This window comes from Burkholderia sp. AU19243 (assembly GCF_018148075.1).
In the GTDB taxonomy this organism is placed as follows: domain Bacteria; phylum Pseudomonadota; class Gammaproteobacteria; order Burkholderiales; family Burkholderiaceae; genus Burkholderia; species Burkholderia latens_A.
In genome coordinates, this window is the sequence record NZ_JAGSTV010000007.1 from 115344 (window position 1) to 229642 (window position 114299).

Consider the following 114299-nt stretch of genomic DNA (forward strand, 5'->3'; position numbering starts at 1 on the left):
TCCTTCGTGATCTGCACGTCGTGCACGTGCGACTCGCGCATGCCCGCCGCAGTGATCTGAACGAATTCGGCTTTCTCGTGCAGCTCGTCGATCGTGCGGCAGCCGCAGTAGCCCATGCTCGCCCGCACGCCGCCGACCAGCTGGAACAGGATCGCGTTGACCGAGCCCTTGTACGCGACGCGGCCTTCGATGCCTTCCGGCACGAGCTTGTCGATGTTCGCCGAGTTGTCCTGGAAGTAGCGGTCCGCCGCGCCGTCCTTCATCGCACCGACCGAACCCATGCCGCGGTACGACTTGTACTGGCGGCCCTGGTACAGGAACACGTCGCCCGGCGCCTCTTCGGTGCCCGCGAACATGCTGCCCATCATCACCGCGTTCGCGCCGGCCGCGAGCGCCTTCGACACGTCGCCCGAGAAGCGCACGCCGCCGTCGGCGATGCACGGCACGCCGGTGCCCTTCAGCGCTTCCGCGACGTTCGCGATCGCGCTGATCTGCGGCACGCCGACGCCCGCGACGATCCGCGTCGTGCAGATCGAGCCCGGGCCGATGCCGACCTTGACCGCGTCCGCGCCGTATTCCACGAGCGCCTTCGCGGCCGCGGCCGTCGCGATGTTGCCGCCGATCACCTCGACGTGCGGGAAGTTCTGCTTGACCCAGCGCACGCGCTCGAGCACGCCCTTGCTGTGGCCGTGCGCGGTATCCACGACGATCACGTCGACGCCGGCCTGCACCAGCAGCTCGACACGCTCTTCGTTGTCCGGACCGACACCGACGGCGGCGCCCGCGCGCAGCTTGCCGTGTTCGTCCTTGCACGCATCCGGATGTTCGGTCTGCTTCGTGATGTCCTTGACGGTCATCAGGCCGCGCAGTTCGAACGCGTCGTTGACGACCAGCACGCGCTCGAGGCGGTGGCTGTGCATCAGCGCTTTCGCTTCGGCGAGCGGCGTGCCTTCCTTGACCGTAACGAGACGCTCGCGCGGCGTCATGATCGACTTGACCGGTTCATCGAGGCGCGTCTCGAAGCGCAGGTCGCGGTTCGTGACGATGCCGACGAGCTGCGGGCCTTCGACGACCGGGAAACCCGAGATGCCATGCTGGCGCGACAGCGCGATTACGTCGCGCACCTTCATCTGCGGCGGAACCGTGATCGGGTCGCGCACGACACCCGATTCGAAACGCTTGACCTTCGCGACCTCGCGGGCCTGCTCGGCCGGCGTGAGGTTCTTGTGGACGATGCCCACCCCACCCTGCTGCGCCATCGCGATCGCGAGGCGACCTTCGGTGACCGTGTCCATCGCGGCGGACACGAGCGGCATGTTCAGGGAGATGTTGCGGGTCAGCTTGGTTTTCAGGCTGGTGTCGCGCGGGAGAACGTCGGAGAAGGCGGGAACGAGGAGCACGTCATCGAAAGTGAGTGCTTTTTGGATCAGACGCATGGCAAATCCTATGGGCGCAAAAGCGAATTATACGCGAAGCGCCGCGAATTTTCACAACACGAACAACGGGTTAGACGTCTCCGCGCGTAGAGGGGCCGAATCGTTCGGATCGCCGTTCGGATCGTTTTCGATCGCCTTTCGTTTCACGCCGCCATCGCCCCATTCGCGCAACCGGGCGAAATCGGCTGGAATCGGCCGGGATCGGCGCCGCCCGCGTGTCGTGGCACCACAACACCGTCTGCGGCATCGGCACCGCGCCGCGCACGCCCGCGGTCCCAGCCGCGCTAGATCGCCGCAGCCGCCGCGCACGCGGTCATGACCGCGCCGGCGCCGATCGCGACGCCCCCTACGATCCGCGCGACGCGTTCGCCGCCCGGCAGCCGTTCAGCTGCAATCGCCACGGTCACGATCGCCATCACGCACAGATCCGTCATGCCGGCCGCCAGCGAGACGGCCATCAGGTTCCCGCAGCAGGCGGCACACCACAGCGCGGCGCGCACGCCGTGCCACCACGCGCTCGCGGCTGCAAGCTCCGGCCGCCGCACGCACCGTTCGCCACCTGCGTGCCGGCAGCAAGCCAGCCGCCGCATCTTCCAGCCGGAAAACTGCAGCACGCCCGCACCGAACACGACGGCGCCAGCGGCAACCGGGATCGCGGCCGCCAGTGCGGGCGACCGGGCCGCCGCGGCCGCCAACGCCGTGCCGGCCGGAAACAGCAACGCGCCGAACGCCATCCATACGGAGAAATAGCCGACGCCCACGACCGCGACCCGCCATGCCGCGTGCGCGCCGCTCAATACGCCGATACGCTGCCGATATCGCCAGAGCACCGGCGCCAGCACCGGCAGCATCATCGTCACGACCATCGCGCCCCACATGCCGGCAAATGCGAAGAATGCGTGTGCCGGCCGCCATCCACATGGCGTGAGCCAACCGGCCGACAGCGTCCGGCCGTCCGCCATCGGCACTCCGGCCAGCGCGCCCATCGAAGCGTGCTGCGCAAGCATCGCCCAAACGGCGGCGGCGAACACCGCACCGAGCACGGCGCCGAACGACCGCCGGCCGCCGCCCGTAGCACTGCAGTCTGCCGCTTTCGCGACGGCTTCATCGTCCACGTCTGTCGCCGTCCTCATCGCCCGCTCCCCGCCGGCGGCCGGCTTGCGCTCAGCCGCGCGCGTACTCGTCATGGCGACGCCACCACACACCCGTTTCGTTGCGCCCGAGCGGCGCGCGGTCGAGCCACTGATACATCCCCCAGAGCCCGTCGAGCCCGCGCGCGTACGTCGAATACGTGTGATAGACGACACCGTCCTCGCGCACGAACGCGCTCATTCCCGGCCGGTCGCGTGCATACGTGGCGGCGTCGGTGCCGCAGGTCGCCGCGAACTGCGCGACGGCGGCAGGCGGCGGCTCCATGTCCATCGCGTGGCCGGCGCGTGCATAGTTGTACTCGACGTCGCCCGCGCGCTGCTGCGCTTCGGTGAACGACACGTTGAAGTCGAAGTTGAATTCGCCGCCGTCCGATGACACCCATGGAAAGCGCCACCCCATTCGCTGCCGGTAGGCGACGAGCTTCGCGAGCGGCGCGCGCGACACCGCCGCGAGCGTCACGTCGTGGTTCGCCAGATGCACCGCAAACCCGTCGAAGCCGTCGGCGAGCGCCGAGCACGACGGGCAACCGGCCTTGTAATCGGGGCCGAACATGAAGTGATAGACGAGCAGTTGCGAGCGGCCCTCGAACAGATCGCCGAGCGTCGCGACGCCGTTCTCGGTCTCGAACCGGTAAATCTTGTCGACACGAACCCACGGCAACGCCTGCCGGCGTCGCGCGAGCTCGTCGCTCTGCCGCGTCAAGTTCTTTTCTGCATCGAGCAGCGCGCGGCGCGCCGCGAGCCACTCGTCGCGTGTTCCGGTGAGATGGTTCGTCATTGCGAGGTCCTCCTTCGGACAGGGATTCGGGCACGGCACATCCGCCGTGTGCGTGGTGCTAGATTAGGGCCGGGCATCGAACCGAAGGGAGTGACAACTGTGTCGGGATTCGGATGGATTCGCTGATCACGGCCGCCGCGCGGGCGCTCGCGGCGGGCGACCCGCTCGGTGCACTGAACCGCGTCGCGCTGCGCAACGACGCACCGGCGCTTGCGTTGCGCGGCATCGCGATGGCGCAACTTGGCGACTTCGAGCGCGCACGGACGCTCGTGCGCGGCGCGGCGCGCGCATTCGGCGCGAAGGAAGCCGTCGCGCGGGCGCGCTGTGTGGTCGCGGAAGCCGAGATCGCGCTGGCGTCGCGCGATCTCGGCTGGCCGTCGCGGGCGCTCGATGCCGCATGCGCGACGCTCGACGCGCACGGCGACCGCGCGAACGCCGCGCATGCGCGCTATCTCGGCGTGCGCCGAATGTTGTTGATCGGGCATCTCGACGAGGCCGAGCAGCGGCTTGCGAGCCTCGATCCCGCGCCGCTGCCTGCCACATCGCGCGCGGCGCACGAGCTGATCGCCGCCGGAATCGCGATGCGCCGCATCCGCCCGCACGCAGCGCGCTTGGCCCTCGTCCGCGCCCGCGCAGCCGCACGGGACGCCGGCATCGCCGCACTGACGGCCGAAGTCGAGACGGCCGCGCGCGTGCTCGATACACCGGCGGCGCGACTGATCGCGCGCGGCACGTCGCGGCTTGTGTTGCTCGACGACGTCGAGGCGCTGCTGGCGTCGAACGCGCTGATCGTCGACGCATGCCGTCACGCGGTGCGCGACGCGCGCACGACCGTGTCGCTCGCGCGCCGCCCGGTGCTGTTCATACTCGCGCGCATGCTCGGCGAGGCGTGGCCCGGCGACGTGTCGCGAAGCGCGCTGGTCGCCGCCGCGTTTCGCGCGAAGCATGCGGACGAATCGCATCGCGCGCGGCTGCGCGTCGAGATCGGCCGCTTGCGCGCGATGGTGCGGCCGCTCGCGAACATCACCGCGACGCCCGGCGGCTTCGCGCTCGAGCCGCTCGGCCTGCGCGAAGCCGTCGTGCTCGCGCGCCCGGTCGACGATCGTCACGCCGCGGTACTGGCGCTGCTCGCGGACGGCGAGGCGTGGTCGAGCTCCGCACTGGCGCTCGCGCTCGACGCGAGCCAGCGCACCGTGCAGCGCGCACTCGACGCGCTCGCCGGCGCGAACAAGGTGCAAGCGCTCGGACGCGGCCGCGCGCGCCGCTGGATGACCCCGCCGCTGCCCGGATTCGCGACGACCTTGTTACTCCCCGCACCGCTGCCCGGCGATTAGGATGGGTACACCCACGACGAGGTGACAAACATGAAACGCTCCACCGCAGACATCCTTCGCGAATACGGCCCGTTTCCAGGCGGCAACGGCGTGCACGGCGTCACGTTCGACGGCACGCACGTATGGTTTGCGTCCGGCGACAAGCTGAACGCGCTCGATCCCGAACGCGGCGCGACCGTGCGCACGCTCGACGTCGCCGCGCACGCGGGCACCGCGTTCGACGGGCGTCATCTGTATCAGATCGTCGAGGACCGGATCGAGACGATCGATCCCGACTCCGGACGCGTGCTCGCGACGATCCCCGCACCCGGCAGCGGCGGCGATTCCGGCCTCGCGTGGGCCGAGGGCACGCTGTGGGTCGGCCAGTACCGCGAGCGCAAGATTTATCAGGTGGACCCGCAATCGGGCGCCGTGCTGCGCACGATCGAATCGAACCGCTTCGTCACCGGCGTCACGTGGGTCGACGGCGAACTGTGGCACGGCACATGGGAAGCGGATGAAAGCGAACTGCGGCGGATCGACCCGCACACCGGCGACGTGCTCGAACAGCTCGACATGCCGGCCGGCGTCGGCGTGTCAGGGCTGGAATCCGACGGCCGCGACACGTTCTACTGCGGTGGCGGCAACAGCGGCAAGCTGCGCGCGGTCCGCCGCCCTGCGCGAGCGCGGACGACGGCCGAGCGCTGAGCCGCCAATCGTCGACAGGGGGCTTCCAGCCGATAGCGAAACTGAATCGCGACGGCGCCATCAGCCCAGCCCGATCGAACGCGACCCGCTTCGAGTGCAGGAATGAACAAGACGTGAGCCCGCCGCCGTCGCTAAGATGCGCGCTCGTCAGTCATTTGTTTGGAGCGGTCGATGCAGCGCGGTGTGGTGTATGGCGTCCTTGCGGGCGCGTTGTGGGGGATGGTCTTTCTCGTGCCGCGGCTGTTGACCGATTTCTCGCCGCTGCTGCTGAGCGCCGGCCGCTATGCGATGTACGGCCTCGTGTCGCTGGCCGCGGCACTGCCCGCCGCGCGCTCGCTGCTCGCGCGGCTGACCCGCGAGGATCTCGTCGCACTCGCGCGGCTCGCGCTGATCGGCAACGTCGCGTACTACATGTTGCTGTCCGCTGCGGTGCATCTGGTCGGCATTGGGCCGAGTTCGCTGATCGTCGGCGTGCTGCCCGTGACCGTCACGCTCGTGGGCCTGGGCGACCACGGCGCAGTGCCGCTGCGGCGCCTCGCCGCCCCGCTCGCGCTTGTGATCGCCGGCATCGCGTGCATCAACGTCGATCTGTTCACATCGGAAGCCGCGCACGCGACGACGCTCGGCCAGAAGCTCGCGGGCGTCGCGTGCGCGTGCGGCGCGCTCGCAAGCTGGACCTGGTACGCAGTCGCGAACGCGCGCTACCTGCAACGCCATCACCATTTCGGCGGCAACGAGTGGTCGGTGCTGTGGGGTGTCGTGACCGGCGCGATCGGCGGCATGTGCTGGCTCGTCATCCTCGCGCTGCCGGCCGGCACGCTGCAGGCGGCCGTGCCCGCATCGCGGTGGCAGTTGTTCTGGCTGCTGAACCTCGGGCTCGCGGTCGGCGCGTCGTGGCTCGGCAATGGGCTGTGGAATGCGGCATCGAAGCGGCTGCCGCTGACGTTGTCGGGCCAACTGATCGTGTTCGAGACCGTGTTCGCGATGCTCTACGCGTTCGTCTACGATCATCGGATGCCCCGGATGCTGGAGATCGCGGCGCTCGCGCTGCTGCTCGCGGGCGTCTACGGCTCGGTGCGCCGCCACGGCGACACGCGCAGCGACGCGCCCGCGAACGCGAACGTCACGGCCCACTAGCGCGGGCGCGCGGTCTGACGAATCGGAACGGATCAGGTCGTGCGGCGCGGGCGCGACGCGTCAGCGCGCGTCCTTGTGCATCCACTTGCGGCCCTCGATGGAGCCTTCGCGGCGGGTCTTGTCGACGCGCCGCTGGCGCGCGAGCTTCGGATCGACGATCAACGGACGATAGATCTCGACGCGGTCGTGGTCGGCAAGCGGCGCGTCGAGCGGCGCGAGCTTGCCGAATACGCCCGTCTTCACGTGCGCGAGATCGATCTCCGGGTGCAGCGCGAGCACGCCGCTCGCGTCGATGGCCGCGCGCACGGTCGCGCCTTCGGGCAGCGACACCGGAATCAGCGTCTGGCGATCCGGCAGCGCATAGCAGACTTCGATCGACAACATCGCGTCACCCCTTTCCGTAGCGCTGATCGGCGCGCTTCACGAACGAATCGACGAACGTGTTCGCGATGTGGCTGAACACCGGCCCGATGATTTTCTCGAGCAGGATGCTCGAGAACTCGTAGTGCAGCGCGAACTCGATCTTGCATGCATCGGCGCGCAGCGGGATGAAGCGCCACGAGCCCGTGAACTTCTTGAACGGGCCGTCCGCGAACTCCATGTCGATCCGCGTCGGACGCTGCTGGATGTTGCGCGTCGCGAAATGCTGCTTGATGCCCTTGAAGTTGATGTCGATGCGCGCTTCCATCCCGCTGTCGTCCTGACGTCGAATCTCGACGCCGCCGCACCAGGGCAGGAAATTGGGGTAGTCGGCCACGTCGGTGACGAGGTCGAACATCTGTTCCGCCGAATGACGGATCAATACGGTTTTCTGGACATCTGCCATAAATCGCGCGGCATCGCTTGAGGTGGGAACGCCAAGCCGGGCGATTCCCGCCCCGCTTTGCTAAAATCGTGATTTTAAACGAGTTGGCCCGATCCTTTCATGAGCATCATCGACAACAGGAAAGCGCACTTCGATTATCACATCGAGGAACGCTACGAGGCGGGGCTCGTGCTTGAGGGCTGGGAAGTCAAGGCGCTGCGCGCCGGGCGCGGCCAGATCAAGGAAGGCTACGTCGTGGTGAAAAACGCCGAGATCTTCCTGATCGGCACCCACATCAGCCCGCTGCCCGAAGCCTCGACGCACATCAAGCCCGACCCGGTGCGCACGCGCAAGCTGCTGCTGCATCGCGAGGAAATCAAGAAGCTGATCGGCAAGGTCGAGCAGCGCGGCTACACGCTAGTACCGCTGAACTTCCACTACAAGGGCGGCCGCGTGAAATGCGACATCGCGCTCGCGAAGGGCAAGAAGCTGCACGACAAGCGCGAAACCGAGAAGAAGCGCGACTGGGAACGCGAAAAGGCGCGGATCATGCGCGCCGGCACCTGACACGCACGATCCTCATCACAAAGCAATACGGCCCGCTTCGAGCGGGCCGTATTGCTTTGTGCGATGCATGCGAGCGTCACGCGGATCGTCCCTCTCCGCCGCCACGAATGCGCGTCTGCGTCGCGCACTTGTGGCAATGCAACTGGCGCTCATGCCGAGGCACGCGACGATTCGACGCATGCCGGGCGCGGCGCCGCTGCACCGCCAGTCCGCGCCGCCACCGCGAGGATGCCGACCAGTACGCCGCATTCAGCCCTTCGCGCCCGCGGCCGGCGCCGCGTTCTTGACGATCGTCAGCGCCGACGCGATCGCGGTGCCGAGGTCCGACAGGTTCGCCGGCACGATCAGCGTGTTGCCCTGTTTCGCGAGATTCGAGAACGCGCCGACATATTGCTCGGCGACCTTCAGGTTCACCGCGTCCATCCCGCCCTGCGACTGAATCGCGTTTGCGATCTTCTGGATCGCCTGCGCGTTCGCTTCAGCCACCGCGAGAATTGCAGCCGCCTCGCCCTGGGCCTGATTGATCGCGGCCTGCCGCTCGCCCTCGGACTTCTGGATCGCCGCCTCGCGCGCACCCGATGCGAGGTTGATCTGCTCCTGCTTGCGGCCTTCCGACGCGGCGATCAGCGCACGCTTTTCCCGCTCGGCGGTGATCTGCGCCTGCATCGCATGGAGGATCTCCTTCGGCGGCGTCAGGTCCTTGATCTCGTAGCGCAGCACCTTCACGCCCCAGTTCGCGGCGGCCTGGTCGAGCGCCGAAACGATGTTGTGGTTGATGAAGTCACGCTCCTCGAAGGTCTTGTCGAGCTCGAGCTTGCCGACCACCGAGCGCAGCGTCGTTTGCGCGAGCTGCGTGATTGCGAGCACGAAATTGCTCGACCCGTACGACGCCTTCATCGGATCGGTCACCTGAAAATACAGCACGCCGTCGACCTGCAGCTGCGTGTTGTCGCGCGTGATGCAGACCTGGCTCGGCACGTCGAGCGGAATTTCCTTCAGCACGTGCCGGTACGCGATCCGGTCGACGAACGGCAGCACGATGTTCAGCCCCGGCGACAGCGTCGCGTGATAGCGCCCGAAGCGTTCGAGCACCCATGCATGCTGCTGCGGCACGATCTTCACCGTCTTCGACACGATCACGATGGCGATGACGAGCAGGACGATCCAGACGATCAGCGAATCCATGAAATATTCCCTCCTTGTTTTATCGGTGGACGATCAGCCCGCGGGTTTCGCGACGACGACGAGACAGTTGCCGCGAACGGCACGCACCTGATACACGCGCGCATCGACGCGCTCGCCGGTCGCGAGTTCGACGTCCCAGTCGGCGCCGCGATACTGCACGCGCGCACGGCCGTCGTGCCACGCATCGACCGTGACGGTCGCGCCGATATCGAGATTGACGTCCGGATTCGTCGACGTGTCGCGCTTCTGCTTGCGCCCGAGCCCCGAACGGCGCAGCACGATCATCGCGACGATCGCGACCGCTGCGGCCGCGCCGATCTGCACGTGGGGCGCGACGCCCGCGAGCTGCAACACGCCGCCTGCGAGAAAGCCGAGCGCGATCATCAGCAAATAGAACGTGCCAGTCAGCAATTCGGCAACGACCAGCACGCCGACCCCGACCCACCAGAACAAATGCCCCGACATCATTGTGGTCTCCAGAAGAACGTCCCCGACGCTCACTATATTCGCTGCGCTCGCCGCTGTGCGAAGCGGTCGATGCTCGCGACGCGGCCTCGCACGTACCGACGAAAAAAAACACCCCGGCGCTTACCGGGGTGTTTATAGCATGAACCTTGCATTTTGCCTTCAACGAAAGCGCGGCGAGCCGCCCTTTCGTCGAAGCTGGATGACCGATCGTTACTTGCGGTTGGCGAGCGCCTGCCACGTGTCGATGATCGTGTCCGGGTTCAGCGAGATCGATACGATGCCTTCGTCGGTCAGCCATTGCGCGAAGTCCGGGTGATCGGACGGGCCCTGGCCGCAGATACCGACGTACTTGCCCATTTTCCGGCAGGTGTCGATCGCACGCTTGAGCAGGAACTTCACGGCCGGGTCGCGTTCGTCGAAGTCGACGGCCAGCAGCTCCATGCCCGAGTCGCGGTCGAGGCCGAGCGTGAGCTGCGTAAGGTCGTTCGAACCGATCGAGAAACCGTCAAAGTGCTCGAGGAACGCTTCGGCGAGGATCGCGTTGGTCGGGACTTCACACATCATCACGAGGCGCAGGCCGTTTTCGCCGCGCTTCAGGCCGAACTTCTCGAGCAGACCGACGACGCGCTCCGCCTGCTTCACGGTCCGCACGAACGGCACCATGATCTCGACGTTGGTCAGGCCCATGTCGTCGCGCACGCGCTTCAGTGCACGGCACTCCATCTCGAACGCCTGCGCGAAGTCTTCGGCGATGTAGCGCGATGCGCCGCGGAAGCCCAGCATCGGGTTTTCCTCGTCCGGCTCGTAGCGCGAACCGCCGATCAGCTTCTTGTACTCGTTCGACTTGAAGTCGGACAGGCGCACAATTACGGGCTTCGGATAGAACGCGGCGGCGATCGTCGCGACGCCTTCGGTCAGCTTGTCGACGTAGAACTGGCGCGGCGACGCATGACCGCGCGCAACGCTCTCGACCGCCTTCTTCAGATCCTGGTCGATGTTCGGATATTCGAGGATCGCCTTCGGGTGGACGCCGATGTTGTTGTTGATGATGAACTCGAGACGCGCGAGGCCGACACCGGCGTTCGGCAACTGCGAGAAGTCGAACGCGAGCTGCGGGTTGCCGACGTTCATCATGATCTTGACCGGGATTTCCGGCAGTTCGCCGCGCTGCACCTCGGTGACTTCCGTCTCGAGCAGCCCGTCGTAGATCTTGCCTTCGTCGCCTTCCGCGCACGATACGGTGACGAGCGCGCCGTCCTTCAGCACGTCGGTCGCGTCGCCGCAGCCGACCACCGCCGGCACGCCAAGCTCACGCGCGATGATCGCCGCGTGGCAGGTGCGCCCGCCACGGTTCGTGACGATCGCCGACGCACGCTTCATCACCGGCTCCCAGTTCGGGTCGGTCATGTCGGCCACCAGCACGTCGCCCGGCTGCACGCGTTCCATTTCCGACGGATCCTGGATCACGCGCACGGGGCCCGCGCCGATCTTCTGGCCGATCGCGCGGCCCGTCGCCAGCACCTGCGACTGGCCCTTCAGCTTGAAGCGCTGCTCGGCCTTGCCGCTCGCCTGGCTCTTCACCGTTTCCGGACGCGCCTGCAGGATGAAGATCTTGCCGTCGCGGCCGTCCTTGCCCCACTCGATGTCCATCGGACGCTGGTAGTGCTTCTCGATGATGACCGCGTACTTCGCGAGCTCGATCACGTCGTCGTCGGTGATCGAATAGCGGTTGCGCTGCTCGTGCGGCACGTCGACCGTCTTCACGCGGCCCGGCTCGCCCGGCTGCGTGAATTCCATCTTGATCAGCTTCGAGCCGATCGAACGGCGGATGATCGGGTACTTGTCCTGCGCGAGCGTCGTCTTGAACACGTAGAACTCGTCCGGGTTCACCGCGCCCTGCACGACGGTCTCGCCCAAGCCGTAGCTCGACGTGATGAACACGGCGTCCTTGAAGCCCGATTCGGTGTCGATCGTGAACATCACGCCGGCCGCGCCGACGTCCGAGCGCACCATGCGCTGCACGCCGGCCGACAGCGCGACCTCGGCGTGCGTGAAGCCCTTGTGCACGCGATAGGAGATCGCACGGTCGTTGTACAGCGACGCGAACACGTGCTTCATGCGGTCGAGCACGTCTTCGATGCCGACGACGTTCAGATACGACTCCTGCTGGCCGGCGAACGACGCGTCGGGCAAGTCTTCCGCGGTTGCGGACGAGCGAACGGCGAACGACAGCTCGCTCGGCGAGCCGCTCTTCAGGATTTCGAACTGTGCGCGGATTTCCTGCTCGAGGCGTGCCTGCAGCGGCGCGTCGACGATCCATTTACGGATTTCGGCACCGGCTTCGGCGAGCGCCTTCACGTCGTCGATGTCGAGCGACTCGAGACGCTTCGCGATGCGATCGGTCAGATCGTTGTGCTTCAGGAAATCGCGGAATGCGAGCGCGGTTGTGGCGAAACCGGTGGGTACACGAACGCCTGCCTCGGAAAGCTGGCTGATCATCTCGCCGAGCGACGCATTCTTGCCGCCCACGATCTCCACATCGGTCATCCGCAACTGCTCGAACGGGATTACATACGCCTGGTCCTTTGCGACGTTTGCTGCGTTAGTCATACAAGCCCCTAAGTGTGAAAAAAATGCTCGATTGCGCAAGTGGGCTCGAACGCGGGCGCTTGCAAAAAGGCGCGGCGCGTCTTGCGCAACCTGTTGGAGAAACAATCGCAGCAGCTGAAAAGCTTCCGACCCGATTTGAAAAAATCCCGGCAGAAGGGCGATATATTCAGATGAATCGCCGAACTTGCCGGGAGTTTTCGTTCAATGGCGACAAGCCGAAGGTGCCGTTCGCACCGCGCTCCCGCAATTGCTTATCCAACAGGTTGCCGCTATTCTACCGTGCCGGCTGCCGGATGTGGCGCGACCTTGTCACTGCGTGTGGAGGCGAACCTCCAGCGCGCCGCGCAACCGCCCTTCACGTTCGACGCCCTGTTCATGCTGCCTACCGTTTTCATCGTCTCCGACGGCACCGGGATCACTGCCGAAACCTTCGCGCACTCGATCCTCTCCCAGTTCGACCAGAAGTTCCGCCTCGTGCGCGTGCCGTTCGTCGACTCGCTCGACAAGGCCTTCGCGACGGTCGAGAAGATCAACGAGGCCGCGGTGCATGACGGCCGCCGCGCGATCGTGTTCACGACGCTCGTCGACAGCGAATCGAACGACATCGTCAAGCGCTCGAACGCGCTGGTGCTCGACATGTTCCAGCGCTTCGTCGAGCCGCTCGAGCAGGAACTGGAACTGAAGTCGAGCCACGCGATGGGTCGCGGCCACCAGAACGCCGATACCGAGGAATACAAAACTCGGATCGAGGCGATCAACTTCTCGCTCGCGCACGACGACGGCCAGTCGAACCGCAACCTGTCGGAAGCGGACGTGATCCTGGTCGGCGTGTCGCGTAGCGGCAAGACGCCGACGAGCCTGTATCTCGCGATGCAGTACGGCGTGAAGGCGGCAAACTATCCGCTGATTCCGGAAGACTTCGAGCGCGGCAAGCTGCCGTCGGCGCTGTCGCCATACAGCGAGAAGCTGTTCGGGCTGTCGATCGACCCGCAGCGGTTGTCCGAGATCCGCAACGAGCGCCGCCCCGGGAGCAAGTACGCGGCGCTCGAGAATTGCCGATACGAGATCAACGAAGCCGAGGCAATGATGCGCCGCGAAGGGATCAAGTGGCTGTCGTCGACGCACAAATCGATCGAGGAGATCGCGACGACGATCCTGCAGGAAATCCGTCTCGACCGGCAGTCGTACTGACGCGCGCGACGGCGCGGCCGCGAGGCCGCTGGCAGCAAAAAGGCCGCGTCGAACGCGGCCTTTTTTTATCGTACGGGCAGATCGGCGGACACGCAGTGCGCGCCGCCACTCCGTCATGCGCGCCGCTGCTGCCGCACCTGCTCGAACAGGCACACCGCCGCCGCGGCCGCGACGTTCAGCGACTCCATGCCGCCCGGTTGCGGGATCGTCACGCGATGCGTGGCCGCATCGCGCCAGAACGGCGACACGCCCGCGCCCTCATTGCCGAACACCCACGCGACGGGGCCGGACAGGTCGCAATCGTAGACGGGCTGTGCGCCGTGCGAATCGGTCAGCGCGACCGGCACGTCGAGACGTTCGGCAAGCTCTTGCGGTTCGACGTCCTCGTGGATCGACAGCAGGAAGTGTGCGCCCATGCCCGATCGCAGCACCTTCGACGACCACGCATACGCAGTGCCCGGCGCGCAGAACACGTGCCGCACGCCGGCCGCCGCCGCGCTGCGCAGGATCGAGCCGACGTTGCCGGCATCCTGCACGCCGTCGAGTACGACCGACGTATGCGTGACGCGCTCGGGCAGCGGCTGCGCCGGCCGGTCGACGAGCAGCAGGAAACCGACGCCGCTGACCACGTTCGACAGTTGCCCGAATAGTGTGTCGGGCAGTGTGACGACGCGCTGCGCGTCGATGCGCGCGACGATCGCCTGCGCTTCGGCATGCGCGAGCGCGCCTTCGGTCGCGACGCACAGCTCGGGCACGGCGCCCGTGTCGAGATATGCGCTCGCAAGATGGAAACCTTCGAGCAGCGCGTGGCCGCCACGGCGCTGCTGGGAGGTCGAGCCCGCGAGCGCCTTCAGGCGCTTGTACAGCGGATTGTCGCGGGAAGTGATGCTCTTCATCGAATCAGGTCAAGGGCCGCGCGCACGGGCGCGAACGAGCGCCGGTGCGCTTCGCAGGGGCCGTGCTCGCGCAGCGCGGCAAGATGTTTCTCGGTACCGTAGCCGGCATGCACGTTGAAGCCGTACACCGGATAGCGTTCGTGCAGCTCGACGAGCATCCGGTCGCGCGTGACCTTCGCGAGAATCGACGCGGCCGAGATGCTCGGCACGAGCGCGTCGCCGCTGACGATCGCCTCGGCTCGGACCATCAGGGTCGGGCAGCGGTTGCCGTCGATCTGCGCGAGCGTCGGCACGACGGACAGGCCTTCTACCGCGCGCTTCATCGCGAGCATCGTCGCGTGCAGGATGTTCAGCGTATCGATCTCGTCGACGCTGGCCGATGCGACGCAATACGCACGCGAGCGCGCGACGATCAGCTCGTACAGCGCATCACGCTTTTTCGCGGACAGCGCCTTCGAATCGTCGAGCCCGTCGATCGGCTGCGCGGGATCGAGGATCACCGCGGCGGCCACGACCGGCCCCGCGAGCGGGCCGCGGCCCGCTTCGTCGACGCCGCAGACGATCTCGTCGGGCCGCGTGAAGTCGAAACCGCCCTGCACGTCGTCGAACGCGCGACCGCGTGGAGCACGTGCGACCGTCATGCGCGCCCCTTGCGTTGCTCGAGCACACGCACGACCGCCTCGGCTGCCTTCGCGGCCGTGTTCTGCCGCAGCGACACGTGCATTTCCGTGAAAACCTCGGTCAGTGTGCGGCGGTTTGCGTCGTCGCGCAGTTGCGTGAGCGTTGCATCGGCGAGCGCCTCGGGCGTCGCGAAATGCTGCAGCAACTCGGGCACGACGAAACGCCCGGCCAGGATGTTCGGCAGGCCGACGTACGGCAGATAACCTTGGCGGCGCATGATCTGGCCGGTCAGCCAGGGCACCTTGTACGAGATCACCATCGGCTTTTTCAGCAGCGCGGCCTCCAGCGTGACGGTGCCGCTCTTCACGAGGATCGCGTCGGCGGCCGTCATCGCGACCTGCGAACGGCCGTCGGTGATCGTCAGTGCAAGTTGCGGATGTGCGTCGACGAGCGGCTGAAGCAGTTCGCGCAGTGCGGGCGTCGCCGCCGGCATCACGAACCGCACGCCGGGCTCGCGCTGCTGCATCAACGCCATCGCCGCGAAGAACGTCGGGCCGATCAGGGCGATCTCCGAACGCCGGCTGCCCGGCAGCACCGCGATCACCGGGCCGTCGGCCGGCAGGCCGAGCGCGATGCGCGCGCCGTGCGTGTCGGGCTCGAGCGGAATCTCGTCGGCGAGCGGATGGCCGACATACGTCGACGCGACACCCGCCTTGTCGAGGATCGCAGGTTCGAACGGGAACAGGCACAGCATGTGATCGACCGACTTCGCGATCTTCTTGATCCGTCCACCGCGCCACGCCCAGATCGACGGACACACGAAGTGGATCGACGGGATGCCCGCGTCGCGCGCCGCCTGTTCGACGTTGAAGTTGAAGTCGGGCGCGTCGACGCCGATGAACGCGTCGGGCCGCTCCGCGAGCAGCTGGCGCTTCAGCTCACCGCGAATCCGCAGGATATCGGGAATCTGGCCGAGCGCCTCGACGTAGCCGCGCACCGTCAGCTTGTCCATCTGCCAGTGCGAGTCGAAGCCGTGCGCGAGCATGCGCTGGCCGCCGATCCCGTAATACAGCGTCGACGCGGGCAGCCGCTCGTGAAGCCCGCCGAGCAGCGATGCCGCGAGCAGATCGCCGGACGGCTCGCCGGCGACCATCGCGAGCCTGAGCTGATTGGTCGGGAGCGACATCGCTTAGCGGATGATGCCGCGTTGGGACGCGTCGATGAACTCGACAAACGCGGTCACTGCCGCGTCGCCCTCGCCGCCCGCCGCCGCCAGCTCGCGCAGCTGCACCTTCGCTTCTTCGAGCGACAGGCCGTTCTTGTAGAGCAGCCGATACGCGCTGCGCAGCGCGGAAATCGCGTCGGGCGAGAACCCGCGCCGGCGCAGGCCTTCCACGTTGATGCCGTGCGGCTCGGCCTTGTTGCCCGCTGCGATCACGAACGGCGGCACGTCCTGCACGAGCGCCGATGCGCCGCCCAGCATCGCGTGCGCGCCGATGCGCACGAACTGGTGCACGCCCGACATTCCGCCGATGATCGCGAAATCGCCGATCTCGACGTGGCCGGCCATCTGTGCGTTGCTCGACAGGATCACATTGTTGCCGACGCGGCAGTCGTGGCCGATGTGCACATACGCCATGATCCAGTTGTCGTCGCCGAGCGTCGTCACGCCGGCGTCCTGCACCGTGCCGGTGTGGATCGTCGTGAATTCGCGGATCGTGTTGCGGTTGCCGATCACGAGCTTCGTCGGCTCGTCCTTGTACTTCATGTCCTGCGGACGGCCGCCGACCGACGCGTAATGGCCGATGCGGTTGTCTTCGCCGAGCGTCGTGTGACCTTCGATCACGCTGTGCGAGCCGATCGTCGTGCGCGCGCCGATCGTGACGTGCGGCCCGACGATTGCGTACGGCCCGATCTCGACGGACTCGTCGATCTGCGCGCCCGGTTCGACAATCGCGGTGGGATGAATCCTGGTCATGCGCCGTTGCCTCTCGATGTGATGTGTCGCGTTGCGTTATTCATGCTTGCCGCGTCGCTCAGGGCGCCGCGTCGGCCGTCTTGACCGTGCACATCAGTTCGGCTTCCGCCGCGACCTTGCCGTCGACTTCCGCCACCGCCTTGAACTTCCAGATACCGCGGATGTAGCGCTCGAACGTCACGTTCAGAATCAGTTGATCGCCCGGTTCGACAACACGCTTGAAGCGCGCGCCGTCGATGCCGACGAAGTAGTACAGCGTGTTTTCCGGATCCTTCGGCTGCTCTTCGGCAAACGTCAGCAGCGCGGCCGCCTGCGCGAGCGCCTCGAGAATCAGCACGCCCGGCATCACCGGCCGCTTCGGGAAATGCCCCTGGAAGAACGGCTCGTTGATCGACACGTTCTTCAGCGCTTTGATCCCCTTGTGCGGCTCGAGTTCGAGCACGCGATCGACGAGCAGAATCGGATAGCGATGCGGCAGCAGCGTGAGGATCTTGTGGATGTCGAGATTGATTTTTTCAGTGCTCATGATGGTTCGTCTCACGCAGAGGCTGCGCGGTGGTGATGCAAAGGCTGGAGCGGGCCGCCGCGCGGCCCAGTCTGGCGAACCGGGCCGGTAGCGCTGGCCGTGCCCGATTCGTGGTCTCGCATGGTGTCGGTCAGGCGTCCGTGCCGCCGTGGGCGGCGAGCGCGGTTTCGAGCGCCTTGATGCGGTCGCGCAGCTTGTCGAGGTTGCGCACGAGCGCGGCGCTCTTGTTCCACTCGCCGTGGTCGACGGCCGGGAACGCGCTCGTGTAGATGCCGGCCCTCGGCAACGACTTCGACACGCCCGAATTCGCGGTGATGATCACATAGTCGCCGAGCGTCACGTGGCCGGCGATCCCGGCCGCGCCGCCGATCATGCAGTGGCGGCCGATCGTCGTGCTGCCCGCGATGCCCGCCTTGCCGGCGATCACCGTGTAGGCACCGATCCGGCAGTTGTGGGCAATCTGCACCTGGTTGTCGATCTTCACGCATTCGTCGATGACGGTGTCCGCCATCGCGCCGCGATCGATCGTCGTATTCGCGCCGATCTCGACGTCCGGGCCGATGGTCACGCCGCCGACCTGCGGGATCTTGACCCAGGTGCCGGTGCGCGCGTCGCCGTCGCCGACGAAATCCGGCGCAAACCCGAAACCGTCGGAACCGATCACGGCACCCGAATGAATGATTGCGCGCGGGCCGATCTTGCAGCCGTGGTACACCGATGCGTTCGGATACAGGTGCGAGCCCGCGCCGATCGTCGTGCCACGGCCAATGAACACGTTCGCGTCGAGTTGCACGCCGTCTTCGATCACCGCGCCGGCCTCGACCGTCACGTGCGGACCGATCACCGCGGTTGCGGCAACCTGTGCGGCCGGATCGATCGTCGCGCTCGGATGCACGCCGGCCGCGCGCGGCGGCGCGGCGAGATCGATGAACATCTGCGCGACGCGTGCGAAGTACGCGTATGGATTCGGCGTCACGATAAAGCTGCGGCCGCTGGCCGCCGCGCCGAGCTTTTCGAGGTCCTTCGGTGCGATCAGCACCGCGCCGGCGCGGGTCGTCTCGACCTGCGACAGGTACTTCGGATTCGCGAGAAACGCGAGTTGCTGAGGGCCTGCCTGGTCGAGCGGCGCGAGGCCGCTGACCGTGCACTGGGCGTCGCCGGCGATCTCGCCGCCGAACCGCTTTACGAGTGCCTCAAGCGTCAATGCCATTCGTCGTCTGCTCCGTTCAGTTCGTCGAGCCGGACGCGAGCGCCTTGAGCACCTTGTCGGTGATGTCGATGCGCGGGCTGACGTACACGGCTTCCTGCACGATCAGGTCGTAATTCTGCTGCTCGGCGATCTGCTTGATGACCTTGTTCGCTCGCTCGAGCACCGCGGCGAGTTCCTCGTTGCGACGCTGGTTCAGGTCTTCGCGAAACTCGCGCTGCTTGCGCTGGAAGTCGGTGTCGAGCTGTGCGAGATCGCGCTGCTTCTGCGCACGATCGGCCGCCGACAGCGACGCTCCGTTCTTGTCCAGCGAGTCGGACATCGACTTCAGGCGCGCCGCGAGATCCTGCAGATCCTTGTCGCGCTTCGCGAACTCGGCTTCGAGCTTCGTCTGCGCCGCCTTGGCGGGCGCAGACTCGCGCAGGATCCGATCCGAATTGACCGCCGCAATGCGGGCGACGTCCTGAGCGTGTGCTGTCGCCGCGCCCAAGGCCAGCGCAACGGTCAGCGCACACATCACTCGTTTCGAAAACTTACCGGTTAGCAAAATTACCCTCTCGTTGCTGTTGTCATGCGTTCGATCAGAACGCCGTCCCGATCTGGAACTGGAATTTCTGATACTGGTCGCCTTCGTGTTTCTGCAGCGGGAAACCGAGGCTCAGCTTCAGCGGCCCGATCGGCGAAATCCACGCGAGACCCACACCGTAGCCGTAGCGCAGGCCGTTCGCGCCGGTACTCGTGCCGCCCGGCGCGTTGCCCCACACGTTACCGCCGTCGAGGAACGTGAACACGCGCAGCGTGCGGTCGTAACCGGTGCCCGGCAGCGGGAACGTCAGCTCGATGTTGCCGACCACCATCTTCGAGCCGCCGATCGGATCGTTCGTCTTCGTGTCGCGCGGGCCGAGCGAGCTCGGCTCGTAGCCACGCACGGAGCCGATACCGCCCGCGTAGTAGTTCTTGAAGATCGGGTACGGGTTGCCGATACCGTTACCGTAGCCGCCCTGCAGGTTCAGGCCGAGGATGAAGCCGCGCGAGAACGAATAGTAGTACTGCGCCTGCAGGTCTGCCTTGTAGTACTGAATCTTGCCGACCGGCACGCCGTATTCGACGTTCGCCTGCGTAAAGTAGCCGCGGCTCGGGATCAGCGCGCTGTCACGCGCATCGCGCGACCACGCGACCGTCAGCGGCACCGTGTTGGACACGCGGCCGAATTCGTTTACGTAATCCTGGTAGCTCTGCGGCGTGTTCGAGTCGACATCAAGACGGTTCTGCTCGAAGCCCGCGCCGAAATAGACGGTGTCGACTTCCGAGAACGGAATGCCGAATTTCAGGTTGCCGCCCGCGCTGATGATCCGGAAGCTCGAGCTCGTCGAGTAGTAAAGCGGCTGGTACGTGCGGTAGTACACGTCGGTGATCCGCTTGATGCCGTCGACCGTGAAGTAGGGATCGACCTGCGTGACGGTCAGCGTACGGTAGCTCTTGGCGGTGTTCACGTTCACCGACAGGCTCGTGCCCGAGCCGAACACGTTGTCCTGCGACACGCCGGCCGACAACACCACCTTGTCCGTCGACGAGAAGCCCGCGCCCAGCGTGATCGCGCCGGTCGGCTTTTCGTCGACCTTCACGTTCACGTCGACCTGGTCGTTCGTGCCTTCGACCGGCACCGTCGTCACGTCGACGTTGGTGAAGTAACCGAGACGGTTCACGCGATCCTTCGACAGCGCGAGGCGGTTCGAATCGAACCACGAGCTTTCGAGCTGGCGCATTTCGCGGCGCACGACTTCGTCGCGCGTGCGCGTGTTGCCGACCACGTTGATGCGGCGCACGTACACGCGGCGGCTCGGATCGACGACGAGGTTCAGGTTCACCTTGTGGTTCGCCTGGTCGATGTCCGGCTGCGCGTTGACGGTCGCGAATGCGTAACCGTATTCGCCGAGCTTGTCGACGATCGACTTCGTCGTCTGCTGCAGCTTTTCGGCCGAGAAGCGATCGCCCGGCTTGATCTTGATCAGCTTGTTCAGTTCGGCTTCGCGATCGAGCAAGTTGCCCGACAGCTTGATGCCCGACACCGTGTACGGCTCGCCTTCATGCAGCGTGACCGTCAGGTACATGTCCTTCTTGTCGGGCGAGATCGACACCTGGGTCGACTCGATATTGAACTCGAGGTAGCCGCGGTTCAGGTAATACGAGCGCACGGCCTCGAGGTCGCCCGTCAGCTTTTCCTTCGAGTACAGGTCGTTCTTCGTATACCACGAGAACCAGTTCGGCGTCGACAGCTGCATCTCGTCGCGCAGCGTGCTGGTGCTGAACGCCTTGTTGCCGATGAAGTTGATCTGGCGGATCTTCGCGCTCGGCCCTTCCGCGACCGCGAACAGGATCGACACGCGGTTCGCGTCGACCGGCGTGATCGTCGTCTTCACCTCGGCCGCGTAGAAACCGCGAGTCAGGTACTGACGCTTGAGCTCCTGCTCGGCCTTGTCGACGAGCGCCTTGTCGTAGTAGCGGCCGTCGGCCAGGCCAACCGCGCGCAGCGCTTTCGTCAGGTTGTCCTTGTCGAATTCCTTCGTGCCGGTGAAGTCGATCGACGCGATGGCCGGACGCTCCTGCACCTGCACGATCACGACGTTGCCTTGCGTCGCGATGCGCACGTCGTTGAAAAAGCCCGTCGCGTACAGCGCGCGGATTGCTTCGGATGCCTTGTCGTCGGTGAAGGTATCGCCCTGCTTGATCGGCAGGTACGCGAACACCGAACCCGCTTCGACGCGCTGCAACCCCTCGATCTTGATGTCTTGCACCACGAACGGTGCCGCTGCATGCGCCGCGAGGCCGTGCGCGGCGAGCGCGGCCGCTGCAACTGTCTTAGGTACAAAGCGATGAGGTTTGAACAACGTGCATCCCCAATATTTAGCTGCATCAAATCAGGCGGCGGCCGACCGGCCGCCGCCTGACGCTTCAGAAATGGATTAACCGAGCCAGGTCGTTGAACAGCGCGATCGCCGACAACGCGACGATGCAGATCAACCCGGCTCTTTGCAGAATCAGCTGCCAGCGCTCCGAGACGGCTTTCCCGGTCGCGGCTTCAACCAGATAATATAACAGATGCCCCCCGTCCAAAACGGGAATCGGCAGCAAGTTCAACACCCCGAGGCTAATGCTGACAAGGGCGAGGAACGACAGGAAGGCCGACGGACCGAGCCGCGCGCTCTTGCCCGCGTAGTCGGCGATCGTCACCGGGCCGGACAGGTTCTTCAACGACGCGTTGCCCGTGATCATCCGGCCGAACATCTTCAGCGAATAGACGGCGATGTCCCACGTGCGATGCGCGCCCAGCCGCAGGCTTTCGAGCGGTCCGTAGCGCACGTCGACCGACGGCGTGTGCATCGACAGCGCAGCGCCGATGCGGCCGATCTGCTGCCCCGTCTCGTCGTCGCGCTGCACCTGCGGCACGATCTGCACGGTTTGCGTGGAACCGCCGCGGTCGACCTGCAGGTCGACCGCCTGGCCCGCGTGGTGCTTCACGATATCGATGAAGCGCGATGCGCCGCCGATCGGCTTGCCGTCGAGCGCAAGCAGCTTGTCGCCGGCCTTCAGGCCTGCCTGCTCGGCCGCGCTGCCCGGCTGCACCGATGCGATCGACAGCGTGCCGCCTCCGGTCTCGAAGCCGAGGTGCATCATGAAATCGTCGTCGAGCTGGCTTTCGGGCACATTGCGCAGGTCGACGCGGAAATCGAACGTCGACGAACCGCCGTCGCGCGCGCCGAGCACGATCTCGCGATGATCGAACGCAGCAGCCAGCAGCTTCCAGCGCAGGTCCGACCACGAGCGGACCGGCGCGGCATCGCCGCCGTCGGCGTCGCGGATCGACACGATCGTCTCGCCGCCGTCGAAGCCCGCGCGAGCCGCCACCGTGCCGGCGGCCGGCGGCGCGACGACCGCGGCCGGCTCGGTCACGCCAGTCGCGAATACGGCGGAAAAGAGGACGATTGCCAACAGGAAGTTCGCGAGCGGGCCGGCGGCAACGATCGCGATACGCTTGAACACCGACTGCCGGTTGAACGCCTGGTCGAGTTCCTCTGGCTTCACGCCCGGCCCCGGCTCGCGCTCGTCGAGCATCTTCACGTACCCGCCAAGCGGCAACGCGGAAAGCGTCCATTCGGTGCCGGTCCTGCGGCTGACCCAGCGCGCGACGGGCCGGCCGAAGCCGATCGAAAAACGCAGCACCTTCACGCCGCACCAGCGCGCGACGCGATAATGTCCGTACTCATGCACGACGACCAGCACCCCGATCGCCACCGCAAACGCGATCAGTTCGACCAGCACGTTCATGAGCACCTCATTCAGACAGTACGCTCCACGCGTGGCGCAGGCGCTTTCGCAATGATCTCGGCGGCGAGGCGGCGAGCCTCGGCATCCGCCGCCAGGACGTCGTCGAGCCCGTTCGGCTCGCGGTTCGGCAATGCGTTAAGCACTGCGTCGACCGTTGCCGCGATCGCCATGAAGCCGATTCGGCGCTCGAGAAACGCTTCGACCGCGATTTCGTTCGCGGCGTTCAACGCGGCACTCGCGATACCGCCCTCTTCGAGCGCCTTCAGCGCGAGCGCGAGGCACGGGAAGCGCGCGTAATCGGGCTTCTCGAACGACAGCTGCGCGATCTGCGCAAGGTCGAGCTGCTCGACGCCCGCGTCGACGCGCTCCGGGAATGCCAGCGCGTGCGCGATCGGCGTACGCATGTCCGGATTGCCGAGCTGCGCGAGCACGGAGCCATCGCGGTACGACACGAGCGAATGGATCACGCTCTGCGGGTGAATCAGCACGTCGATCCGGTCGCCAGGCAGGCCGAAGATCCAGTGCGCCTCGATCACCTCCAGGCCCTTGTTCATCATCGTCGCGGAGTCGACCGAAATCTTGCGGCCCATCACCCAGTTCGGGTGTTTGCACGCCTCGTCCGGCGTCACGTCGGCGAGCGTCGCCGGCTCGCGGGTGCGGAACGGGCCGCCCGAGGCGGTCAGAATGATCTTCGAGATCCCGCCGTGCTCGTTCCCGTCGCGCGGCATGCACTGGAAGATCGCGTTGTGTTCGCTGTCGACCGGCAGCAGGATCGCGCCATGATCGCGCACCGCGTCCATGAAGATCGAGCCCGACATCACCAGCGATTCCTTGTTCGCGAGCAGGATGCGCTTGCCGGCACGTGCGGCCGCAAGGCTCGGCGCAAGGCCGGCCGCGCCGACGATCGCCGCGACGACCGTGTCGCAGCCGTCGCTCTTCGACACGTCGACGAGCGCCTGCGGCCCGTACAGCACCGTGGTCTTGCTGCCTGCCGCGCGCAGCCGCGCTTCGACGTGCGCGGCCGTCGCCGCATCGCCAACGACCGCGACTTCGGGGGCGAAGCGCAGGCACTGCTCGACGAGCTTGTCGCCATTACGGTGCGCGGTCAACGCGTAGACCGAGAAACGCTCGGGATGGCGCGCGACCACGTCGAGCGTGCTGTCTCCGATCGAGCCCGTGGAACCGAGCAGTGTCAGACGTTTTTGCATAACAGAAATAGTGGTTTAACCAAGCAGCAGCATCGCGAGCGGCAGCACGGGCAGCAGCGCGTCGACGCGATCGAGCACGCCGCCGTGACCGGGCAGCAGGCCGCTCGAGTCCTTCACGCCCGCCTGACGCTTGAGCAGCGATTCGAACAGATCGCCGATCACGCTGTAGACGACCAGCAGCGTCAGCGCGGCCCATGCGCCGGGCATCCCGTAGCGCACGGCAAACGCAGAAAACAGGGTCGGTTCGAACCAGTGCGCGGCCATGGCGACACCGGCGACAATCATCACGGCCAGCCAGCCGCCCACGGCGCCCTCCCAGCTTTTGCCGGGACTGATCGTGATCGCCAGTTTACGCCTTCCGAACGCCTTGCCCGCGAAGTATGCGCCGATATCGGCGAGCCACACGACGAGAAGTAGCGACAGCACGAACGGCACGCCCTGCGCACGCGCCGCGACGAGCGCGTGCCAGCAGGCCGCGAACACGACGACACCGGCCGCGAGCAGGAACGGCCGCCACACGCCGCCGGCGAGCGTGGGCTTGCGCCGCAACGAGTACGGGCCGACGAGTAGCCAGAACACGCCGGCCGCCATGAAAAGGGGACGGGACGAAGTCGCACCGACGCCGAGCGGCGTGGTGGCTGCCAGCCCGAGTGCCGCGACGATCGCATACATGACGGAGCCGGCGGCGCCGAGCTTCAACAGGCGCGCCCATTCCCATGCGGCGAACACGAGTACGACGCCGATCAGCGCGCCGAAACCGCCAAGCGGCGCGAACAGCGTCACCGGCAGCAGCACTGCCAGCATCACGACCGCCGTGATCACGCGGGTCTTCAGCATGAAAGGGAGTCGGCGTTCTGCGATTGCGGTTCGAGCTGGGCGCTGGTGCGCCCGAAACGACGCTCGCGCTCGGTGTACGACGCGATCGCGTCGGCGAGCGCCGCGCCGTCGAAGTCCGGCCAGTATTTGTCCGTGAAGTAGAACTCGGCGTACGCGAGCTGCCACAGCAGGAAATTGCTGACGCGCTGCTCGCCGCCGGTGCGGATGAAGAGGTCGGGCTCAGGCGCATAGGCCATCGCCAGGTGCGGCGCGAACGCTTCTTCGGTCACGTCGACCTCGCGCCCCTCGCGCACGGCCTGTTCGACGAGCTTCTTCGTCGCTTGCAGGATGTCCCAGCGGCCGCCGTAGTTCGCGGCGATCGTCAGGGTCAGGCGGGTATTGCGCGCCGTCTTGGTCTCGGCGCGGCGGATCAGCTCGCGGATGCGCGGCTCGAAGCGCTCGAGATCGCCGACCACACGCAGGCGGATCCCGTTCGCGTGCAGCTTGCCGATCTCGCGCTCGAGCGCGGTGATGAACAGGCGCATCAGAAACGACACTTCGTCGCTCGGGCGGCGCCAGTTTTCCGAACTGAATGCGAACAGCGTCAGGTATTCGACGCCGGCGCGCGCGCAGCCTTCGACCACCGCCCGCACGGCGTCCACGCCACGGGTGTGCCCCGCGACGCGCGGCAAGCGGCGTTCGGTCGCCCAACGGCCGTTGCCGTCCATGATGATCGCGATATGACGCGGCACGGCGCCGACGTCAGGCACGCGAACGGTAGAGCTGGTATAGGTCATGGCCGTTGAGACAGTGATGCGGGAAGAAGGCGGCGCGCGAGACGACGGTCGTCAGACCGTCATGATCTCGGCTTCCTTGGTCTGCACGAGCTTGTCGACTTCGGCGACGTGCTTGTCCGTGAGCTTTTGCACGTCGTCGCTCGCGCGGCGCTCGTCGTCTTCGGAGATTTCCTTGTCCTTCACGAGCTTCTTCAGCGCTTCGTTCGCGTCGCGGCGCAGGTTGCGGATCGCGACCTTGGCCGTTTCGCCTTCGCTCTTGACCACCTTGGTCAGCTCGCGGCGGCGTTCTTCCGTCAGCGCGGGCATCGGCACGCGGATCAGGTCGCCGGCCGTGGCCGGGTTCAGGCCCAGATCGGCTTCGCGGATGGCCTTCTCGACCTTCGCGACCATGTTCTTTTCCCACGGCTGCACGCCGATCGTGCGCGCATCGACGAGCGTCAGGTTCGCGACCTGCGAGATGGGCACCATCGAGCCGTAGTAGTCGACCTGCACGTGATCGAGCAGACCGGTATGCGCACGGCCCGTGCGGATCTTCGCCAGATCGTTCTTGAACGCTTCGATCGAGCGCTGCATCTTCTGCTCTACGCCCTTCTTGACATCAGCGACACTCATTTCAACCTCCGAACCTTCAAACCTTCAATGAACGCGGGCCCCGCCCGGCGCGCCACGCGCCGCGGCCGACGACCCACGCCGCTTGCCCGCATCCGCGGGAGTTTACACGTGGACGAGCGTACCTTCGTCCTCGCCCAGCACGATGCGCTTGAGCGCGCCCGGCTTGTTGATCGAAAACACGCGGATCGGCAGCTTCTGGTCGCGGCACAGCGCGAAGGCCGTCGCGTCCATCACCTGCAGATTGCGGCTGATCGCCTCGTCGAAGCTGATCGTCGTGTAACGCGTGGCCGACGGATCCTTCTTCGGATCGGCAGAATATACGCCATCGACCTTGGTCGCCTTCAATACGACCTCGGCGCCCACTTCCGAACCGCGCAGCGCGGCGGCCGTGTCCGTCGTGAAAAACGGGTTGCCCGTGCCGGCCGCGAAGATCACGACCTTGCCTTCCTCGAGCTGGCGGATCGCGCGCGGCCGGATATACGGCTCGACGACCTGATCCATGCGCAGCGCGGACTGCACGCGCGCGACGATGCCGGCGTGGCGCATCGCGTCCTGCAGCGCCAGCGCGTTCATCATCGTCGCCAGCATCCCCATGTAGTCGGCCGTCGCGCGGTCCATGCCGGCCGCACCGCCCGCGACGCCGCGGAAAATGTTACCGCCGCCGATCACGACCGCGAGCTGCGTGCCGAGACCCACGACTTCGGCGATATCCGCCACCATCCGCTCGATCGTCGCGCGATTGATGCCGAAGGCATCGTCGCCCATCAGCGCTTCGCCGGAGAGTTTGAGGAGGACGCGTTTATAGGCATTGGACATAGGGGCTTCCGAGCGACGAGAGGATGACAACCACGAACTGTAGGGGCGAAATACTGATTCGGGCAAGCGCCGGCGACCGGACCGGGGTTCCCGGCCGGCCGGCGGCGCCGCCGGCCGCGGCGGAGCGGACGCCCGCCGCGGATACTGCCTGACTGCTTACTGCTGCTTTGCTGCTGCGACTTGCGCGGCCACTTCGGCGGCGAAGTCGTCCTGGCGCTTCTCGATGCCTTCGCCGACGACGAACAGCGCGAACTTCTGCACTGCCGCATTCGCTGCCTTCAGCATCTGCTCGATCGTCTGCTTGTCGTTCTTAACGAACGTCTGGTTCAGCAGCGACACTTCCTTCAGGTACTTCTGGACGCTGCCGTCGACCATCTTCGCGACGATTTCAGCCGGCTTGCCCGATTCGGCAGCCTTCTGTTCGGCGACGCGGCGCTCCGTTTCGATCAGTTCCGCCGGCACGTCGGCCGACGACAGCGCGACCGGCTTCATCGCGGCGATGTGCATCGCGACGTCCTTGCCGACCTGCTCGTCCGCGCCCGTGTACTCGACGATCACGCCGATGCGTGCGCCGTGCAGGTACGTCGCGATCTTGTTCGCGGTTTCGAAGCGCACGAAACGGCGGATCGAGATGTTCTCGCCGATCTTGCCGACCAGTGCCAGACGCACTTCGTCGACCGTCTTGCCGTCGAGCGGCAGCGCCGACAGCGCGGCCACGTCGGCCGGGTTCTTCGTCGCAACGAGTTCTGCAACCGTCTTCGAGAACGCGAGGAAGTCGTCATTCTTTGCGACGAAGTCGGTTTCGCAGTTCAGCTCGACCAACGCACCTGCGTTGCCGCCGACGAACGATGCGACGACGCCTTCGGCCGTCACGCGCGATGCCGCCTTGCTCGCCTTGTTGCCGAGCTTGACGCGCAGCAGCTCTTCAGCCTTGGCCAGATCGCCGTCGGCTTCCGTCAGCGCCTTCTTGCACTCCATCATCGGTGCGTCCGTCTTTGCGCGCAGTTCTGCCACCATGCTTGCGGTAATTGCCGCCATCATTCGCTCCTTGAGTCTGTATTCACAACGCCGCCCGCTTGGACGCGGACGGCCGAAAATCGTTTCCGGACCCGCGCAGATTCCGCGCGATCAGGTCCGGCGCACAAGCTTAAAAAAAGGGGGCCTGTTGAGAGCCCCCTTTTTGCGCCGGCTCGGGGCCAGTTACGCGTTTTCCTCGACGTATTCGTCGTCGCCGCGCGCGGCCTGGACCACTTCGTTGACCGCGTTCGCACGGCCTTCCAGAATCGCGTCGGCCACGCCTTCAGCGTACAGCGCGACAGCCTTGCTCGAGTCGTCGTTGCCCGGGATCACGTAGTCCACGCCTTCCGGCGAGTGGTTCGTGTCGACCACGGCGATGACCGGCACGCCCAGCTTGTTCGCTTCCGTGACGGCGATCTTGTGGTAGCCGACGTCGACGACGAAGATTGCGTCCGGAATGCCGCCCATGTCCTTCACGCCGCCGATCGACTTCTGCAGCTTGGCGATTTCGCGTTCGAACAGCAGCGCTTCCTTCTTGCTCATCTTCTCGAGCTCGCCCGCCTCGACTGCGGCTTCCATGTCCTTCAGGCGCTTGATCGATACCTTCAGCGTCTTGAAGTTGGTCATCATGCCGCCGAGCCAGCGTGCGTTGACGTACGGCATGCCCGCACGTTGCGCTTCCTGGGCGATCGTGTCACGCGACTGGCGCTTCGTGCCGACGAACAGGATCGTGCCGCGGTTCGCTGCCAGCTGGCGCACGTACTTCTGTGCGTCCGTGAACATCGGCAGCGTCTTTTCGAGGTTGATGATGTGAATCTTGTTGCGGTGACCGAAAATGAACGGAGCCATCTTCGGGTTCCAGAAGCGCGTCTGGTGACCGAAGTGGACACCCGCTTCCAGCATTTGGCGCATCGTAACTGCCATGTAAATTCTCCACGAGGGTTGGGTCTTAAGCCGGCTGCCGTACCGCCGCGCGAACGCGCCGTGAGGCCTTCGTTCCGCGCGGCCGGCACCCTGGTTGCGCCGGCTTGCGATTCGGCACGTGCGAAAATGCGCGTGCCGCAAGCCTTTCATCGCGATACCGCCCCACATCACCCCGGATGGAGCATGTTCGGCATTTGGATGTCGACTTAGCCAGAGAGTATAGCACGCCGATTTGTCGGCTCTCAAGTCGCTCGCCATTTCCGACTGCCGCCCGCGAGCCCCGCGGACAATCCGCGAAAACCCGCACCAGGGCGAGCCGCAGGGGCTGCGATACCCGCCATAAGGTGCGATAATCCTTTAATTCACCGCATTCCAGGCATACCTCGATGGCTATTACGCTCAAAAACGAACACGACATCGCCGAGATGCGTGTCGCCTGCCGTCTCGCGAGCGAAGTGCTCGACTTCATCACGCCGCACGTCGTCGCGGGCATCACGACCGCCGAGCTCGACCGGCTCTGTCACGAATTCATGGTCAACGAGCAGGGCACGATCCCCGCGCCGCTGAATTACCAGCCGCCCGGCTATCCGCCGTACCCGAAAGCGACCTGCATTTCAGTCAACGACGTGATCTGCCACGGCATTCCGGGCGAGAAGGTGCTGAAGAACGGCGACGCGCTGAACATCGACGTCACCGTCATCAAGAACGGCTATTTCGGCGATACCAGCCGGATGTTCATCGTCGGCGAGGGCTCGATCCTCGCGAAGCGCCTCGTGCAGACCACCTACGAGTGCATGTGGCTCGGGATCGACCAGGTCAAGCCCGGCGCGCACCTTGGCGACATCGGCTATGCAATCCAGAAGCATGCGGAAGCGCAGGGTTACAGCGTCGTGCGCGAGTACTGCGGCCACGGCATCGGCACCGTTTTCCACGAAGATCCGCAGGTCGTCCATTATGGCCGGCCGGGCACCGGCATCGAACTGAAGGCCGGGATGATCTTCACGATCGAGCCGATGATCAACGCCGGCAAGCGCGACATCCGCACGATGCCCGACCAGTGGACGGTCAAGACGCGCGACCGCAGCCTGTCCGCGCAATGGGAGCACACGGTGCTCGTCACCGACACCGGCTACGAAGTGCTGACCGTGTCCGCCGGCACGCCGGCGCGGCCGGTGTTCGCGCAACCGGCCGCCGCGGTCTGAGCGCCGCCGCGTTACTCGTCACTCCCGTCCACCCGCACCTGACCTGAACGGCCGCCCATGAGCGCTCACGCCGCCCCCTCGCCCCAAGCGCTGTCGCGGCGCGCCGAATTCAAGGCCGCCAAGGCCGACATGCTCGAGCGCTTTCGCAGCGCGACGAACGTCGCATCGCTGATGCACGCGCTGTCGAAACTCACCGACGACGCGCTCAAGCGCGTATGGGACGACTGCGGATTGCCGGCGACGCTCGCGCTCGTCGCGGTCGGCGGCTACGGGCGCGGCGAGCTCGCGCCCCACTCGGACGTCGATATCCTCGTGCTGCTGCCCGATGCGCACGATGCAGCGCTCGACGCGCGGATCGAGCGCTTCATCGGGATGGCATGGGATCTCGGGCTCGAGATCGGCAGCAGCGTGCGCACGGTCGCGCAATGCATCGAGGAAGCGTCGCAGGACGTGACCGTGCAGACCTCGCTGCTCGAGGCGCGGCGCATCGTCGGCAGCACCGCGCTGTTCGAGCGCTTCACCGTGCGCTATCACGAGGCGCTGGACGCGCGCGCATTCTTCACCGCAAAGGTGCTCGAGATGCGGCAGCGCCACGCGAAGTTCCAGGACACGCCGTACAGCCTGGAGCCGAACGTGAAGGAAAGCCCCGGCGGGCTGCGCGACCTGCAGACGATCCTGTGGATCGCGCGCGCGGCCGGCTTCGGCAGCAGTTGGCGCGAGCTCGACACGCGCGGCCTCATCACCGAGCGCGAAGCGCGCGAGCTGCGCCGCAACGAAGGGTTCCTGAAGACGCTGCGCGCACGGCTGCACGTGATCGCCGGCCGCCGCCAGGACATGCTCGTGTTCGACCTGCAAACGCAGGCGGCCGAGAGCTTCGGCTATCAGTCGACGCAAGGCAAGCGCGCGAGCGAGCAGCTGATGCGCCGCTACTACTGGGCCGCGAAAGCGGTTACGCAGCTCGCGACGATCCTGATCCAGAACATCGAGGCGCAGCTGTTCCCCGCAACGAGCGGCATCACGCGGGTGCTGTCGCCCGATCGCTTCGTCGAGAAGCAGGGCATGCTCGAGATCGTCGACGACGGCGTGTTCGAACGTCATCCGGACGCGATCCTCGAGGCGTTCCTGCTGTACGAAACGACCCGCGGCGTGAAGGGGTTGTCGGCCCGCACGCTGCGCGCGCTGTACAACTCGCGCGAGATCATGAACAACACTTGGCGGCGCGATCCGCAGAACCGCCGCACGTTCATGCAGATCCTGCAGCAGCCCGAAGGCATCACGCACGCGTTCCGGCTGATGAACCAGACGAGCGTGCTCGGCCGCTATCTGCTGAACTTCCGCCGCATCGTCGGCCAGATGCAGCACGACCTGTACCACGTGTACACGGTCGACCAGCACATCCTGATGGTGTTGCGCAACATTCGCCGCTTCGCGGTGGCCGAGCATGCGCACGAGTACCCGTTCTGCAGCCAGCTGATCGGCAACTTCGAGCGGCCGTGGGTGCTCTACGTCGCGGCGCTGTTCCACGACATCGCGAAAGGCCGCGGCGGCGATCATTCGACGCTCGGGATGGCCGATGCGCGGCGCTTCTGCCGCGAGCACGGGATCGCAGGCGACGATGCTGCATTGATCGTGTGGCTTGTCCAGCATCACCTGACGATGAGCCAGGTCGCGCAGAAACAGGACACGAGCGATACGGAAGTCATCAAGCGCTTCGCGGAAGTCGTCGGCAACGAACGGTATCTGACCGCGCTCTACCTGCTGACCGTCGCCGATATCCGCGGCACGAGCCCGAAGGTATGGAATGCGTGGAAGGGCAAGCTGCTCGAGGATCTCTACCGCATCACGCTCGCGGTGCTTGGCGGTGCGAAGCCCGACGCGCACTCGGAACTGAAATCGCGGCAGGAGCAGGCGCTCGCACTGCTGCGCCTCGAGACCGTGCCCGACGACGCGCACCGCGCACTGTGGGATCAGCTCGACGTAGGTTTCTTTCTGCGTCACGACGCGGCCGACATCGCATGGCAGACGCGCGTACTGTACCGGCACGTAAACGCCGAAACCGCGATCGTGCGGGCGCGGCCGTCGCCGATCGGCGACGCGTTGCAGGTGCTCGTATACGTGAAGGACCGCCCTGACCTGTTCGCGGGCATCTGCGCGTACTTCGACCGCAACGGGCTGTCGGTGCTCGATGCGCGCGTCAGCACGACGCGGCACGGCTATGCGCTCGACAACTTCATCGTCACGCAGACAGAGCACGACGTGCGCTATCGCGACATCGCGAATCTCGTCGAACAGCAGCTCGCGGCGCGCCTCGCTGAAACCGCCCCGCTGCCGGAGCCGTCCAAGGGCCGCCTGTCGCGGCTGTCGCGGACGTTTCCGATCACGCCGCGCGTCGACCTCCGGGCCGACGAGCGCGGCCAGTACTACATCCTGTCCGTGTCCGCCAACGACCGGCCGGGCCTTCTCTATTCGATCGCGCGCGTACTGGCCGAGCATCGGGTCGGCGTCCACGCGGCGCGGATCAACACGCTCGGCGAACGTGTCGAGGACATTTTCCTGCTCGACGGTACCGGCCTGTCCGACAACCGCCTGCAGATCCAGCTCGAAACCGAATTGCTGCGCGCGATCGCAGTCTGAATGAACTCCAGCGTTTATGCGCACCAAACTCACCGTCAAGAATCCGAAGCCGGCATCGCCGACCCGCGCCCCTGTCCGCTCCGGCAGCCTCGTCGCCCGCAAGCCGGTGCGCGCCGCCGCGCCGCCCGCAGCCGACAAGCCTCCGCGCCCCAAAAAGGCCGCCGCGCCAGCAGCTGCCGGGGAACGCGCGTTCAAGCCGCGCGGCACGGACCGCCCCGGTGCGGACCGCGCGCCGGCGAAACGTGTGCCGCGTGACGGTGGTGCCGAACGTGGCGACGCGCGTCCGTATCGCAGCGGCGACGATGCACGCCCGCGCCGCGCAGTCGCCGAAGGTGGCGCACGCGCGCCCTATCGCGACAAGGCCGACGGCTACGGCGACAAGCGCAGCTTCGGCGAACGCCGCGCCCCGTCCGATCGCCCCGCACGCCGCAGTGACGACGATGCACGCCCGCGCCGCGCAGTCGCCGAAGGCGGCGCACGCGCGCCGTACCGCGACAAGCCGGCCGGCGACGGCGCGAAGCGCAGCTTCGGCGAACGCCGCGCATCGTCCGATCGTCCCGCACGCCGCAGCGACGACGATGCTCGCCCGCGCCGCGCAGGCGCCGAAGGCGGCGCACGCGCGCCGTACCGCGACAAACCGGCCGGCGAAGGCGCGAAGCGCAGCTTCGGCGAACGCCGCGCATCGTCCGATCGCCCCGCACGCCGCAGCGACGACGATGCACGCCCGCGCCGCGCAGGCGCCGAAGGCGGGGCACGCGCCCCGTACCGCGACAAGCCGGCCGGCGACGGCGCGAAGCGCAGCTTCGGCGAACGCCGCGCCCCGTCCGATCGTCCCGCCCGCCGCAGTGGCGACGATGCTCGCCCGCGCCGCGCAGGCACCGAAGGCGGCAGCACCGAGCGCCGCCCGACCGGCACTGCGCTAAAGACCGCCCAACCGGTCAAGCGCCGCGCCGCCGACGTCGATCACGGCGACGAAACGGGCCTGATGCGCCTGTCGAAACGGATGTCCGAACTGGGCCTGTGCTCGCGCCGCGAAGCCGACGAATGGATCGAAAAGGGCTGGGTGCTGGTCGACGGCGAACGCATCGACACGCTCGGCACGAAGGTCCGTCCCGACCAGAAGATCGAGATCGACGAGCGCGCTAGCGCTGCGCAGGCTGCGCAAGTGACGATCCTGCTGCACAAGCCGGTCGGTTATGTGTCGGGGCAGGCCGAAGACGGCTACGAGCCCGCATCGGTGCTGATCACGCGCGCGAACCAGTGGAGCGGCGACCGCTCGCAGATCCGGTTCTCGCCGCAACACCTGCACGCGCTTGCGCCGGCCGGCCGGCTCGACATCGACTCGACGGGCCTGCTCGTGCTCACGCAGAACGGCGTGATCGCGAAACAGCTGATCGGCGAGCAATCGGACATCGACAAGGAATACCTGGTGCGCGTGCGCTTCGGCGATCGCCTGATCGACATCGACCAGCACTTCCCCGCCGAATCGCTCGCGAAACTGCGCCATGGTCTCGAACTCGACGGCGTGCCGCTGAAGCCGGCGATGGTGAGCTGGCAGAACGGCGAGCAGCTGCGCTTCGTGCTGCGCGAAGGCAAGAAGCGCCAGATCCGCCGGATGTGCGAACTGGTCGGACTCGAAGTGATCGGCCTGAAGCGCGTGCGGATGGGTCGGGTGATGCTCGGCGCGCTGCCGCAAGGCCAATGGCGCTACCTGTCAGCCGACGAATCGTTCTGATTGCCGGCACGCACTACGTGCCACGCAATGGCGAAGCCCGCGCAAGCGGGCTTCTTTCGTTTACAGGACAACGGCGGGGACAACGGCGACGCTCGACGCCGCGCGCCGCCGGCGTCCGGTCAGTCGTCGCCGGTCGGATCGAGCCCCGGGAACAGCACCTCGGTGAAGCCGAACCGCGTGAAGTCGGTGATCCGCATCGGATACAGCTTGCCGATCAGGTGGTCGTATTCGTGCTGGACCACGCGCGCGTGGAAGCCCTCGGCGACGCGATCGATCTTCGCGCCGAACTGATCGTAGCCGCTATACCGCACCTTCGAATAGCGACTCACGACCCCGCGCATGCCAGGCACCGACAGGCAGCCCTCCCAGCCCTCCTCCATGTCCGGCGGCATGTACTCGATCTTCGGGTTGATCAGCACGGTCTCGGGCACGGGCGGCGCGTCCGGGTAACGGTTGTTGCTGCCGAAGCCGAAAATGATGATCTGCAGCCCGATGCCGATCTGCGGCGCGGCGAGCCCCGCACCGTTCGCGTGGTGCATCGTCTCGAACATGTCCGCGACGATCTCGTGCAGGTCGGGCGTATCGAATCGCTCGACCGGCTTCGCGACTTCGAGCAAGCGCGGATCGCCCATCTTCAGGATCTCGCGAATCATGGCGTATTGCCCTCCAGGAGTTGATGCAGTCCGTCTTCGTCCAGTACGGGGATCCCGAGTTCCTCCGCCTTCGCGAGCTTGCTGCCCGCTTCGGCGCCCGCGACCACGTAATCCGTCTTCTTCGATACCGACCCGGCGACCTTCGCGCCCGCCGCTTCGAGCATCTCCTTAGCCGCGTCGCGCGTGAGGTTCGGCAGCGTGCCCGTCAGTACGACGGTCTTGCCGGCCAGCACGCCCTGCGGCGCCTTCGGTGCGGGCGGGCCTTCCGGCCACGTGACCTTGCCGGGCGCGCGCAGTTGCTCGATCACGGTGCGGTTGTGCTCTTCCGCGAAGAACTGATGGATCGACTCGGCGACGATCGGCCCGACGTCGTTTACTTCGAGCAGTTCGTCGATCGACGCATCCATGATCGGATTCAGCGACCCGAAGTGCTTCGCAAGATCCTTCGCGGTCGACTCGCCGACATGGCGAATGCCGAGCCCGTAGATGAAGCGCGCGAGCGTTGTGTGCTTGGCCTTCTCGAGCGAGTCGAGCAGGTTCTGGGCGGATTTCTCCGCGAACCGGTCGAGCTCCGCGAGCGTCGCGAAGCCGAGATTGAACAGGTCGGCCGGCGTGCGCACGAGATTCAACTCGACGAGCTGATCGATGATCTTCTCGCCGAGCCCGTCGATGTCGAGCGCGCGGCGCTGCGCAAAGTGCCACAACGCCTGCTTGCGCTGCGCCGGACAGAACAGGCCGCCAGTGCAGCGCGCGATCGCTTCGTCCGGCAGACGCTCGATCTTCGAGCCGCACACCGGGCACTCGGTCGGCATCACGAACTCGGCCGCGTCCGCCGGACGTCGGTCGAGCAGCGCGCCGACCACTTCGGGAATCACGTCGCCCGCCCGCCGCACGATCACGGTGTCGCCGATCCGGATGTCCTTGCGGCGCACTTCATCCTCGTTGTGCAGCGTCGCGTTGGTCACTGTCGCGCCTCCGACGAACACCGGTTCGAGGCGCGCAACCGGCGTGATCGCACCGGTGCGGCCGACCTGCACGTCGATCGCGACGAGTTTCGTCAGCGCTTCCTGTGCGGGGAACTTGTGCGCGAGCGCGAAACGCGGTGCACGCGATACGAAGCCGAGCCGATCCTGTTCGTCGCGCCGGTTCACCTTGTAGACGACGCCGTCGATGTCGTACGGCAGCGAATCGCGCTTCTCGCCGACCTTGCGGAAGAAGCCGAGCAAGCCATCGGCACCGTGCACGACCGCACGTTCGCGGTTCACCGGCAGGCCGAGCGACTCGTACCAGTCGAGCAGCGCGCTGTGCGTGTCCGGCATCGGCATTCCGTCAAGCACGCCGATCCCGTACGCGAAGAACGACAGCGGACGCTGCGCGGTGATCTTCGGATCGAGCTGGCGCAGGCTGCCGGCCGCGGCGTTGCGCGGGTTTGCGAATTCGCGCTGCTCGGCCGCGCGCTGGCGTTCGTTCAGGCGTGCGAAATCGCGCTTGAACATCAGCACTTCGCCGCGCACGTCGAGCACGGCGGGTACGTGTGCGCCCTTCAGCTTCAGCGGGATCGAGCGGATCGTGCGGACGTTCTCGGTCACGTCCTCTCCGGTCGTGCCGTCGCCGCGCGTCGCGGCTTGCACGAACACGCCGCGCTCGTAGCGCAGCGAGATCGCGAGACCGTCGAACTTCAGCTCGCATGCGTATTCGACAGGGTCCATCACCGAGCCGGCGAGATCGGTCGTCTTCGCGAGCGCATCGGCGACGCGCTTGTCGAACGCGACGATGTCCTCATCGGCAAAGCCGTTGTTCAGCGACAGCATCGGCGCGTCGTGGACGACCGGCGTGAACCCGCTCGCCACTTCGCCGCCGACGCGCTGCGTCGGCGAATCGGGGGTCACGAGTTCGGGATGATCGGCTTCGAGTTGCTGCAGCTCGCCGAACAGCCGGTCGTATTCGGCGTCGGGCAGATCCGGCTGATCGAGCACGTAATAGGCGTAGTTCGCCCGCTCGAGTTGATCGCGCAGCCACGCGGCACGCGCGTCGGGCTGGCTGGCTGGCGGTTCGGCTTGGGTTCGGGCCATGCTGGCGGCGGATTCGTTCTGAAAAATCGGATTTCCGATTATCTCAGTTTGACGCCGCGGCGGGGCACGCGATGTGCGTTACGCGGGCCTGCTGCAGTGCGCGCACAGCGTGTGTGCACTGCAGCAGCAACGTGCGGCAGCGTAGCCCCCGCACGCGACACGCGTTACTGACTGAACAACCGCCGCGTGACCGGCGACCCGGCCGGGATGCCCGCTTCCTCGAGCTTCGCGTACAGCTTCATCAGTTGCTGGTCGATCGCGACCAGCGTCGATTCCGGCAGCGGCCGGCGCGAATCGTCGACGACTCGCGCGCCGATTCGCTCCGACAGCGACTTCGCGTAGTCGCACATCAGCCGGAACGGCAGGATGTCCTCTTCGGCGACCGGCACGTCGAGCACCAGCGTGATCATGTTCCCGCCCTTGTAGGTGAGATCGTCGCGCAGGAAGTTCGTGTCGCCGAACTGCAGCATGAACACCGGATTCTGCTTCGCGTCGAGCTTCACGAACCGCGTGCCGTCGCGCGACAGCAAGAGCCCGTCCTGCGACGCGACGGCCTGCACGTAGTTGGCGGACCACGGCGCACCGTCCGACATCACGTTGATCGACAGCTGCGCGTCGCACTGCGCGGCAAAGCCGTCAAGCTCGCGCGCCATCGCGACGGTCTCCATCATGTCCGGGAATTCGGGCGCGCCGTCGATTGCGTCGGCGAACTGCTGGACGCCGGTGACAAACTCCGAGAATTCGAGCTCGTTCAGCGCGCCGCTGCGGTTCGCGAGCTGCGCGGCCGCGCGCAGCTCTTCATAGCGCACGCCGTTCTGCAGCAACTCCCAATGGCCGCCTTCCGGCTTGCCCTCGATGTGCACGGGCTTGGTGCCCGCGCGGCGCAGCCGCTGCGCGATCGGCAGGATCTTGTCGCCCGGCAGCGGCGCGCCCAGGCGGATCGGCACGATGCAGTCGATCCGGCGGTCGACGATCGCCGGCGGCGCCGACGAAATCGTCGTCGCGGCCGGCAGCACGGGTTCGGCCGGCTCGCTCGCCACGTCGGCCGGTGCTTCCTGCGTTGCAGTGACCGTACCTTCGCCGACGGCCTGCCCGGCGGACTCGGCGGACTCCGACGGCACGTCGGTGCCGGTGGCCTCGGCCTGCAGATCGGCCGGCGTGTCGGCAGGCGCCGCACCGCTTGACGCTGAGCCGCCGAAGGTCGGTTCGACGCGTGCGGCTTCGGCCGATGCAGCCGCCGCGGCGGCCGGTGCCGACGCCGCCGGTTCGCGGCGCACGGGCTGGCGCACCGGCTCGATGAACGGCAGCTCGTCGTCGCGCTCGGGGCGATTCATCGCCTCAGCCGCCTCCTCCGGCATCGGGCGCGGCATCCTGCGCCGCACCTTCGCGCCCTGCCATGCGTTGTAGACCACGACGCCGCCCACCACGACGGCGCCGGCGCCGATCAATCCGAGTGTCAACTCGTCCATGCATGCTCCATCAGCAATTCTTTGTCGTCGGAACCGCGAACGGGCGCCCATGCGCCGCGCGAACGCGGTCCGGTTTCGTCAAACGTCAATTCTGGGCAAAACCCGCGGCGGTTTCCATGTCCACCGCGACGATCCGCGACACGCCCTGCTCCTGCATCGTCACGCCGATCAGCTGCTGCGCCATCTCCATCGCGATCTTGTTGTGCGAGATGAACAGGAACTGCGTCTTGTCGGACATCGCGCGCACGAGGTTCGCGAAACGCTCCGTGTTCGCGTCGTCGAGCGGCGCGTCGACCTCGTCGAGCAGACAGAATGGCGCCGGGTTCAACTGGAACATCGCGAACACCAATGCGGTCGCGGTCAACGCCTTTTCACCACCCGACAGCAGATGGATGGTCGCGTTCTTCTTGCCCGGCGGCTGCGCCATCACCTGCACGCCCGCGTCGAGGATCTCGTCGCCCGTCATGATCAGCTTCGCCTGACCGCCGCCGAACAGGCGCGGGAACAGATCGCTGAAGTGACGGTTGACCTCGTCGAACGTGCCCTGCAGCAGCGTACGAGTTTCCTGGTCGATCTTGTGGATCGCGTCCTCGAGCGTCGTGATCGCGTCGGTCAGGTCGGCGGATTGCGCATCGAGGAACACCTTGCGCTCGCTCGCGGCCTTCAGCTCGTCGAGTGCAGCCATGTTCACCGGGCCAAGCGCATTGATCGCGTTGTTCAGGCGCGTGACCTCGCCCTGCAGGTACGACGGTTTCAGGTCCGGCGTCAGCTTGGCGCGCAGCGCTTCCTCGTCGACCTCGGCGGCGGTGAGCTGCTCGGCGAACTGCTCGACGGCCAGGCGCGCGGCCTGCTCCTTCAGCTGCAGCTCGGTAATGCGGTCGCGCAGCGGCTGCAGCGAACGTTCGGCGACGAGACGCTGTTCGTCGGACGCGCGCAACTTCGCGGTCAGGTCGTCGAGTTCGATCCGCGCGGCCTGGAGCGCCTCCTCCTTCACCGCGCGAATTTCGAGCGCATCCTGCAAGCCCGTGTGCGCGGTCTGCTCGTTGATCGTTTCAAGCTCCGCGCGCGCATCTTCCAGCGACGCGGCCACACGTTCGCTCTGCTCGTGCGCGACCTGGATGCTGCGCTTCAGTTCGTCGATCCGCGTGACCGCGTTGCGTGCGGCGAAACGCGCGTCGTTCGCGCCGCGCTCGAGGTCACGCGCTTCCTGACGTGCCTGCGTCAGCGATTCGTCGAGCGCCTCGAACGCAAGCTGGTTGTCCTCGAAGCGCGCCTGCAGTTCCGCGAGCTCGCCGTCGAAACGCTCGAAGTTCGCTTCGGATTCCGCGCGCAGCGCGCGCTGCTCGTCGATCTGCGCGCCGATTTCCTCCAGCTCCTCGCGGATCTGCGTGCTGCGCTGCGTGTAACGCTCGTGCGCCTGCGCGAGCTTCAGCACCTCCATCTGCAGCGCGTGCACGCGCTGTGTCGCGCGTTCGGCCTGCGCACGCAGATCGCCGAGCGCCTGCGTGGCCTGCGTGTGCGCGGCTTCCGCGCGCACGGCTGCCGTGCGCGCGTCGTCGGCGAGCAACGCCTGCGCGCGCACCTGGCGCGTCAGGTTTTCGATTTCCTGCTGGCGGGCCAGCATCCCGGCCTGCTCCGAATCGGCCGCGTACAGCTGCACGCCGACACGCGTGACGATATGGCCGGCCTTGACGACGAACGCGCCGCCCGCCGGCAGTTGCGCACGCGTCGCGAGCGCCTGCGCGACGTCGTCGGCGACGTACACGTTGCCGAGCCAGTCGTTCAACACCGCGCGAATCCCCGCATCGTCGATGCGCACGAGCGACAGCACCGGGCGCAGGCCCGCCGGGGCGGCCGGCGCCTCACCGGCCATCGGCGGCGCGTAGAACGCAAGCTTCGCCGGCGGCGCATCGGTCGCGAATGCCTTCACCCAGTCGAGATTCGACACTTCAAGCGCGGCGAGGCGCTCGCGCAGCACGGCTTCGAGCGCCGCTTCCCAGCCGGCTTCGACATGCAGCTTCTTCCAAAGGCGCGGCAGCGCGCCGAGCTCGTGCTTGTCGAGCCACGGCTGGATCTTGCCTTCGGTCTGCACGTTCTCCTGCAGTTGCTTGAGTGCGGCCAGCCGCGCCTCGAGCTGGTGGATCTGCGCGCTTTCCGCCTGCACGCGCTCCTGCGCGGCACGGCGCTCGCCGTCGAGGCGCGGCAGCGCCTCCTGCGCATCGCTCAGACGTGCCTGCGCTTCCGCGAGAATTTCCTCCTGCTCGGCGAGCTGCATGCGCAGTTCCTCGAGCTGCGCTTCATCGGGTGCGTCGAGGCCGCCCGCCTCGGCCTTCAGGCGCTCGTGGCGCTGCTGGAGCTGCTGGAGCTGCTGGTCCGCATTGCGCTGGTGCGCGGCTTCGAGCTTCAGCGACTGTTCGGTCTGCGCGATCCGCGCGCGCTCATCGTTGAGCTGCGCCTGCGCGTCGCGCCATTTCGCTTCGAGCGCCGGCAGCGCGTCGTGCTTTGCGGCGGCGGCGTCTTCCGCGAGCGCGGCCTTCTCGTCGGCGATCGCGCGTGCCTCTTCGGCTTCCTCGAGCTCGTCCTGCGCTTTCTCCGCCTGCGCACGCCATTGCTCGCGCTGCGCGTTCAGCGCGGCGATCTGCGCCTGCACGCGATTGCGCGATTCGACGATGAACTTGATCTCGGCCTCGAGGCGGCTCACTTCGGCGTTCGCTTCGTACAGCGCGCCCTGTGCGCCCTGCATCGCGTCGCTCGCCGAATAATGCGCGACCCGCAGCGTTTCGAGCTGCGCCTCGACCTCGCGCAGCTTCGCCGTCTGCGCGTCGAGGTCGATCTGCGCCTGCTCGATCGCGCGCTGCTGCTTCTGCTGCTCGCCCGCGGCCTCGTTCTTGCGCAGCAGCCACAACAGGCGCTGCTTCTCCTCGCCGTCGGCGACGAGTTCCTTGTACTTGGTCGCGACGACGGCCTGCGCCTCCAGCTTCTCGAGGTTCGCGCCGAGTTCGCGAACGATGTCCTCGACGCGGGTCAGGTTCTCGCGCGTGTCGTGCAGGCGGTTCTCGGTCTCGCGGCGGCGCTCCTTGTACTTCGACACCCCCGCGGCTTCCTCGAGAAACACGCGCAGCTCTTCCGGCTTCGCCTCGATGATCCGGGCGATCATGCCCTGCCCGATGATCGCGTAGGCGCGCGGCCCGAGCCCCGTGCCCAGGAAGATGTCCTGGATGTCGCGGCGGCGCGCCGGCAGGTTGTTGATGTAGTAGCTCGACGTGCCGTCGCGCGTGAGCACGCGCTTGACGGCGATCTCGCCGTATTGCCCCCACTGTCCGGCCGCACGGCCGTCGGAGTTGTCGAAGATCAGTTCCACGCTCGCCCGGCTGCCGGGCTTGCGGGCGGTCGAGCCGTTGAAGATCACGTCCTGCATCGACTCGCCGCGCAGCTCGGACGCCCGCGACTCGCCGAGCACCCAGCGCACGGCATCGATGATGTTGGACTTGCCGCACCCGTTCGGGCCTACCACGCCGACCAGCTGGCCCGGAACCTGGAAATGCGTGGGATCGACGAAGGATTTGAAGCCAGCGAGTTTGATCGAGCTCAGACGCACGGCGGTATCGGATGTGAAGAAGGTGTGAAACGGACGGGGCCGCGTCGCGCGGGGCCGAGCGGCCCGTACGCGCGATGCGCCCCGGAATTCAAAAACGGGGCCGCGCGCATCTTAAGCGTTGGGCCCCGCAAACGGCTTCCATCATACCATCGCGCGTGCGCCGTCCCGACCGCCGCCGGGTTTGCCCGATGCGGGCGCGGCGCGATGGACCCGGCTCGACAGCAGCGTCGCCAGCACGATGCACGCGCCGCCCGCCCACTCGCGCGCGCTCGGCAATTCGTTCGCGAACACCCACGCGGACAGCGCGGTGATCACGATCTCGAACAGCATGATGATCGACGCGCGGTTCGCGGGCACGCGCGCGAGCCCGTACTGCACAAGCAGATTATTTGCGGCCATCGTCACGCCGATCGCGACGATGATCAGCGCGGCCGGACCGACTTGCCCGCCGGCGGGCGCCGCCGGCAGTCCTTCGACCAGCGACGCGGCCGCGCCGAACACCGCCGCGCCGCCGAACAGCGTCGCGGTGCGCATCTCGGCGCGCATCTCCGGAAGCTCGCGACTCGCCTTGATCACGAGCACGTTGCTCATCGCGAAACTGAGGCCCGCAGCAAGGCCCGCCCATTCGGCCGGATTGGCCGGCAGCGGCACGCCGAGCTTCGGCGACCACAGCATCAGCATCGCGCCGCCGATCGACAGCGCCGCGAGGCCGGCGCCGGCCCACGTCAGCCGCTCGCGCAGCAGGAAGTGCGCATAGATCGCGGTCCAAGCCGGCGTCAGATAGAACAGCAGCATCACGCGCAGCACTTCGCCGTGAATCGTGCCCCACACGAACCCCAGGTTGGTCACGCCAGCCGTGATCGCGATGCCGGGCAGCACCCAGTGCCAGCGCAGCGTCGCGATCGTGCGGTGCCGGGCCACGATCACGAACAGGAACGCGACCGCGCTCGTCAGCGCGCTGGCCAGCGTGCCGGTCAGCCCGAGCGACGCGAGAATCCGCAGCGGATACCAGATCAGGCCCCATACCGACGCGCCGATCAGGATGGCCAGCGTCGGCAGGCTGCCGCGTACCGCGTTGTTCATTTGATTCGATACCCTTTATTCGACCGGCCCGGCCGCCGTTGCGGCGGGCCGTGACCGCATTGCATCACGCTATAATCGTCCGCTGCGACCTGCGCGCCGCCGGCGCCTGCTCGCAGACGTGCGGCACCCGCGCCGCCCCTTTCGCTCCAACCGGCCGCGATGGCCGCTTCGCCCGTGAACCCTCGACTCGATTCGCTCCAGCCCTATCCCTTCGAAAAGCTGCGCGCCCTGTTCAAGGACGTGACGCCTTCCGGCGAACTCAAACCGATCAGCTTCGGCATCGGCGAGCCGAAGCACCCGACGCCCGCGCTGATCCGCGACGCCGTGGTCGCCGCGCTCGACGGCCTCGCGTCGTACCCGGCCACGGCCGGCTCGGACGCACTGCGCACGTCGATCGCGCAGTGGCTCGAACGCCGCTACGGGCTGCCGGCGATCGATCCGGCCACGCAGGTGCTGCCGGTGTCAGGCTCGCGCGAGGCGCTGTTCTCGCTCGCGCAGACGGTGATCGACGCGCGGGCGCGCACCGACGGCAAGAAAGCGATCGTACTCTGTCCGAATCCTTTCTATCAAATTTACGAAGGCGCGGCGCTGCTCGCCGGTGCCGAACCCTATTTCGCGAACAGCGACCCGGCGCGCAACTTCGCGTGCGACTACGCGGCCGTGCCCGACGAAGTGTGGGCGCGCACCCAGTTGCTCTACGTGTGCTCGCCCGGCAACCCGACCGGTGCCGTGCTGACGCTCGACGACTGGCGCGAGCTGTTCGCGCTGTCGGACCGTCACGGCTTCGTGATCGCGTCGGACGAATGCTATTCGGAAATCTACTTCGACGAAGCGGCGCCGCCGCTCGGCGGGCTCGAGGCCGCGCATCGCCTCGGCCGCGGCTTCGAGCGGCTCGTGATGCTGTCGAGCCTGTCGAAGCGTTCGAACGTGCCCGGTATGCGCTCGGGCTTCGTCGCCGGCGACGCCGCGCTGCTGAAAAAATTCCTGCTGTACCGCACGTATCACGGCGCCGCGCTGTCGCCGGTGTGGCAGCACGCGAGCATCGCCGCGTGGAACGACGAGGCGCACGTGCGCGACAACCGCGCGCTGTATCTGCAGAAGTTCAGCACGGTCACGCCGATGCTCGCCGACGTGATCGACGTGAAGCTGCCCGACGCCGCGTTCTACCTGTGGGCCAACGTCGCGCGCACCGGCCTGTCGGACACCGAGTTCGCCCGCCGACTGTACGCCGACTATAATGTGACGGTTCTGCCCGGCTCGTACCTGGCGCGCGACGCGCACGGCACGAATCCGGGCCGCGATTTCATCCGGATCGCGCTCGTCGCGGGCACCCCCGAATGCGTCGAGGGCGCGCAACGCATCGTCGATTTCTGCCGCTCACTCGCGCGGTAAGACGTCCATCCCGATCAATTCCATCCATCTCCTGCGAAAACGAACATGTCGCAACAACTTCAGCAAATCATCGATACCGCCTGGGAAAACCGCGCCGAGCTGTCGCCGAAGGCCGCGCCCGCCGAAGTCCGGGAAGCCGTCGCTCACGCGATCGAGCAGCTCGACAAAGGTGCACTGCGCGTCGCCGAGAAGATCGACGGCAACTGGACCGTGCACCAGTGGCTGAAGAAAGCCGTGCTGCTGTCGTTCCGCCTGGAGGACAACGCACCGATGCCGGCCGGCGGCTACTCGCAGTTTTACGACAAGGTGCCGTCGAAGTTCGCAAACTACACGGCCGAAGACTTCGCCGCGGGCGGCTTCCGCGTCGTGCCGCCGGCCATCGCGCGCCGCGGCTCGTTCATCGCGAAGAACGTCGTGCTGATGCCGTCGTACACCAACATCGGCGCGTACGTCGATGAAGGCACGATGGTCGACACGTGGGCGACGGTCGGTTCGTGCGCACAGATCGGCAAGAACGTGCACCTGTCGGGCGGCGTCGGCATCGGCGGCGTGCTCGAGCCGCTGCAGGCGAACCCCGTCATCATCGAAGACAACTGCTTCATCGGCGCGCGCTCGGAAGTCGTCGAAGGCGTGATCGTCGAGGAGAACTCGGTGATTTCGATGGGCGTGTACCTCGGCCAGAGCACGAAGATCTACGATCGCGAAACCGGCGAAGTCAGCTACGGCCGCATCCCGGCCGGCTCGGTCGTCGTCGCGGGCAACCTGCCGTCGAAGGACGGCTCGCACAGCCTGTACTGCGCGGTGATCGTGAAGAAGGTCGACGCGAAGACCCGCGCGAAGGTCGGCCTGAACGAGCTGCTGCGAGGCGACTGATGGCCAAGCCGCGCACCGTGGTCGTCTACGGCATCCCGAACTGCGACACCGTGAAGAAGGCCCGCGTGTGGCTCGACGAGCACGGCGTCGAGTTCGAGTTCCACGACTTCAAGAAGCTCGGCGTCAGCGCACCGCTCGTCGAAGACTGGCTGAAGGACGTGTCGCTCGACGCGCTCGTGAACAAGCGCGGCACGACGTGGCGCGGCCTGGACGACGCCATGAAGGCGGCCGCGGAAACGAAGTCCGGCGCGGTCGCGCTGATGATCCACAAGCCGTCGGTCATCAAGCGGCCCGTTCTCGTCGTCAACGGTCGCGTGAAATCGCTCGGCTTCGTCGCCGACCAGTACGCGGCGCTGTTTGCCGCCTAGGGGCGCGCTGCGCGGCCGCGCAAGACGCCTCATCGCTGCCGGCCCCGCGCCGGCATTTTTTATCGAAAGTGGTCCGAACCATGTCCGCCACCCTAGCCCTTACCGAACAGCTGATTGCCCGTGCGTCCGTCACGCCCGACGATCAGCACTGCCAGCAGATCATGACCGAACGCCTCGAGGCGCTCGGCTTTGAATGCGAGACCATCGCGTCGCATGGCGTGACCAATCTGTGGGCCGTCAAGCGCGGCACCGACGGCCGCGATGGCAAGCTGCTCGCGTTCGCGGGCCACACCGACGTCGTCCCGACCGGCCCGCTCGAACAGTGGACATCGCCGCCGTTCATTCCCGCGCATCGCGACGGCAAGCTGTACGGCCGCGGCGCGGCAGACATGAAGACGTCGCTCGCGGCGTTCGTCGTCGCGTCCGAGGAATTCGTCGCGGCCCACCCCGGCCACCGCGGCGCGATCGCATTCCTGATCACGAGCGACGAGGAAGGCCCGGCCACCGACGGCACCGTGAAGGTCGTCGAACTGCTCGAAGCGCGCGGCGAACGTCTCGACTACTGCATCGTCGGCGAGCCGACGTCGACCGCCGCCCTCGGCGACGTCGTGAAGAACGGCCGCCGCGGCTCGATGTCGGGCGAACTGATCGTCAAGGGCGTGCAGGGCCACATTGCGTACCCGCACCTCGCGAAGAACCCGATCCACCTGCTCGCACCGGCGCTCGCCGAGCTCGCCGCCGAACAGTGGGACGAAGGCAACGAATACTTTCCGCCGACCACGTGGCAGGTGTCGAACCTGCACGCGGGCACCGGCGCGACCAACGTGATCCCCGGCCATGCGGAGCTCATGTTCAACTTCCGCTTTTCGACGGCGAGCACCGTCGAGGGCCTGCAGGCGCGCGTGCATGCGATCCTCGACAAGCACGCGCTCGAATACTCGCTGAAGTGGTCGGTGAGCGGCTTGCCGTTCCTCACGCCGCGCGGCGAACTGTCGAACGCACTCGAAAACGCGATCCGCGCGGAGACCGGCCTCACGACCGAGCTGTCGACGACAGGCGGCACGTCCGATGGACGCTTCATCGCACGTATCTGCCCGCAGGTGATCGAATTCGGGCCGCCCAACGGCAGCATCCATAAAATCGACGAGCACATCGACGTGCGCTTCATCGACCCGCTGAAGAACATATACCGCGGCGTGCTCGAACAACTGATCGCCTGACGGAGCCCTGCATGACCACACCTTTTGCAACTGTTCGCGATCTGCTGCGCTACGCGGTCACCCGTTTTTCGAAGGCGAAGCTCGCGTTCGGTCACGGCTCGGACAATGCGTACGACGAAGCCGCATACCTCGTACTGCATACGCTGGACCTGCCGCTCGACACGCTCGAGCCATTCCTCGATGCCCGCCTGCTGCCCGACGAAATCGACGCCGTGCTCGCGGTGATCGAACGACGCGCGACGGAGCGCGTGCCGGCCGCGTATCTCACGCATGAAGCGTGGATGCATGGACACCGCTTCTACGTCGACGAGCGCGTGATCGTGCCGCGGTCGTTCATCGGCGAGCTGCTCGACGACGGGCTGCAGCCGTATGTCGCCGACCCCGAGCAAGTTGGCGCGGTACTTGAGCTGTGCACCGGCTCCGGCTGCCTCGCGATCCTCGCGGCCAGCGCGTTCCCGAACGCCGAGATCGACGCGGTCGACCTGTCGGACAAGGCGCTCGAAGTCGCAGAAATCAACGTGCGCGACTACGGCCTCGACGATCGCATCACGCTGCACCGCGGCGACCTGTACGCACCGCTGCCCGCGTTCCGCACGGAACCCGGCGCACGCTACGACGTGATCCTGACGAACCCGCCGTACGTGAACGCGGCGTCGATGGCGGCGCTGCCGGCCGAGTACCGGCACGAGCCCGAAATGGCACTCGCCGGCGGTGACGACGGGATGGACATCGTGCGGCGAATCATCGCGCAAGCGCACAAGTGGCTGCACGACGACGGCGTGCTCGTCGTCGAAATCGGCAACGAGCGCGAGAACGTCGAAGCCGCGTTCGGCGGCCTCGAACTCACGTGGCTGCCCACCAGCGCGGGCGATGACACCGTATTCCTGATCCAGGCGTCCGACCTGCCGCGCAAGGCCTGACCGGCACGCTGCGACCGAACCATGCGGCACGGCGCCCCGCTGTCCCGCACGGTTCGGTAAGATGCGCGTGAGCGGCCGCCGCGCCGCCTGACTTCAGGAGTCCGTCACGCGCCTATGACCCTCGACTGGCTACATCTGGGCACCCTGATCCTGGCCATCCACGTGCTCGGGATCGTCGCGGCGTGTCACGCGCTCATGAACACGCGCACGTCGCAAGGCGCGATCGCATGGGCCGTGTCGCTCGCCGCGATGCCGTACCTGACGCTCATCCCCTACCTGTTCCTTGGCCGCAGCAAGTTCTCCGGCTACGTCGACGCGCGGCGCCAGGAAACGAAGGCGCTGCGCACGCACACGCCGCGCGCACCGTGGCTCGATGCGGGCGCAACCGACGGGCCGGCCGCCGACGCGATCGGCCGCGCCGCCGTGCTCGCGCTCACGCGGCTCGGCGGCATGCCGTTCGTCGGCGGCAATGCGGTGCGCACGCTGGTGAACGGCGATGCGACCTTCTCGGCGATCCTGTCGGCGATCGATGCCGCGCGCGATTACGTGATCGTCCAGTTTTTCATCGTGCGCGACGACGCACTCGGCCAGATGCTGCGCGACGCGCTGCTTGCGCGCGCGGCGGCGGGTGTACGCTGCTACGTGCTGTACGACAGCATCGGCAGCTTCGACCTGCCGCACAGCTACGTCGATACGCTGCGCCGCGGCGGCGTCGAAGTGTCGCCGTTCGCGACCCACCGCAAGTTCGTCAACCGCTTCCAGCTGAACTTCCGCAACCATCGCAAAATCGTCGTCGTCGACGGCAATCGCGCGTTCGTCGGCGGCCACAACGTCGGCGTCGAGTATCTCGGCGCGAACCGGCGCCTGTCGCCGTGGCGCGACACCCATATCGAGATTCGCGGCCCCGCGGTCGCCAGCATCCAGTACGTGTTCGCCGAAGACTGGCACTGGGCCACGCAAACGCTGCCGCCGCTCGCCGGACCGCCGCCGGCGCTCCCCGACGACACGATGCATTGCCTTGCGGTGCCGATGGGGCCGGCCGACAAACAGGAAACGGGCTCGCTGTTCTTCGTCGAGGCGATCAATGCCGCGCGCGAACGGGTGTGGATCACGACACCTTATCTCGTACCCGACGAGGCGGTAATCGCCGCACTGAAGCTTGCGGTGATGCGCGGCGTCGACGTGCGCATCCTGATCCCGAGCCGGCGCGATCACTACGTCGTGTTCGAGGCGTCGAAGCTGTACGCGCGCGACCTCGTCGACGCGGGCGTGAAGGTGTTCCGCTACCGGCCCGGCTTCCTGCACCAGAAAGTCGTGCTGATCGACCGCAGCGCGGCCGCGGTCGGCAGCGCGAATCTCGACAATCGCTCGTTCCGCCTCAACTTCGAGATCATGGTGCTGACCGTCGACCGTGCGTTTGCCGACGAGGTCGCAGCGATGCTCGATGCCGATTTCGCGCAGGCCTACGAGGTCGATGCGAGCGAGTACCGGCTCTCGCCGGCGTGGCGGCGCATCGCGATGCACGTCGCCCGTCTGTTCGCGCCGATCCTGTAGCACCGGCCCAAGCCGCGGATTCGCCCCCGCGGCCGGCACCGCGGCGCACGCTCGAATGCGCTGCAATCGTACGGGGCGAGCGCGGCACGCCTGCCCCGCCCGGCTCTGTCACCGCGCGCGCCGTTTCAAACGCTCAAAGCAGCTTCTCGATGTCCGCGGCGATTTCGTCGGGCTTCGTCGACGGCGCATAGCGCTTGACGATGCGCCCTTCGCGGTCGACCAGGAATTTCGTGAAGTTCCACTTGATCGCCTTCAGGCCGAGGATGCCGGGCGCCTCGTCGGTCAGGTAGCGGTACAGCGGATGCGCGTGCTCGCCCTTCACGTCGATCTTCGCGAACATCGGGAACGTGACGCCGTAGTTGCGCTGGCAGAACGCGCCGATTTGCGCGGCATCGCCCGGCTCCTGCTTGCCGAACTGGTTGCACGGGAAGCCGAGCACGAAGAAGCCGCGCGCAGCGTACTGGTCGTACAGCTTCTGCAGGCCCGCATATTGCGGCGTGAAGCCGCACTCGCTCGCGGTGTTGACGATCAGCAGCACCTTGCCGCGATACGCATCGAGCGACGCCGGCTGGCCGGCGAGCGTGTCGGCTGTGAACGAATACAGGGTGGACATCGGGCACTCCTTTTACGAAACCGGATCGACGTGGAGTCTAGGCGAAATCGCGCCGTCGCGGGATCGGCCGAACGGCCGATATCCGGCGCGACCCGCGCGCGGTCTAGAATAGCGGTTTTGGCCAGTCATCCCCGCCGTGATCCGTTTCAATCAGTTCAGCCTTGCGCGCGGCACCAAGCCGCTGTTCGAGTCGGCCTCGTTCGTGCTCAATCCCGGCGAGAAGGCCGGCCTGATCGGCGCGAACGGCGCCGGCAAATCGACGCTGTTTTCGGTGCTGCGGGGCGAGCTGCATTCCGACGGCGGCGATTTCTCGATGCCGCCGTCGTGGCGGATCGCCCACGTGTCGCAGGAAACGCCCGCCGTCGACCGCTCGGCGCTCGACTACACGCTCGACGGCGACACTGCCCTGCGCGAGATCGAGGCGCGCATCGCCGCCGCTTCGGCCGCGCATGACGGCGCCGCCGAAGCCGACGCGCATGCGGCGTTCGCCGATGCAGACGGCTATACCGCACCGGCGCGCGCGGAAGCGCTGCTGCTCGGCCTCGGCTTCACGCTCGCGCAGACGCGCGAATCGGTCGCGAGTTTCTCCGGCGGCTGGCGCATGCGGCTGAACCTCGCGCAAGCGCTGATGTGCCGCTCCGACCTGCTGTTGCTCGACGAGCCGACCAACCACCTCGACCTCGACGCGATCGTCTGGCTGGAAGACTGGCTGCACCGCTATCCCGGCACGCTCGTCGTGATCTCGCACGACCGCGAATTCCTCGATTCGATCTGCAACGTCACGCTGCATCTGGAAAACCGCCAGGTGAAGCGCTACGGCGGCAACTACTCGCAATTCGAGGTGTTGCGTGCGCAGCAATTGGCGCTCCAGCAAAGCGCGTACGAAAAACAGCAGAAGACGATCGAGCACCTGCAGAGCTTCGTCGACCGCTTCAAGGCCAAGGCGACCAAGGCCAAGCAGGCACAGAGCCGGATGAAGGCGCTCGAGAAGATGGAACTGATCGCGCCTGCGCACATCGCGTCGCCGTTCACGTTCGAGTTCCGCACGCCCGACGCCGCGCCGAACCCGATGATGGTGATGGAAGACGTGCGCTGCGGCTACCATGCCGACGACGGCACCGAGATCCCGATCGTCGAGCGCGTCACGCTGTCGATCCAGAACGGCCAGCGCATCGGCCTGCTCGGTGCGAACGGCCAGGGCAAGTCGACGCTGATCAAGACGCTGGCCGGCACGCTCGCGCCGCTGTCGGGGCATGTGCGCGATGGCAAGGGCCTGACGATCGGCTATTTCGCGCAGCACCAGCTCGAAACACTGCGCGAAGACGATTCGCCGCTCGCGCATCTTGCGCGGCTCGCACCCGACACGCGAGAACAAGAGTTGCGCGACTTCCTCGGCGGCTTCAATTTCTCGGGCGACATGGCGACGAGCCCGGTCGGCCCGTTCTCCGGCGGCGAGAAAGCACGGCTCGCGCTCGCGCTGATCATCTGGCAGAAGCCGAACCTGCTGCTGCTCGACGAACCGACCAACCACCTCGACCTCGAAACGCGCCACGCGCTGACGATGGCGCTCGCGCAATTCGAAGGCACGCTGATCCTCGTGTCGCACGATCGTCACCTGCTGCGTGCGACCACCGACCAGTTCATGCTCGTCGCGAAGCATCGTCTCCAGCCGTTCGACGGCGACCTCGACGACTACCGCGACTGGCTGCTGCAGCATGCGGCCGAGCAGCGCGCGGCCGCGAAGGCCGACAGCGTGTCCGCGGGCGCCGACCCGGCGGTGAACCGCAAGGACCAGAAGCGTCAGGCGGCCGAGGAGCGCCAGCGCTTGTCGCAACTGAAGAAGCCGCTGCAGAACCGGATTACGAAGCTCGAGAAGGAAATGGAAACGCTGCACGCGGAGAAGGCGCGACTCGACGCGTTCGTCGCCGATCCGGCGAGCTACGACGCCGCGCGCAAGACGGAACTGACCGAAGCGATCCGCAAGCTGGGCGAGGTCAATACGCGGCTCGAAACGGTCGAGGCCGACTGGCTCGCGGTGCAGGAAGAACTCGAGCAGATCGGCTGATCCTGGCCCGGGCACGGTCGGCCGGCGCGCGATTGGCGTAGGCGCGCTCGCCGGTGCGTCGGCGGCGGCAAGCGGGGCCGCTCGCGCCCGACACGGCGCCAAACCCGGAAACGACAAGACCGGGCGCCCTGGCCCGGCCTTGTCTTCGTTGCTTCGCCGATACAGCGGCCCGCGATGCGCTTAGCGCCGCGGCAACGTATCGCGCGGCATCTGCTCGTCGTCACCCATCAGGTGACGCCGCCCTTCGGTCGGCCGGCGGATTACCGCTACGACCTCGGCTTCAGTCACGTCCTCGGACACGACGCGGCGCGCGAGACGCCCGTCGTCGTCGATCCACTCGACGATCCGGCATCCACCGCCCCACGGCTGGACGATCGGTTCGGATACGCGGCAGCCGCGCAGGTTGTAAAGGCGTCCGCCCGGCGTTTCCCCATACTGTTTCAACATAGGTTCCCTTCGCATTGCGCGGTTCGACAATCCGGCAAAGGATAGGGAAAAGCGATGTCCGGCGGGTTACAGCACCCTACATATTCTTTACAGCCAATTACGCGATAGAACACCCCCGGCAGGAGCGCGGTGCAGCCGCCCGCCTGCGGTCATTCGAGATCGCGCACGCGGTCGATTGCCTGCTCGAGCCGCTCGACGGCCATTACGTTCAGCCCGTCGATCGGCTGCTTCGGCGCGTTCGCCTTCGGGATCAGCGCGGCGGTGAAACCGAGCTTCGCCGCCTCGCGCAGCCGCTCCTGGCCACGCGGCGACGGCCGGATCTCGCCCGCCAGCCCGACTTCGCCGAATACGATCAGCCCTTTCGGCAGCGCCTTGTTGCGCATCGACGAATGAATCGCGAGCAGCACCGCGAGGTCGGCGGCCGGCTCGGTGATCTTCACGCCGCCGACCGCGTTCAGGAACACGTCCTGGTCGAAACAGGCGATGCCCGCGTGCCGGTGCAGGACCGCGAGGAGCATCGCGAGCCGGTTCTGCTCGAGCCCGACCGCGAGCCGGCGCGGATTCGGCACGTGGGCCGTATCGACGAGCGCCTGGATTTCGACGAGCAGCGGACGCGTACCCTCCTGCGTGACAAGCACGCACGAACCCGGCACTACCTGCTCGTGCTGCGACAGGAACAGCGCAGACGGGTTTGCCACGCCGCGCAACCCGCGCTCGGTCATCGCGAACACGCCGAGTTCGTTGACGGCGCCAAAACGGTTCTTGAATGCGCGCACGAGCCGGAACGACGAATGCGTATCGCCCTCGAAGTACAGCACCGTGTCGACGATGTGCTCGAGCACGCGGGGTCCGGCGAGGTTGCCCTCCTTCGTCACGTGCCCGACCATGATGATCGCGGTGCCCGACTGCTTCGCGATGCGCGTGAGCTGCGCCGCGCACTCGCGCACCTGCGCGACCGAGCCCGGCGCCGACGTCAGCGCATCGGAATAGACGGTCTGGATCGAGTCGATCACGGCGACGTCCGGCCGTTCGGCGTCGATCGCGGCCTGGATCTTCTCGAGCTGGATTTCAGCGAGCAGCTTCAGCTCTGCCGCCGGCGCGCCGCCGTCGAGCAGTGCCAGCCGTTGCGCGCGCAACGCGATCTGCGCGGCCGATTCCTCGCCGCTGATATAGAGCGCACGCCGCTCGCTCGCGATGTCGGCCAGCGACTGCAGCAGCAGCGTCGACTTGCCGATGCCCGGATCGCCGCCAATCAGCACGACGCCGCCCGGCACCAGCCCGCCACCCAGCACGCGATCGAATTCGCCGATGCCGGTCGAGAAGCGCGGCACGTCGGCCGCCTCGATGTCGACGAGGCGCTGCACCGGCGCGCGTTTCGCGAGCGACTGGAATCGATGGGCGGCCGGCGACTCGGCGACCGATTCGACGAGCGTGTTCCACGCCTGGCATGACGGGCACTGGCCCTGCCACTTCGGAGTTTGTCCGCCGCACTCGCTGCAGACGTACACGGTTTTCTGTTTGGCCACGCGTGCTGCCCTTATTCCGTTATTCCGCGCGCACCGGTACGCGGGCGGCGACCGCGCACATCAGTTCATAACCGATGGTCCCGCAATGCCGCGCGACGTCGTCGATCGGCAGCGCGTTGCCCCACAGCTCGACGCGCGCGCCGACGCCGGCCTGCGGGCACGGGGTCAGATCGACAGTGAGCATGTCCATCGACACGCGGCCGACGATCCGCGTGCGGATGCCGTCGACGATCACCGGCGTGCCCTCCGGCGCGACGCGCGGATAGCCGTCCGCGTAACCGCACGCGACGACGCCGATGCGCATCTGCGTTTGCGCGAGAAACGTCGAGCCGTAGCCGATCGCCTGCCCCTTCGCGATGGTCTGCACGGCAATCAGCTCGGACGCGAGCGTCATCGCCGGCTTCAGGCCCGTATCCGCGATATCGGCCGACACACCCGACGGCGATGCGCCGTAGAGTACGATCCCCGGCCGCACCCAGTCGAAGTGCGTATCCGGATGCCACAGCACGGCGGCCGAATTCGCGAGGCTGCGCGCACCGGCAATGTTTTCCGCACCGCGCTCGAACGTCGCAAGCTGCTCGGCGACGCCGCGCTCGTTATCGGCATCCGAAAAATGGGTCATCAACGTGATCTGCCCGATGCCCGGGCACGCACGGGCGCGCTCCCACGCCGCGCGATATTTTTCCGGCGTATAACCCAGCCGGTTCATCCCGCTGTTCATCTTCAGCTGCACGTTGACGGGCTTCGACAGCCGCGCCGTCTCCAGCATCCGCATCTGCTCGTCGTTGTGGACGGTCGTCGTCAGGCTGTAACGGTCGATCACGTCGATGTCGGTCGAGCGGAAGAACCCTTCGAGCAGCAGGATCGGGCCGGCCCAACCGAGCTCGCGCAGCTTCACCGCCTCGTCGAGGTCGAGCAGGCCGAAGCCGTCGGTACCGCGCAAGCCCGGAAACACGCGCGCGAGACCGTGGCCGTACGCATTGGCCTTGACGACCGCCCAGACCTTGGACGGGCCGGCAAGGCGGCGGACGACGGAGAGATTGTTCGCGAGAGCGGCGGTATGGATGGTGGCGGAGATCGGGCGCGGCATGGGAAATTTACGTAAAGACGCTTGCGAATCATCAGCTTACCGCGCCTTTTGAGCACCGAAGCCGACAATTTGCGGAACGATCGGGGAATCTTGCTAGTCCGAACTGCCGTATTTTCGTGTTATAAAGCCGTGCGCACAACCCATTTCGAACGGAATAAGCCGATCGCATACCAGGCGGCCTACGCGGCCCTGCCGCAGCGACGAAAGCATCGCATCAGATGAAAAAAGGTTTTTACACCATCATGGCCGCGCAGTTTTTCTCGTCGTTGGCCGACAATGCGCTTCTCATCGCCGCCATCGCTCTGCTGAAAGACCTCCACGCCCCGAACTGGATGACACCGCTGTTGAAGCTGTTCTTCGTGTTGTCCTATGTGGTGCTCGCGGCATACGTCGGTGCGTTCGCGGATTCGCGTCCGAAGGGCCGTGTGATGTTCATCACCAACACGATCAAGGTCGTCGGCTGCCTGATCATGCTGTTCGGCGCGCATCCGCTGATCGCATACGGGATCGTCGGGTTCGGCGCCGCCGCCTACTCGCCAGCGAAATACGGGATTCTGACCGAGCTGCTGCCGGCCGACCGGCTCGTCGCCGCGAACGGCTGGATCGAGGGCACGACCGTCAGCTCGATCATCCTCGGCACCGTGCTCGGCGGCGCGCTGATCAGCCCGCACATCGCGTCGCACGTGATCGCGCACACGCCCGCGTGGATCGGCACGCCGGCCGAAGCCGCGATGGCGATCATCATGGCGATCTACGTGATCGCCGCGATCTTCAACCTGCGAATCCCCGATACCGGCGCGCGTTATCCGAAGCAGGAGCGCGGCCCGGTCAGGCTGCTTACCGATTTCGCCGACTGTTTCATGGTGCTCTGGCGCGACAAGCTCGGCCAGATCTCGCTCGCGGTCACGACGCTGTTCTGGGGGGCCGGCGCGACGCTGCAGTTCATCGTGCTGAAGTGGGCCGAAGTCTCGCTGAACATGTCGCTGTCGGAGGGCGCGATCCTGCAGGCGGTGGTCGCAGTCGGCGTCGCGGGCGGCGCGATCGCCGCCGCCGCGCGGATTCCGCTGAAGAAATCGCTCACCGTGCTGCCGGTCGGGATCATCATGGGCATCGCGGTAATGCTGATGGCGTTCTACACGCGCGACCTGTTCCCGGCACACTGGGCCGTGCACTTCGGCCACCTGCGCCTGCCCGTCTACCTGATCGTCGCGTACATCTTCCTGATCTGCGTCGGCGCGCTGTCCGGCTACTTCGTGGTTCCGATGAATGCGCTGTTGCAGCATCGCGGCCACGTGCTGCTGTCGGCCGGCCACTCGATCGCGGTTCAGAACTTCAACGAGAACCTGTCGGTGCTCGTGATGCTGTGCCTGTATGCGGTGCTCGTCTGGCTCGACGTGCCGGTCGGCGTCGTAATCGTGCTGTTCGGCACGTTCGTGTGCCTGACGATGTGGCTCGTGATGCGCCGCCACCAGGCGAACCAGCGGCAGTTCGACTCGGTTGCGCTGATCGGCGAGTCGCGCCACTGACGCTACACTTGCGTTTCATTTCGCTTCCGCCCGCCGGCGCCGGTCTGTGCGCCGGCGCGCTGCCATCATGACGCATTCCATCCCCAACATCCTGACGATCGCCGGCTCCGATTCCGGTGGCGGCGCAGGCATCCAGGCCGACCTGAAAACCTTCTCCGCGCTCGGCGCGTACGGTGCGAGCGCAATCACCGCACTGACCGCGCAGAACACGCGCGGCGTGACCGGCGTGCACGCGCCGGACGCCGCGTTCGTGACCGCGCAGCTCGACGCGGTGTTCGACGACATCCGCATCGACGCAGTCAAGATCGGCATGCTCGCGAACGCGGCGATCGTACACGCGGTGGCCGACGCGCTGCGCCGTTATGCGCCGCGCTTCGTCGTGCTCGATACCGTGATGATCTCGAAGAGCGCACATGCGCTGCTCGCGCCCGATGCAGTCGACGCGTTGCGCGACGCGCTGATGCCGCTCGCGACCGTCGTCACGCCAAACCTGCCGGAAGCGGCCGCGTTGCTCGGCGATGCGCACGCAACCACCGAAGACGACATGGTCCGGCAAGGCCGCGCGCTGCTGAACACGGGTGCGCGCGCCGTGCTGATGAAAGGCGGCCATCTGCCGGACACGGCCGCGAGCCCCGACTGGCTCGTGGATGCGGCGCACGCGGTGCGACTGGACGGCACGCGCATGCTGGTCAGCAATACGCACGGCACCGGCTGCACGCTGTCGTCGGCGATCGCCGCACTGCTGCCGCAGCAGCCCGATCTCGACAGCGCGGTACGCGAAGCGAAGGCGTACCTCACCGGCGCGATCGCCGCAAGCGGCGAACTCGACGTCGGCCGCGGCGTCGGCCCGGTCCATCACTTTCATCGCTGGTGGTAGGACGCGTCTGACGCGCGCTGCACGCTCAACGGTCCTGCGCGGCGAACGCCTGCGCACGGGCCGGCCAGTCGTCCGGCACGATGAAGCCGCGCGCGGTCTCCCGCCATACGCCGTCGTCGTACCGGCGATACACGCCAATCAGCGCGGGCGCCTGCCGAGCATTCAATATCGACGGCAGCGTCAGCGAATGCGCGAGCGGTTCCAGCGCGGCGTCGGCGCCCGCGCGCCGCGGCGCGAGCCAGGCGAGCCGCGGCAGCACGCTCCACGCGGCGCCGCCGGGCTGTGCGGACGCCCAGCGCGGCCATTGCGCATGCGTGAGCCAGAAGCCGTGCGAATGGTCGGCGGCGATTTCCGCGGACACCGGCGGCAGCGGCACGCCATGCGGATAGAACAGCCAGCCGCGTATGAACATCTGCGCATCGGACGGCGCGCCGTAGCCGAGCAGCGCGAACCCGTGGCGATCGCTGAGCCGCAACTGATGGTCGAGCAGGCGGCTGCGCTTGCGGTCGAGCCGGTCGACGAGATTCGGGCCGACGAAGTCGGCGAGCGAAGCGTCGCCCGGCACCGGCGCGCATAAATAGCACTTCACCGCCAGTTCCCAGTGCAGGCGCTGGCCGCCCGGCGCATCGACGAGGAAATCGACTTCGCCGAGCGTCTTGCCGTTGCTGCGCAGCGGCAGGTTCGCGGCGACGAGCCGCAGCGACGGCCCGTGTATCAGGAAATACTCGAGCAGGCATTCGGCGTAACGGCCGAGCCGCACCGGCCTCACTGCGTCGAGCGCGCGGTGCAGCGGCTCGGGCGCGGCATCGAGCGCGACGAGCCACGCTTCTGCGGCCACGCGTTCGACCGCGTCCGCCCACGGACGCGCGAGCGGCGCGCCAGGCGCCGCGGTCAGCAGGCTCGGGCTCGCGAGGAGCCAGCCCAGATCGCGCACCGCGGCGTCGCGCAGCGTATCGACGAACGCGAGCGCCGCGCCGTGCGTCATGGCCCGGCCGGCCCGTTCGGATCGGCGCCGCCGGCCCGCTCGAACGTGTCGCGCGCGAGGCACAGGTCTGCCCACGCTTTCGACTTGTCCTGAAGGCTGCGCAGCAGGTACGCCGGGTGGTAGGTGACGATCACCGGCACGCCTTCGTACGTGTGCACGCGGCCGCGCAGCGACGCGATGCTCGAATCGGTCTTCAGCAGCGTCTGCGCGGCGAAGCGGCCGAGCGCGACGATCAGCTTCGGCTTCACGAGCGCGACCTGGCGCTGCAGATACGGCTCGCAGCGCGCGACCTCGTCCGGCTCCGGGTTGCGGTTGCCCGGCGGGCGGCACTTGATCACGTTCGCGATGTAGACGTTGTTGCCACGCTTGAGCGCGAGCGACTGCAGCATGTTGTCGAGCAGCTTCCCGGCCTGGCCGACGAACGGCTCGCCCTGCTTGTCCTCGTTCTCGCCCGGCGCTTCGCCGATCAGCATCCAGTCCGCTTCGCGATCGCCGACGCCGAACACGGTGTTGGTGCGCTTTTCGCACAGGCGGCAGCTCGTGCAGCCGGCCACTCGCTCGGCGAGCGCGTCCCAGTCGAGCATCGCGACCGGCGTCGCGCCGGCGCGCGATTCGGTAGGCGGAAGCGGATCGGCGGGCGGCGCTGCGTCGAACCACGCGAAATCGTCTTCGGCAGGCGGCGGGATGTCGTCCGCGGTAGCGGCAGACCCGCGATCGCCGTCCATCGCGCTGCGTGCAGTCGCTCCGGCCGCTTCGCCGGCCGGCGCCGCAGCGGGTGCGGCCGCGCCAACCGGCGGGGTATCGTCACGTAACAACGTGCGTGCAGACAACTGCGTGCCGTGCGGGCGCGGCGGCTCCGGCGCCGCCGCGACGGCCGGCAATTCGTCGGTCGCGCCCGTTTCCGCAGCCGACACGTGCGCAGCTTCCTCGCACGGCGCGTGCTGTCCGCGCCGCACCCAGATCTGCGCGAGCCCCAGTTCCTCGAGCGCTGCTTCAGCCCACGCCATGCGCATCACCTTCGTCCTTGTTCAGCGTCAGACGCATCACCAGCGCGTCTTCACGGCTGCGATGCCGCGCCGGATAGTAATTCTTGCGCCGGCCGATCGTCACGAAGCCGAAGCGCTCGTATAAATGAATCGCCCGCGGATTGGACGGCCGCACCTCGAGCAGCACGCCGTCGAGCCCTTCCGCGCGCGAGATGCGCACGGCTTCGCGCAGCAGCGCGAGCCCCGCGCCGGACTGCTGGGCGGCCGGCGCAACGCACAGGTTCAGCAAGTGCATCTCGTCGATCACCGGCATCAGCACGCAATAGCCGACGAGCGCGCCCGTCACGTGCCGCAGGCATACGCCGAAATAGCCGTTGCGCAGCGAATCCTCGAAGTTTCCGCGACTCCACGGAAACTCGTACGCGACCTGCTCGATCGCGACCACTTCATCGAGATCGGCATCGGTCATCGGCGACAGATAACGATCGCTCAACAGTACGCCCGTCATCCTGTCGCTCCGCCCGTCTGCGCGGCGCGTGCCGCGACCCGCTCCGCGGTCGTCTGCGCGACCTTGTCGCGCACGTATTCGGGCGCGGCCTGATCGGCCTGCACCGTACGGCCGGCGCGGAACGCACGCAGCGCCGCATGCGCGACCGCCAGCGCATGGGGCAGCGCGTCGCCGTCGATCACGGCCGCGGCGGCTGCGGCCGGCAGTTGTGCGCCGAACGCGGCCGCCGCGTTGCCCGCAAGCGTAAACGGCACGTCGGGCACGCCGACGGCGCCCGGCGCATCGAGGGATGCGGGATGGAGCGTGCGCCAGTCGCCCGCGTCGTCGTCCCATCCGAAGTCGGCCCAGTACGCTTCGTCCATCCGCGCGTCGAGCGCCGCCAGCACGCGCGTCGTGCCGGGCGCGCGCAGCCGCGCATGCTCGGCGCACGCGAGCAGCGTGCCGATCGGCACGACGGGCAGCCCGCGTCCGAACGCGAGACCTTGCGTGATGCCGGTCGCGGTGCGCAGCCCGGTGAACGAGCCGGGGCCGGCCCCGAATGCGATCGCGTCGCAGTCGGCGAACGTCAGGCCGGATTCGGCGAACAGTTCCTGGATCGCCGGCAGCACGCGCGTGCTCGACACGGCGCCCGTCAGTTCGTGGCGTACCCAGGTTTGCGGGGTGGAAACGGCGTCACCGGCCGAAGCCGAGCGCAGCAATGCGACCGAGCAGTATTCGGTCGACGTATCGATGGCGAGGAGCACTGTTTGCGTCATGGCCGACATTGTAATGCGGCGCCCCGCTCTGACGGGCGATCGGCCCCGATCGCGACGCACGCGCCGGCCGGCCGGCGGTTTGGAAGGATCGCTCGACCCCGCACGGCGCGCCCCTTGTTAAGATCGGCCGATCTGAAACCGTCACGGAGACACACGATGAGCGAACTCGCCGCCCGCTTCGACCAGGCTCAGGTCGACGTCAAGCAACTGACCGAGCGACCGGGCAACCTGACCCTGCTGCGCCTGTACGCGCTCTTCAAGCAGGCGACCGACGGCGACGCGCACGGCGACAAGCCGGGCTTCACCGACATCGTCGGCAAGTACAAGTACGACGCGTGGGAAGCGCTGAAGGGGACGCCGCCGGATGCAGCCAAACAGCAGTACATCGAGCTCGTCGAATCGTTGAAGAACGGCACGGCGTCCTGATCGCCCGCCGCTCGCCGTAAGATGTAATCAAATCGGTGGCGCAGCGCAGCAAATTTCTCTATAATGCTGGCTGCGTCATCTCCGCGCTCGGCTCGCAAGCCGTTCCGGCCCGACGCCTCGTAGCGTTAAGCTCCAATCCGGTTTAGAACCTGTCCCCTCCTGCTTCGACCCTCGCGGTCGTCAACTAGGCTGGCGGCCCCGCTCCAGAAGCGCGCCGCACCCAAAACAGCTTCTAATGCCTCATCCGCCGAAGGTTCGGCGGATTGCACCCGTTTCCCGATTTGCTCGCTGAATCCGACGACTTGGGTATGCGCGATTGGCGCCGACGTTTCACCCACTGTGTTTCAAGGATTGTTATGACTTCGAGCATCAACACCAGCCCGCTCAACGCGATCGCCGACCAGGCGCTCGGTCTCGACGACGCCGCCGCACCGGCCGCGGTCGAACCGGCGTCGGACGAACCGACTTTCGCGTCGCTCGGGCTGTCGCCGGAGATCGTCTCCGCGCTGGAGGCCGCCGGCTACGCCAAGCCGACGCCGGTTCAGCAGCGCGCGATTCCGGCCGGCATCGCCGGCCGCGACCTGCTGGTATCGAGCCCGACCGGTTCGGGCAAGACCGCCGCATTCATGCTGCCCGCGATCGAGCGTTTCGCGCAGCTGCAAAAGGCGCAGGCGCAGCAGCCGCGCGCGCCGCGTGAACCGAACCAGGGCGATCGTCGCGCGCGCCGCCCGCAACCCGTCGCGCGTCCGGGCCTGCTCGTGCTGACGCCGACCCGCGAACTCGCGATGCAGGTCACCACGGCCGCGTCGACGTACGGCAAGCATCTGAAGCGCCTGCGCACGGTCAGCATTCTCGGCGGCGTCGCATACGGCCAGCAGCTGATGCTGCTCGCGAAGAACCCCGAAATCCTGGTCGCCACGCCGGGCCGTCTGCTCGACCACCTCGAGCGCGGCCGCATCGACCTGTCCGAATTGAAGATGCTCGTGCTCGACGAAGCCGACCGCATGCTCGACATGGGCTTCATCGACGACATCGAGACGATCGTCGCGGCAACGCCCGAGTCGCGCCAGACGATGCTGTTCTCGGCTACGCTCGACGGCAAGATCGGTTCGCTGACGAGCCGCCTGCTGAAGGATCCGGAACGCATCGAGATCACCGCCAAGATCGAATCGCGCGCGAACATCGCGCAGACGGTGCACTATGTCGACGACCGCGACCACAAGGACCGCCTGCTCGATCACCTGCTGCGCGACAACGCGCTCGACCAGGCGATCATCTTCACGGCGACCAAGATCGATGCGGACCAGCTCGCCGGCCGCCTCGCCGACGCCGGCTTCCAGTCGGCCGCGCTGCACGGCGACCTGCCGCAGGGCGCACGCAACCGCACGATCCGTGCGCTGCGCGAGCGCCGCGTGCGCGTGCTGGTCGCGACCGACGTCGCAGCCCGCGGCATCGACATCCCCGGCATCACGCACGTGTTCAATTACGACCTGCCGAAGTTCGCGGAAGACTACGTCCACCGTATCGGCCGTACCGGCCGTGCCGGCCGTTCGGGCACCGCGGTGAGCCTCGTGCACCACGCCGAACAAGGTGCGCTCAAGCGCATCGAGCGCTTCGTGCGTTCGCCGCTGCCGGTCAACGTGATCGAAGGCTTCGAGCCGCGCAAGGCGCCGCCGCGCAACGAGCGCGCAGGCGGCCGCGGCCGTCCGGGCGGCGGTAACGGCGGTCGTCGTTTCGGCGGCAAGCCGGGCGGTGGCTACGGCGGCAACAGCGGCCGCAGCTACGGCAGCGGCAATGGCGGTGGCTGGAGCGGCAAGCCGGGCGGCAGCCGCGACGGCGGCCCGCGTCGCGATGGCCAGCGCAGCAGCGGCCCGCGCCGCAGCAATTCGGCGTCGTAAGTACGCGCGGGCGGCTCGGCCGCCCAGCCCATCCGGCAGACCGGCGCCTCCGCGCCGGTTTTTTTTCGCCCTCCGTCAAATTTCACGATACGAAAAATTTTTTTGCGTCGTAAAAAACCATGCTGCGTGGCACAAGGGTGCGTATTGCGGGATGGGAAAGTGCGTTTCTTATTGTGAAACACACTACATAAGTAATTGATTTTAAATCAATAAAAAATCTCGATATCCCTGAACCACCCCCTGTTTCGCTCCCTGCGGTTTGCCTAGACTCTTATACAAGACTTCACGAAACGGAAACGCATTGCACCCGCTTCGAGAACGGCATCATCACCGTCCGATTCGACTCACAGGCAACACACCGCATCAAGGAGCTCATCATGTCGCGACAGCAACAGGCACAGGAACTGCAAAAGCAATGGGAAACGGATCCGCGCTGGAAAGGCATCAAGCGCAACTACACGGCTGAGGACGTGGTCCGCCTGCGCGGCTCGATCGCCGTCGAACACACGCTCGCGAAGCGCGGCGCGGAAAAGCTGTGGGCGCTCATCAACGAGGAGCCGTTCGTCAACGCGCTCGGCGCACTGACCGGCAACCAGGCGATGCAGCAAGTGAAGGCCGGGCTGAAAGCAATTTACCTGTCCGGCTGGCAAGTGGCCGGCGACGCGAACGTCGCGGGCGAAATGTACCCCGACCAGTCGCTGTACCCGGCCAACTCGGTGCCGCTCGTCGTCAAGCGCATCAACAACACGCTGACCCGGGCCGACCAGATCCAGTGGTCGGAAGGCAAGAATCCGGGCGATGAAGGCTACGTCGACTTCTTCGCGCCGATCGTCGCCGACGCGGAAGCCGGCTTCGGCGGCGTGCTGAACGCGTTCGAACTGATGAAGGCGATGATCGAGGCCGGCGCATCGGGCGTTCACTTCGAGGACCAGCTCGCGTCGGTGAAGAAGTGCGGCCACATGGGCGGCAAGGTGCTCGTGCCGACGCGCGAAGCGGTCGCGAAGCTGACGGCCGCACGTCTGGCCGCCGACGTGATGGGTACGCCGACCGTGCTGGTCGCGCGCACCGACGCGGAAGCGGCGGACTTGATCACGTCCGACATCGACGACAACGACAAGCCGTTCCTGACCGGCGAGCGCACGGTCGAGGGCTTCTTCCGCACGAAGCCCGGCATCGAGCAGGCGATCTCGCGCGGGCTCGCGTATGCGCCGTACGCCGACCTCGTCTGGTGCGAAACGGGCAAGCCGGATCTCGAGTATGCGAAGAAGTTCGCCGAGGCGATCCACAAGCAGTTCCCCGACAAGATGCTGTCGTACAACTGCTCGCCGTCGTTCAACTGGAAGAAGAACCTCGACGACGCGACCATCGCGAAGTTCCAGAAGGAACTCGGCGCGATGGGCTACAAATTCCAGTTCATCACGCTGGCCGGCTTCCATGCGCTGAACTACTCGATGTTCAACCTCGCGCACGGTTATGCCCGCACGCAGATGAGCGCGTTCGTCGAACTGCAGCAGGCCGAGTTTGCGGCGGCCGACAAGGGCTTCACGGCCGTCAAGCATCAGCGCGAAGTCGGCACCGGCTACTTCGACGCGGTGACGCAGACGGTCGAGCGCGAAGCGTCGACGACCGCGCTGCACGGTTCGACCGAAGACGAGCAGTTCTTCGACGGCAAGAAGGTCGCGTAACGCGTGCAAGCGCGACGCCGCTGCGCGCGCGTCACCGGGGCGCGCGGCATCGGCAGCACCGGACAACAATCAGGGAGGAGACGGCAGGCGCGCGGCGAACGTCGCGCGGCCGGCCGCGCGCGGCTGCGGCCGCCTGCAACGATGCGCGCCGGCTTCGTCCGGCGCGCCCTTTTTTCAGCGGCACAGCCGTGCCGCCGCCCGGGCGGCACCGGACGCCGCCACGACTACCGATAGACGATCACCGGAATTTTCGTATGGGTCAGCACGCGCTGCGTTTCGCTGCCGATCAGCAGGCTGCCGAGCCCGCGGCGTCCGTGGGACGCCATGAAGATCACGTCGCAGCCACCGCGCTCGGCCGCCTCGATGATGCCGAGGTACGGCGACGGATGCACGCTCGTCCAGCTGTCGCAGACGACGCCGGCGGCCGTCGCGGCCGCCTGTACGTCGTCGAGGTGCGCACGCGCCTCGCGTTCGCTGCGCGCGCGGAAATCGGCGGGCGGCTCGATGATCACTTCGGAAAACGGCGAATACGGATACTGCGGCAGGCACGCATAGGCCGTGACCCGCGCGCCGACCGCGCGCGCGAGATCGATCGCGCCGTCGATCGCCTTCTGCGACAGTTCGGAACCGTCGGTTGGAACGAGGATGTGCCTGAACATCGCGCCCTCCTTCGTCAGTCGCACCGCGCGCGCCGCGAACCCATGCGGGCCGGCCCCGGCGCGTCGCGCATGCCTGTTTCGATTGTAGTGCGCGAAACACGCCGGCCGGCGCCGGCAGCGGGTTCGTCCTCATATCGGAAACACGCGGGCGAGCGCCGCTTACTCGCCCCAGTATCCGGGCCGCTCGTACGTATGTTTCAGGTAATCGAGAAACAGCCGCACGCGCAGCGGCAAGTGGCGGCGCTGCGGAAACACCGCGTGGATGCCGATCGGCGGCGCGGCGAATGCGTCGAGCACGCTGACGAGGCGGCCGGCCGCGATGTCCTCGCCGACCTCCCACCAGGATCGCCACGCCAGGCCATAACCGGCGAGACACCACTCGTGGAGCACCGCGCCGTCCGAACACTCCATCGTGCCGTTCACGCGGATCGACACGACCTTGCCGTCCTCCTGGAACGACCAGCCGCGCTGCTGATTCGCGTTCGCGGCGAGCGCGAGGCAGTTGTGGCGCGCGAGCTCCGCGAGCGTGACCGGCGTGCCGCGCCGCGCGAGATACGCGGGCGAGCCGACGCACACGCGCCGGTTCTCGCCGAGTTTCAGCGACACCAGCGACGAATCGGGCAGCTCGCCGAGCCGCACCGCGCAATCGAACCCTTCGTTGACGAGGTCGACCATCCGGTCCGACAGATCGAGCGTCACCGACACGTCCGGATGCGCACCGCTGAATTCGGGGACGAGCGGCGCGACGTGGCGCCGCCCGAAGCCGGCCGGCGCGGAAATGCGCAGGTGACCGCTCGCCTTCACGCCGCCGGCCGACACGCTCGCCTCCGCGTTCTGCATGTCGTTGATGATCCTCTGGCAATCCTCGAGGAACGCCGAGCCTTCGAACGTCAACGTGAGCTTGCGCGTGGTACGCACCAGCAGCTTGACGCCGAGCCGCTCCTCCAGGGCGTCGAGGCGGCGGCCGATGATCGCCGGCGCGACGCCTTCCGCATGCGCGGCCGCCGACAGGCTGCCCTTCGCCGCGACCGCGGCGAACGTTTCGATCTGTTTGAACCGGTCCATGAATCGACAGGACGGCGTGCCCGCCCCGCATATTGACTGAAGCCGCTCAAGATTAGGTATATGAAAGTAAAAGATCAAGTGATGATTAGCGTCTTTTTTAGCACCTGTGATCACTAATAGAATCGACTTGACCTCTGAAACTGGAGCGCAAGGCTATGTCGGCCACAACGACACTCTCCTCTCCCGACGCAATCCTCTTCGACGCATTCGGCACGTTGTTCGACGTGCATGCGGTCGTGGCCGCGGCGGAGCAGATGTTTCCCGGTCACGGGGAGCGGTTGTCGCAGCTGTGGCGACGCAAGCAAATCGAATACTCGCAGTTGCGCACGCTCGCCGATCCGTCCGGCGCCCGTTATCGCCCGTTTCGCGACATCACGCTCGATGCGCTGCGCTTCGCCGCGCGCCGGCTCGGGCTTACGCTGAACAGCGCAGCCGAGAAGCGGCTGATGGACGAATATGCGTGCCTGTCCACCTATCCCGACACGGTGCCCGCGCTGCGCACGCTGCGCGCGCTCGACCCGCGGCCGCCGCTCGCGATCCTGTCGAACGGCAATCCGGACATGCTCGACATCGCGATCAAGAGCGCCGGCATGATCGGCCTGTTCGACCGCGTGCTGTCGGCCGACGCGGTGCGCGCGTACAAGCCGAGCCCGGTCGCGTACGCGCTCGGCACCGCCGCCTTCGGCCCGAACCCGCGCAGGATCGTGTTCGTGTCGTCGAACGCGTGGGACGTCGCTGGGGCCGCGTGGTTCGGCTACACGACGTTCTGGCTCAACCGCACGGGTGCGCCCGCCGAAGAACTCGGCGTGCCGCCCGACGGCACCGGCAGCGGCATGGCCGATCTGCTCGCATTCCTCGCCACCCCGGCTCCGTCCGGCAAACCCGCAAACCGCACGCGCCCCGGCCCGGGCGCATGACGACCGCGGCGCTGCCGCCTTACCCCTTCACCGAAACCGCAACTGACCGACCAAGGAGATGAGACTCATGAGCACCCCGATCACGCTGCCGCAAGGCATGGCGATCACCGGCGAAATCAAGCCGGGTTATGAAGCGATCCTGACGCCCGACGCGCTTGCGCTCGTCGCGGCGCTGCACCGCGCGTTCGAACCGCGCCGCCAGGCGCTGCTGCAGGCGCGCGTCGAACGCACCCGCCGCCTCGACGCCGGCGAACGTCCGGACTTCCTCGCCGAAACGAAAGCGATCCGCGAAGGCGACTGGAAGGTCGCACCGCTGCCCGCCGACCTGCAGTGCCGCCGCGTCGAGATTACCGGTCCCGTCGAGCGCAAGATGATCATCAACGCGCTGAACTCGGGCGCCGATTCGTACATGACGGACTTCGAGGATTCGAACGCGCCGAACTGGACGAACCAGATCGACGGCCAGATCAACCTGAAGGACGCAGTGCGCCGCACGATCTCGCTCGAACAGAACGGCAAGTCGTACAAGCTGAACGACAAGGTCGCGACGCTGATCGTGCGTCCGCGCGGCTGGCACCTCGACGAGAAGCACGTGACGGTCGACGGCCAGCGCGTGTCCGGCGGCATCTTCGATTTCGCGCTGTTTCTGTTCCACAATGCGAAGGAATTGATCGCACGCGGCTCGGGCCCGTACTTCTACCTGCCGAAGATGGAAAGCCACCTCGAGGCGCGTCTGTGGAACGACATCTTCGTCGCGGCGCAGGAGGCGGTCGGCGTGCCGCGCGGCACGATTCGCGCGACGGTTCTGATCGAGACGATCCTCGCCGCGTTCGAGATGGACGAAATTCTGTACGAACTGCGCGAACACAGCTCGGGCCTGAACGCCGGCCGCTGGGACTACATCTTCTCGGCAATCAAGAAATTCAAGAACGACCGCGACTTCTGCCTGGCCGACCGTTCGAAGATCACGATGACGGTGCCGTTCATGCGTGCGTATGCGCTGCTGCTGCTGAAGACCTGCCACAAACGCAACGCGCCGGCGATCGGCGGGATGAGCGCGCTGATTCCGATCAAGAACGATCCGGAAGCGAACGAGAAAGCGATGGGCGGCGTGCGCTCGGACAAGCAGCGCGACGCGACCGACGGCTACGACGGCGGCTGGGTAGCGCACCCGGGCCTCGTGCCGATCGCGATGGAGGAATTCGTCAAGGTGCTCGGCGACAAGCCAAACCAGATCTCGAAGCAGCGCGACGACGTGCAGATCGAAGCCGCTAACCTGCTCGACTTCCAGCCTGAAGCACCGATCACCGAAGCGGGCCTGCGCAACAACATCAACGTCGGCATTCACTACCTCGGCGCATGGCTCGACGGCAACGGTTGCGTGCCGATCCACAATCTGATGGAAGACGCAGCGACCGCCGAGATCTCCCGCTCGCAGGTGTGGCAGTGGATCCGCTCGCCGAAGGGCGTGCTCGACGACGGCCGCAAGGTCACCGCCGAACTCGTGCGCGAATTCGCGAAGGCGGAGCTCGACAACGTGAAGCGCTCGGTCGGCGGCAACACGCAGCCGTACGAGCGTGCCGCGGCGATTTTCGAGCAGATGTCGACGTCGGAAGGCTTTACCGAATTCCTGACGCTGCCGCTGTACGAGGAAATCTGAGCGCGAGGGCAGTCTTCCCCGAACGGGCCGTCGCAGCCTTGCTCGCCGCAGGTCGCGCGGCCCGGTCCCGGCGACATGAAAAAAAGCGCCCGGCGGGCGCTTTTTCTTCGTCGGCGTGGACGGCCGCCGAATCGCTCAGGCGGCTTCCCGCTCGCGCCGATGCTGCACCCAATCGCCCGATTCGATCCGTGGACGGTCGGCCGCCGCATGCGCGGCGACCGGATAATAAACGCACGCATACGAGCGCCCGCCGAGTTCGACGGTAACCGGCTCCTGCCGGAACAACGTGTCGACGCCAGGATAGATGCGCTCGATCTCGTCGAGCACGGGCACCAGTTGCTCGTCGATTTCGTAGACGTCGCCCCATACGAGCGACTGGCTGTCCGACCCGGCGATCATCCCAGGGTACGTACCGAAATCGTATAGTTCGCCGGGCAGCGCTGCCGCACCCAGCAACGTCGGCGCGGCGATTCCGTGCCGTGCGGCCGCACGGGCGATGTCGTTCGCTTCTCCTGCCCTCAACGTGCCGTAGACGAATACGTAACGCATCTTGGTTCTCCTCTTCGATTCAGCCGATGCCAAGCCAGGGCCGTCGCGGCCGGAGCACCGCTCGCGCGACACCGCGCCCGCCTTGGCGGATCGAAATCGCGGCCCGATGGTTCATTGCGTCCGCGCAAGCCGCGCAGTCTGAATACCGCTCGCACGAGCCGGCATACGCGCGGCCCCATATAAAGTTCATTTGAACGGTGCATTATCGGCCGAAAAACCGCCGCATGCGCGTGCGCGGCGCCTTCTAAAATGACGGCATCGCCGCCCGCGCCGACCGAATCGCCCATGAATCCGCCTGACCAAGCCGACGCATCGAACCCTTACGACGTCATCGACATCCCGCCCGAGTTCGCGCCGACCCGCGTCCATCCGATGCGTGTGCGGGCGCGGCAGGTCGATGCCGGGCGCCGGATTCCGCTGCACACGCACGCGTGGGCGCAACTCGCGTATGCGTCGCGCGGCGTGCTGCGTGTCGCCACGACCGGAACGACGTGGATGGTGCCGCCGTCCCGCGCGATCTGGGTGCCGCCGCACGTGACGCACGAGGTGGCGATCGTCGAGGACGCGTATTTGCGCACGCTGTACATCGACGAATCGATCGTGCCGGACGGACTCGATGCGTGCCGCGTGGTGGAGGTGACGGGGTTGCTGCGCGAGCTGATCATCGCGCTCGACGCGCGTGAACTGAGTGATGCGCGCGAACGGCTGCTATGCGGGCTTGTGCTCGACGAACTGAGTCACGCCGAGCCGCTGCCGCTTGCGGTACCGATGCCTGACGAGAAACGGCTGCGCATGCTGTGCGAGTCGGTGCTCGCGCAGCCGGCGCACGCGGAATCGCTCGAACACTGGGCGAGCGAAGTCGGTGCGAGCACGCGGACGATATCGAGGCTGTTCAGGCAGGAACTGGGCGTGAGTTTCTCGCAATGGCGGCAGCAGGCGCTGCTCGCGCGCGCGATCCCGCTGTTGAACCAGGGTCGTCCGCTGTCGCATATCGCCCGCGAGTTGGGCTACCAGAGCCAGAGCGCGTTTTCGGCGATGTTCCGGCGCGCATTCGGCGAAAGCCCGCGCGCGTTCATGCTGCGCGGCTACGAACCCCGCAGCGCGGGAAGCCGCGCCGCGGGCGACGAAACGGCCGGCGACGACGCGACCGGCGTCACCCGCTGACCACCGCGGCGGCGGACGCGGCGTTGTCCCGCCCGGCGCTCAGACCGGACGCACCATGTGACGAATCGATCCGAGCTGCGCGAGCCTCGGCCCCGTGACACGATAGCCCATCCGCTCGTAAAGCTTCGCGGCCGGATTGTCGACGAATACGCGCAATTGCAGTTCGTGCAGCCCGCGGGCACGCGCCCAGCGGTGCGACATGTCGAGCATGTACGTGCCGGCGCCCTGCCCGCGATGGCCGGCGGCGATCTGCACGTCGCGGATGTGCAGCGAATCGCCCTCTTCTGTCACGCGCAGCACGCCGATGCGCTCGCCGTCCGCTTCCAGGATGAAGTTCTCGGATTCGCGCCAGCTCGCATAGAAGAGGTCGCTGCGCCAGACAAGCCCGTGTCGCTTGTAATAGCCGCCCATGTTGCCGTGGGTCAGCGCCTCGGCAAACGGAAAATCGCCGGGCTCCGCGGGCCGGAGCTGATACAGGAGTCGCAGGTCGGTCGGATCGAGCATCGCGCAAGGGTCGAGAACGCATCCCGCCACGATAGCGCAGTCGCGAGCGGATGCAATCACGAATTTCTCGTAGCGGCGTACGGGCCAGCGACGCAGTTGAGAAGCCGACGGCGTGCGCCTCCGACGATACAAATGAAAAAGCCCGCACGAGGCGGGCTTCTTCATTTTTGGCGGAGCGGACGGGACTCGCCTACATCCCGCAGGCCGCGGTTGCGCGTGCACGCGCAACCCTTCGATTCCCGCCGGAAGCCGCGCAGGCGGCTTCCTCCGCTCCGTAGTCACACGCACGCAAGCGTGCGCCTCCGACGATACAAATGAAAAAGCCCGCACGAGGCGGGCTTCTTCATTTTTGGCGGAGCGGACGGGACTCGAACCCGCGACCCCCGGCGTGACAGGCCGGTATTCTAACCGACTGAACTACCGCTCCAGTCTTGCTTCTTGCCTGGCAGGCGTCGGTTACTTCCTGCCGGCGCATCGTTTGTTCGAACGACGCCGAAATCTGGCGTCCCCTAGGGGATTCGAACCCCTGTACTCACCGTGAAAGGGTGATGTCCTAGGCCTCTAGACGAAGGGGACAACGTACTGCTTACATCTTTAACGCAAAAGCCCGTTCAAAACGTTCATTTGAACGGGCTTCGTTCTGGCGGAGCGGACGGGGCTCGAACCCGCGACCCCCGGCGTGACAGGCCGGTATTCTAACCAACTGAACTACCGCTCCAGCTTTTCTTACCCCACCTGCAGACCACGTTCACGATCTGCAAGCGTTGCGACACTTCTACGAAACGCCGCTGAATCTGGCGTCCCCTAGGGGATTCGAACCCCTGTACTCACCGTGAAAGGGTGATGTCCTAGGCCTCTAGACGAAGGGGACAACGTACTGCTTACATCTTTAATACAAAAGCCCGCTCAAAAACGTCTTGAACGGGCTTCGTTCTGGCGGAGCGGACGGGACTCGAACCCGCGACCCCCGGCGTGACAGGCCGGTATTCTAACCGACTGAACTACCGCTCCAACTTTCTGCACCGTTACCTGCAGGACGTCGGTTACGTTCCTGCAAGCCTCGCGACACTTCCATGAAACGCCGCTGAATCTGGCGTCCCCTAGGGGATTCGAACCCCTGTACTCACCGTGAAAGGGTGATGTCCTAGGCCTCTAGACGAAGGGGACATGATCTTTTCAGACCTGTCTGACTTTCGCTATTCACTCATCGTCAACAGCGAAGGCCGAAATTTTAACTGCTTTAAATCATTTTGTGAAGCATTTATTACCACTAGCACTGCTTCACAAATCAATCATTTTGTTCTGATGGTGGAGGTAAGCGGGATCGAACCGCTGACCTCTTGCATGCCATGCAAGCGCTCTCCCAGCTGAGCTATACCCCCTTGCAGAACAGATATGAGATTATATGGACCGAATTTGAACTTGTAAATACCCTTTTTGCGATTCGAGCGAAATTTTTTGCGAAGCCGCCGCGACGTCACGCGCAACCGGCTTCGCGCTACCGCGACCTCAAGCCAGCGCGGCCTCGATACGCGATACCACGACATCGCGACCGAACAGCACGAGCACCGCGTCGATCGACGGCGTATGTGTGGTGCCCGCCACGAGCAGGCGCACCGGCATCGCGAGTTGCGGCATCTTCAGCTTGTGCGTCGCGAGCGTCGCCTTCAGCGCCGCGGATACCGCCTCCTTCGTCCAGTCGGCCGCCTTGAGCGCGCCGGCGAGATCGGCGAGCGCGGGGCGCACCGCGTCGGTCACGTGCTGCGCGAGCGCATCGGGCTCCGGCGCCGGCACACGGTAGAACATCGCGGCGCCTTCCGCGATTTCCTTGACCGTCGTCGCGCGGTCCTTCATCAGACCGACCACCGCATCGAGCGCCGGGCCCGTTGCGATCGCCGCGTCATCGATGCCGAGCGCATCGAGGAACGGTTTCGCCAGGCCGGCGAGGCGCGCATTGTCGGCTTCCTTGATGTAGTGCGCGTTCAGCCAGCTCAGCTTGCTGTGGTCGTACTGCGCAGGCGACTTGCCGAGATGCTCGAGGTCGAACCATTCGACGAACTGCTCGCGCGAGAAAATTTCCGCGTCGCCGTGCGACCAGCCGAGACGCGCGAGATAGTTGACGACAGCCTCCGGCAGGAAGCCTGCGTCGCGATAGGCCATCACGCTCATCGCGCCGTGCCGCTTGCTCATCTTCTCGCCCTGTTCGTTCAGCACGGTCGGCAGGTGCGCATAGACGGGCGGTTCGCCGCCGAGCGCGCGCAGGATGTTGATCTGCCGAGGCGTGTTGTTGACGTGGTCGTCGCCGCGGATCACGTGCGTGATGTTCATGTCCATGTCGTCCACGACCACGCAGAAGTTGTAGATCGGCGTGCCGTCCGGACGCGCGATCACGAGGTCGTCGAGTTCCTCGTTCGAGATCTCGACACGGCCCTTCACCGCGTCGTCCCACACGACCGTGCCGGTCAGCGGGTTGCGGAAACGCAGCACCGGCTTCACGCCGGCCGGCGGTTCGGGCAACACCTTGCCCGGCTCCGGACGCCACGTGCCGTCGTAGCGCGGCTTCAGGCCGGCCGCGCGCTGGCGTTCGCGCAGCGCGTCGAGTTCCTCGGCCGACATGTAGCACGGGTAAGCGAGACCTTGGTCGACCATCTGCGCGAGCACTTCGCGGTAGCGATCCATCCGCTGCATCTGGTAGATCGGGCCTTCGTCGAAATCCAGCCCGAGCCATTGCATCCCTTCGAGGATCGCGTCGACCGCTTCCTGCGACGAGCGCTCGACGTCGGTGTCCTCGATACGCAGCACGAACGTGCCCTTCATCTTGCGGGCGAACGCCCACGGATAGAGCGCAGAGCGGATGTTGCCGAGATGGATGAAGCCGGTGGGACTCGGCGCGAAGCGGGTACGGACAGGACGGGTCATAAACGGTAACTCGAACGCCTGGGGCGCATGAATGATTCGACGCGGGATCGACGGCGGCAGCCCGGACTGCAACGGGGCCGGCCGCGCCCGGAACGGGAAAGAAGCCGGAATTATACTCGCGCCCGCCTTCGCGCCAAGCGCACCGCTTGCTTTATGATGTGCGCGCCGCGGCTGCCAGCAGGCGCCGCGCCGGCCGCACGGATACCGCCGCGCGGCCGCTCGGAAACTATCGCCGCCGCGGGCTCCCCCGCTCGCCGCCAAGCCGCCGGAGAACCATTCGATGTCGTCCCCTCGCCTGTCGCGCCGCCACTTCACGATCGCATGCGCGTCCGCCAGCCTCGCCGCCTGCACGTCGTTCGGCGACAAGTCCCGTCCCGGCAACGCCGTGAATTCCGCGCAATCGCACGAGAAGCCCGTGAAGATCGGCATCGCACTCGGCGGAGGCGCCGCGCGCGGCTTCTCGCACATCGGCGTGTTGAAAGCGCTCGAAGCACGCGGCATCCCGGTCGAGATCGTCGCGGGTACCAGCGCGGGCTCGGTAGTCGGCGCGCTGTACGCATCGGGAATGACCGGCCTGCAGATCAACAAGATCGCGCTCGACATGGACCAGGCGGCGATCAGCGACTGGGCGCTGCCGTTCCGCTCGCGCGGGCTGCTGCAGGGCGTCGCGCTGCAGAACTTCCTCAACAAGACGCTCAACAACCGGCCGATCGAGAAGATGGCCAAGCCGCTCGGCATCGTCGCGACCGACCTGCAGAACGGCCAGCCGATCCTGTTTCAGCAGGGCAATACGGGGCTCGCGGTGCGCGCGTCGTGCAGCGTACCGTCGGTGTTCGAGCCCGTGAAGATCGGCAGTCGCGAATATGTCGACGGCGGCCTCGTGAGCCCGGTGCCGGCTTCGTTCGCGCGCAGGATGGGCGCGAGCTTCGTGATCGCGGTCGACATCTCGTCGCGGCCGGACGGCGCGGCGACCAACAACCCGATCGATATGCTGCTGCAAACCTTCACGATCATGGGCCAGACGATCAAGACCTACGAGCTCGACAAATACGCGGACGTCGTGGTCCGCCCGAACCTCGCGGCGATGGGCGGCAGCGATTTCAATCAGCGCAACGCGGCGATACTCGCGGGCGAGGAAGCCGTCGCGCGGATCATGCCGGAACTGCAACGCAAGCTCGCGGCAGCCCGCGGCGTTGCGGCCGCGTAAGGTACACGCATCGCGGCGGGCGGTGCGCGACCGTGCACGCCGCCGGCGGCGCACCCTTTTCCCGTGCCCTGAAAACAAAAAACCCTGCCGCCTTCCGGTGACAGGGTTTCGTCGCTCCGGCGCAGCGCCGGCGAATGTGTCAGTTGCTGCCGTTCGACGAGTCGTCGCCGATCGTCGCGCGCACGCGCTGGCGGAGGTCGTCGGCCTTCATCGGAAACTCCGACTCGAGCCGGCGTGCGCCGGTGAACCGCTTTTCCCAGTAGCCGCTGTCGAGATCGTCGACGCGGATCGTGCTGCCCGTCGACGGCGAATGCACGAACTTGTTGTCGCCGATATAGATGCCGACGTGTGAGAACGTGCGGCGCATCGTGTTGAAGAACACGAGATCGCCCGGTTTCAGGTTGCTCATGCTGACCTTCTCGCCGACGCGGCTCATCTCTTCGGCGCGGCGCGGCAGCGACATGCCGAGCGTGTCCTGGAACACGTAGCGGACGAAGCCGCTGCAGTCGAGGCCCGAATCCGGCGAGTTGCCGCCCCAGCGATAGCGCACCCCGATCATGTTGAGCGCACCGACGACGACGTCGCCGGCTTTCCCCGCCATGCCGGCGAGGAACGACTTCGCACCGCCCGACGGCTGCGCGGTGGTCTGCTGAGTGGCGGAAGTCGACCCGATTTGAGTCGAATTCGTGACATTTTGGTTGAAACTGCTGACTTCATCGGCGAACGCGCCGGGAGCTGCTGCGAACAGGGCGCCGATGAACAGCCCGGCGACGGTGCGCGCGCATGCCTGGGTCAGGGATCGATGCTGCATTGGTCGATGGAATTTGCTTAAAAATCAGCTGATTGGCGGAAAATTTCGGTCGATACTAGCCAGCGCGTAATCGTTTGTCAAAACAAATTAAAAAATACAATCGAGATGGTCAGACCATTGGACGCCTATCACGCTTTCCAGACCGCTTTCAACAGCTTTTGTGTGTAAGGATGTGACGGCCTCGTGAAGATGTCGGCGACCTCGCCGGACTCCACGATCGCCCCGCCCTGCATCACCGCGACGCGGTGGGCCATCGCGCCGATCACCTCGAGGTCGTGGCTGATGAATACATAGCCGAGGTTGTATTTCTGTTGCAAATTCGCGAGCAGCTTCAGCACCTGCTGCTGGATCGACACGTCGAGCGCCGACGTCGGTTCGTCGAGAATCAGGATGCGCGGCTCGAGCACGAGCGCGCGCGCGATTGCGATCCGCTGGCGCTGGCCGCCGGAGAATTCGTGCGGATAGCGATGCAGCACCGTCCGGTCGAGGCCGACTTCGCGCAGCACGGCGAGCGACTTCGCGCGGCGCGCATCGGGCGTCAGCTCGGGCCGATGCAGCTCGAGCCCCTCGCCGACGATGCGCTCGATCGTGTGACGCGGCGACAGCGAGCTGAAGGGGTCCTGAAAGACGACCTGCATGTTCGAGCGCAGCGCGGTCTGCTCGCGGCCGCGGTAGCTCGACAGCGCGCGCCCCTGAAACTCGATCTCGCCGTGCGTCGTCTTTTGCAGTCCGAGCAGCGCCATCGCGAGCGTCGACTTCCCGGAGCCGGATTCCCCGACGATACCGAGCGTCTCGCCCTGGCGCACCGATACGGACACGTCCGCGACCGCCGTCACCGGCGCCGTGCCGAACCATCCCGCGAAACCCGGCCGCTTGCGCGCGAACTGCACGCTCACGTGGCGCGCATCGAGCACGACGGGCGCAATCGGCATGACCGGCGCGACCGCGCGCTGCGGCCGGCTGTTCAGGAGCCGCCGCGTATACGGATGCTCCGGCTCCGCGAAGATCCGCTCGACCGGCCCGCTTTCGACCAGCCGACCGCGTTCCATCACCGCGACCCGCTGCGCGAAGTGCCGCACTAGGTTCAGGTCGTGCGTGATCAGCAGAATCGCCATGCCGCGCTTTTCCGCCTCCTCGCGCTGCAGTTCGAGCAGCAGATCGACGATCTGCGCGCGGATCGTCACGTCGAGCGCGGTAGTCGGCTCGTCGGCGAGCAGCAGGCGCGGCCGGCACGCGAGCGCCATCGCGATCATCGCGCGCTGGCGCTGGCCGCCCGACAGCTGGTGCGGATAGCTGTCGACGCGCTTCTCCGGCTCGCCGATACCGGTGCGCGCGAGCAGCGCCACCGCGCGTTTGCGCGCTTCGGCCGCGGACACGCCGTCGTGCAGCACGATCGTCTCGCCGATTTGCGCGCCGATCGTGTAGAGCGGGTTCAGCGCGGTCATCGGCTCCTGGAAAATCATCGCAATGTCCGAGCCGCGCAGCCCGCGCATCTCGCGCTCGCTCTTGCCGGCAAGGTCCTGGCCGGCGAAGCGGATCGTGCCGCTCACGTCGGCGTCGCGCAGCAACCGCAGGATCGAGAGCGCGGTCACGCTCTTGCCCGACCCCGACTCGCCGACGAGCGCGATGCGCTCGCCGCGGCCGATCGCGAGCGTCACGTCGTCGACGGCAACCGTGTCGCCGAAGCGCACGTGCAGATGCTCGAGCGACAGCAGCGGTTCGTCCGTATTCGATACGACCGTATCGCTCATCGCTGCCCTCCCGCCGCGCGCACCGAGTCGGCGATCCGCGTGTCGAGCGCGTTGCGCAGCGCGTCGCCCATGAAGGTCAGCAGCAGCAGCGTCGCGACCAGCACGCCGAACGTCGATAGCGAGATCCACCACGCGTCGAGATTGCCCTTGCCCTGCGCCAGCAGCTCGCCGAGGCTCGGCGTCGGCGGCGGCACGCCGAGCCCGAGAAAGTCGAGGCTCGTGAGCGCGAGGATCGCGCCGCTCATCCGGAACGGCAGGAACGTGATCACGGGAGTCATGCTGTTCGGCAGCACGTGGCGCCAGATGATCTGCCAGTTCGTGAGGCCCATCGCGCGTGCCGCGCGCACGTAGTCCTGCGTGCGGTTGCGCAGGAACTCGGCGCGCACGTAGTCGGCGAGGCCGATCCAGCCGAACAGCGACAGCAGCACGATCAGCAGCAGGAAACTCGGCTCGAAGATCGACGCGAAGATGATCAGCAGATACAACTCCGGCAGCGAGCTCCAGATTTCGATCAACCGCTGCCCGACGATGTCGATGCGTCCGCCGAAGAAGCCTTGCACCGCGCCCGCCGCAATCCCGAGCAGCGTGCCGATGGCCGTAAGGATCAATCCGAACTCGACCGACACACGGAACCCGTACACGAGCCGCGCGAGCAGATCACGCCCTTGCGCGTCGGTGCCGAGCCAGTTCGCGCGCGACGGCGGCGCCGGATTCGGCACGTCCGAGAAGTAGTTCAACGTGTCGTAGTAATAGCGGTTCGGCGGGTAGACGACGAAGTTGCCCGGCGCATCGAGCCGCTTGCGCACGTATGGATCGAGATAGTCGGCCGGCGTCGGGAAGTCGCCGCCGAAAGTCGTCTCCGGGTACGCATGGAACATCGGGAAATAGTAGTGGCCGTCATAGCGCACCACGAGCGGCTTGTCGTTGGACCACAGCGGCGCCGCGAGACTCGCGGCGAACGCGACGACGAAGATCACGAAGCTCCAGTAGCCGAGGCGCTGCTGGCGAAAACGCCGCCACACGCGGCGTGCGGGCGATGGCGACACGCGCGCCCGCGCGGCGTCGATGCGGGACGACACGACGGCCCGGTTCATCGCGCACCTCGTGTGGCGAGCGCGGGTACGCAGGCCGATGCGCGGGCAGGCAGCGTGCGGACGGACGGTTTCATGTCAGCGCTCCAGGTTGTCGAATTGAATGCGCGGGTCGACCCACACGTAGCAGAGGTCGGAGACAAGCTTCGTTGCGAGCCCGATCAGCGTGAACAGGTACAGCGTGCCGAGCACCACCGGATAGTCGCGCCGCACGACCGATTCGTACGACAGCAGCCCCAGGCCGTCGAGCGAGAACAGCGTCTCGATCAGCAGGCTGCCGGTGAAGAACGCGCCGATGAATGCGGCGGGGAACCCGACCATCAGCGGCAGCATCGCGTTGCGGAACACGTGCTTCCACAGCACGGTGCGCTCGGCGAGCCCTTTCGCGCGTGCGGTCAGCACGTATTGCTTGCGGATTTCGTCGAGGAACGCATTCTTCGTGAGCATCGTGACGACCGCGAAGCTGCCGACGACCGATGCGGTGATCGGCAGCGCGATGTGCCACAGGTAGTCGAGCACCTTGCCGCCGAGCGATAGCTGCGCGAAGTTGTCCGACGTGAGCCCGCGCAGCGGGAACAGCTGCCAGAACGAGCCGCCGCCGAACAGCACGAGCAGCAGCACGCCGAGCACGAAGCCCGGAATCGCATAGCCGACCAGTACGACGAGACTCGTCGCGACGTCGAACGGCGAGCCGTTGCGCACGGCCTTCGCGATGCCGAGCGGCACCGAGATCAGGTACGTGACGAAGAACGTCCACAGCCCGATGCTGATCGACACCGGCAGCTTCTGCACGATCAGCGACCACACGCTTTGATGGCGAAAGTAGCTTTCGCCGAGATCGAAGCGCGCGAAGCGCTTCAGCATCAGCCAATAGCGCTCGAGCGGCGGCTTGTCGAAACCATACAGCGCCTTGAGCTGCGCGAGCTGCTGCGCGTCGACGCCCGTATGCGCGCGCATGCCGAACGGTGTCGCGCCCTGCTCCGTCGCGCCCTTGCGCAGCTCCTGCACGGCCTGTTCGACCGGCCCGCCCGGCACGAACTGAATCACGGCGAACGTGAGCGTGAGCACGCCGACGAGCGTCGGGACCATCAGCAGCAGGCGTTTGAGGATGTAGCTCCACATAAGGCGTCGACTCGCGATCGTCAGGCTGGATTGAATGAAAGCAGGCGGCTTCAGTGATCGGGCTTGGCCCACCAGGTCGATACGACCCAGCCCTCGGCCGAATAGTACAGCGGCAGCGTCTGCGGATAGGCAAGCGTGCGCTTGTACGCGATCCGGTGCGTCCCGCTGTACCACTGCGGCACCGCGTAGTAGCCATGCATCAGCACGCGGTCGAGCGCATGCGTCGCGTCGAGCAGTTCTTCGCGCGTCTGCGCGGTGCCGAGTGCGTGCAGCAACGCGTCGACCGCAGGCGACTTCAGGCCGATCAGGTTGTCGGAGCCCGGTTCGTCCGCGAACTTGCTCGCGTAGCGCGAATATTGTTCGGCGCCCGGCACCTGCACGCCCGGCAGGCGGATCGTCGTCATGTCGTAGTCGAATGCGTCGAGCCTCTTTTGCAGCAACGCGAAATCGGCCGTGCGAAAGCGCGCGTCGATGCCGAGCTTCGCGAGATTGCGCTGATAGGCGGTCACGACGCCCTGCATCGATCCGCCGGAATCGTCGAGGATCTCGAACGCGAACGGCTCGCCCTTCGCATTGCGCAACGCGCCGTCGCGATAGGTCCAGCCTGCCTGCGCGAGCAGCGCGCGAGCCTTCAACAGGTTCGCGCGCAGCGAGCCCGGCGGATTCGTGCTCGGTTGCGTAACCATCGGACCGAACACGGCCGGGTCGAGCTGCGCGCGCAGCGGCTCGAGCAGCTTCAGTTCACCCGGGCCCGGCGTACCGGTTGCCTGCAGGTCGGTGTCCGCGAAATAGCTGTCGAGGCGCGTGTACGCGCCGTAGAACAGCTGGCGATTCAGCCATTCGAAGTCGAACGCGAGGTCAAGCGCCTGACGCACGCGCACGTCGCGAAACAGCGGCCGGCGCAGGTTCATGAAGAAGCCCTGCATGCCCGCGCCATTGTGCTGGCGGAATTCGCGCTTGACGAGCTCGCCGTTGTCGAAACGCTTGCCGACGTCGCGGCGCGCCCAGTTGCGCGCGATGTACTCGACCAGCACGTCGTACTCGCCGGCCTTGAACGCCTCGAGCCGCGCGACGCCGTCGCCGTACAGCTTGTAGACGATCCGCTCGAAATTGTTGGTGCCGACCCGCACCGGCAAGTCGGCGCCCCAATACGCGGGATTGCGCCGGTACGTGATCGTGCGGCCGTTGTCGTAATGATCGATCAGGTACGGGCCGCTGCCGATCGGCTGCTCGAACGCAAGCTGGTCGAACGGGATGCGCGAACCGTCCGCGCGCAGCCCCCACTTGCGCGAGAACACCGGCACGCCGCCGGCAATCAGCGGCAACTCGCGGTTCGCGCTATGAAATTCGAAGCGCACGGTCGCCGGATCGACCACCACGGCCTTCGTGATTTCGGCGAAGTACGCGCCGAACTGCGGCGCGGCCTGCTTGCTCTTGAGCGTGTCGAACGAGAACTTGACGTCGTCGGCCGTGACGCGATCGCCGTTCGAAAAGCGCGCGCGCGGATTCAGGTGGAACGTGACCGAGCGGCGGTCCGGCGCGATGTCGATGTCGTCGGCGAGCAGGCCGTACGCGGACGCCGGCTCGTCGGAACTGCCGGTCGCGAGGCTCTCGAACAGCATGTCGATGCCCGGCGCGGGGTTGCCGCGCATCGTGAACGGATTGAATTTGTCGAACGACGTCAGCCGGTTCGGGTTCGCGAGCACCAGCGTGCCGCCCTTTGGCGCATCCGGGTTCACATAGTCGAAATGCTTGAAGCCCGGCGGATATTTCGGCTCGCCGTACTGTGCAATCGCATAGGCCGCGTGCGCGGCCGTCGCGGCCAGCAGCGCCTGTATTGCCCATACTGCCGCCGCGCGGCCGGCGGCCCGTACCGCCTGCGCGGCGCCGAAGCGGATGCGCGCGGCCGTGGCCCGGGGCGAACCCTTCGTCATAGTGGCCCTGTCGGTCGATTGTGGAATGGAACGAGGGTCGATTCTACCCATTGAACTCGACGTCGAGCCAGACCGCGGCTTTCCATGCGTGGCGCCGGAGCGTCGCGCCGATCGCGTGTACGTTGGAGGCGCAAAAGAAAAACCGCCACGCGGGCGGTTCTTCTTTCGGGGCACGCGCATCGCGCGTGCGTCGCAGTTCGATCAGCGCCAGCCGTTGTGACGGCCGTTATCCCAGTGACCATGCCCACGATCCCAGCCGCGGCCATGATGGCGGTACCACTCGTCGCGCGCCCAGTAGCGGCGGCCGTCCCAGTAGCGATCGCCGTGCCAGCCGATCACGATAGCCGGTGCCGGCCCGTACACGGGCGCAGGTGCATAGACAGGCGCCGGCTGGTAGACGACCGGCGGCGGAGGCGGCGGCGCGTACACGGGCGCAGGTGCGACGTAGACCGGAGCCGGCACGCCGACGTTGATCCCGACATTGACTCCCGCCATTGCTGCGCCCGACACGAGCAAGGCTGTCACACCGGTCAAGAGCGAGGCAACACGCAAAGTCTTCATGGATTCCTCTTCGAGTTGTTTCATGTGTGATTCGACTATAACGGCCGGCGCCATCTCCGCATATTTCAAGTTTGTAAGAACTGATGCGCGGCATCGCGCCGGGGACGGCTCGCTAACGTCTTGTAACAATTGACGGCCCTCAGCGGGCGGTCGTGGCTTGGCCGGCCTGCCCGCGCGCGGCTTGCGCGCCGCTATCGCGCCGGATACGCGGCCGCAGCGCACGCAGGGTGCGCGCAATCATACTGCTTCCCGTGCGCGCCGGTGCAGTCCGCCGGACAACGCCGAACGTGGCCGACGGCAGATGGCCGATGGCAATCGGCGGCAGGCAGGCGAAAAAAAAAGCGGCACGCGCGTGCCGCTTCTCCGTGGCCGGCGCACTGCGCCGCGATGCTGCTCAACGCGACATCATGTTCATGCTGACGTTGTGCATCACCCACAGCGTGCCGACGATCAGGATCGCCGCGGTGAGCACCGTGTAGCTGAACGCCATCACGTTCCAGCGCTGACCGGACGAACCGTTCATGTGCAGGAAGTACACGAGGTGCACGACGATCTGCACGAACGCGAGCGCGGCGAGCGCGATCAGCGACGCGTGCGGCGACAGCACGCCGCCCATCACGAGGCCGAACGACGCGGCCGTGAGCAGCACCGACAGGATGAAACCGGCGACATAGCCGCCGACGCTGCCGTGCCCTTCTCCGAGTTGAGACGAATGCGAATGGGCCATTTAGATCACGCTCGCGAGGTAGACGAAGGAAAACACGCAGATCCACACGATGTCGAGGAAGTGCCAGAAGAGACTCAGGCACGTCAGACGCCGCAGGTCGCGGTCGGTCAGATCGCCGCCGCGCAACACGATCTGCCCGGCCAGCACGATCATCCACAGGAGGCCTGCGGTTACGTGCAGCCCGTGCGTGCCGACCAGCGTGAAGAACGCTGACAGAAACGCGCTGCGCTGCGGGCCCGCGCCTTGCGCGATCAGGTGCGAGAACTCGCGCAGCTCCATTGCAAGAAACGCCGCGCCGAGCACGAACGTCACCGCGAGCCACGCAAGCAGCGCGCCGCGACGCTGCTTGTACGCGGCCAGCATCGCAAAGCCGTACGTGATGCTCGACAGCAGCAGCGCGGCGGTTTCGACCGCGACGCCCGGAATGTCGAACAGGTCCTTCGCGGTCGGGCCGCCCGCGTACTGGTTGCCGAGCACCGCGAACGTCGCGAACAACGCCGCGAAGATCACGCAGTCGGTCATCAGGTACAGCCAGAAGCCGAACACCGAATGCGACGGAGGATGGTCGTCGTGCTCGACCAGGGTCGCGCTCAAGGTTTTCTGCAACATCAGTTGGCCTCCAGTTCCACGTCGTCGACGCGCGTGGCCACGCGCGCCGCCGGTTGCTTCTCTTCGATCTTGCGCACCTTCGTCGCAGGGATGTAGTAGCCGTCGTTGTCGCGCGAGCTGTAGATCACGAGCGTCGCGACGATACCCGCCAGCCCGCCGATCGCCATCCACCAGATGTGCCACACCAGCGCGAAGCCGAGCACCAGGCTGAAGACCGCGACGACGAGACCGGCACACGTGTTCGACGGCATGTGGATGTCGCGGATCGCTGCCGGGTCGGGGCGGCCGTCGCCGCGCGCCTTCATGTCCGCGTACGCATCGAGCGCGCGCACCTGCGGAATCACCGCGAAGTTGTAGTCAGCCGGCGGCGACGACGTCGCCCATTCCAGCGTGCGGCCGCCCCACGGGTCGCCCGTGGTATCGCGATAAGCCGGCAGGTTGCGGTTGCGAATGCTGACCACCAGTTGCAACAGCTGGCACGCAATGCCGATCGCGATCAGCACCGCGCCGAACGCGGCGACGAGCAGCCACGGATGCCACGCCGGGTTGTCGTAGTGGTTCAGGCGACGCGTCATGCCCATGAAGCCGAGCACGTAGAGCGGCACGAACGCGACGTAGAAGCCGACCTGCCAGAACCAAAACGCCGCCTTGCCGAGCTTCTCGTTCAGCTTGAAGCCGAACGCTTTCGGAAACCAGTAATTGAAGCCAGCGAGATAACCGAACAGCACGCCGCCGATGATCACGTTGTGGAAGTGCGCGATCAGGAACAGGCTGTTGTGCAGCACGAAGTCCGCGCCCGGGATCGCCATCATCACGCCCGTCATGCCGCCGAGCGTGAATGTGACCATGAAGCCGATCGTCCACAGCACGGGCGTCGTGAACTGGATCCGGCCACGATACATCGTGAACAGCCAGTTGAACACCTTCACGCCGGTCGGGATCGCAATGATCATCGTCATGATCCCGAAGAACGCGTTCACGTTCGCACCCGAGCCCATCGTGAAGAAGTGATGCAGCCACACGAGGAACGACAGCACCATGATCGCGCAGGTCGCGTACACCATCGTCTTGTAGCCGAACAGCGGCTTCTTCGCGAACGTCGCGATGACTTCCGAGAAGATCCCGAACGCGGGCAGGATCAGGATGTACACCTCCGGATGGCCCCACGCCCAGATCAGGTTCAGATACAGCATCGCGTTGCCGCCGGCTTCGTTCGTGAAGAAGTGCATGCCGAGGTAACGGTCGAGGCCGAGCAGCGCGAGCGTCGCGGTCAGGATCGGGAACGACGCCATGATCAGCACGTTCGTGCAAAGCGCCGTCCACGTGAACACCGGCATCTTCATCAGCGTCATGCCGGGCGCGCGCATCTTGATGATCGTCACGAAGAAGTTCACGCCCGTCAGCAGCGTGCCGACGCCCGAGATCTGCAACGCCCACAGGTAGTAGTCGACCCCTACCCCCGGGCTGAACTGCAGCTCCGACAGCGGCGGATACGCGAGCCAGCCGGTCTGCGCGAATTCGCCGATCACGAGCGACACGTTGATCAGGATCGCGCTGACCGCCGTCATCCAGAACGACAGCGAGTTGATGAACGGGAACGCGACGTCGCGCGCGCCGATCTGCAGCGGCACGACCAGGTTCATCAGGCCGACCATGAACACCATCGCCATGAAGAAGATCATGATCACGCCGTGTGCCGTGAAGATCTGGTCATAGTGGTGCGGCGGCAGATAGCCGGGCGCGTTGTACGCGAGCGCGAGCTGCATGCGCATCATGATCGCGTCGGCGAAGCCGCGCAGCAGCATGATCATCGCGACGATGATGTACATCACGCCGAGTTTCTTGTGGTCGACCGTCGTCAGCCATTCCGTCCACAGCCACTTCCAGCGGCCGGTGATCGTCAGTGCGGCGAGTATGCCGAGCACGACCAGCCCCATGAAGGCGCCGGCCCCCATGATGATGGGCTGATCGAACGGGATCGCCGAAAGTGTGAGTTTGCCGAACATGCGTTACCCCTTCGTGCCGCAGGCGGCGTCCTTCAGGTCGAGGACGTGGCCATCGTTGTATTTCGCGATGATGTTGTGGAAGAGCCGCGGATCGACCGACGAGAAGTAGCGTACGGGCGCCTTCTCGCTTGGCTGCGCGACGGTGCCGTACGCAGTTGCGTCGAGCCGCTCGGGCGATGCCTTCACTTTCTGCACCCACGCGTCGAATTGCTCGCGCGGCTCGGCGAGCGTGCGGAACTTCATGTCGGAGAAGCCGCGCCCGCTGAAGTTGGCGGACGTGCCTGCGTAGTCGCCGGCTTCGTCGGCGATCAGGTGCAGGCGCGTCTGCATGCCGGCCATCGCGTAGACCTGGCCGCCTAGCTGCGGAATGAAGAACGAGTTCATCACCGAATCCGACGTGATACGGAAATTAACCGGCGTGCCGACCGGAATCGCAAGCTGGTTCACCGACGCGATGCCGAGTTCCGGATAGATGAATAGCCATTTCCAGTCGAGCGCGACGACCTCGACGTCGATCGGCTTCACCGACGACTCGAGCGGCTTGTACGGATCGAGCTCGTGCGTGGTTTTCCACGTGAGCACGCCGAGAAAGAGAATGATCAGCGTCGGCACCGTCCAGATCACGACCTCGATCGCGGTCGAGTGCGACCAGTTAGGTGCATACGTGGCGTTGCGGTTCGATGCGCGGTAACGCCACGCGAACCACAGCGTGAGCAGGATCACCGGCACGACGACGATCAGCATCGCCCAAGTCGACGTCGCGATCAGCGCCTTCTCGGCAGCGCCCACGCTTCCTTTCGGATTTAGTACATCTAAATTACAGCCTGACAGGCTCAATGCCGCGCCGATCGATATCAGCGCCGTCCAGCCTTTTGAAGCTTTTCTATTCATCACACAGCCCGAGGGTCATTGAATCCGTTGCGTATGCCCGATGCGCATCCGATCCACGAAAGTGGCCGAATCATACGTCGCGCGGGCGCGATGAAAAACCGGCGATGACGGCAAATCATCATTGCAAAATCTGTTGTGAGACAGATTGTCGCGGGGCAATTCACGCGACCGGAAGATGGCTGCGAACCACCGGGAGAGTGGCCGCCGGCTTGCGATCGCGCGCGTCGCTACACCGATGGATGTGCGCGCAACGACGGCCCGCATCGTCTCGCGATGCGGGCTGCCGCACCGTGTCGCGCGATCAGCCGTGCGCCGATGCCATGTATGCGGGTTGCGCGGGCGCGCCGCCGTCGCCGGCCGGCAACTTCGAATGGCTGGCATCCTGAATCAACCGGCCGACCGTGGGATCGATCGCGTCGGTAAACGGCTTCGGATCGACGCCGACCATCAGCACGATCAGTGCGAGCGACGCAAACATCACGATCTCGCGGCGGCTGAGATCGGCGAGCTTCGCAACATGCGCGCTCGCGACCTTGCCGAACACGACGCGCTTGATCATCCACAGCGTGTACGACGCGCTGAGGATCAGCGTGAGCGCCGCAATCGCGCCAATCCAGAAGTTCACGCGAATCGCGCCCATGATGACCATGAACTCGCCGACGAAACCGGACGTGCCCGGCAGGCCGACGTTGGCCATCGCGAACAGCACCGAGAACATCGCGAAGCGCGGCATCACCCCCGCCACACCACCGTATGCGGCAATCTCGCGCTGCTTCGTGCGATCGACCAGCACGCTCACGCACAACAGCATCGCACCGGCGACGAAACCGTACGACACGAGCTGCACGATCGCGCCCTCGACGCCGATCCGGTTGAACAGGAACAGCCCGAGCGTGACGATCCCCATGTGTGCGACCGTCGAATACGCGAGCAGCTTGCCGAGGTCGGTCTGCGCGACCGCGATCAGGCTCGCATAGACGATCGCGAACAGCGACAGCGCGATCACGGCCGGCGCGAAGAAGTGACTCGCGTCCGGTGTGATCGGCAGTGCAAAGCGCAGGAAGCCATAACCGCCGAGCTTGAGCATCGCGAGCATCAGCGCAGCGCCGGTCGGGCCGTCCGTGTAGACGTCGCGCAGCCACGTGTGGACGGGCCACATCGGCACCTTCACCGCAAACGCTGCAAAGAAGCCCAGGAACACCAGCAGCTGCGGCGCGAAGCCCAGCTGCAGCGTGCGCCATGCGTTCATGTCGAACGTATGCGACTTCGCGAACAGGTACAGCATCGCCATCAACAGCAGCAGCGAACCCGCGAACGAGATGAAGAAGAACTTCACGGCCGCGTACACGCGATGCTCCCTGCCCCATGTGCCGATCAGCAGGTACAGCGGGATCAGCGTCGCCTCGAAGAAGATGAAGAACAGCAGCCCGTCCTGTGCGACGAACACGCCGACCATCAGCCCCGACAGGATCAGGAACGACGCGTAGTACTGCGCGACGCGCACTGTCACCGATTCCCACGACGCGATTACGACGACCAGCGTCGTGAAGGCAGTCAGCACGACGAGCCACAGCGACGCGCCGTCGATCCCGACACGCCAGCCGGCATTGAACGCGGCCAGCCAGTCGCGCGTTTCCACGAACTGCATCGCGGCCGAGTGCGAATCGAAGCCGGCGACGAGCGGGACGACGGCGGCCAACCCCGCCAGCGCGCCGACGAGCGCGATCAGTCTCGTGCGATTCGGATGACGGTCGGAACCGGCGCGCAGCAGGCACGCGCCGAACAGGATCGGAGCCCAGATCGCCAGGCTCAGAAAGGGAAAGTCTTGCATGTCAACAGCCTTGAGAAGGTCGCGCACTGCATCGGGAAACAGGCGTGACGAAGGGAACGAAATCAAATCGACAGATAGATTTCGTGGATCGCCAATGTTGGCAAAATGTAAAGCGGAATCAGGACGATGCTTGACGCCGCTCAAGCGCTATCGGGTTAACGAGCATACGGTGATTGAATATTTTTTGCAGCGCAGCAGAGCCGTGTTTCGCCGTACTTCGATAGGCAGTTGATTTTTCTGCGTAATATTTTGTATTGCTGTGCGGAGCAGACGGCCCGAATCGACGCGACGCCGCATTTTTGACGAAATGTCGCCGTTGCGACGCGCAAGAACAAAGCGAACGGAACGATAGTCGCGCGCGCATCTTTCCTTACATCGATGCTTTCATTTTTATTTCATCGCATGCGATCGTTACGATCGGGACGCACGTCAGCCGCCACGCCAACCGCGCGTCAGCGCTCGCGGCTGAGCCTGTCCCATACGCGCATCGTGACTGCACGATAGTGGTTGTGCTGCGCAGGGAAATGGACGAAGCGGCTGTCGCGGGTCGCATACACGGGCGAGCATGCGAGCGACATCGCGTCGACGACGTAGCGCGCGTCGATCATGCCGGCGTGCAGCAGTTCCACATAGATCGCCTGCTGGTCGCCGCCGCTCGCATAGACGGACGACCGGTCGTCGAGATGCTCGATGCGTGCGCAAATGCGGTCGACCAGTTCACGCATCGGCGCGACGTTGCGCACGCCGATCATGCACGAGTTGATCGCCCACGCGGTGTGGTCGGTCCCGATCACGAAATCCCGCCCGTCGATCACGCGCTCGACCGTCTGGCGCTGGTCGATCGCAAGTATGTCGGCGTCGACCCAGAACACGAATGCGTGGCCCGGCAAATGTTCGCGGATCAGGTGCAGCTTCGCCCAGTTCGCATCGACGCCGGCCGGCACGAACGCAGGCGGCTCGCGGTACGCGTGATACGCGTAGCCGTGTCGCATGCAATAGCGAACGAAGTTGTCTTCGTGAATATCACCGTAACCGGCGATGTGCGACGTGTGCAGGCTCACGAACGCGATGTCGGCGTGCGGGTTCAGATGGCGCGCCGGCTCGCGCGTGCGTTGCTGCGCGGCGCGCCAGGCGTCCATCGCGCGCGGCTGCTCGCCGTACCGGAGGCGCCCGGCATCGTGGACGAGCGCGAGCACGTAGCGAAAGTCGTAGTCGGGCGTCGGCGTCCAGACGCCGTCGATCTGCCGCCATTCGGGCGCTTGATGTGCGACGAGCGGCTGCGCGCCGACAACCACGTCGATCGCATGACCGTCACCCCACACTGTCTGGGCCGACGCGTAATGGCCGTTCGCAAGCGGCCGGTCGAACGGCAACGGCGGGAAGTGCACGGCAAGGAGCGTCGCCTCGCACTCGCGCTGTCGCTCGGGCAGGTGCATTGCCCACTGGCCGAGCTCCACGGCCAGCGCACGCAAGCGCTCGCGCACGTCGGCGACATTGCGAAAGATCATGCCGCTCGCCGCAGGCAGCGCCGACTTCGGCGTCTGCGTCGTGACGATCGCATCGTAACCGGCCGCGACATCGGCAAGCGCATGCCGGCCGAACACGACCGAAAACGGATCGAGCACGAGCAGCAGCGCGCCCTCCTCCATCGCGACGAGCTGCGCGATGATCGCGTGATACTTGTGCAGCACCTGCTGGCGCTCGCCGTACACGTGCATGCCGTCGACGATCGCATGCCGGTAGCCGTGCTCTTGCGCGTAGCACGCATGATTTGCGACGAGCCCGTCGACAAGCCGATGCGAAATGATGGTCAGGACGGAATGCATGCGTGCCGGAACTCCGACGTGAGCCATGCGAGGCGATACGCGTATTTAGCCCATCGGCATCGCTGAAGTCGAGCATTGATTGGCTGTCCGGACGAAGCGCGGCGCCGAGCGGCGCATCGATGCAAATCGGAAAAGACGGGGAAACGAAGCGAGAAAAAGAAAAAGCCCCGCAAGTCCGAGAACTTGCGGGGCTTTGTCACCGCTTTTGGCGGAGACGGAGGGATTCGAACCCTCGATCCAGGTTTTGGCCCAGATGCTCCCTTAGCAGGGGAGTGCCTTCGACCTCTCGGCCACGTCTCCCAAACTTTCGCTCGCACCAGGGAGGCAGTGCGACGAGAACGAGATAATATAGGGTTTCGAACCGCGCGTCAATTTCCGTGATGCATTTTCTTCAATGCATCACGGGAAACTCACGCGGCCTGGTCGAGTTCGAATGCCTTGTGCAACGCGCGGACGGCCAGTTCCATGTATTTCTCGTCGATCAGCACCGAAATCTTGATTTCGGACGTCGAGATCATCTGGATGTTGATGCCCTCTTCCGACAGCGTGCGGAACATCTTGCTCGCGACACCGACGTGCGAGCGCATGCCGACGCCGACGACCGACACCTTCGACACCTTCGGGTCGCCCTGCACGCGCTCGGCGCTCACATGGCCCTGCACCTGGTTCGTGAGGATGTCCATTGCCTTCTGGTAGTCGCCGCGCCCGACCGTGAACGTGAAGTCCGTCTTCCCTTCGACGCTCTGGTTCTGGATGATCATGTCGACGTCGACGTTCGCATCGGCGACCGGGCCGAGGATCTGATACGCGATGCCCGGCTTGTCGGGCACACCCATCACCGCAATGCGTGCTTCGTCGCGCTGGAACGCGATGCCGGAAATGACTGCCTTTTCCATGGTCTCGTCTTCTTCAAAAGTAATCAGGGTGCCCGAGCGCATTTCTTCGTCGAGCGCAATCAGCGGATCGGTCAGGCTCGACAGCACACGCGTCTTCACCTGGTATTTGCCGGCGAATTCGACCGAGCGGATCTGCAGGACCTTCGAGCCGAGGCTTGCCATTTCCAGCATTTCCTCGAACGTCACGCGATCGAGGCGTCGCGCCTCTTCGACCACGCGCGGATCGGTCGTGTAGACGCCATCGACGTCCGTGTAGATCAGGCACTCTTCGGCATCCAGCGCGGCCGCCACCGCCACCGCGGAGGTATCCGAGCCGCCACGGCCCAGCGTCGTGATGTGGCCGTCCGGATCGACGCCCTGGAAGCCCGTGATGATCACGACCTTGCCGGCGTTCAGATCGGCCTTCACGCGCTCGTCGTCGATCGAGTGGATGCGCGCCTTCGTGAATGCGCTGTCCGTCTTGATCGGCACTTGCCAGCCGGCATAGCTCACGGCCTCGACGCCGATTTCCTGCAGCGCGATCGACAGCAGGCCGACGCTGACCTGCTCGCCGGTCGACGCGATCATGTCGAGCTCACGCGGGCTCGGCTGGCTCGAAATCTCTTTCGCGAGACCGAGCAGGCGGTTGGTTTCGCCGGACATCGCGGACGGCACGACCACCATCTGGTGCCCGGCCTGATGCCATTTTGCGACGCGTTTCGCGACGTTCTTGATGCGCTCGACCGAGCCCATCGAAGTGCCGCCGTATTTGTGTACGATGAGTGCCATTGTCGTTCTGAACTGAAGGAGAAGCCGCACGGGCGCGCTGGGCAGGCCGCGTTGCCGTTCGGTCACGCGGCTTGTGGCTGTGGACGGACGACGAGGGGGACGGCTGGGACGCAACACGCAAGCGTGACGGATTTTGCCCGGAAGGCCGATCAGGCCGCGCAAACCGGGTACGTCACGCGGAAAACCTGCACAAATCGCTCAAAAATCGAGCCGAGCAAACGACCGAGCGTACCCGATAGAGGGCGGCTTGACAAGCCGCTCGCCCGTTGGCAAGCGTTCCGGCGCCGTTTACCAAATGGTGAAAACCGGCGTTCGATCACGCGCCGCGGCGCATACCGGCGCTACGCGATCAGCACGTCGGGACGCCATTCGATCCGGCGCCACCGGGCGTCGCCGGAAAGCCCGTTGCCGGTAAGCCCATCGACATGATTCACGCCGAGCCGCGGCACGTACACGAGCCGGTCGCCCGCGAACAGCAGCGGCACGTCGCGTTGCCATGCCGGCACGCCACGCTCCTGGAACAGGTTCTTCAATGTGCGCCCGGGCCCGCCGGGCGACGTCCGCAGCCGCTCGCCGCCCGCACGGGCGCGTGCGACGAGCGCCGCGCTGCGCAACAGCGCCTCCGGCACCGCGCCGGCGCTGTCCGCGTCGGCCGGCGCAAACACGAACGTGCCGCGCCAGGCCGGCACGTGCCAGACTTCCTGGCCATCCCACGCCAACGAGGACTCTGGATGCGGCGTGCCGGTACCGTCGTCGGCCGGATCGGCGCTGTCGCCGGCTTCCCAGTAAACCATGTCGCGATAGAGCCGCAGGCACTGCCCCGCGTGGTCGACGCGCAGCGCATGCGCGTCGTGCGCGGCGCGCAGTTGCCGCATCATGTTCGCGAGCCGCGCTGCCGACGCGCCCGGCAACCCGAGCCGGCGCATCCAGAAACGCAACAGGTTCGCACCGCGCGTGTCGTCGAACGCCACGAGTGCATCGCGCGACAGCGCACGACCTTCGTCGCGCGCGGCGCCGGCGAAATCCAGTTCGGCCAGATCGTCGAGCAGCCGCTGCGCGGCAGCCGCGTGCTGGGCCGCGCGACCGAGCGCATCGCGAAAGCCCGGAAAGTGCGCAGCCAGCGTCGGCAGCACGTCGATGCGCAACGCGTTGCGCGCATAGCGCGTGTCGCCGTTCGATTCATCGTCGATCCAGGCGAGCCCGCGCTGAACCGCGTAGCGTTCCAGTTGCGCACGCAACAATCGCAACAGCGGCCGCACGCGCTCGACGCTTGCACCATCCGGACGATAGCGCGGCGCCATCGCGGCCAGACCGGCAATCCCCGCACCGCGCAACAATTGCAGCAGCACGGTCTCGGCCTGATCGTCCGCATGCTGCGCGATCCAGAGCGCCGCCACGCCGCGACGCTCGCACATCGCGTCGAGCGCAGCATATCGGCGCTCGCGTGCGGTCGCCTCGACGCCGAGGCCGCTGTCGTGCGGCACGTCGACACGCTCGGATTCGAACGCGACGCCAAGCCGTTCGGCCGTCGCCTGCGCATGCGCGACCCAGGCGTCGGCGTTCGCGCTAAGTCCGTGATGCACGTGCAGCGCGATGCAACGTTCTGCGCCCGCGACGCGCACGGCCGCGTCGAGCAGTACCGTCGAGTCGAGGCCGCCGCTGTACGCAATCGCGATCTGAGCATCGGACGGCATGTCGGAAAGCGCAACGCCGATCGCGTCGAGGACGACGCGATCGGCGTTGAGTTGGGTCGGAGGGATCACGATCGAAACGCGCGCCGGATGGCGCGCGAGGTGCACATGCCGGTCACGCGCCGGGCGTGGTTTCCTTGAACTTGCCGTAGGCCATCAGGCGCTCGAAGCGACGCTCGCGCAGCGCATCGATGCTCATGCCCTGGAACTGGCGCAGCGAATCCGCAAGCGCGCGGCGCAGCAGCGCAGCCATGCCCTTCGGATCGCGATGCGCGCCGCCGAGCGGTTCGTTGACGATCTTGTCGATCAGCCCGAGCGCCTTCAGGCGATGGGCGGTGAGGCCGAGTGCTTCGGCAGCCTCGGGCGCCTTTGCGGCGCTCTTCCACAGAATCGACGCGCAACCTTCCGGCGAGATCACCGAGTAGGTCGAAAACTGCAGCATCATCACCGTATCGGCCACCGCGATCGCGAGCGCGCCGCCCGAACCGCCCTCGCCGATCACCGTCGTGATGATCGGCGTCTTCAGCTCCGCCATCACGTACAGATTGCGGCCGATCGCTTCCGACTGGCCGCGCTCTTCCGCACCGATGCCCGGATAGGCACCCGGCGTGTCGACGAACGTGAAGATCGGCAGACCAAACTTCTCGGCGAGGCGCATCAGGCGCTCGGCCTTGCGATAGCCTTCCGGGCGCGGCATCCCGAAGTTGCGCGCCGCGCGTTCCTTGGTGTCGCGGCCCTTCTGGTGGCCGATCACCATGCACGGATGGCCGCCGAAGCGCGCGAGACCGCCGACGATCGACAGATCGTCCGCGAACGCGCGGTCGCCATGCAGTTCGTGGAAATCGGTAAACAGTTCCGCGACGTAATCGAGCGTGTACGGACGCTGCGGATGCCGGGCGATCTGCGAGACCTGCCACGGCGACAGGTTCGCGTACAGATCCTTCGTCAGTTGCTGGCTCTTCTTCGACAGCCGCTCGATTTCTTCCGAAATATCGACAGCCGAGTCGTCCTGCACGAATCGCAGCTCTTCGATCTTGGCCTCGAGTTCGGCGATCGGCTGTTCGAAATCCAGAAACGTGGTCTTCATGTGTTCGAATCCTTGGGTCTTGCGGCAGCGCGTATTCTACCCGCGCGGGCGATGTGCAAAACCGGCTCTCAACTATTGATGTTTAAAACCTGATAGCCGTCAGTCTGCGTCAGTGTCGGGCACGTCGAGACTGCGCCACATATACCAGGTCGCGACAGTGCGCCACGGCTCCCAGTTGGCGGCCACTTCGCGGGCCTCGCTGCGTGTGACGGGCTCCCCGCTAAAGTAATTGACGCTGATCGCGCGGATCAGGCCCGGATCGTCGAGCGGCAGGACGTCCGGTCGCGACAGGTTGAAGATCAGGAACATCTCGGCCGTCCAGCGGCTGATGCCGCGGATCTGCGTAAGTTCCGCGATCACATCCTCGTCGTCCATCGACGTCCATTTGTCGACGTGCAGTGCACCGGACACGAAGTGCTGCGCAAGGTCGAGAATGTATTCCGTCTTGCGCTTCGACAGCCCGCATCCGATCAGTTTGTCCGCACCGAGCCGGATCACCGGCTGCGGCGCGAGCTTTGGACACGCATCCTCGATGCGCGCCCACAGCGCCTGTGCGGACGGCACCGAAATCTGCTGCCCGACGACCGAGCGCGCGAGTGTAACGAACGGATCACCGCGCTTCACCAGATGCGCCGGGCCGAACTTCGGGATCAGCTTCTTCAGGATCCGGTCGCGCTTGACGAGATCTGCGCACGCCTTGTCCCAATATGCGGGACGCACGATACCATCCGCGGCGTCGGCTGCCGGATCGGATGCGCGCGACTTGCGCGCCGGGTCCGCAGCCGCCATCGCGACCTCCGGCTGCGCCGCATCCGCGCCCTTCGCGCGGGCGGGCTTCGCATGACCGTTCATCGCGCCGTTCGGCATGGCGCGCGCAGCGTCCGCCTTTGCCGTTGGCGAGCGCTTGGCTGCCGGACGCGCGGCGAGCGGAGTCGCACGCCTGACCGGCGCTTTTCTGGCCGTTGCCATCTTGCCTCCTACCTGACGGATCGGTCAGTGGAACGCACCGCGCTCATACGCGACGCCATTCGGTCGATCCGCCCGGTTTGTCTTCAAGTGCGATGCCGGCATCGAGCAGTTCCGCCCGAATCCGGTCCGCTTCGGCATAGTCCTTCGCTTGTTTCGCCGCGACGCGCGCGGCGATCCTCGCCTCGATTTCATCGGCTGCGAGCCCACCCGCCTGCGCGGCGCCGGTGCCCTGCTGCAGGAACGCGCGCGGCTCGCGGCCAAGCAGGCCCAGCAGACCCGCCAATTGCTTCAGCTGCCGCGCGAGCGACGCATCGCGCGTGCGGTTGACCTCGCCGGCCAGCTCGAACAGCGTCGCCACCGCGACCGGCGTATTGATGTCGTCGTTCATCGCGGCCGCGAAACGCTGCGCATGCGGCTCGTTCCAGTCGAGCGCGAGCGTGTCGGGTTCGACATCCTTCAGCGCCGTATACAGACGCGTGAGCGACGCACGCGCATCGTCGAGGTGCACGTCGCTGTAGTTGAGCGGCGACCGGTAGTGCGTGCGCACGATGAAGAAGCGCATGACCTCGGCGTCGTACCGCTCGAGCACTTCGCGGATCGTGAAGAAGTTGCCGAGCGACTTCGACATCTTCTCGTTGTCCACTTGCACGAAGCCGTTGTGCATCCAGTAATTGACGAACGTCTGGCCGGTCGCGCCTTCGCTCTGCGCGATTTCGTTCTCGTGGTGCGGGAATTGCAGATCCTGCCCGCCGCCGTGAATGTCGAAATGCTCGCCGAGCAGCGTGCAACCCATCGCGGAGCACTCGATGTGCCAGCCCGGCCGGCCCATCCCGTACTTCGACGACCACGACGCGCCTTCAGGCTCGCCCTCCTTCGCGCGCTTCCACAGCACGAAGTCGAGCGGATCCTGTTTTGCATCGTTCGCGGCGACGCGTTCGCCCGCGCGCAGGTCGTCCAGCGACTTGCCCGACAGCTTCCCGTAGTTCGCGAACTTGCGCACCGAATAATTGACGTCGCCGTCGCCCGCCTGATACGCGTAGCCGTTCGCCTCGAGCTTCTCGATCATTCCGAGCATCTGCGGAATGAACTGCGTGGCGCGCGGCTCGATGTCGGGCCGCTGAATGCCGAGCGCCGCCTCATCCTCGTGCATCGCGTCGATGAAACGGTCGGTCAGCGACTTGATCGTCTCGCCGTTCTCGACCGCGCGACGGATGATCTTGTCCTCGATGTCGGTGATGTTGCGCACGTACGTGACCCGATAGCCGATCGCACGCAGCCAGCGCTGGACGAGGTCGAACACGACCAGCATGCGCGCGTGGCCCACGTGACAATAGTCGTAGACGGTGATCCCGCATACGTACATCCGCACTTCGCCGGACTGGCGCGGCACGAAAACTTGCTTGTCACGCGCGAGCGTGTTGTAGATGCGCAGTGATTCCATAGAGATGAACCGTGAGCCGAAGGAAACCGCCCTGGCGAAGCTCGCCCAGCATGCGACACGGACGGACCGCCTGTTACGGCACGACGCCGCGCGTCCTCGATATCACATGGGGCGGTCAGGCTGCAAGCACAGCGGTGACGGCCACGAGAGGCAAAGAAAGACTGTCTGCGGCTCGCCGGAACGCGCAGACGTTTTGTTAGAATGGGTCGGAGTATAACATTCCGATTTACGCCTATGAAACCTCATCGCGGCCGTGCGCCGAGCGCTGCGACCCTCGTTGCGACCGCCGTCGTGGGCGTCGCACTGACGCTTTTCGCGGCCCCCGCGGCGCATGCGCAAAAGGCTCCGGCCACCGCCGACGGCACGCCCGAAATCGACGCGTCGATCGCCGGCAAGCAATGGAAGCAGGCGCTCGCGCAACTCGACGCGCGCATCGCGGCGAATCCGCACGACGTGCAGGCGCAGTTCAAGCGCGGCACCGTGCTCGCCCGCCTGAACCGCGACGACGACGCGATCCAGCAGTTCGTCGCGATCACGCAGGCCTACCCCGAACTGCCCGAGCCCTACAACAACCTCGCGGCGCTCTACGCGAAGCACGGCCGCTACGACGAAGCGCGCAGCGCGCTCGTCACGGCGACGCAAGCGAACCCGAGCTACTCGCTCGCGTACGAGAACCTCGGCGACCTGTACCTGCGGCTCGCGGCCGAGTCGTACAAGCGCGCGCAATCGCTCGGCCGCACGAGCGGCGCGACCGCACAGCGCCTCGCCGACGTGCAGAAGATCGTGTCGCCGCCGAAGCCGGCCGCCGGCGCGCACAACGTCACGCCCGCCACGCGCGCGTACACCGACCGTGCCGCCGCAAACGTGAGCACCACCACGCTGCCGATGTCGCCGACGTTCCAGTTCAACGGTCCGTCCGGTGCGCTGGCGGCGCCGTACGTCGCGCCGTCGCAGTAAAGCGGCGCAACCTTCCCTCCCTCCCAACCTGAGGATCGCAATGAAACGTCTGTTGCTGGCGCTTGGCGGCGCCGCCCTTCTCGCGACCGCGCCTGCCTTCGCGCAATCGGCCACCGCGCACCCGATCGTGCAGCTCAAGACCTCGCAGGGCGACATCCGCGTCGAGCTCTACCCGGAGAAGGCGCCGAAGACGGTCGCCAACTTCCTCGATTACGTGAAGGCCGGCCAGTACAACGGCACGATCTTTCATCGCGTGATCAAGGGCTTCATGATCCAGGGCGGCGGCTACAAGACCAACTTCGAGGAGAAGCCGACCCGCGCGCCGATCCCGCTGGAAAGCCGCAATGGTCTGAAGAACCTGACGGGCACGATCGCAATGGCGCGCACCAGCGATCCGAACTCGGCCACCGCGCAGTTCTTCATCAACACGGTCGACAACAACGGCCTCGACTACCCGAACCCGGACGGCAACGGCTACGCGGTGTTCGGCAAGGTCGTGTCTGGCCTCGACGTCGTGAAGAAGATCGAAGGCGTGGCGACGACCTCGCGCGGCCCGATGCAGGACGTGCCGGCCCAGCCGGTCGTGATCGAATCCGCGAGCATCGTCTCGAAGTAAGCACCTGCCGGCACGTCCGGCGCCACACGCGGCCGCGTCGTACGACCGGCCGCGTGCCATTTAAACCGCCATACCGAAGGAATTCATCATGGTTGAACTGCATACGAACCACGGCGTGATCAAGCTCGAGCTGGACGCCGCGAAGGCACCGAAGACGGTCGAGAACTTCCTCAACTACGTGAAGAAGGGCCACTATGACGGTACGGTGTTCCACCGCGTGATCAACGGCTTCATGATCCAGGGCGGCGGCTTCGAGCCGGGCCTGAAGCAGAAGCCGACCGACGCGCCGATCGACAACGAGGCGAACAACGGCCTGAAGAACGACAACTACACGATCGCGATGGCGCGCACGAACGATCCGCATTCGGCGACCGCCCAGTTCTTCATCAACGTCAACGACAACGACTTCCTGAACCACTCGTCGCCGACGCCGCAAGGCTGGGGCTACGCGGTGTTCGGCAAGGTCGTCGAAGGTCAGGACGTCGTCGACAAGATCAAGGCCGTGAAGACGGGCAACGCGGGTTTCCATCAGGACGTGCCGACTGACGACGTCGTGATCGAAAAGGCCGTGGTGGTCTAACGCACCAGCCGTAACGGAGGCACTTCGATGTTGCAGGAGAGTCCGCCGCGAAGCGTCTCCGCGGGCGTGCCGGGCGAGCGCGAATACGCGCAAGCCGCACGCCCGTTCCTGTTTCTCTCCGATCTGCATCTGAGCGAGGCGATTCCGAAGACGGTCGCCGCGTTCGAGCATTTCGTGAAATACACCGCCGACAGCGCCGACTCGGTGTTCATTCTCGGCGACCTGTTCGAATACTGGATCGGCGACGACGTGCTCGACGACGATCCGTTCGCGGCCCGCATGGCCGCGCTGATGCATACGTTCTCCGAACGCGGCATTGCGCTCTACGTGATGCACGGTAACCGCGATTTTCTGCTCGGGCGGCGCTTCATGAAGGCGGCCGGTGCAATCCTGCTGCCCGACCCGGCGCTGATCGTGGCATTCGGCCAGCGCATCGTGCTCGCGCACGGCGATGCGCAATGCACGGCCGATCGCGGCTACCAGGTGTTTCGGCGATTTGCGCGCAATCGCGTCGCGCAGGCGCTGTTCCTCGCATGGCCGTTCCGCTGGCGTCGCGCGCTCGCGCAGCGGATGCGCTCGAACAGCGAAGCGGGCCGGATGCGCGCTGCTTCGTCCATCTACGATGTCACGCGTGAAGGCGTGGCCGCGCTATTCCGGAAAAGCCGCGCGAGCGTGATCATTCACGGCCATACGCATCGCCCTGCCCGCCATCTGGAACCGGGCGGAATTCGCTGGGTGCTGCCCGACTGGGATCTGGATCACGGCACGCCGCGCGGCGGTTACTTGCGCGTCGATGCGGAAGGCATCCACGCGATGCCGCTCGAGTAACGCATTCGACTGCATTCCGCTGACGGCGCTCGACGCGTCTGGCGCCGCCGGCATGCGGCGCGTTACGACTGCCGTTCGACTGCGTTGCCTTCCAGCACAGCCGACAGCCGGCGCAGGTCGAGTCGCGCTGCGTCGGCACCCTGCAGCGTTTCCAGATGCGTGCCGAGCCGCTCCAGCGCCGCGACGATCTCGTCGACGCGCCGGCTCTCCTTCGCCGCGTGATCGATCAGCCCGTGGATCGCGAGCGACATCGGGTCGTCCGCGTTCGGCGTGATCCCGTATGCGCAGAATGCGGCACGCTCGGGTTGCGGCTTCGGTTGCGCCGGCATCACGATGCGCGCCGGATTGCCGACCGCGGTGCCACCCGCCGGCACCGGCTTCACCACGACCGCGTTCGAACCGATCTTCGCGCCCGCGCCAACCGTAAAACCGCCGAGCACCTTCGCGCCCGCGCCGACGATCACGCCGGGTTCGAGCGTCGGATGGCGCTTCGCGCCGCGCGTGAGCGATGTGCCGCCGAGCGTCACGCCCTGATAGATCGTGCAGTCGTCGCCGACGATCGCGGTCTCGCCGATCACGACACCCATGCCGTGATCGATGAACACGCGCCTGCCGATCGTCGCGCCCGGATGGATCTCGATCCCCGTCAGGAAGCGGCCGACCTGCGACGCGAAACGGGCGAGCCAGTAGCGTTTCGCGCGCCAGCATGCATGCGCAAACCGATGCAGCACGAGCGCATGCAGGCCCGGATAACAGGTCAGCACTTCCCAGGCACTGCGAGCGGCGGGATCCCGCTCGCGTATCGTCGCAACGTCTTCGCGCAGTCTAGTGAACATGATCGGATCTGGGCTGAGGAAAAGGCCGGCGGGCGCCGCCGGCAATGGCCGGTCGTTATCTTGCCGGGTAATTTGCTTATGACGTCCGGCGATTGTAGGGCCACTCGCGAGCGGCCGCTCGGCGTCGCGCGTTCACCCCGCCGGCGGCACGGGTATTCGACGGAAACGACCGTTCCGGCGGCCCGACAATGACTGCTTGCAGGCACCGCAAGATGCATGGGCCGCCATCCCCGCCAACCAGTGCACCGCGACGGACGCAAGCGGCGCCACCCCATCACAGCCGTCGAACGCGAAAGCGCGCGGCAGCCGCCGCGCCGGACGCCTACGCGTCGCCTTCGGCCGTTCCCGACTTCAGCAGGATGTGCTTCGCGATGCCGCGCAGGATGTTGACTTCCTCGCGCTCGAGACCGGTGCGCGCGAACAGGCGCCGCAGCCGCGGCATCAGCTTCTTCGGGTTGCGCGGATCGAGAAAATCCAGCGCGATCAGCGCGTTTTCGAGGTGCGCATACATCCGCTCGATCTCGTCGCTCTGCGCGAGCGTGCCGACGTCGACGTGCGCCGCGGGCGACGCCTCGCTTGCCTGCGCCAGGAACGCGACGCGCAGTTCGTACGCGAGCACCTGGATCGCTTGCGCGAGGTTCAGCGAGCTGTAGGCCGGATTTGCCGGGATATGGGCAAGCGCACTGCATTGCTCGACGTGCTCGTTCGCGAGACCCGTACGCTCGTTGCCGAACACCAGGGCGATATCGCCGCCGCCCACCTGCGTGCACGCGTGCTCGGCGGCCGCGCGCGGCGCGAGGCGCGGCGGCCCGTATTCGCGCGTGCGCGCGGTCAGCGCGATCGACCAGTGGACGCCGGCCAACGCGTCGCCGAGCGTGGGCACGACATGCGCGGACGCGAGGACGTCGTCGGCGCCGCTCGCCATCGCGATCGCGTCGGGATCGCTCTGCACGTGCGGCACGCGCGGCGCCACCAGCACAAGGCGAGAGAAACCCATCGTCTTCAGCGCGCGGGCGGCCGCCCCGACATTGCCGGGATGGCTGGGCTCGACGAGCACGAAACGGGTTGATGTGAAGCCGCCGGACGGCGGCGGAGACGAGGCGCCACCCGATTCGGACGGCGCGGTGGGGTTCTGCGGAGTTTCCACTACATACGGCTCGGTTCATCGGAATGGCAGTATGGTATCGCCATCGTCGCGACAAACCCACTCGTCCGGACGGCCAGTGGGGTTTCCCCGTATTCGGAGCCCCCGAAACGTTCGAAAATCGGGTAAAATCATGCGCTTACGCGTCGCACACCGCGCGGCGCGGGTCGTACCCCGCTCTTTGTCAATTCGCGTCTCATTTCGCCCGGCACGTTCGCGCTGCTCCGGGCGGTATGTTCCACTTCGTGGCGGCCCGTGCCGTCGGCTACAGGATCCAGGCTCATGCATCCCATGCTCAACATTGCTGTCAAGGCTGCGCGCCGCGCCGGACAGATCATCAATCGTGCATCCCTCGATCTCGACCTGATCGAGATTCGCAAGAAGCAGCAGAACGACTTCGTCACCGAAGTGGACAAGGCCGCCGAAGAGGCGATCATCGAGACGCTGAAAACCGCTTACCCCGACCACGCGATCCTTGCGGAAGAATCGGGCGAATCGGAGAACGAATCCGAATTCAAGTGGATCATCGATCCGCTCGACGGCACGACGAACTTCATCCACGGCTTCCCGTACTACTGCGTATCGATCGCGCTCGAACACAAGGGCATCGTTACGCAGGCCGTCGTCTACGATCCGAACAAGAACGACCTGTTCACGGCCACGCGCGGCCGCGGCGCTTACCTGAACGACCGCCGCATCCGCGTCGGCCGGCGCGACCGCCTGGCCGATGCACTGGTCGGCACGGGCTTCCCGTTCCGCGAAAAGGATGGCCTCGACGCATACGCGCGCCTGTTCACTGAAATGACGCAAGCCTGCACGGGCCTGCGCCGCCCGGGCGCGGCCGCACTCGACCTCGCGAACGTCGCAGCGGGCCGCCTCGACGCGTTCTTCGAGCAGGGCATCAACGTGTGGGACATGGCGGCCGGCAGTCTGCTGATCACCGAAGCCGGCGGTCTCGTCGGCAACTACACGGGCGACGCCGATTTCCTGCATCGCCACGAGATCGTCGCGGCGAACCCGAAGATCTACGCGCAGATGATCCCGATCCTGAACCGCTACAGCCGGCTGCATCCGGCAGCGGAATAAGCCCGCGCCGCGCCCGTGCGGCGCGGCCTTTGCGTCAACCACTCGCTGGCACCGTCATGATGAAGCGCCTGCCGCCTTCCGGTCGTCCGGAGCGCGAAGTAGTCTTCTTCTCGCGGGAGTCGCTTCAGGCGCCCGTGCCGAGCTTGCCCGAGTGGTCCGGCGTGCCGCCGCGCGTCGCGCGCTTTCCGTCGCCTGACGATCGGCTCGCGACATGCGCGCGCGACGGACGCCGCCGCGGGCATGCCGGCCGCAGCCCGTTTCAACACCGCCACGGCTTCGTGGCGACCGTATCCGACTACTCATGTTACGGCTAAGCGAAATCAAACTCCCGCTCGACCATCCCGAGAGCGCCCTTGAAGCCGCGATTCGCGCGCGCCTCAAGGAGCTCGGCGTGGCCGCGGACGGGCTCCTCCGTTACACGGTGTTCCGCCGTGCGCACGACGCGCGCAAGCGCTCCGACATCAAGCTCACGTATATCGTCGATGTCGAGGTCAAGGACGAAGCCGCCGTGTTGCCGCGGCTCGCCGGCACGCCGCATTGCGGCGTGACGCCCGACATGACGTACCACTTCGTTGCGAAGGCGCCCGAGCACGGCAACTTTCTGCGTCCGGTCGTGATCGGCATGGGCCCGTGCGGGCTGTTCGCCGGGCTGATCCTCGCGCAAATGGGCTTTCGCCCCATCATCCTCGAGCGCGGCAAGGCCGTGCGCGAACGCACCAAGGACACGTTCGGCCTGTGGCGCAAGAGCGTGCTCAATCCGGAGTCGAACGTGCAGTTCGGCGAAGGCGGTGCCGGCACGTTCTCCGACGGCAAGCTGTACAGCCAGATCAAGGACCCGCACCACTACGGCCGCAAGGTGCTCGACGAATTCGTGAAGGCCGGCGCGCCCGAGGACATCCTGTATCTGAGCCGGCCGCACATCGGCACGTTCCGCCTCGTCAGCATGGTGGAAAAGATGCGCGCGAGCATCCATGAACTGGGTGGCGAAGTGCGCTTCGAAACCCGCGTCGAGGATATCGACATCGAACACGGCAAGGTGCGCGCGCTCAAGCTGTCGAACGGCGAAACGTTGCGCTGCGATCACGTGGTGCTGGCCGTGGGCCATAGCGCGCGCGATACGTTCCAGATGCTGCACGATCGCGGCGTCTACGTCGAAGCCAAGCCGTTCTCGCTCGGTTTCCGGATCGAGCATCCGCAGGGCGTGATCGATCGCAGCCGCTTCGGCAAGTTCGCGGGCCACAAGCAGCTCGGCGCGGCGGACTACAAGGTGGTTCACCACTGCAGCAACGGCCGTGCGGTCTACAGCTTCTGCATGTGCCCGGGCGGCACGGTGGTCGCGGCAACGTCCGAGCCGGGGCGCGTGGTCACCAACGGGATGAGCCAGTATTCGCGTGCCGAGCGCAACGCGAACGCCGGCATCGTCGTCGGCATCACGCCGGAAGATTATCCGGGCGGCCCGCTCGCGGGTATCGCGTTCCAGCGCAAATGGGAAGAGCGCGCGTTCGAGCTCGGCGGCGGCGACTACAGCGCGCCGGGCCAGCTGGTCGGCGATTTCATCGCGGGCCGGCCGTCGACGTCGCTCGGCTCCGTGGTGCCGTCGTACAAGCCGGGCGTGCGCCCGACCGACCTCAGCACCGCCCTGCCCGACTATGTGATCGAAGCCATTCGTGAAGCGCTGCCGCAGATCGACCGCAAAATCGCCGGCTTTGCGATGCACGATGCGGTGCTCACCGGCGTGGAGACGCGCACATCTTCGCCGATCCGGATCCGGCGCAAGGACAACTACCAGAGCGTGAACGTCGAAGGGCTGTATCCGGCGGGCGAAGGCGCCGGGTATGCGGGCGGCATTTACTCGGCAGCTATCGACGGGATCGAGGTCGCGCAGGCGGTGGCGCTCGATCTCGTGTCGGCGCAAAAGTCCTGATCGGGTCCACCCGCCCGGCGCGCGCAGTGGCGTGCGCCGGGGGATACCGGCCCTTCAACGCCCGAGCGGCGACGCGAATGGATCGCCGGGTGCCGTCGGCTGCGATCTGCTGCACCTCGCTACACGGCGATCTTCGCGCTTGTGCATAGAAGCGGCTGGTAAATTCGGAGCACCCGGGCAGCAACTTTACGCCGGACCTATGACCACGCTGTCGTCCGAGCCCTTTGCTCGCCACACTCAAACGATGCAGCGGTACCTGCTCGTTATTGGACAAAGGTCGGCGTAGAAAGCTACGTCAAGAGCTACGCCGATAATTTTGGCGATGGACCGCCACCGGACCCCGATGTTCGTCTCGGACGCTCCCCGGCAATCCACGATGGACCTTGTTTGCCTGGACCGGGTTACGACGGCGCAGCATGCAGTGTCGGCGGGTGACCGGTAACACCCATCGCGTGCTTCGAATTGCAGTTGCAAGGGCGGCACAAATTCGCACCTTCCTTGAGCCGACCTGCGCGCGGCAAACATGCACTGGTGAAAACCGGGCGTTGTCACATTCGCATGTCGACGCAGGCTATTTTTTGCCGGGCAGCTCGCTGGCGCGCTGCACCCGAAACGTGGGCAGGCGCCAGCCAAACCGAAGCGAAGCGAGCCGAATGGCGACGCAGACGATCGTCGCGCACCATGGAGTCCACCACTGCGTCCAATGCGCGGACGAGAACAGAACCTGCGTGCCCGCACCGGCGAGCGCAGCCGTCGCATAAACCTCGCGGTCCAAAATGGCAGGCAGGCGCGAAAGCACGACGTCGCGCATGACACCGCCGCCGACCGCAGTCACGATGCCGAGCACAATGGCGAGCTCCGCATTGTGTCCGAAGCTCAGCGCCTTTTGCGCACCGGCCACGGCGAACAGGCCGAGGCCAATCGCATCGAAGAAGAGGACGGGCTGCCGCAGACGGCGTACCGGCGCATACGCGAAAATTGCGACTGCGGTCGCGAGCACGGAAGCCGCCAGATATCTCCAGTTTGAAAGCCCCGCCGGCGGGATCGCGCCAATGCAGACGTCACGCACGATTCCGCCGCCGCATGCCACCATGAACGCGATGGACAAGATGCCGAACAGGTCCAGCCGCTTTTGGCGCGCAGCCACCGCGCCGCTCATGGCAAATACGAATGTCCCGACCAGATCGAGAGCGAAGTACGCCGCGTGCGAATTCACGCCGACGGATCTCGCTTGTCGAGCCACGCGCCGGCCGCGCATAGCATCGCTTCCAGCCCCGTACGCAGCGTCGGGTCGAGTACCGGCGCGAACTTCGGCGAATGGTTACTGGGAATTTCGTTGAGCTTTTTCTCTGCCAACGCCTTTGCGAATGTATCCGGATCGGTTCCGCCGATGAACCAGAACACATATGGCACGCCCCATTCGCGGCCGAATACGCTGAAGTCCTCGCTCGCCGCCGCCGGGGGCGTTTCGTAGGCGCGTTCGCCAAAGTGCGCTTCGAACGCCGCCTGCACACGCTCGCTTGTCTGCGCGTCGTTGATCGTCAGCGGATAGCTCGAGAGCGTCGTGAATTCGGGCTCGCGTGGTGCGTTGGACGCCATGCACTCCGCACAGCAGATGCGCCGGATAGCACCCAGCATGTATTCGCGCACGTCTTCATCGAATGTGCGCATGTTGAGCTTGAGCGTCGCGTCGTCGGGGATGATGTTCTCTTTCGTTCCGGCCTGCAGCGCACCAATCGTCAGCACCGCACTATCGCGCGGGGAGATTTCCCGCGATACGATTGTCTGCAGGCGGAGCGCGGTCGACGCCGCCATGATGACCGGATCGATCGAGGTTTGTGGCTGCGATCCGTGCGAACCGCGCCCAAACAGCCGTACCTTCAAACTGTCTGCCGCCGAAAGAATCGTGCCGCTCCGGTAGCCGACCGTGCCCGCTGCGCCAACCATGACGTGCTGACCAAGGATCACGTCAGGCTTCGGGAAGCGCTCGGCCATGCCGTCGTCAATCATGCTGCGGGCGCCGCGCGCCACTTCCTCGCCCGGCTGAAAGACCGCCATCAGCGTTCCGCGCCACGCGTGCCGGTGCGCGGCCATCAGGTGCGATACACCCATCAGCCACGTCACGTGCATGTCGTGGCCGCACGAGTGCGCGACGCCCACTTCGAGGCCATCCTCGTCCTTCGCCGTCACCGTGCTGGCATAGGGCAATCCGGTCGCTTCTGCCATCGGCAGCGCATCCATGTCGGCGCGCAGCATTACAGTCGGACCGTCGCCGTTGCGTAACACTGCCACGACGCCAGTCCCGCCGACACCCCGCGTGACGTCATAGCCGACATTCTCGAGATAATCGGCTGCAATACGTGCGGTGCGCACTTCTTGCATCGACAGTTCGGGATGCTCATGCAGATCCTTGTAGATCGCTTCGAGTTCGGGCAAGAGGCTTTCGACGGCGCCCTTGGTCGCTTCCACCAATGCAGGCATGATCGATCCTTTCAAATGGTTCGTTGCGGTGGCCGATGTCGCATTGCACGCGCCGGCCGGCGGTGAAGCCCGGAAGCACTTGCAGCCGATCTGGCGGCCCGGCGGCGGGAACGACGTACGCATTTCGCCGACCAGCGTCATCCGATGCATGCGACAAGGTGAAACACGGAACATCCGGGCGAGTCGCCTCTGCCCTGACACTTCGTATGACGTTTCCGTCAGATCGTCTACTGCCCCGAAGCGGGACAGGAATACAAGGGAACCATAGTCCGAGTAGCGGCAATCCGAAAGCTCCTGTCGAGTCATCGGACAGAGCGGTCGCCCGCAGGGCCGTGTCGCCGAGACCGCGCATGGCGCCTTCCGGCCGAAAGGCGAACTTCGCGCTCGCGCGTCAGGGCCGCTGGTAAACTCTGGCGGCCAAAGCAACTTTTCGCGGCCACATGAGTATGCAAGCCACCGCAGCACCTGCACCCGGGCTCGAGATAATGCAGCAGTATCTGCGCCGTGTCTGACAACGCAAAAATCAAAACCTGCGCCAAAACATGCACCGTTATGCAATGTTGACGGAGTCGCTATGCCATTAACCGTGGGCATGCTCGCCCGGCGTTGCGGCATTACTGTTCGTGCGTTGCACTACTACGATCAGACAGGCTTATTGAAGCCGATCGGACGCTCCACTGCAGGCTACCGGTTGTATGACGAAGCCAGCGTTTCGACAATCAAGACGATCCAAGCACTGCGCGGTCTGGGCCTTACACTAGACGCGATTGCACGAATGCTGCACACCCGGCAGATTGCTTTGGCGGAAGTGATCGTCGAAAGCCGCCGGGCGATCGCCGCGGAGCTGACAAGATTGAATACGCTGAACGAGCGACTCGCGGTCCTGCAAGCCGCCTCCGATTCAGGCATGACTTGGCGTGACACCGACTGGCCAGACACCCTCGCCTTGCTCGATCGATATCGGGAACACTTCAACACGGCCGAAATCGCGGAGATCCTCGCGCGTTGGAAAGGCATGGAAGCCACCTTGTCGCAGTTGTTCACCGACGTGCGCGACGCAATGGATCGACGTGTGCCGCCCGATGCCCACGAAGCGCAGAGGCTCGCATATCGCTGGTTAGGCGCCGCGATGCAATGGATGGACGGCGACGTCACCATTACGCGGCGCTGGCGGAAACTGCACGGCGAAGCAGCGCAAGCTCCGGACCATGCGGGGCTTGACCATACGCTGATCGCCTACATCGAACCGGCGACTCGTCTGCATCTGGCGGCCTTGAGGCGTCACCTCACCGATGATGATTTGCAACGCCTGGACAAGACGCTGTCGGCAGAATGGCTCACGCTAGGCGCAGATGTCGAACTGGCGATTGCTTGCGACGCCACCGCCGATTCATCCGCGCTCGTGAGCCGCTGGCGCTCGCTGCTCGACCGAACGACACGTGGGGACGCAGCGCTGCGACGCAAGCTGCTGGATGCCCTGTCTGAAGAGCCCATGCTGCAAGCGGGCCATCCGATGAGCCCCGACGTACTCACGTGGCTGCAACGCCAAGAAGCAGTTGACGCCGAACATGCCAATAATGGGCCCGGAGCTTGACCCTCACGTGAACGTCAGGGTTCATGCTGGCTCCCTTTCAACGGAGAAAGCGCATGAACCCCATCCCGGACGATCGACTCGCGTTCCGAATCGGTGCTCGCCCCGTTCGATCGAAGCGGCTGGAAGGCGGCATTCTCGCCACACAGGTAGGAAACGAACCGCCCGCCGTCGTCGTGCTAAACGGTGGACAAGCCTTCGTCGCGAAGACGACCTTGCGGCGGTTGCGGCGCGACGTGCGCCGCGTTGCCGGTATTCTGCCTGCCGGCACACCGTTCGTATTGCTCGGCTATCCTGACGCGCCCGGTACTCAATACCGGATCGCCGACATCGCAGAGCAAATTGCCCGCGGCATCGCCGCGCATTGGAAGTGCACGACGCTCATGGGCATCTCGTTCGGAGGTGTCGTCGCGGCGCGCCTCGCGGCTTCCCACCCGACGCTCGTTTCCCGACTCGCGCTGGTCTCGAGTGCGCATCGCCTGTCCGCTGGAGGCTGCCGGCTCGTCGAACAGCAGATCGTCCACGCGGCTCGCTCCGATTACGTGAGGCTGCTCGAAACGATGTCCGGGTGCTTCCGCGCATGCTGGCGCAATGTGCTTCTCCGTTCGGCGTTGTTCGGTCGACGCCACGCCATCGCATCGTTGGTGAACGAAAGAGACGTCATTGTGCGTACCTTGCGTGCGTTGCGCGACGATGCGGACGACGATTCGCCTTGGCCGCGGAAAATCCGCGCGGATACGTTAATCGTCTGTGGCGCCTCGGATCCGATCTTCGCCGACGCAATCCATGAAACGTCCGCGTGGGTGCCGGCTGCGACCCGTCACACGCTCTCAGGCGAGGGGCATATGGTGATGATCGAGCGCCGGCGGCAGGTTGCCCGCCTCATCGGTAAATGGCTCGATCCGCGTTCTTGAACCGCATGCCTCAGTACGTCTGGTCTTTGTTACCGTCAGACGCGGGTCGGGGCGGTAAAGCCGTGTGATAACGCGCGCTTGCTCACGCGAGCACTCGGCGTGAGCTTCACGCACAGATATTGACAAATTTCACATACTTTGCGTGCAACGAATTCACTAGGATGATTACCTTGCTTTGCTGATTCAATTTTTCGCAAGGAATGAATGAAAAATGAACACATCTGTTCGACATGCGGCCACTGCACTTACGCTTTTGATGAGCGCACAACTTTCGCACGCGCAAGCCATCGCGGCTGACGCACCCCAATCCAATGGCGCCCTTCCAGTAACCGTGCCTCAACCTGACTACACTTCGCAACGCGTAAAAGTCGGTTTGTCGAGCGCAGAAACGACGCTCGTCCTTCCCTGGTTCGTGGAAGACCTGATCGCAACAGCCAACGCCAGCCGTTCACTGGACGAAGCTGCCCATGATTATGCAGGGCGTCTTAAGCGCGGCCTATAAACAATAGTCCGTTGTCGATCCTCGAACGCAGAGGCTTGCGGCCTCATCGGCGAAGCTCACTTTCTGCATCGCCACGAGATCGTCGCAGCGAACCCGAAGATCGACGCGCAGATGATCGCTGAACCGGTACCGCCGCGCACATCCGGTAGCCCGGCAATCGCCGCCGTGCGTGGCGCGCAATTCGACGGCCCGTGTCCGCTTCATGCGGCACGGGCCGTCGACGTCTGAAGCGGGACGATGCGCGGTGTGCATTTTCCACGCACGTGCGTTGGCGTTCGAGCGCCGCAACGGTCGGCCAATCGACCAATCCGGAACGCCATCGTCGACGCCGCTGGTAAACTCGGGCAACTCAAGCAACTTTACGCCGGATCTATGACCACGCTGTCGCCCGAGGCCTTTGCTGGCCACACTCCAATGATGCAGCAGTACCTGCGCATCAAGGCCGATCACCCCGACACGCTCGTCTTCTACCGGATGGGCGACTTCTACGAGCTGTTCTTCGAGGATGCCGAGAAAGCGGCACGTCTGCTCGACCTGACCCTCACGCAGCGCGGCGCATCGGCGGGCAACCCGATCAAGATGGCCGGCGTCCCGCATCACGCGGTCGAGCAATACCTGGCGAAGCTGGTGAAGATGGGCGAATCGGTCGCGATCTGCGAGCAGATCGGGGATCCGGCCACGTCGAAGGGTCCCGTCGAACGCAAAGTCGTGCGCGTCGTCACACCCGGCACGCTGACCGATGCGGCACTACTGTCCGACAAGAGCGACGTCTACCTGCTCGCGATGTGCACGGGCCACAACAAGCGCGGCGTCGCGGTCAACATCGGCCTCGCGTGGCTGAACCTCGCAAGCGGCGCACTGCGGCTCGCAGAAATCGAGCCGGACCAGCTCGGCGCCGCGCTCGAGCGCATCCGCCCCGCCGAAATCCTGACCGCGGACGGCGCAACCGACACCGTGCCCGCCGGCGCTGGCGCAATCAAGCGCGTACCGGCATGGCACTTCGACATCGCATCGGGCACCCAGCGGCTGTGCGACCAGCTCGACGTCGCGGGCCTCGACGGCTTCGGCGCGCATTCGCTGACGAGCGCATGCGGCGCAGCCGGTGCGCTGCTGCTGTACGCGGCGGCCACCCAGGGCCAGCAGCTGCGTCACGTGCGCAGCCTGAAAGTAGAAAACGAAACCGAATATATCGGGCTCGATCCGGCGACACGCCGCAACCTCGAATTGACCGAAACGCTGCGCGGCACCGAATCGCCGACGCTGTATTCGCTGCTCGACACCTGTTGCACGACGATGGGCAGCCGGCTGCTGCGTCACTGGTTGCATCATCCGCCGCGCGCATCGGTCGCCGCGCAGGCGCGCCAGCAAGCGATCGGCGCGTTGCTCGATGCGCCCGCGAATGCGAGTCTCGATGCATTGCGCAGCGCGCTGCGCCAAATCGCCGACGTCGAGCGGATAACCGGGCGTCTCGCGCTGCTGTCGGCGCGGCCGCGCGACCTCTCGAGCCTGCGCGACACGTTCGCCGCGCTGCCGGCATTGCGCGAACGCATCGGTGCGATCGTTGCAAACGCGGACGCGCTCGCCCGCATTGACGCGGCGCTCGCGCCACCCGCGGAATGCCTGGACCTGCTGACGAGCGCGATTGCCCCGGAGCCCGCCGCGATGGTCCGTGACGGCGGCGTGATCGCGCGCGGCTACGATGCGGACCTCGACGAGTTGCGCGACATCTCCGAGAACTGCGGGCAGTTTTTGATCGATCTCGAAGCACGCGAACGTGCGCGCACCGGCATCGCGAACCTGCGCGTCGAATACAACAAGGTTCACGGCTTCTACATCGAGGTCACGCGCGGCCAGACCGACAAGGTGCCCGACGACTATCGCCGTCGCCAGACGCTGAAGAACGCGGAGCGCTACATCACGCCCGAACTGAAAACCTTCGAGGACAAGGCGTTGTCCGCGCAGGAACGCGCGCTGGCTCGCGAGCGCGCGCTGTACGACGGCGTGCTGCAGGCGCTGCTGCCGTTCATTCCCGAGTGCCAGCGCGTCGCGTCCGCGCTTGCGGAACTCGACGTGCTCGCCGCGTTCGCCGAGCGTGCGCGCACGCTCGACTGGGTCGCGCCTACGTTTACCGACGAGATCGGCATCGAGATCGAACAGGGCCGCCACCCGGTCGTCGAAGCGCAGGTCGAGCAGTTCATCGCCAACGACTGCCGGTTCGGCGCCGAGCGCAAGCTGCTGCTGATCACCGGCCCGAACATGGGCGGTAAATCGACGTTCATGCGCCAGACGGCGCTGATCGCGCTGATGGCGTACGTCGGCAGCTACGTGCCCGCGAAATCGGCCTGCTTCGGCCCGATCGACCGCATCTTCACGCGAATCGGCGCGGCGGACGACCTCGCCGGCGGCCGTTCGACCTTCATGGTCGAAATGACCGAAGCCGCGGCGATCCTGAACGACGCGACCCCGCAAAGCCTCGTGCTGATGGACGAAATCGGCCGCGGCACGTCGACTTTCGACGGCCTCGCGCTCGCGTGGGCCATCGCGCGCCATCTGCTCGCGCAGAACGGCTGCTACACGCTGTTCGCGACGCACTACTTCGAACTGACACAACTGCCGGCCGAATTCCCGCAAGCGGCAAACGTTCACCTGTCGGCGGTCGAGCACGGCCACGGCATCGTGTTCCTGCACGCGGTGAACGAAGGTCCCGCAAACCAGAGCTACGGGCTGCAGGTCGCGCAGCTGGCGGGCGTGCCGGCGCCCGTGATCCGCGCGGCGCGCAAGCATCTCGCGTATCTGGAACAGCAGTCGGCCACGCAGCACACGCCGCAGCTCGATCTGTTCAGCGCGCCGTCGGTGGCGGGCGACGCGTTCGAATGCGCGGATGCGCCCGCGGCATCCCCCACCCCGCATCCTGCGCTCGAAAAGCTGCGA

97 protein-coding genes, 8 tRNA genes and 1 pseudogene (2 of these 106 cut by a window edge) are annotated in these 114299 nt (G+C 66.1%); 35 read left to right on the forward strand and 71 right to left on the reverse strand.

Features of this window, described 5'->3' with window-relative positions; all coding sequences use genetic code 11:
• From guaB to KDW55_RS15455, 3 genes are all read right to left on the reverse strand, one after another.
• Positions 1–1436 carry the 5' portion of an IMP dehydrogenase gene (gene guaB / locus KDW55_RS15445; RefSeq protein WP_034207642.1) on the reverse strand. Its footprint begins 25 nt before the window's first position, so the window shows 1436 of its 1461 coding nt (coding positions 1–1436); it begins with the start codon at positions 1434–1436; its stop codon lies beyond the left edge, outside the window.
• A 284-nt stretch (positions 1437–1720) separates the two neighbouring features.
• The gene (locus KDW55_RS15450; RefSeq protein ID WP_069241970.1) at positions 1721–2569 is read right to left on the reverse strand and encodes a DUF2182 domain-containing protein; all 849 of its coding nucleotides are present in this window, start codon (positions 2567–2569) and stop codon (positions 1721–1723) included.
• Positions 2570–2600: 31 nt separating this feature from the next.
• The gene (locus KDW55_RS15455) at positions 2601–3365 is read right to left on the reverse strand and encodes a DUF899 domain-containing protein (RefSeq protein ID WP_069241503.1); all 765 of its coding nucleotides are present in this window, start codon (positions 3363–3365) and stop codon (positions 2601–2603) included.
• Positions 3366–3478: 113 nt separating this feature from the next.
• Between KDW55_RS15455 and KDW55_RS15460 the strand changes: the two genes are divergently transcribed.
• From KDW55_RS15460 to KDW55_RS15470, 3 genes are all read left to right on the forward strand, one after another.
• On the forward strand, positions 3479–4699 hold the full coding sequence (locus tag KDW55_RS15460; protein WP_212160218.1) for a helix-turn-helix domain-containing protein: 1221 nt from the start codon (positions 3479–3481) through the stop codon (positions 4697–4699).
• A gap of 30 nt (positions 4700–4729) precedes the next feature.
• Positions 4730–5386 carry a glutamine cyclotransferase gene (locus tag KDW55_RS15465; protein WP_069241505.1) on the forward strand — a complete coding sequence of 219 codons (657 nt, stop codon included), beginning with the start codon at positions 4730–4732 and terminating at the stop codon, positions 5384–5386.
• A 171-nt stretch (positions 5387–5557) separates the two neighbouring features.
• Entirely contained in the window at positions 5558–6523 is a 966-nt protein-coding gene (locus KDW55_RS15470; RefSeq protein ID WP_069241506.1) for a DMT family transporter, read from the forward strand.
• Between the two features lie 60 nt (positions 6524–6583).
• On the opposite strand, the gene KDW55_RS15475 is transcribed toward KDW55_RS15470, so the two are convergent.
• Positions 6584–6907 (reverse strand): RnfH family protein, encoded by a 324-nt coding sequence (locus KDW55_RS15475; RefSeq protein ID WP_040144469.1) that lies wholly within the window; start codon positions 6905–6907, stop codon positions 6584–6586.
• Positions 6908–6911: 4 nt separating this feature from the next.
• On the reverse strand, positions 6912–7349 hold the full coding sequence (locus tag KDW55_RS15480; protein ID WP_040144470.1) for a type II toxin-antitoxin system RatA family toxin: 438 nt from the start codon (positions 7347–7349) through the stop codon (positions 6912–6914).
• A gap of 99 nt (positions 7350–7448) precedes the next feature.
• Here KDW55_RS15480 and smpB point away from each other — a divergent pair, with 99 nt between their 5' ends.
• Positions 7449–7895: an SsrA-binding protein SmpB gene (smpB, locus tag KDW55_RS15485; RefSeq protein ID WP_006478511.1), complete on the forward strand. Its 447-nt coding sequence runs from the start codon at positions 7449–7451 to the stop codon at positions 7893–7895.
• A 249-nt stretch (positions 7896–8144) separates the two neighbouring features.
• Here the strand turns inward: smpB and KDW55_RS15490 are convergent, their stop codons facing one another.
• The 3 genes from KDW55_RS15490 to ppsA form a co-directional block, all read right to left on the reverse strand.
• A complete protein-coding gene (locus KDW55_RS15490) occupies positions 8145–9080 on the reverse strand; it encodes an SPFH domain-containing protein (protein WP_059547730.1) in 936 nt (311 codons plus the stop codon).
• A gap of 33 nt (positions 9081–9113) precedes the next feature.
• Complete coding sequence (locus KDW55_RS15495; protein WP_040144472.1) at positions 9114–9548, reverse strand: NfeD family protein; 435 nt, start codon at positions 9546–9548, stop codon at positions 9114–9116.
• A 210-nt stretch (positions 9549–9758) separates the two neighbouring features.
• A complete protein-coding gene (ppsA, locus tag KDW55_RS15500; protein ID WP_040144473.1) occupies positions 9759–12158 on the reverse strand; it encodes a phosphoenolpyruvate synthase in 2400 nt (799 codons plus the stop codon).
• Between the two features lie 375 nt (positions 12159–12533).
• Between ppsA and KDW55_RS15505 the strand changes: the two genes are divergently transcribed.
• Entirely contained in the window at positions 12534–13349 is an 816-nt protein-coding gene (locus tag KDW55_RS15505) for a pyruvate, water dikinase regulatory protein (protein WP_040144980.1), read from the forward strand.
• 113 nt (positions 13350–13462) lie between these two features.
• Here the strand turns inward: KDW55_RS15505 and KDW55_RS15510 are convergent, their stop codons facing one another.
• The 16 genes from KDW55_RS15510 to rpsB form a co-directional block, all read right to left on the reverse strand.
• Complete coding sequence (locus KDW55_RS15510; RefSeq protein ID WP_059547732.1) at positions 13463–14245, reverse strand: RNA methyltransferase; 783 nt, start codon at positions 14243–14245, stop codon at positions 13463–13465.
• Positions 14242–14886: a ribonuclease HII gene (gene rnhB, locus KDW55_RS15515; RefSeq protein ID WP_069241508.1), complete on the reverse strand. Its 645-nt coding sequence runs from the start codon at positions 14884–14886 to the stop codon at positions 14242–14244. The genes KDW55_RS15510 and rnhB overlap by 4 nt, the downstream gene beginning before the upstream one ends.
• Positions 14883–16052 (reverse strand): lipid-A-disaccharide synthase, encoded by a 1170-nt coding sequence (gene lpxB / locus KDW55_RS15520; protein ID WP_059547734.1) that lies wholly within the window; start codon positions 16050–16052, stop codon positions 14883–14885. The genes rnhB and lpxB overlap by 4 nt, the downstream gene beginning before the upstream one ends.
• A 3-nt stretch (positions 16053–16055) precedes the next feature.
• Positions 16056–16844, reverse strand: coding sequence for an acyl-ACP--UDP-N-acetylglucosamine O-acyltransferase (gene lpxA, locus KDW55_RS15525; RefSeq protein ID WP_040144477.1), 789 nt, complete (start codon positions 16842–16844; stop codon positions 16056–16058).
• Between the two features lie 58 nt (positions 16845–16902).
• On the reverse strand, positions 16903–17370 hold the full coding sequence (gene fabZ / locus KDW55_RS15530; RefSeq protein ID WP_006495559.1) for a 3-hydroxyacyl-ACP dehydratase FabZ: 468 nt from the start codon (positions 17368–17370) through the stop codon (positions 16903–16905).
• A gap of 130 nt (positions 17371–17500) precedes the next feature.
• A complete protein-coding gene (gene lpxD, locus KDW55_RS15535) occupies positions 17501–18580 on the reverse strand; it encodes a UDP-3-O-(3-hydroxymyristoyl)glucosamine N-acyltransferase (protein WP_212147815.1) in 1080 nt (359 codons plus the stop codon).
• A gap of 16 nt (positions 18581–18596) precedes the next feature.
• Positions 18597–19094, reverse strand: coding sequence for an OmpH family outer membrane protein (locus tag KDW55_RS15540; protein WP_040144479.1), 498 nt, complete (start codon positions 19092–19094; stop codon positions 18597–18599).
• A gap of 64 nt (positions 19095–19158) precedes the next feature.
• Positions 19159–21465: an outer membrane protein assembly factor BamA gene (gene bamA, locus KDW55_RS15545; protein ID WP_044843770.1), complete on the reverse strand. Its 2307-nt coding sequence runs from the start codon at positions 21463–21465 to the stop codon at positions 19159–19161.
• Between the two features lie 64 nt (positions 21466–21529).
• Positions 21530–22903, reverse strand: coding sequence for an RIP metalloprotease RseP (rseP, locus tag KDW55_RS15550; RefSeq protein ID WP_040144481.1), 1374 nt, complete (start codon positions 22901–22903; stop codon positions 21530–21532).
• An 11-nt stretch (positions 22904–22914) separates the two neighbouring features.
• The gene (locus KDW55_RS15555) at positions 22915–24111 is read right to left on the reverse strand and encodes a 1-deoxy-D-xylulose-5-phosphate reductoisomerase (RefSeq protein WP_040144482.1); all 1197 of its coding nucleotides are present in this window, start codon (positions 24109–24111) and stop codon (positions 22915–22917) included.
• A gap of 15 nt (positions 24112–24126) precedes the next feature.
• Positions 24127–24948: a phosphatidate cytidylyltransferase gene (locus KDW55_RS15560; RefSeq protein ID WP_212147813.1), complete on the reverse strand. Its 822-nt coding sequence runs from the start codon at positions 24946–24948 to the stop codon at positions 24127–24129.
• Positions 24942–25724: a polyprenyl diphosphate synthase gene (gene uppS, locus KDW55_RS15565; RefSeq protein WP_040144484.1), complete on the reverse strand. Its 783-nt coding sequence runs from the start codon at positions 25722–25724 to the stop codon at positions 24942–24944. Before uppS ends, KDW55_RS15560 begins: the two co-directional genes overlap by 7 nt.
• Positions 25725–25775: 51 nt before the next feature.
• Positions 25776–26336, reverse strand: coding sequence for a ribosome recycling factor (gene frr, locus KDW55_RS15570; protein WP_006483822.1), 561 nt, complete (start codon positions 26334–26336; stop codon positions 25776–25778).
• 102 nt (positions 26337–26438) lie between these two features.
• Positions 26439–27152: a UMP kinase gene (pyrH, locus tag KDW55_RS15575; protein ID WP_011885142.1), complete on the reverse strand. Its 714-nt coding sequence runs from the start codon at positions 27150–27152 to the stop codon at positions 26439–26441.
• Positions 27153–27308: 156 nt separating this feature from the next.
• Complete coding sequence (tsf, locus tag KDW55_RS15580) at positions 27309–28190, reverse strand: translation elongation factor Ts (protein WP_040144485.1); 882 nt, start codon at positions 28188–28190, stop codon at positions 27309–27311.
• 162 nt (positions 28191–28352) lie between these two features.
• Complete coding sequence (rpsB, locus tag KDW55_RS15585) at positions 28353–29093, reverse strand: 30S ribosomal protein S2 (protein ID WP_006483818.1); 741 nt, start codon at positions 29091–29093, stop codon at positions 28353–28355.
• 386 nt (positions 29094–29479) lie between these two features.
• On the opposite strand from rpsB, the gene map reads away from it, so the two are divergent.
• The 3 genes from map to KDW55_RS15600 are packed head-to-tail and all read left to right on the forward strand — an operon-like array spanning position 29480 to position 34664.
• Positions 29480–30295: a type I methionyl aminopeptidase gene (gene map / locus KDW55_RS15590; RefSeq protein WP_040144486.1), complete on the forward strand. Its 816-nt coding sequence runs from the start codon at positions 29480–29482 to the stop codon at positions 30293–30295.
• 57 nt (positions 30296–30352) lie between these two features.
• On the forward strand, positions 30353–32929 hold the full coding sequence (locus tag KDW55_RS15595; RefSeq protein ID WP_212160221.1) for a [protein-PII] uridylyltransferase: 2577 nt from the start codon (positions 30353–30355) through the stop codon (positions 32927–32929).
• Positions 32930–32945: 16 nt separating this feature from the next.
• Positions 32946–34664 carry a pseudouridine synthase gene (locus KDW55_RS15600; protein WP_212160222.1) on the forward strand — a complete coding sequence of 573 codons (1719 nt, stop codon included), beginning with the start codon at positions 32946–32948 and terminating at the stop codon, positions 34662–34664.
• A 119-nt stretch (positions 34665–34783) separates the two neighbouring features.
• On the opposite strand, the gene def is transcribed toward KDW55_RS15600, so the two are convergent.
• From def to KDW55_RS15625, 5 genes are all read right to left on the reverse strand, one after another.
• On the reverse strand, positions 34784–35317 hold the full coding sequence (def, locus tag KDW55_RS15605; RefSeq protein ID WP_040144488.1) for a peptide deformylase: 534 nt from the start codon (positions 35315–35317) through the stop codon (positions 34784–34786).
• Positions 35314–37389 (reverse strand): NAD-dependent DNA ligase LigA, encoded by a 2076-nt coding sequence (gene ligA, locus KDW55_RS15610; protein ID WP_059547740.1) that lies wholly within the window; start codon positions 37387–37389, stop codon positions 35314–35316. The genes def and ligA overlap by 4 nt, the downstream gene beginning before the upstream one ends.
• 164 nt (positions 37390–37553) lie before the next feature.
• Positions 37554–38858 carry a cell division protein ZipA C-terminal FtsZ-binding domain-containing protein gene (locus KDW55_RS15615; RefSeq protein WP_059547742.1) on the reverse strand — a complete coding sequence of 435 codons (1305 nt, stop codon included), beginning with the start codon at positions 38856–38858 and terminating at the stop codon, positions 37554–37556.
• An 85-nt stretch (positions 38859–38943) separates the two neighbouring features.
• Positions 38944–42456 carry a chromosome segregation protein SMC gene (gene smc / locus KDW55_RS15620; RefSeq protein WP_040144491.1) on the reverse strand — a complete coding sequence of 1171 codons (3513 nt, stop codon included), beginning with the start codon at positions 42454–42456 and terminating at the stop codon, positions 38944–38946.
• A gap of 141 nt (positions 42457–42597) precedes the next feature.
• Positions 42598–43539 carry a DMT family transporter gene (locus KDW55_RS15625; protein WP_212147807.1) on the reverse strand — a complete coding sequence of 314 codons (942 nt, stop codon included), beginning with the start codon at positions 43537–43539 and terminating at the stop codon, positions 42598–42600.
• 159 nt (positions 43540–43698) lie between these two features.
• On the opposite strand from KDW55_RS15625, the gene dapC reads away from it, so the two are divergent.
• From dapC to cls, 6 genes are all read left to right on the forward strand, one after another.
• Positions 43699–44931, forward strand: coding sequence for a succinyldiaminopimelate transaminase (gene dapC / locus KDW55_RS15630; RefSeq protein WP_212147806.1), 1233 nt, complete (start codon positions 43699–43701; stop codon positions 44929–44931).
• Positions 44932–44976: 45 nt separating this feature from the next.
• On the forward strand, positions 44977–45804 hold the full coding sequence (gene dapD / locus KDW55_RS15635) for a 2,3,4,5-tetrahydropyridine-2,6-dicarboxylate N-succinyltransferase (RefSeq protein ID WP_009695700.1): 828 nt from the start codon (positions 44977–44979) through the stop codon (positions 45802–45804).
• A complete protein-coding gene (locus tag KDW55_RS15640; RefSeq protein ID WP_040144494.1) occupies positions 45804–46172 on the forward strand; it encodes an ArsC family reductase in 369 nt (122 codons plus the stop codon). The genes dapD and KDW55_RS15640 overlap by 1 nt, the downstream gene beginning before the upstream one ends.
• 80 nt (positions 46173–46252) lie before the next feature.
• Positions 46253–47392 (forward strand): succinyl-diaminopimelate desuccinylase, encoded by a 1140-nt coding sequence (gene dapE / locus KDW55_RS15645; protein WP_059547747.1) that lies wholly within the window; start codon positions 46253–46255, stop codon positions 47390–47392.
• 11 nt (positions 47393–47403) lie between these two features.
• On the forward strand, positions 47404–48312 hold the full coding sequence (prmB, locus tag KDW55_RS15650; protein ID WP_040144496.1) for a 50S ribosomal protein L3 N(5)-glutamine methyltransferase: 909 nt from the start codon (positions 47404–47406) through the stop codon (positions 48310–48312).
• A 114-nt stretch (positions 48313–48426) separates the two neighbouring features.
• The gene (cls, locus tag KDW55_RS15655) at positions 48427–49866 is read left to right on the forward strand and encodes a cardiolipin synthase (RefSeq protein WP_040144497.1); all 1440 of its coding nucleotides are present in this window, start codon (positions 48427–48429) and stop codon (positions 49864–49866) included.
• Between the two features lie 133 nt (positions 49867–49999).
• Here the strand turns inward: cls and KDW55_RS15660 are convergent, their stop codons facing one another.
• Positions 50000–50479, reverse strand: a complete 480-nt coding sequence (locus KDW55_RS15660) for a glutathione peroxidase (protein ID WP_040144498.1) — start codon at positions 50477–50479, stop codon at positions 50000–50002.
• 136 nt (positions 50480–50615) lie between these two features.
• On the opposite strand from KDW55_RS15660, the gene KDW55_RS15665 reads away from it, so the two are divergent.
• Positions 50616–52544 carry an ATP-binding cassette domain-containing protein gene (locus KDW55_RS15665; protein WP_040144499.1) on the forward strand — a complete coding sequence of 643 codons (1929 nt, stop codon included), beginning with the start codon at positions 50616–50618 and terminating at the stop codon, positions 52542–52544.
• Between the two features lie 180 nt (positions 52545–52724).
• Here the strand turns inward: KDW55_RS15665 and KDW55_RS15670 are convergent, their stop codons facing one another.
• The 3 genes from KDW55_RS15670 to alr form a co-directional block, all read right to left on the reverse strand.
• Complete coding sequence (locus tag KDW55_RS15670; RefSeq protein WP_040144500.1) at positions 52725–52991, reverse strand: DUF2866 domain-containing protein; 267 nt, start codon at positions 52989–52991, stop codon at positions 52725–52727.
• 149 nt (positions 52992–53140) lie between these two features.
• Positions 53141–54517 carry a DNA repair protein RadA gene (radA, locus tag KDW55_RS15675; protein ID WP_040144501.1) on the reverse strand — a complete coding sequence of 459 codons (1377 nt, stop codon included), beginning with the start codon at positions 54515–54517 and terminating at the stop codon, positions 53141–53143.
• Between the two features lie 19 nt (positions 54518–54536).
• The gene (alr, locus tag KDW55_RS15680) at positions 54537–55607 is read right to left on the reverse strand and encodes an alanine racemase (protein ID WP_209824379.1); all 1071 of its coding nucleotides are present in this window, start codon (positions 55605–55607) and stop codon (positions 54537–54539) included.
• Between the two features lie 218 nt (positions 55608–55825).
• Between alr and lplT the strand changes: the two genes are divergently transcribed.
• On the forward strand, positions 55826–57133 hold the full coding sequence (lplT, locus tag KDW55_RS15685; RefSeq protein ID WP_040144503.1) for a lysophospholipid transporter LplT: 1308 nt from the start codon (positions 55826–55828) through the stop codon (positions 57131–57133).
• A gap of 67 nt (positions 57134–57200) precedes the next feature.
• Positions 57201–58010 (forward strand): bifunctional hydroxymethylpyrimidine kinase/phosphomethylpyrimidine kinase, encoded by an 810-nt coding sequence (gene thiD / locus KDW55_RS15690; protein WP_212160224.1) that lies wholly within the window; start codon positions 57201–57203, stop codon positions 58008–58010.
• A gap of 25 nt (positions 58011–58035) precedes the next feature.
• Here thiD and KDW55_RS15695 read toward each other — a convergent pair whose 3' ends face one another.
• From KDW55_RS15695 to tsaB, 4 genes are read right to left on the reverse strand one after another with little or no spacing between them, the layout of a single operon-like run.
• On the reverse strand, positions 58036–58995 hold the full coding sequence (locus KDW55_RS15695) for a DUF1853 family protein (RefSeq protein WP_040144504.1): 960 nt from the start codon (positions 58993–58995) through the stop codon (positions 58036–58038).
• Positions 58992–60002: a uracil-DNA glycosylase gene (locus tag KDW55_RS15700; RefSeq protein WP_212160225.1), complete on the reverse strand. Its 1011-nt coding sequence runs from the start codon at positions 60000–60002 to the stop codon at positions 58992–58994. The genes KDW55_RS15695 and KDW55_RS15700 overlap by 4 nt, the downstream gene beginning before the upstream one ends.
• A complete protein-coding gene (gene rimI, locus KDW55_RS15705) occupies positions 59989–60489 on the reverse strand; it encodes a ribosomal protein S18-alanine N-acetyltransferase (protein WP_040144506.1) in 501 nt (166 codons plus the stop codon). Before rimI ends, KDW55_RS15700 begins: the two co-directional genes overlap by 14 nt.
• The gene (tsaB, locus tag KDW55_RS15710) at positions 60486–61253 is read right to left on the reverse strand and encodes a tRNA (adenosine(37)-N6)-threonylcarbamoyltransferase complex dimerization subunit type 1 TsaB (RefSeq protein ID WP_040144507.1); all 768 of its coding nucleotides are present in this window, start codon (positions 61251–61253) and stop codon (positions 60486–60488) included. Before tsaB ends, rimI begins: the two co-directional genes overlap by 4 nt.
• Before the next feature lie 147 nt (positions 61254–61400).
• Between tsaB and KDW55_RS15715 the strand changes: the two genes are divergently transcribed.
• From KDW55_RS15715 to aceA, 3 genes are all read left to right on the forward strand, one after another.
• A complete protein-coding gene (locus tag KDW55_RS15715) occupies positions 61401–61670 on the forward strand; it encodes an acyl-CoA-binding protein (protein ID WP_040144508.1) in 270 nt (89 codons plus the stop codon).
• A gap of 356 nt (positions 61671–62026) precedes the next feature.
• Positions 62027–63568 carry a DEAD/DEAH box helicase gene (locus KDW55_RS15720; protein ID WP_040144509.1) on the forward strand — a complete coding sequence of 514 codons (1542 nt, stop codon included), beginning with the start codon at positions 62027–62029 and terminating at the stop codon, positions 63566–63568.
• Between the two features lie 377 nt (positions 63569–63945).
• On the forward strand, positions 63946–65253 hold the full coding sequence (gene aceA, locus KDW55_RS15725) for an isocitrate lyase (protein ID WP_059547756.1): 1308 nt from the start codon (positions 63946–63948) through the stop codon (positions 65251–65253).
• A gap of 224 nt (positions 65254–65477) precedes the next feature.
• Here the strand turns inward: aceA and KDW55_RS15730 are convergent, their stop codons facing one another.
• Positions 65478–65912: a universal stress protein gene (locus KDW55_RS15730; RefSeq protein ID WP_040144983.1), complete on the reverse strand. Its 435-nt coding sequence runs from the start codon at positions 65910–65912 to the stop codon at positions 65478–65480.
• A gap of 159 nt (positions 65913–66071) precedes the next feature.
• Positions 66072–66977, reverse strand: coding sequence for a LysR family transcriptional regulator (locus KDW55_RS15735; RefSeq protein WP_040144511.1), 906 nt, complete (start codon positions 66975–66977; stop codon positions 66072–66074).
• A gap of 155 nt (positions 66978–67132) precedes the next feature.
• On the opposite strand from KDW55_RS15735, the gene KDW55_RS15740 reads away from it, so the two are divergent.
• Positions 67133–67894 (forward strand): haloacid dehalogenase type II, encoded by a 762-nt coding sequence (locus KDW55_RS15740; RefSeq protein WP_040144512.1) that lies wholly within the window; start codon positions 67133–67135, stop codon positions 67892–67894.
• Positions 67895–67961: 67 nt separating this feature from the next.
• A complete protein-coding gene (gene aceB / locus KDW55_RS15745) occupies positions 67962–69554 on the forward strand; it encodes a malate synthase A (protein WP_040144984.1) in 1593 nt (530 codons plus the stop codon).
• A 135-nt stretch (positions 69555–69689) separates the two neighbouring features.
• Here the strand turns inward: aceB and KDW55_RS15750 are convergent, their stop codons facing one another.
• Positions 69690–70103, reverse strand: coding sequence for a gamma-glutamylcyclotransferase family protein (locus KDW55_RS15750; protein WP_040144513.1), 414 nt, complete (start codon positions 70101–70103; stop codon positions 69690–69692).
• A 285-nt stretch (positions 70104–70388) separates the two neighbouring features.
• On the opposite strand from KDW55_RS15750, the gene KDW55_RS15755 reads away from it, so the two are divergent.
• Positions 70389–71267, forward strand: coding sequence for a helix-turn-helix transcriptional regulator (locus KDW55_RS15755; protein WP_245163560.1), 879 nt, complete (start codon positions 70389–70391; stop codon positions 71265–71267).
• Positions 71268–71306: 39 nt separating this feature from the next.
• Here KDW55_RS15755 and KDW55_RS15760 read toward each other — a convergent pair whose 3' ends face one another.
• The 9 genes from KDW55_RS15760 to gltX all read right to left on the reverse strand — a co-directional run bounded on the left by KDW55_RS15760 (position 71307) and on the right by gltX (position 74690).
• Positions 71307–71771: a GNAT family N-acetyltransferase gene (locus KDW55_RS15760; RefSeq protein WP_040144514.1), complete on the reverse strand. Its 465-nt coding sequence runs from the start codon at positions 71769–71771 to the stop codon at positions 71307–71309.
• A 350-nt stretch (positions 71772–72121) separates the two neighbouring features.
• A tRNA-Asp gene (locus KDW55_RS15765) sits at positions 72122–72198 on the reverse strand.
• Between the two features lie 73 nt (positions 72199–72271).
• Positions 72272–72347: transfer RNA gene (locus tag KDW55_RS15770), tRNA-Glu, on the reverse strand.
• 65 nt (positions 72348–72412) lie between these two features.
• Positions 72413–72489: transfer RNA gene (locus tag KDW55_RS15775), tRNA-Asp, on the reverse strand.
• 77 nt (positions 72490–72566) lie between these two features.
• Positions 72567–72642, reverse strand: a tRNA-Glu gene (locus tag KDW55_RS15780).
• 63 nt (positions 72643–72705) lie between these two features.
• A tRNA-Asp gene (locus tag KDW55_RS15785) sits at positions 72706–72782 on the reverse strand.
• A gap of 80 nt (positions 72783–72862) precedes the next feature.
• Positions 72863–72938: transfer RNA gene (locus KDW55_RS15790), tRNA-Glu, on the reverse strand.
• Between the two features lie 139 nt (positions 72939–73077).
• Positions 73078–73153 (reverse strand) — tRNA-Ala (locus KDW55_RS15795).
• Positions 73154–73280: 127 nt separating this feature from the next.
• Entirely contained in the window at positions 73281–74690 is a 1410-nt protein-coding gene (gene gltX / locus KDW55_RS15800; RefSeq protein WP_040144515.1) for a glutamate--tRNA ligase, read from the reverse strand.
• A gap of 280 nt (positions 74691–74970) precedes the next feature.
• Here gltX and KDW55_RS15805 point away from each other — a divergent pair, with 280 nt between their 5' ends.
• The gene (locus KDW55_RS15805) at positions 74971–75897 is read left to right on the forward strand and encodes a patatin-like phospholipase family protein (protein ID WP_069241517.1); all 927 of its coding nucleotides are present in this window, start codon (positions 74971–74973) and stop codon (positions 75895–75897) included.
• A 139-nt stretch (positions 75898–76036) separates the two neighbouring features.
• On the opposite strand, the gene KDW55_RS15810 is transcribed toward KDW55_RS15805, so the two are convergent.
• The 18 genes from KDW55_RS15810 to cysS form a co-directional block, all read right to left on the reverse strand.
• Positions 76037–76708, reverse strand: a complete 672-nt coding sequence (locus tag KDW55_RS15810) for a C40 family peptidase (protein WP_069241518.1) — start codon at positions 76706–76708, stop codon at positions 76037–76039.
• A gap of 128 nt (positions 76709–76836) precedes the next feature.
• Positions 76837–78459, reverse strand: a complete 1623-nt coding sequence (locus KDW55_RS15815; protein WP_069241519.1) for a dipeptide ABC transporter ATP-binding protein — start codon at positions 78457–78459, stop codon at positions 76837–76839.
• Positions 78456–79553, reverse strand: coding sequence for an ABC transporter permease (locus tag KDW55_RS15820; RefSeq protein WP_040144519.1), 1098 nt, complete (start codon positions 79551–79553; stop codon positions 78456–78458). The genes KDW55_RS15815 and KDW55_RS15820 overlap by 4 nt, the downstream gene beginning before the upstream one ends.
• 75 nt (positions 79554–79628) lie before the next feature.
• On the reverse strand, positions 79629–80672 hold the full coding sequence (locus KDW55_RS15825; RefSeq protein WP_212160226.1) for an ABC transporter permease subunit: 1044 nt from the start codon (positions 80670–80672) through the stop codon (positions 79629–79631).
• A gap of 50 nt (positions 80673–80722) precedes the next feature.
• Entirely contained in the window at positions 80723–82606 is a 1884-nt protein-coding gene (locus KDW55_RS15830; RefSeq protein WP_040144521.1) for an extracellular solute-binding protein, read from the reverse strand.
• Positions 82607–82807: 201 nt separating this feature from the next.
• Positions 82808–83167: a hypothetical protein gene (locus tag KDW55_RS15835; protein WP_040144986.1), complete on the reverse strand. Its 360-nt coding sequence runs from the start codon at positions 83165–83167 to the stop codon at positions 82808–82810.
• 394 nt (positions 83168–83561) lie between these two features.
• Entirely contained in the window at positions 83562–83894 is a 333-nt protein-coding gene (gene cyoD / locus KDW55_RS15840; protein WP_040144523.1) for a cytochrome o ubiquinol oxidase subunit IV, read from the reverse strand.
• Positions 83895–84503 (reverse strand): cytochrome o ubiquinol oxidase subunit III, encoded by a 609-nt coding sequence (cyoC, locus tag KDW55_RS15845; protein ID WP_040144524.1) that lies wholly within the window; start codon positions 84501–84503, stop codon positions 83895–83897.
• Positions 84503–86509 carry a cytochrome o ubiquinol oxidase subunit I gene (gene cyoB / locus KDW55_RS15850; protein ID WP_040144525.1) on the reverse strand — a complete coding sequence of 669 codons (2007 nt, stop codon included), beginning with the start codon at positions 86507–86509 and terminating at the stop codon, positions 84503–84505. Before cyoB ends, cyoC begins: the two co-directional genes overlap by 1 nt.
• 3 nt (positions 86510–86512) lie before the next feature.
• Entirely contained in the window at positions 86513–87400 is an 888-nt protein-coding gene (gene cyoA, locus KDW55_RS15855; protein WP_040144526.1) for a ubiquinol oxidase subunit II, read from the reverse strand.
• Between the two features lie 301 nt (positions 87401–87701).
• On the reverse strand, positions 87702–89231 hold the full coding sequence (locus KDW55_RS15860) for an NADH-quinone oxidoreductase subunit M (protein ID WP_212160228.1): 1530 nt from the start codon (positions 89229–89231) through the stop codon (positions 87702–87704).
• Between the two features lie 452 nt (positions 89232–89683).
• The gene (locus tag KDW55_RS15865; protein WP_212160229.1) at positions 89684–91057 is read right to left on the reverse strand and encodes a hypothetical protein; all 1374 of its coding nucleotides are present in this window, start codon (positions 91055–91057) and stop codon (positions 89684–89686) included.
• A gap of 206 nt (positions 91058–91263) precedes the next feature.
• Positions 91264–91357, reverse strand: a tRNA-Ser gene (locus KDW55_RS15870).
• A gap of 110 nt (positions 91358–91467) precedes the next feature.
• The gene (locus KDW55_RS15875; protein WP_040144529.1) at positions 91468–92721 is read right to left on the reverse strand and encodes an aspartate kinase; all 1254 of its coding nucleotides are present in this window, start codon (positions 92719–92721) and stop codon (positions 91468–91470) included.
• Between the two features lie 341 nt (positions 92722–93062).
• Complete coding sequence (tilS, locus tag KDW55_RS15880; RefSeq protein ID WP_212147794.1) at positions 93063–94484, reverse strand: tRNA lysidine(34) synthetase TilS; 1422 nt, start codon at positions 94482–94484, stop codon at positions 93063–93065.
• A 43-nt stretch (positions 94485–94527) separates the two neighbouring features.
• Positions 94528–95499, reverse strand: a complete 972-nt coding sequence (locus KDW55_RS15885) for an acetyl-CoA carboxylase carboxyltransferase subunit alpha (protein WP_034207712.1) — start codon at positions 95497–95499, stop codon at positions 94528–94530.
• A 99-nt stretch (positions 95500–95598) separates the two neighbouring features.
• Positions 95599–96468 (reverse strand): DNA-3-methyladenine glycosylase, encoded by an 870-nt coding sequence (locus tag KDW55_RS15890; protein WP_040144530.1) that lies wholly within the window; start codon positions 96466–96468, stop codon positions 95599–95601.
• A 43-nt stretch (positions 96469–96511) separates the two neighbouring features.
• Positions 96512–97909: a cysteine--tRNA ligase gene (gene cysS, locus KDW55_RS15895; RefSeq protein ID WP_212147793.1), complete on the reverse strand. Its 1398-nt coding sequence runs from the start codon at positions 97907–97909 to the stop codon at positions 96512–96514.
• A 234-nt stretch (positions 97910–98143) separates the two neighbouring features.
• On the opposite strand from cysS, the gene KDW55_RS15900 reads away from it, so the two are divergent.
• The 4 genes from KDW55_RS15900 (at position 98144) to KDW55_RS15915 (ending at position 100890) form a co-directional block, all read left to right on the forward strand.
• Positions 98144–98866 carry a tetratricopeptide repeat protein gene (locus tag KDW55_RS15900; protein ID WP_040144532.1) on the forward strand — a complete coding sequence of 241 codons (723 nt, stop codon included), beginning with the start codon at positions 98144–98146 and terminating at the stop codon, positions 98864–98866.
• Positions 98867–98906: 40 nt separating this feature from the next.
• Positions 98907–99482 carry a peptidylprolyl isomerase gene (locus tag KDW55_RS15905; RefSeq protein WP_040144533.1) on the forward strand — a complete coding sequence of 192 codons (576 nt, stop codon included), beginning with the start codon at positions 98907–98909 and terminating at the stop codon, positions 99480–99482.
• 88 nt (positions 99483–99570) lie between these two features.
• On the forward strand, positions 99571–100062 hold the full coding sequence (locus KDW55_RS15910) for a peptidylprolyl isomerase (RefSeq protein WP_040144534.1): 492 nt from the start codon (positions 99571–99573) through the stop codon (positions 100060–100062).
• A 27-nt stretch (positions 100063–100089) separates the two neighbouring features.
• Positions 100090–100890 (forward strand): UDP-2,3-diacylglucosamine diphosphatase, encoded by an 801-nt coding sequence (locus KDW55_RS15915; protein ID WP_040144535.1) that lies wholly within the window; start codon positions 100090–100092, stop codon positions 100888–100890.
• Between the two features lie 62 nt (positions 100891–100952).
• On the opposite strand, the gene cysE is transcribed toward KDW55_RS15915, so the two are convergent.
• Positions 100953–101726, reverse strand: coding sequence for a serine O-acetyltransferase (gene cysE / locus KDW55_RS15920; protein WP_040144536.1), 774 nt, complete (start codon positions 101724–101726; stop codon positions 100953–100955).
• 322 nt (positions 101727–102048) lie between these two features.
• Positions 102049–102873, reverse strand: coding sequence for an RNA methyltransferase (locus KDW55_RS15925; protein ID WP_212160231.1), 825 nt, complete (start codon positions 102871–102873; stop codon positions 102049–102051).
• A gap of 279 nt (positions 102874–103152) precedes the next feature.
• On the opposite strand from KDW55_RS15925, the gene KDW55_RS15930 reads away from it, so the two are divergent.
• Positions 103153–103956 (forward strand): inositol monophosphatase family protein, encoded by an 804-nt coding sequence (locus tag KDW55_RS15930; protein ID WP_040144538.1) that lies wholly within the window; start codon positions 103153–103155, stop codon positions 103954–103956.
• 301 nt (positions 103957–104257) lie between these two features.
• Positions 104258–105880, forward strand: coding sequence for an NAD(P)/FAD-dependent oxidoreductase (locus KDW55_RS15935; RefSeq protein WP_040144540.1), 1623 nt, complete (start codon positions 104258–104260; stop codon positions 105878–105880).
• A 571-nt stretch (positions 105881–106451) separates the two neighbouring features.
• On the opposite strand, the gene KDW55_RS15940 is transcribed toward KDW55_RS15935, so the two are convergent.
• Positions 106452–107096 (reverse strand): trimeric intracellular cation channel family protein, encoded by a 645-nt coding sequence (locus KDW55_RS15940; protein ID WP_069241525.1) that lies wholly within the window; start codon positions 107094–107096, stop codon positions 106452–106454.
• On the reverse strand, positions 107093–108361 hold the full coding sequence (locus KDW55_RS15945; protein WP_212160312.1) for a M20 family metallopeptidase: 1269 nt from the start codon (positions 108359–108361) through the stop codon (positions 107093–107095). The genes KDW55_RS15940 and KDW55_RS15945 overlap by 4 nt, the downstream gene beginning before the upstream one ends.
• Before the next feature lie 574 nt (positions 108362–108935).
• On the opposite strand from KDW55_RS15945, the gene KDW55_RS15950 reads away from it, so the two are divergent.
• The 5 genes and pseudogenes from KDW55_RS15950 to mutS all read left to right on the forward strand — a co-directional run.
• Positions 108936–109955, forward strand: a complete 1020-nt coding sequence (locus tag KDW55_RS15950; protein WP_069241526.1) for a MerR family transcriptional regulator — start codon at positions 108936–108938, stop codon at positions 109953–109955.
• Positions 109956–110008: 53 nt separating this feature from the next.
• The gene (locus tag KDW55_RS15955) at positions 110009–110866 is read left to right on the forward strand and encodes an alpha/beta hydrolase (protein WP_212197992.1); all 858 of its coding nucleotides are present in this window, start codon (positions 110009–110011) and stop codon (positions 110864–110866) included.
• Between the two features lie 211 nt (positions 110867–111077).
• A complete protein-coding gene (locus KDW55_RS15960; RefSeq protein ID WP_156432171.1) occupies positions 111078–111368 on the forward strand; it encodes a hypothetical protein in 291 nt (96 codons plus the stop codon).
• 30 nt (positions 111369–111398) lie between these two features.
• A pseudogene (locus KDW55_RS29435) lies at positions 111399–111485 on the forward strand (inositol monophosphatase); the annotation flags it as partial.
• A 255-nt stretch (positions 111486–111740) separates the two neighbouring features.
• Positions 111741–114299 carry the 5' portion of a DNA mismatch repair protein MutS gene (gene mutS, locus KDW55_RS15970; RefSeq protein WP_212160233.1) on the forward strand. It continues 99 nt past the right edge of the window, so 2559 of the gene's 2658 nt are visible here — the first part of the coding sequence; the start codon lies at positions 111741–111743; its stop codon lies off the right edge, out of view.

What these genes read in the sequence shown, in the direction of transcription:
- KDW55_RS15450 (WP_069241970.1), bottom strand. Translation starts at nt 2,569, where the DNA reads ATGAGGACGGCGACAGACGTGGACGATGAAGCCGTCGCGAAAGCGGCA.
- KDW55_RS15455 (WP_069241503.1), bottom strand. Translation starts at nt 3,365, where the DNA reads ATGACGAACCATCTCACCGGAACACGCGACGAGTGGCTCGCGGCGCGC.
- KDW55_RS15460 (WP_212160218.1), top strand. Translation starts at nt 3,479, where the DNA reads ATGGATTCGCTGATCACGGCCGCCGCGCGGGCGCTCGCGGCGGGCGAC.
- KDW55_RS15465 (WP_069241505.1), top strand. Translation starts at nt 4,730, where the DNA reads ATGAAACGCTCCACCGCAGACATCCTTCGCGAATACGGCCCGTTTCCA.
- KDW55_RS15470 (WP_069241506.1), top strand. Translation starts at nt 5,558, where the DNA reads ATGCAGCGCGGTGTGGTGTATGGCGTCCTTGCGGGCGCGTTGTGGGGG.
- KDW55_RS15475 (WP_040144469.1), bottom strand. Translation starts at nt 6,907, where the DNA reads ATGTTGTCGATCGAAGTCTGCTATGCGCTGCCGGATCGCCAGACGCTG.
- KDW55_RS15480 (WP_040144470.1), bottom strand. Translation starts at nt 7,349, where the DNA reads ATGGCAGATGTCCAGAAAACCGTATTGATCCGTCATTCGGCGGAACAG.
- smpB (WP_006478511.1), top strand. Translation starts at nt 7,449, where the DNA reads ATGAGCATCATCGACAACAGGAAAGCGCACTTCGATTATCACATCGAG.
- KDW55_RS15490 (WP_059547730.1), bottom strand. Translation starts at nt 9,080, where the DNA reads ATGGATTCGCTGATCGTCTGGATCGTCCTGCTCGTCATCGCCATCGTG.
- KDW55_RS15495 (WP_040144472.1), bottom strand. Translation starts at nt 9,548, where the DNA reads ATGATGTCGGGGCATTTGTTCTGGTGGGTCGGGGTCGGCGTGCTGGTC.
- ppsA (WP_040144473.1), bottom strand. Translation starts at nt 12,158, where the DNA reads ATGACTAACGCAGCAAACGTCGCAAAGGACCAGGCGTATGTAATCCCG.
- KDW55_RS15505 (WP_040144980.1), top strand. Translation starts at nt 12,534, where the DNA reads ATGCTGCCTACCGTTTTCATCGTCTCCGACGGCACCGGGATCACTGCC.
- KDW55_RS15510 (WP_059547732.1), bottom strand. Translation starts at nt 14,245, where the DNA reads ATGAAGAGCATCACTTCCCGCGACAATCCGCTGTACAAGCGCCTGAAG.
- rnhB (WP_069241508.1), bottom strand. Translation starts at nt 14,886, where the DNA reads ATGACGGTCGCACGTGCTCCACGCGGTCGCGCGTTCGACGACGTGCAG.
- lpxB (WP_059547734.1), bottom strand. Translation starts at nt 16,052, where the DNA reads ATGTCGCTCCCGACCAATCAGCTCAGGCTCGCGATGGTCGCCGGCGAG.
- lpxA (WP_040144477.1), bottom strand. Translation starts at nt 16,844, where the DNA reads ATGACCAGGATTCATCCCACCGCGATTGTCGAACCGGGCGCGCAGATC.
- fabZ (WP_006495559.1), bottom strand. Translation starts at nt 17,370, where the DNA reads ATGAGCACTGAAAAAATCAATCTCGACATCCACAAGATCCTCACGCTG.
- lpxD (WP_212147815.1), bottom strand. Translation starts at nt 18,580, where the DNA reads ATGGCATTGACGCTTGAGGCACTCGTAAAGCGGTTCGGCGGCGAGATC.
- KDW55_RS15540 (WP_040144479.1), bottom strand. Translation starts at nt 19,094, where the DNA reads ATGTGTGCGCTGACCGTTGCGCTGGCCTTGGGCGCGGCGACAGCACAC.
- rseP (WP_040144481.1), bottom strand. Translation starts at nt 22,903, where the DNA reads ATGAACGTGCTGGTCGAACTGATCGCGTTTGCGGTGGCGATCGGGGTG.
- KDW55_RS15555 (WP_040144482.1), bottom strand. Translation starts at nt 24,111, where the DNA reads ATGCAAAAACGTCTGACACTGCTCGGTTCCACGGGCTCGATCGGAGAC.
- KDW55_RS15560 (WP_212147813.1), bottom strand. Translation starts at nt 24,948, where the DNA reads ATGCTGAAGACCCGCGTGATCACGGCGGTCGTGATGCTGGCAGTGCTG.
- uppS (WP_040144484.1), bottom strand. Translation starts at nt 25,724, where the DNA reads ATGACCTATACCAGCTCTACCGTTCGCGTGCCTGACGTCGGCGCCGTG.
- frr (WP_006483822.1), bottom strand. Translation starts at nt 26,336, where the DNA reads ATGAGTGTCGCTGATGTCAAGAAGGGCGTAGAGCAGAAGATGCAGCGC.
- pyrH (WP_011885142.1), bottom strand. Translation starts at nt 27,152, where the DNA reads ATGTCCAATGCCTATAAACGCGTCCTCCTCAAACTCTCCGGCGAAGCG.
- tsf (WP_040144485.1), bottom strand. Translation starts at nt 28,190, where the DNA reads ATGGCGGCAATTACCGCAAGCATGGTGGCAGAACTGCGCGCAAAGACG.
- rpsB (WP_006483818.1), bottom strand. Translation starts at nt 29,093, where the DNA reads ATGGCAGTTACGATGCGCCAAATGCTGGAAGCGGGTGTCCACTTCGGT.
- map (WP_040144486.1), top strand. Translation starts at nt 29,480, where the DNA reads ATGGCTATTACGCTCAAAAACGAACACGACATCGCCGAGATGCGTGTC.
- KDW55_RS15595 (WP_212160221.1), top strand. Translation starts at nt 30,353, where the DNA reads ATGAGCGCTCACGCCGCCCCCTCGCCCCAAGCGCTGTCGCGGCGCGCC.
- KDW55_RS15600 (WP_212160222.1), top strand. Translation starts at nt 32,946, where the DNA reads ATGCGCACCAAACTCACCGTCAAGAATCCGAAGCCGGCATCGCCGACC.
- def (WP_040144488.1), bottom strand. Translation starts at nt 35,317, where the DNA reads ATGATTCGCGAGATCCTGAAGATGGGCGATCCGCGCTTGCTCGAAGTC.
- ligA (WP_059547740.1), bottom strand. Translation starts at nt 37,389, where the DNA reads ATGGCCCGAACCCAAGCCGAACCGCCAGCCAGCCAGCCCGACGCGCGT.
- KDW55_RS15615 (WP_059547742.1), bottom strand. Translation starts at nt 38,858, where the DNA reads ATGGACGAGTTGACACTCGGATTGATCGGCGCCGGCGCCGTCGTGGTG.
- KDW55_RS15625 (WP_212147807.1), bottom strand. Translation starts at nt 43,539, where the DNA reads ATGAACAACGCGGTACGCGGCAGCCTGCCGACGCTGGCCATCCTGATC.
- dapC (WP_212147806.1), top strand. Translation starts at nt 43,699, where the DNA reads ATGGCCGCTTCGCCCGTGAACCCTCGACTCGATTCGCTCCAGCCCTAT.
- dapD (WP_009695700.1), top strand. Translation starts at nt 44,977, where the DNA reads ATGTCGCAACAACTTCAGCAAATCATCGATACCGCCTGGGAAAACCGC.
- KDW55_RS15640 (WP_040144494.1), top strand. Translation starts at nt 45,804, where the DNA reads ATGGCCAAGCCGCGCACCGTGGTCGTCTACGGCATCCCGAACTGCGAC.
- dapE (WP_059547747.1), top strand. Translation starts at nt 46,253, where the DNA reads ATGTCCGCCACCCTAGCCCTTACCGAACAGCTGATTGCCCGTGCGTCC.
- prmB (WP_040144496.1), top strand. Translation starts at nt 47,404, where the DNA reads ATGACCACACCTTTTGCAACTGTTCGCGATCTGCTGCGCTACGCGGTC.
- cls (WP_040144497.1), top strand. Translation starts at nt 48,427, where the DNA reads ATGACCCTCGACTGGCTACATCTGGGCACCCTGATCCTGGCCATCCAC.
- KDW55_RS15660 (WP_040144498.1), bottom strand. Translation starts at nt 50,479, where the DNA reads ATGTCCACCCTGTATTCGTTCACAGCCGACACGCTCGCCGGCCAGCCG.
- KDW55_RS15670 (WP_040144500.1), bottom strand. Translation starts at nt 52,991, where the DNA reads ATGTTGAAACAGTATGGGGAAACGCCGGGCGGACGCCTTTACAACCTG.
- alr (WP_209824379.1), bottom strand. Translation starts at nt 55,607, where the DNA reads ATGCCGCGCCCGATCTCCGCCACCATCCATACCGCCGCTCTCGCGAAC.
- lplT (WP_040144503.1), top strand. Translation starts at nt 55,826, where the DNA reads ATGAAAAAAGGTTTTTACACCATCATGGCCGCGCAGTTTTTCTCGTCG.
- thiD (WP_212160224.1), top strand. Translation starts at nt 57,201, where the DNA reads ATGACGCATTCCATCCCCAACATCCTGACGATCGCCGGCTCCGATTCC.
- KDW55_RS15695 (WP_040144504.1), bottom strand. Translation starts at nt 58,995, where the DNA reads ATGACGCACGGCGCGGCGCTCGCGTTCGTCGATACGCTGCGCGACGCC.
- KDW55_RS15700 (WP_212160225.1), bottom strand. Translation starts at nt 60,002, where the DNA reads ATGGCGTGGGCTGAAGCAGCGCTCGAGGAACTGGGGCTCGCGCAGATC.
- rimI (WP_040144506.1), bottom strand. Translation starts at nt 60,489, where the DNA reads ATGACGGGCGTACTGTTGAGCGATCGTTATCTGTCGCCGATGACCGAT.
- tsaB (WP_040144507.1), bottom strand. Translation starts at nt 61,253, where the DNA reads ATGTCGGCCATGACGCAAACAGTGCTCCTCGCCATCGATACGTCGACC.
- KDW55_RS15715 (WP_040144508.1), top strand. Translation starts at nt 61,401, where the DNA reads ATGAGCGAACTCGCCGCCCGCTTCGACCAGGCTCAGGTCGACGTCAAG.
- KDW55_RS15720 (WP_040144509.1), top strand. Translation starts at nt 62,027, where the DNA reads ATGACTTCGAGCATCAACACCAGCCCGCTCAACGCGATCGCCGACCAG.
- aceA (WP_059547756.1), top strand. Translation starts at nt 63,946, where the DNA reads ATGTCGCGACAGCAACAGGCACAGGAACTGCAAAAGCAATGGGAAACG.
- KDW55_RS15730 (WP_040144983.1), bottom strand. Translation starts at nt 65,912, where the DNA reads ATGTTCAGGCACATCCTCGTTCCAACCGACGGTTCCGAACTGTCGCAG.
- KDW55_RS15735 (WP_040144511.1), bottom strand. Translation starts at nt 66,977, where the DNA reads ATGGACCGGTTCAAACAGATCGAAACGTTCGCCGCGGTCGCGGCGAAG.
- KDW55_RS15740 (WP_040144512.1), top strand. Translation starts at nt 67,133, where the DNA reads ATGTCGGCCACAACGACACTCTCCTCTCCCGACGCAATCCTCTTCGAC.
- aceB (WP_040144984.1), top strand. Translation starts at nt 67,962, where the DNA reads ATGAGCACCCCGATCACGCTGCCGCAAGGCATGGCGATCACCGGCGAA.
- KDW55_RS15750 (WP_040144513.1), bottom strand. Translation starts at nt 70,103, where the DNA reads ATGCGTTACGTATTCGTCTACGGCACGTTGAGGGCAGGAGAAGCGAAC.
- KDW55_RS15755 (WP_245163560.1), top strand. Translation starts at nt 70,389, where the DNA reads ATGAATCCGCCTGACCAAGCCGACGCATCGAACCCTTACGACGTCATC.
- KDW55_RS15760 (WP_040144514.1), bottom strand. Translation starts at nt 71,771, where the DNA reads ATGCTCGATCCGACCGACCTGCGACTCCTGTATCAGCTCCGGCCCGCG.
- gltX (WP_040144515.1), bottom strand. Translation starts at nt 74,690, where the DNA reads ATGACCCGTCCTGTCCGTACCCGCTTCGCGCCGAGTCCCACCGGCTTC.
- KDW55_RS15805 (WP_069241517.1), top strand. Translation starts at nt 74,971, where the DNA reads ATGTCGTCCCCTCGCCTGTCGCGCCGCCACTTCACGATCGCATGCGCG.
- KDW55_RS15810 (WP_069241518.1), bottom strand. Translation starts at nt 76,708, where the DNA reads ATGCAGCATCGATCCCTGACCCAGGCATGCGCGCGCACCGTCGCCGGG.
- KDW55_RS15815 (WP_069241519.1), bottom strand. Translation starts at nt 78,459, where the DNA reads ATGAGCGATACGGTCGTATCGAATACGGACGAACCGCTGCTGTCGCTC.
- KDW55_RS15820 (WP_040144519.1), bottom strand. Translation starts at nt 79,553, where the DNA reads ATGAACCGGGCCGTCGTGTCGTCCCGCATCGACGCCGCGCGGGCGCGC.
- KDW55_RS15825 (WP_212160226.1), bottom strand. Translation starts at nt 80,672, where the DNA reads ATGTGGAGCTACATCCTCAAACGCCTGCTGCTGATGGTCCCGACGCTC.
- KDW55_RS15830 (WP_040144521.1), bottom strand. Translation starts at nt 82,606, where the DNA reads ATGACGAAGGGTTCGCCCCGGGCCACGGCCGCGCGCATCCGCTTCGGC.
- KDW55_RS15835 (WP_040144986.1), bottom strand. Translation starts at nt 83,167, where the DNA reads ATGAAGACTTTGCGTGTTGCCTCGCTCTTGACCGGTGTGACAGCCTTG.
- cyoD (WP_040144523.1), bottom strand. Translation starts at nt 83,894, where the DNA reads ATGGCCCATTCGCATTCGTCTCAACTCGGAGAAGGGCACGGCAGCGTC.
- cyoC (WP_040144524.1), bottom strand. Translation starts at nt 84,503, where the DNA reads ATGTTGCAGAAAACCTTGAGCGCGACCCTGGTCGAGCACGACGACCAT.
- cyoB (WP_040144525.1), bottom strand. Translation starts at nt 86,509, where the DNA reads ATGTTCGGCAAACTCACACTTTCGGCGATCCCGTTCGATCAGCCCATC.
- cyoA (WP_040144526.1), bottom strand. Translation starts at nt 87,400, where the DNA reads ATGAATAGAAAAGCTTCAAAAGGCTGGACGGCGCTGATATCGATCGGC.
- KDW55_RS15860 (WP_212160228.1), bottom strand. Translation starts at nt 89,231, where the DNA reads ATGCAAGACTTTCCCTTTCTGAGCCTGGCGATCTGGGCTCCGATCCTG.
- KDW55_RS15865 (WP_212160229.1), bottom strand. Translation starts at nt 91,057, where the DNA reads ATGCATTCCGTCCTGACCATCATTTCGCATCGGCTTGTCGACGGGCTC.
- KDW55_RS15875 (WP_040144529.1), bottom strand. Translation starts at nt 92,721, where the DNA reads ATGGCACTCATCGTACACAAATACGGCGGCACTTCGATGGGCTCGGTC.
- KDW55_RS15885 (WP_034207712.1), bottom strand. Translation starts at nt 95,499, where the DNA reads ATGAAGACCACGTTTCTGGATTTCGAACAGCCGATCGCCGAACTCGAG.
- KDW55_RS15890 (WP_040144530.1), bottom strand. Translation starts at nt 96,468, where the DNA reads ATGGCAACGGCCAGAAAAGCGCCGGTCAGGCGTGCGACTCCGCTCGCC.
- cysS (WP_212147793.1), bottom strand. Translation starts at nt 97,909, where the DNA reads ATGGAATCACTGCGCATCTACAACACGCTCGCGCGTGACAAGCAAGTT.
- KDW55_RS15900 (WP_040144532.1), top strand. Translation starts at nt 98,144, where the DNA reads ATGAAACCTCATCGCGGCCGTGCGCCGAGCGCTGCGACCCTCGTTGCG.
- KDW55_RS15905 (WP_040144533.1), top strand. Translation starts at nt 98,907, where the DNA reads ATGAAACGTCTGTTGCTGGCGCTTGGCGGCGCCGCCCTTCTCGCGACC.
- KDW55_RS15910 (WP_040144534.1), top strand. Translation starts at nt 99,571, where the DNA reads ATGGTTGAACTGCATACGAACCACGGCGTGATCAAGCTCGAGCTGGAC.
- KDW55_RS15915 (WP_040144535.1), top strand. Translation starts at nt 100,090, where the DNA reads ATGTTGCAGGAGAGTCCGCCGCGAAGCGTCTCCGCGGGCGTGCCGGGC.
- cysE (WP_040144536.1), bottom strand. Translation starts at nt 101,726, where the DNA reads ATGTTCACTAGACTGCGCGAAGACGTTGCGACGATACGCGAGCGGGAT.
- KDW55_RS15930 (WP_040144538.1), top strand. Translation starts at nt 103,153, where the DNA reads ATGCATCCCATGCTCAACATTGCTGTCAAGGCTGCGCGCCGCGCCGGA.
- KDW55_RS15935 (WP_040144540.1), top strand. Translation starts at nt 104,258, where the DNA reads ATGTTACGGCTAAGCGAAATCAAACTCCCGCTCGACCATCCCGAGAGC.
- KDW55_RS15945 (WP_212160312.1), bottom strand. Translation starts at nt 108,361, where the DNA reads ATGCCTGCATTGGTGGAAGCGACCAAGGGCGCCGTCGAAAGCCTCTTG.
- KDW55_RS15950 (WP_069241526.1), top strand. Translation starts at nt 108,936, where the DNA reads ATGCCATTAACCGTGGGCATGCTCGCCCGGCGTTGCGGCATTACTGTT.
- KDW55_RS15955 (WP_212197992.1), top strand. Translation starts at nt 110,009, where the DNA reads ATGAACCCCATCCCGGACGATCGACTCGCGTTCCGAATCGGTGCTCGC.
- KDW55_RS15960 (WP_156432171.1), top strand. Translation starts at nt 111,078, where the DNA reads ATGAACACATCTGTTCGACATGCGGCCACTGCACTTACGCTTTTGATG.